Source organism: Cryobacterium frigoriphilum (assembly GCF_004403305.1).
Classification (GTDB): domain Bacteria; phylum Actinomycetota; class Actinomycetes; order Actinomycetales; family Microbacteriaceae; genus Cryobacterium; species Cryobacterium frigoriphilum.
On record NZ_SOHE01000044.1, the window covers coordinates 1 to 115,343 of the forward strand.

Below are 115,343 nucleotides of genomic sequence, written 5' to 3' on the forward strand. Positions count from 1 at the left end.
CGCCGCGCCCGCCGCCGCGCCCGCCGCTCTGCCGCCCGCCGCTCTGGCGGCCGCCCACGAACTGCGCGCCGAGAACCTCTCGCTCGGCTACGACGGCATGACCATAGTCGACGCGCTCAGTCTTGACGTGCTCGCCGGCGCCGTCACCGTGATCGTCGGCGCCAACGCGAGCGGCAAGTCGACGCTGTTGCGCGGCCTGGCCCGGCTGCTCAAGCCGCAGGCCGGCGTCGTTACCCTCGATGGGCGCGACATCGCCGCCCTGCCGAGCAAAAAGGTCGCCACCGTCGTCGGACTGCTGCCGCAGCAGCCCGTCGCGCCGGAGGGCATCACCGTCGCCGACCTCGTCTCGCGGGGTCGCTACCCGCACCAGGGCTGGTTTCGGCAGTGGTCGAGCACCGACGACGCCATCGTCACCGAGGCGATGGCCGCGACGGCGACCCTGCCGCTGGCCGCTCGCCGCCTCGAAGAACTGTCTGGAGGTCAGCGCCAGCGAGTCTGGATCGCGATGGCGCTCGCCCAGCAGCCGGACATTCTGCTGCTCGACGAACCCACGACATTTCTCGACGTGACCCACCAGATCGAGGTGCTCGACCTGCTGCTCGAACTCAACCGCACGCGCGGCACGACCGTCGTCATGGTGCTGCACGACCTCAATCTCGCCGCCCGCTACGCCGACCACCTCGTCGTGATGCGGGCCGGCGCGATCATTGCCGCCGGGACTCCGGCCGCGACGTTGACCGTTCCGGTCGTGCTCGAGGCCTTCGGTCTCGCGGCCCGGGTGGTCGCCGACCCCGTCTGTGGCTCACCCATGGTCGTGCCGATCGGACGCTTTCACGGGGCCGCGACATCCGCCGGCTCAGAATGACCACGCTAAATTAGGGTAGGCTATCCTTACAAATCCCTGACGAACCGGAGACTCCCGTGTCACGACGCCTCACCTTTGCGATCGCAGCAGCAGCGACCGCCCTCGCGCTCACCCTCACCGGGTGCGCGCCCGCCGACACCGACGAGGCGACGGATGCCGCCGCCTCCGGCAGCTTTCCCGTCACCATCGAGCACGCCTTCGGCGAGACGACCCTCGACGCCCAGCCCACCCGGGTGGCGACCTGGGGCTGGGGGAGCGCCGACAACACGATCGCCCTCGGCGTCGTGCCGGTCGCGATGCCCGTGCAGAGCTACGGCGGCGACGACGACGGCGTGCTGCCCTGGATCGGCGAGGCCCTCGACGAGATGAGCGCCGAGCTGCCGATCATGCTGCCCGCCTCGGAGGAGCCGCCCTACGAGGACATCGCCGCGGCCGCGCCCGACGTGATTCTCGCCGCCTACTCCGGTATCACCGAAGACCAGTACGACCTGCTGAGCGAAATCGCTCCCGTCGTCGCCTACCCGGGCGAGCCCTGGGGTACCGACTGGCGCGAGCTGATCGAAATCACCGGAACCGCGCTCGGCAAGAGCGCCGAGGCTGAGACCGTGCTCGCCGACATCGACACCGAACTCGCCGAGCAGGCCGCAGCTCACCCCGAATTCGCCGGCAAGACCATCGCCATGACGGCCGATACGACCGACACCTTTTACGTCTATACGGCCGCCGACCCGCGGGTCGACTTCACCCTCGACCTCGGCTTTGAGAACGCCCCGAGCGTCACTGAGCTTGGCCCCGACCCGGCCGCCTTCTCGTACACGCTGAGCTACGAAGAACTCGACAAGCTCACGAGCGACGTGCTCGTGAACTTCGGAACCACGCAGCAGATGGCCGACGCGTTCCTGACCGCCGGCTACGCCCAGGTGCTGCCGCAGGTCGCGAGCGGCGCGGTCGCCTCCCCGGTCGGAGCGGCGTTCACCGCCTCGGTCTCGCCGCCGAACGCACTGTCGCTGCTGTGGGGCCTCGACGACTATGTCGCGCTGCTGTCGACCGCGGCACTCGCGGCCGACGCCGAGTAGCCCGGCACGACTCGGCTTCGTGCAGACCCGCGCCCCAAACGGGTGAGCGCTACGGTAACCGCCGTAGCGCCCACCCGTTTGGGGCGCGCTTGCGCGTGCGGCCCGATTGCGGCAGCACAATCTTCGTTCGGGTCGCTGCCTCGCCGCGGAGCGTCCCCGAAGAGGTGTCCCGGTGTATTAGGCTCACACCCTGCGGCGTTCCCTCGGAACGTTTGCGCACCGTTCCTTGCGAAGAAGCCCAACCCCACGAAAAAGGTCATTGCTATGCGCGCTCGTTTCGTACTCCCGGCGCTCGGCGCCGTGGCAGCCCTGCTGCTCACCGGCTGCGTCGACAACTCCACGCCGGCCCCCGAAACGTCGGGCGCCGCCAGCTCGGTGACCGCCGATGACGCGGCCGTCGCCCTGCTGCCGGCCGATGTGGCCGCGTCGGGCACGCTGTCGATCGGAACCGACGCGGCCTACCCGCCGAATGAGTACAAGGACTCCGCCGGAGCGCCGATCGGCTGGGGCATCGACCTCGCGACCGCGATCGCCGGCAAGCTCGGCCTCGACCCCGACTTTCAAATCTCCAAGTTCGACAACATCATCCCGAGCATCGTCGGCGAGAAAATCAATATCGGCGAGTCCTCCTTCACCGTCAACGCCGCCCGCATGGAGCAGGTCGACTTCGTGAACTACTACGAGTCCGGCATCCAGTGGGCCTCCGCCACGGGCACGGATGTCGACCCCGACAACGCGTGCGGCCTGCGTGTCGCCGTGCAGGCGACGACCGTGCAGGACACCGACGAGGTGCCCGCCAAGAGCGACGCCTGCGTCGCCGCCGGCCTCGAGCCGATCGAGAAACTGCAGTTCGACACCCAGGACCTCGCGACCAACGCCGTCGTTCTCGGTCAGGCCGACGCCCTCAGCGCCGACTCGCCCGTGACCTTCTACGCCATCAGCCAGAACGACGGCGACCTGCAGGCCGCCGGGGAGACCTTCGACGTCACCCCCTACGGCATCGCTCTCGCCAAGGGCAACGGCATGGCCGAGGCCGTGCAGGCAGCCCTGCAGTCCCTCGTCGATGACGGCACCTACGACGACATCCTGAACGAATGGGGTGTCGCCGACGGCGGTATCTCCACCATCACGATCAACGAATTGGCGGTCGGCTAACCGATGAGCTCGACGAAACCGAATCGACCGGCCGCGCCCCAGGCGCTGCCCGAACCGGCACGCGCGGCCGCGATCAAGGCGATTCGGCTTCGTCACCCCGGGCGGATGGTTTTCGCCACCCTGCTCGTGCTGCTCTTCGTGGTGTTCATTCTCGACGCTGCCGCCCGCCCGGCCTTCGACTGGCCCTCGGTCGGCAAATACGTCTTTGACCAGCGCATCTCCATGGCCGCGTTCGTCACCCTGCAGCTCACCGTGTACTCGATGGTGATCGCGATCGTACTCGGCGTGATCCTCGCGGTCATGCGCCTCTCGCCGAACCCGGTCGTGAAGAGCCTCGCCTGGTTCTACCTGTGGGTTTTCCGCGGTACCCCGGTCTACGTGCAGCTGGTCTTCTGGGGACTGATCTCGATCATCTACCAGGACATCAGTGTGGGTATTCCCTTCACCGAACCCTGGCTCGTCTTCGAAACCGATGCCGTGCTGAGCACCTTCGCGCTCGCCGTGATCGGGCTGGCCCTCAACGAAGCCGCCTACTTGGCCGAAATCGTGCGCGCCGGGCTGCTCTCGGTCGACAAGGGCCAGGACGAAGCGGCGACCGCGCTCGGCATGAGCTGGGCGCAGACCATGCGCCGCATCATCATTCCGCAGGCGATGCGGGTTGTGATCCCGCCGACCGGCAACGAGGTCATTTCTATGCTCAAGACCACCTCGCTCGTGACCGCGGTGCCGTTCAGCTTCGACCTCTTCACGCGGTCGCGTGACATCTCCGCCGAGACCTTCAACGTCATTCCGATGCTCGTGGTCGCGTCGATCTGGTATCTGTTCTTCACCTCGATTCTCATGGTTGGGCAGTACTTTCTCGAGAAGCGCTTCGCCCGCGGAGTCGGCGACCGCCGCCCCGACCGCAAGGCCGACGGGCTCACGGGAGCGGCGACCGGAACCGTCACCGGGCTGATCCCGACGATCGGCGGCGGCCAGGCGACCGTCGTGCTTCCCGTTCCGCCTGCTGCCCCTGAAGCAGCGGATGATCCCACCAGCCCCGAGGGAGGCGTGCGATGACCGACGCAACCGATCAGAACAGCCGCGCGGCGGCATCCGCTTCGACTGCAAAACAGGTGCCCATGGTGCTCGCGGAGATGGTGTCGAAGAGTTTCGGATCCAACGAGGTACTCAAGAGCATCAGCCTCGAGGTCAAGCGCGGCGAGGTCATGTGCCTGGTCGGACCGAGCGGTTCGGGCAAGTCCACCTTCTTGCGCTGCATCAACCACCTCGAGGTGGTGTCCGCCGGTCGCCTCAGCGTCGACGGCGACCTTGTGGGCTACCGCGAGGCCAACGGCAAGCTCTACGAGCTCGCGCCACGGGAGGCCGCCCGGCAGCGCCGCGACATCGGCATGGTGTTCCAGCGCTTCAACCTGTTTCCGCACATGACGGCGCTGGCCAACATTATGGAGGCGCCGCAGCGGGTGAAGGGCCTGCCGAAGGCGCAGGTCGAGAAGAGCGCCCGCGAGCTGCTCGCCCGCGTCGGGCTCGCCGACCGGGCCGACTACTACCCCGCGCACCTGTCGGGCGGGCAGCAGCAGCGCGTCGCCATCGCCCGGGCCCTGGCGATGGAACCCAAGCTCATGCTCTTCGACGAGCCGACGAGCGCGCTCGACCCCGAGCTGGTCGGCGAGGTGCTCGACGTGATGCAGGGTCTCGCCGCCTCGGGCATGACCATGATCGTGGTCACCCACGAGATGGGTTTCGCCCGCGAGGTCGCCGACTCGCTCGTCTTCATGGACGCCGGCGTCGTCGTCGAGTCCGGCCACCCCGATGCGGTGCTGAGCAACCCGCAGCACGGCCGCACCCAGGCGTTTCTCTCCAAGGTGCTCTAAGACTCGTTCCCGCGCCGCGAGTGAGCATTGTCTGCGCTTCCCACGCTCGGGAAGCGCACACACTGCTCACTCGCGAGACGTGCGGCGGGCTAGTAGGTGGTGAGCAGGTCCGCGAGCACCCGGCGGCCGAAACCGAGGGCCTCGAGCGGCACGCGCTCGTCGACACCGTGGAACATCGACGGAAAGTCGAAATCGGCCGGCAGCCGCAGCGGCGCGAAGCCGTAACCGGTGATGCCGAGCGCTGCGAGAGCCGAATTGTCAGTGCCGCCCGAGAACATGTACGGCAGCACGGGCGCGCCCGGATCGTGCCGACCGAGGGCGCCGATGGCCGCCTCGACGAACGGCCCGCGAAACCCGGTCTCCAGGCCGTGGTCTCGGTGCAGGGTCTCGATATCAATGTCGGGTCCGACGAGGTCGGCCAGTTCGGCGAGCACTCCGTCCTCTTCGCCGGGCAGGCAGCGGATGTCTACGAGCGCGGTGGCCGTGTCGGGGATCACGTTGTGCTTGTACCCGGCCGACAGGCCCGTCGGGTTCGTCGTCGTGCGCAGGCTGGCCTGGATGAAGCCGGACGCGGTGCCGGTGGCGAGGGCAAGCTCGTCGGGGCCGACCCGAGCAGGGTCCACGTCGAGCAGACGGGCGAGTTCGGCGAGCAGCTCGGTCGCCGTGTCGGTCAGTCGGATCGGCCACTCGTGTCGCCCCACAGCCACGACGGCCTCTGCCAGTCGGGTGACGGCGTTGGCCGGGTGCAGGCGTGAGCCATGCCCGGCATCGCCGTGGGCAGTGAGCCTGACCCAGAGGAGCGATTTCTCCCCGGTCTGCAGCAGGTAGGCGCGCTGGCCGCCGACGGTGATGGAATAGCCGCCGACCTCGCTCAGGGCTTCCGTCGCCCCCGCGAAGAGCTCGGGGCGATTCTGAACAAGGTGGCGGGAGCCGTAGACGCCGCCGGCCTCCTCGTCGGCGAAGAACGCGAGCACGAGGTCGCGTTGCGGGGCACCGCCGGCCCGCACGATGTCGCCGACGGCGGCGAGGATCATGGCGTTCATGTTCTTCATGTCGACGGCGCCGCGGCCCCAGAGCATGCCGTCACGCACGACCCCGGCGAACGGGTCGACCGACCAGTTCGCGGGGTCGGCCGGCACCACGTCGAGGTGTCCGTGCACCACGAGCGCGGCGGCGTCGGGATTGCGGCCCGGTACCCTGGCCACGACACTCGTGCGGCCGGGGGCGGCGTCGACGAGTTCGGGCGCCAGACCGAGGTCGCGCAGCCGCGCGGCCACGTATTCGGCGGCATCCGTCTCACCGTTCGAACGCCCCTGACCGTAATTGGAGGTATCGAAGCGAATCAGGTCACGAGCGATCTGTGCCGTGAGCTCGAGCTCAACGGAAGCGGCGGTGTCATGCGAGGGAGAGACCATAGCCTCACGCTACCGTGCAGCGTGCATGGTCAAGCTTATTCAGAACGTAATCCACCCGCCCAAAATCGGTGATGACCGTGCAATAGGCTCACTCCCGAGGGGCCGCCCGCATTCGCCGGGTCGCGGGCAGAAGCATGCCCGAGGCTCCACGACTTCGCCGGTCACCGGCCGGCGAACCAGAATCGAAGGAAACCATGCGCGCTCGCCTGCTCATTCCCGCCCTCGCCGGCACCCTCGCCCTGCTGCTGACCGGCTGCGTGGACAACTCTGCGCCCGCAGCGACCGGAGACACCGAGGCCGCAAGCGGATCGTCGCTCGCGTCGACGGCGGGAAAGGATGCTGCCGCGATCGCGCTGTTGCCGGCCGCCCTGGTCGAGGCCGGAACCCTCAAGGTGGGAACCGATGCGAGCTACGCGCCGAACGAGTTCAAGGATGAAGCCGGCAACCCCATCGGCTGGGGCATCGACATCGCCACGGCGATTGCCGCGCGGCTCGACCTGACCCCGAAATTTCAGGTCGCGAAGTTCGACAACATCATCCCGAGCGTCAAGGGCGGCAAGGTGGACATCGGTATGTCCTCCTTCCTCGACACCGTCGAACGTGAAGAGCAGGTCGACTTCGTGAATTACTACATCGCCGGCACCCAGTGGGCGGCGCCCGCCGGAACGACTGTCGACCCGGACAACGCCTGTGGCCTCACGGTCGCCGTGCAGCAGACGACGTACCAGGACACCGTGGAAATGCCGGCCAAGATCGACGCCTGCGTTGCGGCCGGTGCGGAGCCGATCACGCTGCTGCGATTCGACACCCAGGATGCGGCCACAAACGCGGTGGCCATCGGCCAGGCCGACGCCGTGACGGCGGCCTCACCCGTCATTCTCTACGGTATCGGCCAGCTCGACGGAGCCTTGATCACGGCGGGTGAGACCTTCAGCGTGGCCCCCTACGGCATCGCCGTCGGCAAGGAATCCGACCTGCGCGAGGCCGTTCAGGCCGCCGTGCAGTCGCTCGTCGACGATGGCACCTACGCGGCGATCCTCGAGGACTGGAACGTGGCCGGCGGCCAGGTGACCGCGGCCACGATCAACGCGGGCGCCACCGCCACCGAGTAGCCCCGAGCCGAACGGATGCCGCGCCGAGGCTAGACGGCGAGCACCTTCTGGATGCGCTGCAGCGAGACGCTCTCGGCGGCCTTCAGCTCCTGAGCGAACAGGCTGATGCGCAGCTCCTCGATCATCCAGCGGGCGCGCACGAGGTGCGGCGCGGCATCCGTCTGCAGGGGCATCGTGCCGCCCGCGGTCTCGAAACGGGCCGTCGCGGCCTGGGCCTCGTTCATCCAGACCCGGTCGCGGCCCGGATTGTCGACGAGCTTGGGGATGCGTGCGCTGATGCCGCCGAGGTAGCGCGGCAGGTGTCGCAGCTGGGCCAGCCCGGTCGACGAGACGAAGCCGGGGTAGATCAGCCCGGCGAGCTGGCCGCGCGCGTCGCTGATCGCCGGCAGCAGGGCCATGCTCGTGGCGCCCTTGAGCTCCTTGTCGGCGATGCGGGCCGCTGCGAGAATGCGGGCGACGAGCCCGACGGTCTCGAACATGGAGTCCATCACGACGCCCGACACCCGGTCGCGGATCGTGTCGAACTCTGCCTTCATGAAGATCTGGCCGTCGGGGCGAACCCGGAACAGCACGTCGTCGACGGATGCCGCGAGGCAGTCCTCGAACAGGGCCGCGGTGTTCTTGTACGGGCTGGTGGCGAGGCTGAGCTTCTCGGTGCCGGTGAGGTGCTGCTGCACGTACGCGGCGGGGCTCGGCGTGGCGAGCAGCAGCAGCCGGCGCACGCCCCGCGGCAGCGCGCGGGCCTGTTCGGCCTCGGTGCTCATCATGCGAATCGCGACCGACGTGCCCTCGTCGACGAGGGTCGGGTAGCCGCGAATGGTGTTCTCGCCCTGGCTGCCCCGAATCTTGGTGTCGAGAAAGCGGGGGAGTTCGCCGAGATCCCAGGTGGTGATGCCGCCGCGCTCGATCGCATTGGTCGGAATCTGGGCGGATGCCTTCGCCACGCTTTCACGCGCCCGCGGCGCCAGTCGGCGCTGCAGTTCGGTGAGTTCCTTGCCGGTGGCGACCGTGCGGCCGCGCTCGTCGGAGACCACAAAGGTGGGCCGCAGGTGCGAGGGCACTCGATCGAGTTCGAAGTCGACCGCGGTGACGGGCACGTAGGTCAGCTTCTGAATTAGTGCCGCGAGGGTCGCGGTGAAGGACTGGTCCGGAACGTCGGCTGGCTGAGTCTGAATGATGCCCGGCTGGGGCGGCAGCTCGGCGAGCAGCCGGGCCGCCCAGTCCCCGGCCGGAACGACGTTGCGGCGGATGTTCTTCGGCAGCGACTTGATCAGCGCCGTGACCAGTTCGGCGCGCAGTCCCGGCACCTGCCAGTCGAAGCCGTGCGGTGACAACCGGGCGAGCAGCGCGAGGGGAACCTGCACGGTCACGCCGTCGTCCTCGGCGCCGGGCTCGAACTTGTAGCCGAGCGAGAGGCGCTGGTCACCCTGCTGCCAGCTCGGCGGAAAGACGCCCTCGTCGATCTCGGGGGTGTCCTCGTCGACGAGCGCGTCGGCGGTCATGGTGAGCAGGTCGGGCGTCTCGAGCCGCGCCTTGCGCCACCAGCCCTCGAAGCTCTTGGTGGAGCAGACCTCCGGCGGAATGCGGTGCTGGTAGAACTCGAACACGGCCTCGTCGTCGACGAGAATATCGCGGCGCCTGGTACGTTCCTCGAGCTGGGCGAGTTCCTCGCGCAGCTGCGCGTTGGCGCGCTCGAAGGCCCACATGCCGGGATCGGCGATCTGGCCGGGGCGACCGCCGCGGGCCGCGCTGCCGGAATCCGATCCTGATCCGCGGCCGCGGGTCGAGCCACCGCCGTCGGCACTGATCGCGACGCGCTCATTGCGGGAGGGGCCGCTGCCGCCCCGGTCGGGTGCGGCATCCGGTATACCCGAACGCCCGCCGATCACGGAGGCGCGGTCCCACTCACCCTCGACGAGGGCGTGGCGAATGAACAGTTCGCGGGCGTAGGCGGGGTCGATGCGGGAGAACTGCACGCGGCGGCGGGCGACGATCGGCACGCCGTAGAGGGTGACCCGTTCGTAGACGACGGCGGCGCCCTGCTTCATCTCCCAGTGCGGTTCGGAGTAGCTGCGCTTGCAGAGGTCGCCGGCGAGTGGTTCGGCCCAGGCCGGGTCGACGACGGCGTTCATGCGGGCGAACAGGCGGCTGGTCTCGACGAGTTCGGCGCTCATCACCGCCGACGGCTGCTTCTTGGCCAGGGCCGAGCCGGGGAACAGCACGAAGCGCTGCTGCCGGGCGCCGACATAGTCTTTCTTGGCCATGTCTTTCAGGCCGATGTGGCTCAGCAGGCCGGCGAGCAGCGAGCGGTGCACACCGTCGGGGTTGACGCTGGGTTCGCCGAGGTGCAGGCCGAGCGGTTTGGCCATCTGGCGCAGCTGGCGCAGCACGTCTTGCCACTCACGCACCCGCAGATAGTTGAGGTATTCGTTCTTGCACAGCCGTCGGAACGCGCTCGAGCCGAGTTCGCCCTGCTGCTTTTCGAGATAGTTCCAGAGGTTGAGCAGGCTGAGAAAATCACTCGTCGGGTCGACGAACCGGGCGTGCAGCTGGTCGGCCTGGCCGCGTCGCTCGAGCGGGCGCTCGCGTGGGTCCTGAATGGTCAGGCCGGCGACGATCGCCATCACCTCACGGCTCGTGCCCTGGGTCTTGGACTCGATCACCATGCGGCCGAAGCGCGGATCGATCGGCAACTGGGCGAGCTGCTGCCCGATGCGGGTCAGCTTCGAGCCGGTGCCGAGCGCGCCCGGATGTACGGCACCGAGCTCGGCCAGCAGGTCGAGGCCGTCCTTGATGTTGCGGGAGTCCGGCGGAGTCAGGAACGGGAAGGACGCGATATCGCCGAGGCCGAGTGAGATCATCTGCAGAATGACGGCGGCGAGGTTGGTGCGCAGGATCTCAGGCTCGGTGTAATCCGGCCGACGCGAGAAGTCCTCCTCGGAATACAGCCGGATGGCGATGCCGTCGCTCGTTCGGCCGCTTCGGCCGCTGCGCTGGTTGGCGGAGGCCTGCGAGATCGCCTCGATCGGCAGCCGCTGCACCTTCGAACGCACGCTGTAGCGGCTGATGCGGGCCGTGCCGGCGTCGATCACGTAGCGGATGCCGGGCACGGTCAGGCTGGTCTCGGCCACGTTGGTGGCGAGCACGATGCGCCGCCGCACCCCGGCAATCGTCGAGGTCTGGAACACCTTGTGCTGGTCGGCGGCCGAGAGCCGGCCGTAGAGCGGCAGCACCTCGGTCGGGTTGCGGCTCTGCGACGAGGCGTACTTGCCCTGCAGGGCGTCGGCGGCGTCGCGAATCTCGGTCTCACCACTCAGAAAGACGAGCACGTCACCGTTGGATTCGCGCTCGAGTTCGTCCAGGGCCGTGGTGATGCCCTCGATGTAGTCGCGGTCGACGGAGGGCGCGGCATCCGTCGTGTCGTCGTCATCGTCGATGCCGGGTTCGGCGACCAGGGGCCGGTAGCGCACCTCGACGGGGTAGGTGCGCCCGGAAACCTCGATCACCGGGGCCGGCACGCCGTCGGCGTCGGCGAAGTGCGCCGCGAAACTCGCCGGGTCGATGGTTGCGGAGGTGATGATGAGCTTGAGGTCGGGGCGCTGCGGCAGCAGCTGGCGCAGGTACCCGAGCAGAAAGTCGATGTTGAGGCTGCGTTCGTGGGCCTCGTCGATGATGATGGTGTCGTACTTGCGCAGCATCCGGTCGCGGTGCATCTCGTTGAGCAGGATGCCGTCGGTCATGAGCTTGATGCGGGTGTTGGCGCCGACCCGGTCGGTGAAGCGCACCTGGTAGCCGACGGTCTCGCCGACCTCTTCGCCGAGTTCTTCGGCGATGCGCTCGGCGATGGTGCGCGCGGCGAGGCGGCGCGGCTGGGTGTGACCGATGTTTTCGCGGCCGAGTTCGAGGCAGATCTTCGGCAGCTGGGTGGTCTTGCCGGAGCCGGTGGCGCCCGCCACGATCACAACCTGGTGGTCGCGAATGGCCTTGGCAATCTCGTGCCGGCTCTGGCTGACCGGAAGCTCGGCCGGAAAAGTGATCTGGGGTGCGGTAGTCATGACTGTTCCATCGTACTTTCCCGGTTCCCCGCCGCCTCTCGCGAATTAAAAGGATAAAAACGGTGTTAATGCGTGCATTGGGGCTGAGACGGGATTAGCGTGGACGGCATGGACACCAACACTGCCGCCACAGACGCGGCCATCATCGCTGACCGCCCCCACTTCGACCTGAAGGATGCGAGCACGGCACCCGCGGCCGCATCCGGCGGATGCGGCGAGTCCGACCACGCGTGCACCTGTGGTGCCGAGGACAGCGCCGACTACCCCGAGTTCGATGTGCGAACCGTGCCCCACGCCATCCGTCACGCCTCGGTCTTCGGAGCGGCCGACGCGATCGCCGAGGGCGGCGGGCTCGTGATCGTCGCGCCGCACGACCCGCTGCCGCTGCTGGGTCAGCTCGAGCAGCGCCACCCCGGCCGCTTCACGATCACCTACCTCGACCGCACCCCCGACGCGGTGCGCGTGCAGCTGACGCGCTGACCAGCAGACCCGCTGGCTCGTTCAGCCAAAAGTCAGGGTGGGTGCAGGGTTCGCGCAGAGGGCCGACCTCGCTTATAAGGTGGGTAGCATGACGAACTCGGTACCTACCCTCACCCTGAACGACGGCCACACGATTCCGCAGCTCGGCTTCGGCGTATTCAAGGTCGACCCCGACGAAACCACCCGCATCGTCACCGATGCCCTCGAGGTGGGCTACCGCCACATCGACACCGCCGCGATCTACGGCAATGAGGCGGGCGTCGGCAAGGCCCTCGCCGAGTCCACGATCGCCCGCGATGACCTCTTCATCACCACCAAGCTGTGGAACGACCGTCAGGGAACCCAGTCGGCATTCGACGCCTTCGAGGAGAGCCTCGAGAAGCTCGGCCTCGACCACGTCGACCTCTACCTGATCCACTGGCCGGCACCGGCCAACGGCCTCTACGTCGAGAGCTGGAAGGCGCTTGAGAAGATCCGCGAATCCGGACGTGCCCGCTCCATCGGCGTCTCGAACTTTCTCGTGCCGCACCTCGAGGCGCTCATCAAAGACACCGAGATCGTGCCCGCGGTCAACCAGATCGAGCTGCACCCCGCCCACCAGCAGCTCGAGGTCACGCGCTTCGCCCGCGAGCACGGCATCAACATCGAGGCCTGGGGCCCGCTCGGCCAGGGAAAGTATCCGCTCTTCGACGAGCAGGTCGTAGCGGATGCCGCCGAAGCCCACGGCAAGTCCGCGGCCCAGGTCGTGATCCGGTGGCACCTGCAGACCGGTAACATCCTGTTCCCCAAGTCGAACCGCCGCGAGCGCATGGCGGAGAACTTCGACGTCTTCGACTTCGAACTCACCCACACCCAGATCTCGATGATCAGCGCCCTCGAGCGGGCCGGCCGCGTCTCCGCGCACCCGAACGACGTCAACTAGCCCGCCACCGCTCATTCTTGTGCCTGGATGACCGCGCTCGGTGGTGAATTCAGGAGATTCGCCGGTGGTCAGCGTCAGGGCCGCCGGACTAGTGCCCTGGCCGCGTCGTCACCGGCAAGATCTCCTGAATTCGCCACGCGGGGGCACACCAGGCTCGCGCCCTCCGAGACCGCTGGGGCGGGTGGCGCGGCGGGTCTGGTAGATTTCGGTGCGCACCGAAGAAACGAGCACCGTGAATCCGATTGAATGGCTTTTTGACGCCCAGCTGCAGATCGGCACCCAGACGATTCTCTGGCGTGAGGTTGTGGGCAACGTGTTTGGCATCGCGAGCGCCGTCGGTGGGATGCGCCGTAAGGTGTGGGCCTGGCCCGTCGGCATCATCGGCAATGTGCTGCTCTTCACCGTGTTCCTGGGTGCCGTGTTTGGCACGCCGAACCCGGTCAACCTGCTCGGTCAGGCCGGTCGGCAGATCATGTTCATCGTCGTCTCGATCTTCGGCTGGGTGGCCTGGCAGCGCAGCCGCAACTCCACGGTGCACGTTGCCGTCGTGCCGCACTGGGCGAGCAACCGCGCCCGCATTCTGCTGGGCGTCGGCCTCATCGCCGGCACCCTCGTGCTCACCCCGATCTTTCGTGCCCTGGGTTCTTTCGAACCGGTCTGGGCGGATGCCTGGATCTTCACCGGTTCACTGCTCGCCACCTACGGTATGGCCCGTGGCTGGACCGAATTCTGGCTCATCTGGGTCGCCGTCGACATCGTCGGCGTGCCGCTGCTGATCAGCGCCGGCTACTACGCCTCCGCGGTTCTCTACCTGTTCTACGGCGCGTTCACCCTGGTCGGATTCCTGGTGTGGGTGCGCGTGCAACGTCGCCGGGCAGCCCTGCTGGCCTGAACTCCTGCTGGCCTGAACCCCTGCGGGCCTGGCCGCGGCGAGAGCGGTCAGGTGCGAAATTCGTTGCGGGGCGCATCCGTTTGCGGCAGCTCATAGGGCACGACGTTCGCCTCCGTCGCGGATGACGCCTCGGCCACGATCGACCCGTCGGGTTGCCAGGCGACGGTGACGAACACGGCGTCCGGAGTGTCTGCCGCAACCGTTGCGCGCACGCCCAGACCCCGATCGGCCAGCACAGCGGGCATCGTGCACGCGGTTTCGACGCTCCGGTGGTTCTGCTGCACGATGATGCAGACGTCTCCGCCCACGCGATGGGCGACGTAGACCCCATAGTCGTGGGACGGCAACACCGCTCCGGGCACGCTGCGTATGGTCAGCGCATCATATTCGGCACCGAGCGCCGGTGGGGTGTCGTCGGGCCAGCTCTCGGGATCGCTGAAGATGCGCAGCGCCGTTGCCGTGGCCGAGTCGTTGGTTGCGGAGCTCGATCCGCGACCGGCGGCGGATGGTTCGGCGAACTCCGGCATCAGGGTCGCGGCCAGTCCGGCGCAGACCGCCCCGACGACCGCGCCGAGCACGAAGACGGCAAGGCCACGCCGGCGCCGAGCGAACCTCCCGACCATGTTCACGGGCGCCTGCGTGCTCACGACAGCGGATGCGGCCGGCCCCGCACCGCTCGGCGCCACGGTCACGGTATCGGTCAGGGTGTCGGTCGCAGCGCCGTTCGCCGCGCCGCTCCCCGAAAGGCTCGTTGAAAGGCTCGTCGCGGAGGCCGCCCGGGACATCCGCTCGAGAATCGCATCGAGGGCGGCGGCGTCACCGGCCAGGCGCTGCTCAAGCTGCCACAGCTCGTGTTGAGCGGCGGTAGCGTGCCGGGTGCGGCCGGTGGCCGGATCGAGGCCAGCACTGAACGGCTCGGCAAGCGGCTCGGCGAGGGGCTGCGCGACGGGCCGGGCATAGACGCGGGCCTGCAGCGCGGGCAGATCGGCGGCCGGATCGAGCAGCCCGGCGGGTGTGCGGGTGAGCGGATGCAACCGCCACCAGAGGGCATCGAGCACGTCCCCGGTGCCGGAGGGAGGGCCGTGATAGCTGGCGCGCACGGCGGCGAGCTGGGGCGCATCCGTCTGCAGCAGATCCCAGAGCGCCTGTGTTCGCTCGAACGTCATTGTGCCCCCGCCCGTTACCTCACCCTATCGGCCGGCTGGCCGGGAGGGTCAGGAGCGAGCACGGGGTTGAGCGCGGGTTGCTGCGCGGGCGCTGACCCGGTATACGGGCCCGTACTGCCGGTATCCCGCGGTGAGCTGCCGGCGATGACCGCCCCGGTGCTGCTCCAACTCACGTAGACCTGCAGCAGCACGGCGTTGTCGGCCGGTTCGGGCGGCGACCAGACCCGCGCGTGCAGGTACAGGCCGGAGGTCGCGATGGTGCGGGCCGTGGCGCAGGCCGTGCTGCCGCTCTGGTCGGCGTCCTGCACGACGATGCAGTATTCGGCGGTGCCGCGTTGCGCCACGTAGACGCCGTAACCGGTTCCAATCGGCGCCGGTCCGAGCACGCTGCGGATCGAGTCGGGCTCGAATTCCCGGCCAAGGTCTGGTGGGCCGCCGTCGGCCCAATCGGTGTCTTCCTCGAAGATCTGCAGCACGTCAGAGCTCGAGGCGGAGACCGTGCCACCGCTCTGGTTTGCGACGGCATTCGCGGAATCACCCTGGCCGGCCGAATCGCCCTCGCCCAGGGTGCCGATCGCCCCGGCCGTGCCGATGACCACGCCGAGCACGAGCCCCAGGGCGAAGAACACCGGTCGGCTGAGTGGTGCGAGTTGCGCGAGCTCCGCGGGTGTACCGGGTGTCGGGGGTGTCGGGGGCTCGGTCGGTTCGACCGGGTACGGTGCCGTTTCGGATTCGCGTGCCGTTCCGAGCACGGCGGCTGGCTTGAACCTCGGTGGCGACTCGTCGGCTGCCTGCTCGGGTGTCCAGTCCCGCATGCGTTCGAGCAGAGCGTCGAGGGCTGCGGCGTCCTGCGTGAGCCGCGCGCGCAGCGCCGCGAGTCGGTGCTCATGCGCGGTGGCGCTGACCGTGGTGCCCGCGCGCTGATCAAACGCCTCGATGACGGGTTCGTTCAGGCCCTCACGGGAGTACACCCTGGCCTGCAGCTCGGCGAGATCGACGGCCGGGTCCGGCTGCCCGGACTCGGTCGGGGTCAGCGGTCGGAAACGCCACCACAATGCGTCGAGCACGTCACAGCGACCGCGATAGTTCACTCGCAGCCTCGTGAGAAGTCCGGCATCTGTCTGCGCAGCCAGCCACAGCCGCTGCGCCAGGGGGTCCTGAGTCATTCGCAGCTTCTTTTCCTCGACGCCGGGCAGCCTACGCTCGACGGAGCGCGGCGCAAGGGGGCGACAGATGCGAAATTGTGACATCCGGGCGGGCAGAATGGGAGTATGAGCAATCGCCTCGCCGACGCCATCAGCCCGTATCTGCGCTCGCACGCCGACAATCCCGTGGACTGGTATTCCTGGGGGCCGGAGGCCTTCGCCGCGGCCCGTCAGCTCGATGTGCCGGTGCTCGTCTCGATCGGCTACTCCACCTGCCACTGGTGCCACGTCATGGCCAGGGAGAGTTTCAGCGACCCGGTGCTCGCCGAGTATCTCAATGCCCACTTCGTCAGCATCAAGGTCGACCGCGAAGAGCACCCCGATGTCGACGCGAGCTATCTGGCGGCGGCGAGCGCTTTCACCACGGGCCTCGGTTGGCCGCTCAACGTGTTCGTCACGCCAGAGGGCCGGGCCTTTCACGCCGGAACATATTTTCCGCCGCGCCCGATCGCTGCGCCGAAGGGGGCCGGCGGGGGCGGGCATCCGTCGTTTCGCATGGTGCTCGAAGCGGTGACGGATGCCTGGCTCACCCGCCGCGCCGCCGTCACCGAGGGTGCAGCCCAGGTCGCCGACGCGCTCGCCGAATCGAGCCGGCAGCTGGCCGGTGCCAACCCGCTGCCGGATTCCGGCGCGTTCGCCGGCGCGGTCGCCGAGCTCACCGCCTACGAAGACGACCTCTTCGGCGGTTTCGGCGGGGCCCCGAAGTTTCCGGTGGCGCCCGCCCTCGGGTTTCTGCTTGACGAGCCCACCGGGCGTGAGCTCGCCCTGCGCACGCTCAAGCGAATGGGGGCCTCGCCGCTGCGCGACGCGGTTGAGGGCGGGTTCTTTCGCTACGCCGTGAATCGCGACTGGAGCGAACCGCACTACGAACGCATGCTCTACGACAATGCCCAACTGCTCGAGCTGTACACCCGGGCCTGGACGCTCACCGCCGAACCGTGGGCGCGCACGGTCGCCGAAGGCGTCGCCGACTTTCTGCTCGGCGTGCTGCAGCTGCCGGGCGGAGGTTTCGCGAGCGCGCAGGACTCCGAGAGCACCGTGGCCGGCCAGCGAGTCGAGGGCGGCTATTACGCCCTCGACGTCGAGGCCCGCCGAGGGGAGACGCCGCCGGCCCTCGACGACAAGATCTTGACCGGCTGGAACGGACTCGCCATCGGAGCGCTGGCCCGCGCCGGCTTCGTGTTCGACTCTCCCTCCTTCACCGCGGCGGCCCGAGTGGCCGCCGACTTTCTGCTCGACCAGCACCTGCGCGCCGACGGTACCCTCGTGCGAGCCTCGGTGGGCGGCCGCGCCTCCGCGGCGCAGGCCACCCTGGAGGACTTCGGGATGTGTGCACGGGGCCTCCTCGAACTCGCGACGGTAACGGGGGAGGTGCGCTACGCGCTGGCCGGTCGCGACCTCGTGAACGGCACGCTACGGGCACCCTCCGACACTGCCCACGGCGACATTGCCCACGGCGACACTGCCCACGGCGACCCTGCCCAGCCGGACGGTGCCGCCTCGGCCGCCCTGTTCCGTGCGCCCAATGGGCCAGATCCGGTGCTGCACGGGCAGGGCCTCGTCGTGGCCGTCGACCCGTCCGAGGGCGCCTACCCCTCCGGCCTGACCGCCACGGCCGATGCCAGCCGAGTGCTGTACCTGCTCACGGCAGAGACCCGATACCACGAGGCCGCCGTGACCGCTCTCGGCCTCGTGTCCGGCCTCGCGCCGGCCAGGCCGCTCGCGTTCGGAGCGTCCCTGCGTCTGATGAGCGCCCTCACGGCCCCGGTCGAACAGCTCGTCATCGTCAGCCCCGACGCCGGCTCCGCCGCCACCTCGAGCGGGCTGCTCGGGGCGGTGCGCCGCCGACCGGCCGGGCTGGTCGCATCCGTCACCGAGAGCCAGGCACGAGCCTTCGCCGACGCCGGGTTCGAGCTGTTCGCGGGCCGATCCGCCCGCGACGGGCTGCCCACCGCCTACCTGTGCCGCGACTTCACCTGCCGTCTGCCGGTCACCGACCCGGCCGGCCTCATCGGCGCGAGCGCGGTGACCGAGTGACCGTCACCATCAAGCGCGCCTACGACGCAGCGACCGAGACCGACGGATGCCGCGTGCTGGTCGATCGCCTCTGGCCGCGCGGCGTCAGCAAGGCCGGCGCACACCTCGACGGCTGGCCGAAAGACGTGGCTCCCTCACCCGACCTGCGCACCTGGTGGAAGCACGACCCCGACCGCCTCGGCGAGTTCAGCACCCGGTACCGGGCCGAACTCGACGGGGTGCCCGCAACCGTCGCGGCCGTGACCGACCTGCGCGAACTGATCCGCGAGAACACCGCTCGAGGTGTGCCCACCACGCTCATCTACGGGGCGAAGGATCCGCACGTGAATCACGCCCGCATCCTCGCCGAGTACCTCGCCGCCGACCCGGCCGAGTAGCGGCCGCCTTCGCCACAATCCGGTCCTCTCGCCGCACGGGCGGAGGGGCGATAGACTGGGCCTCAGCGCCACCGCGTTCCATCGGCTGCTCTCGCACCCGGTTTACGGGGCGCTGGGCCGGTGATACCGGACGCACTCCCCCTGGGCATAGCGTGTGGTTGCCTCGTGATCGAGTGTTCCAGATTTCGAGGAGGACCATGGCAACACTTGACCGTCCGAACGCAGAGCCGGACGCGCAAACCCGCGCCAACAGCCCCACCGTCACGACCGACACCACAGCTCACAGCGACAGCGCTGCTGACGCCGACAGTTTTTCGTACGACATCGCCCACGATGTCGCATCCGCCGCCCTCGGCGAGGACTTCACCGACGAGGTCAGCCTCGATTCCGGCCTGATCCCGACCCTCTCGCTCAGCCCTGCGCCCGAACTCGTCCTGGTCACACCCGACGCCCGCAACCGCCGTTTCGACCGCGATGACCTCGTCGTGCGCAAGGGCGAAATCGCCCTGATCAATGGTCACTTCACCCCGCACGAGTCGATGGTCAAAGACCTGCTCGCCGTGCACGACGCCCTGACGAAGGCCGGCATCGACTTTCTGCTCGTTCGCGGCGACCACAACCGTCCCGTCATCGCCGTCGACCGCAAACGTCGCAAACAGCTCACCCGGGTGCTCGCCGCCGCGTTCGCCAACGAACCCTTCTATGCCAAGCCCGTCGACGGCCCTCCGGCCGCGCCGTTTCTGCTGGCCGATGGCGTGCTCGCGACGCACAAGAAGGCATCCGTTTTTCGCGTCTACCGCCCACGAATCGAACCGATCGGACGCCTGCGCTACGGCGCCCAGACCGCTTTTCAGTTCGAACTGTGGCGCTTCGGCGAGGAAGAGATCATCGCCCCGGTCGAAAATGCGCTGATGCGCACCCGCCTGCCCCGCTCCGAGGCCCGCGAAACGACCATCGAGCTCTACGGCCGCACCTGGCTCACCCTGCAGAACATGTTCGACGACCTCGCGAGTGACGTTTCGTTCGACATCGACCTGGTCTTCTCGTGGGTCGACGGCTCGTCGAGCGATTTCCAGCTCGAACGCGCCAAGCGGATGCGGGACTACGTGGTCGGCGACGGCGACGACTCCGACGCGCGTTTTCGGCAGATCGACGAGCTCAAGTACGCCCTGCGCAGTGTCTACATGTTTGCACCGTGGATTCGCCGTATCTTCATTGCCACGGATTCGCCGGCGCCGATCTGGCTCGCCGACCACCCGCGGGTCACGATCATGCGCAGTGAGGACTTCTTCGCGGACCCGACCGTGCTGCCGACCCACAACTCGCACGCCGTCGAGAGCCAGCTGCACAATATCCCCGGCCTCGCCGAGCATTTTCTATATTCCAACGACGACATGTTCTTCGGCCGCCCGGTGGGCCCCGAGCTGTTTTTCTCGCCCGGTGGCGTGACCAAGTTCGTCGAGGCACGCACCCGTATCGGTCTCGGTGAGAACGACCCGACCCGCAGCGGCTTCGAGAATGCCGCGCGGGTCAACCGGGCGTTGCTGCGAGGCCGGTTCGGCAAGGTCACCACCCGGCACCTCGAGCACACGCCCGCGCCGATGCGCAAGAGTGTGATGCGCGAGCTGGAGAGCGTCTTTCCCGAGGACTTCGCGCGCACCGCAGCCAGCCGTTTTCGATCGGCGACCGACATCTCCGTCACCAACTCCCTGTATCACTACTACGGGCTGATGACCGGGCACGCGGTCGCTCAGACCCAGGTGCGCTCGCTGTACGTGGAGACGACCCTGCGGGCGGCCCTGCGCCAGATGAACCGGTTGCGCAAACGCCGAGACCAGGACATGTTCTGCCTCAACGACGGCAGCAACCCGGAGATCTCCGATGAGGTACGCCAGGCCGCCGTCACCGAGTTTCTCGAACTCTACTTTCCGATCGTGGCGCCGTGGGAGCGAGCCGGTGTGGCGACTAGTGCAGCACCGGGATCGGCGTGGTCAGTGGCGGCTCTCGCAATGCAGGCAGAGTTTCCGACGGCCGGCTTTGCGCCCGCACTGCCCCCGACGGAAGCTCTGCCGAAGGTTCGATGACGATGCCCGACGCGGCGAGGCGCCGGGCCGTTTCGGCGGCATCAATGTAGTCAAGCGACGGGAAGGTACCGAGAGGCACCACCGAGTGCAGCACGGTTCCCGCGTAGACGTGCACGAGGTTGAACGCCCGGGCCCCGTCACGGCCGAGGGTTCCGCCGACGGGAACGTTGAGGTCTTGGGTGTAGCACGTCGCTGACGCGACCGACACCGGGATGCCGGCGAAGGTCGAGAACGACGAGTAGTGCAGGTGCCCCGCAAGGATGCTGCGCACATCCGTTCCCCGCAGCACCTGCGCCAGGCGGTCCTGATCGCGCAGTTCCACGGCGACGGCGAGGTCGAGAACGCTCGGTACCGGTGGGTGGTGCAGGGCGAGGATGGTGCCGTCCGGGGCCGGGGTGCTGAGTTCACGGGCCAGCCACAGCAACTGGCGGTCCGAAATCGCGCCGTAGTGGTGGCCGGGAACCGAGGTGTCGAGCGTGATCACGCGCAGACCGTTGATCTCGTAGACCTGATCGATCGGGCTGCTCGGGTCGATGGGGTCGTTGCCGGTGTGCGGCGGCAGCAGCGCTGCGCGGAACGCGGCTCGGTCGTCGTGGTTGCCCATCACCCAGATGACCTTGGCTCCCAGACGTTCGGCGATCGGTTCGACCATGCGGCGCAGCAGGTCGTAGGCCCCGGGTTCGCCCTTGTCGGCGAGATCTCCGGTGAAGACGATCGCCTCGGGGCGGGCACCGGATGCTTCCACCTCGGCGAAGAGTTCGGCCAGATGTGCCTCAACGTCCACGCTGCCGTAGAGGCGATTGCCTCCGGCAAGAAGGTGCGTATCGCTCAGGTGTAGTAGAAAATGGTCCGGCCGGGGATACTCGGCCGTTCGAATGATCACGGAGCTTTCCATTCGTTCGGAGGTGCGCAACTGGTGCACGCACTCTCGGTACTACGGACTTCACTACTACGCGCTTTCATGACACAGTCCATTCGATCAGATGATCTTGAACAACGCATGTACGCCACGCAACTATTGCACATTAGTGCGGGTTTGCATCCGTTTGCATCGATATCGATATAGACCCCGGTGAGGGTGACGAAAATCCTATCGCCCGAAGCCCCTGTGGAAAGTCCTAGGCTGGCGCTATGGCACGCTACGTACGCATCGACGAATTTGGTGGTCCACGAGTGCTGCGCATCGAACACGATGAGCAGCCCCAGGCGGCACGCGGTGAGGTGAGGGTGCGCGTGCACGTTGCGGGTCTGAATCCGGTCGACTGGAAGATCTTCAAGGGTGGCCCGGCCGCCGCAACCTACAACGCCGTGCCGCCGTGTGGCAACGGCAACGACTTCTCCGGGGTCATCGACGAGATCGGCTCGGGCGTTACCGGCTTCGCGGTCGGCGACGCGGTGCTCGGCGGCAAGCGGATGCACGCCCAGGCCGACTGGGTCGTCGTCGACGCGAGCCGGATCATCCGTAAACCCGCCGCGCTGCCCTTCGAGCAGGCCGGAGGGCTCGACATCGCCGGCCGCACGGCGTGGGCCAGTGTGCGTTCACTCGCCCTGACCCCCGCCGACACGGTACTCGTGAGCGCCGCGGCCGGCGGGGTGGGCGTGCTGGCCGCTCAGCTCGCCCTGCGCGCCGGAGCGACCGTGGTCGGCACCGCAAGCGAGGCCAACCACGAGTTTCTGCGCGAACTCGGCATCATCCCGGTGGCCTACGGCGAGGGCCTGCTCGCCCGACTGCGGCAGGCGGCCCCGAAATACACCGCGGCCCTCGATAACAGCGGCCCGATCACGATCGATGTCGCCCTCAAGCTGGGCGTTGCCGGGCCACGCATCAACACCATCGCGGCCCGCGGTCACCGAGCCGATATGGGCATCACCGGCGTCGGCGGGGTCGAAGCCCACCCCGGTGACCTCGCGGAACTGGCCGATCTCATTGCCCGCGGTGTCGTGGTCTTGCCAATCGACAGCGTGTTCCCGCTCGAACGGGTGCGCGAAGCCTACGAGCACCTGATGGCCGGACACGCGCGCGGCAAGATCGTGCTCGCCGTCAATCCCTGATCCACGTCGGGCCGGTGTTTCGCACCCAGCCGTTGTGCGGCGTGTGCCGGGCATTCTCAAAACCGGCTGTGCGAAGCTGAAATATGCGCACCTCTTTGCTGGCCCGGCGGTCGACTCGGCCCGTGGCCTATTTCGGTGGCGCCGTGCTGCTCGCCCTCGTCTTCACGGCGCTCTACATCGTCTTCGTGCGTACCATCACCGGTCAGGTCGCCGACCAACTCTCGTATGACGGCGCCGAAAACGGATGGCGCAGCGTCACCCCCTTCACCCGTCGCCTGCTCGACGCGGTGCCGATGGTGTCCGTCGTGATCGGGCTCGTGCTGACCGGGGTGATCACGCTCGTACGCCGCAACTGGGCGACCCTCATTGTGGCGCTCGCCGCGGCGGGCGCGGCTGCCGTGACGGCGCAGGTTCTGAAATATGCCATTTTGGAGCGGCCGGGGCTGGGCGTCGAGGGTTACGCCGGTAATTCATTCCCTTCGGGGCATACGACGGTGGCGGCGGCATCCGCTCTCGTCGTCTTCCTGGTCGCGAGCCCGCGCACCCGTGCAATCGTCGCGGCCGCCGGCACGAGCTTCGCCGTCGCGGCGGGCGTTGCGACCCTCGCCAACCAGTGGCATCGGCCGAGCGATGTCGTCGCCGCGCTGCTGCTCGTGGCGTTCTGGGGCTGCCTGGCCGGCGTGGTGCTGTCGGTGCGCGCCAGGGACTCGGGGCGAGCGGACGGCGCGGCGCTCAACCGCCGGTCACCACGATGGTGGTTGTGGCTGGTACCCCTCGTGGGCCTGACCGGCGTGACGCTCGCGGTGACCGTGCTGCGGGCATCCGCGGATTCACCGGGCATGCTCGTGGCCTATGTCGGCGGCGTCATCGGCATCGTCGGTGTGGGGCTGGTGCTCGCGTTCGCCGGAACCCGGTTGTTCGCCCGCTTGCCCTAGTGCTGACTCCTGCGCCCTGACCGGGTCATTTGCTCGCGCTCGTGTGGGTGGGAGATTGGTGGGAATCCCTGTTGCCCGGCCGGGGGTGCGTGCGACACTGAGGCATGGACGTCACGCTGAGATCGTTACAGACCGCAGTTCCGCCGACAGTGCTGATTCAGGAGCAGGTGCGCGATGTCTTCGCCGCGCAGCCCGGCCTCACCCGTCTGGCCCAGCGCATCGTCGCCACATCGTTCAACGTGTCGGGCATCGACACCCGGCACACCGTGATCGACGAGCTCACGCTGGATGCCACCGGCACCGACCCGCAGTTCTTCGACCCGGTCGAGCAGAGACTCCTGATTCCCAGCACCCGGGTGCGCAACGAGCTCTACATCGTCGAGGCCACCAAACTGTTCGTCGAGGCCGGCCGCAAGGCCCTCGACGCTTGCCCGGGCGTGACCGCCGCCGACGTGACCCACGTCGTGACCGTATCCTGCACGGGCTTCTACGCCCCCGGCCCTGACTACATGCTCGTGCGTGAACTGGGCCTCAGCCCCGCCACGCAGCGCTACCACCTCGGCTTCATGGGCTGCTACGCCTCGATGCCGGCCCTGCGCACCGCGAAACAGTTCGTCGAAGCCGACCCGAACGCGGTCGTGCTGGTCGTGAGCGCCGAGCTCTGCTCGCTGCACCTGCGCACCTCCAACGACCCCGACACGATCGTTGCGTCCTCGCTGTTCTCGGATGGCGCCGCCGCCGGCATCGTGAGCGCTCGCCCGCTCGCGCCGGGCGAGCGCGGCCTGAACCTCGACCTCTTCGAGACGGTGATCACACCGGTGGGCGAGGGCGACATGGCCTGGAAGATCGGTGATGAAGGCTTCGAAATGGTGTTGAGCACCTATGTTCCCCACATCATCGACGAACACATCGAGGGCGCGCTCGCGCCGCTGTTCGCTCGGGACGCGGCCGTGTCGGCGATGGTCGCACCATTCGGATCGGGGGCATCCGTCGCCACCGGGCCGGCACCGGTTGCGGTGCTGCCTGTTCCGGTGCTGCCGGTTGCGGTACTGCCGGTTCCGGTATCGGCGGCGATCGAGCACTGGGCGATTCACCCGGGAGGGCGCAGCATCCTCGACAAAACCGAGGCAAAACTCGGTCTGACCGAGGCGCAGCTCGCACCCGCCAGGGAGACCCTGCGCACCAACGGCAACATGTCGAGTGCGACGATCCTGTTCGTGATGAAGGCGATTCTCGACGCACCGACCACCGCAGACGGCGAGCGGGTCTGCGCGATGGCGTTCGGGCCCGGCCTCACGGTCGAGTCCGGGCTGATGACCGTCGCCATCGGCTAGCCGGATGCTCGCATCGCTGCGCCGTCGGGCGGTCGATGCCGTCGAGATCATGGACGGCCCGGACTGCGACCCGGAACGGCTCGACCGTACCTATGCCGATTTTCATGTCGTCAACCTCGCGGTGTCGGGCTGGCGCAGCATGTATTGCCGCAGCATCCGTCCCGGCCTGTCGACGACCAGGCCGAGCACGCTGCTCGATGTCGGGTCGGGTGGCGGTGATGTGTCGCGGTGTCTGGCCCGCTGGGCGGCGCGCGACGGCCTGCGTCTCGAGGTGACGGCGATCGACCCGGATGTCCGCGCGCACACCTGGGCGTCGGCACAGCCACCGGTGCCGGGACTCAGTTTTCGGCGAGCGCTGAGTTCCGAGCTCGTCGCCGAGGGTGCCCGGTTCGACTTCGTGGTGTCCAACCACGTGCTGCACCACCTCAGTGCCGCCGAACTGCAGGGATTGCTCGCCGACTCGCGGGCGCTCGCCCGGCGGGGGGTTCTGCACGCCGACATTGCTCGCGGACGGCTGGCCTACCTCGGCTTCTCGCTCGGCACCTGGCCGTTTTTTCGCCGGTCGTACATTCGGGCCGATGGGCTGACCTCCATTCGGCGCAGCTTTACCGCGGCGGAACTGCGCCGGGTCGCACCGGCGGGCTGGACGGTTCGCCGGGCGCATCCGTATCGGCTGGAACTGCGCTGGCGCGCGCCACGCGCAGCGGCCACTGCGACGGAAACCGCTGTGGGCACGGCACCGGATGCGTGACGTCATCGTGGTCGGCGGCGGCCCGGTCGGCATGCTGCTGGCCTGCCTGCTGGCCGCGGAGGGGCTCGACGTCGAGGTTCTCGAACAGCGCAGCGAACCATCACTGAGGTCGCGGGCGATCGGCATCCATCCGCCGTCGCTGCGCGTGCTGGCCCGCATCGGAGTCGCCGAGGCGCTCATCGAGCGGGCGGTACGCATCGAAGACGGGGTCGTCTGGTGCGACGGACGACGGCTCGGGCGCATGTCGTTCACGAGCGTCGGCGCGGAGTTTCCGTTTGTCGCCTCCCTGCCGCAGCACGAGACCGAGGCGCTGCTGCGGCAGCGGTTCGAGCAGCTGGCACCCGGGCGGGTGCGCGCGGGCGCAACCGTCACCGGTGTGAGGGAGCACGGTGTGAGTGGGCACGGTGTGAGTGGGCACGGTGAGCACGTACGGGTGCAGCTGCAGTGCGGCCCCGTACTGCAGGCGCGCTACGTCGTGGGCGCGGATGGCGCGCGCAGCGTCGTGCGCGCGGCCGCCGGCATCCGCTTCGCGAAGATCGGACCGCCCGCGACCTACCTGATGGGCGATTTCGCGGCAGAACCTCTCGCGAGTGAGCAGTTTTCGCACCACAACTCTGCGGGAAGCGCAGCGGGAAGCGCGGAAAATGCACACGCGCGGGCCGTGCTGTACTTCGAACGCGGGGGAGTGGTGGAGTCGTTCCCGCTGCCGGGTGGGCGCCGACGCTGGGTCGCGATGACCGATCGGTTGTCGCCGCAGGCATCGAGCGATGACCTGGCCGGCATCATCCGTTCGCGCACCGGGGCCGAGGTCGGTGCGGCACTCGGCCCGGCGAGCGCTTTCGGAGTGCAGCAGCACCTCGCCGCGCGACTGGTCGCCGGCCGCATCGCCCTGGTCGGTGATGCGGCCCACGAGATCAGCCCGATCGGCGGGCAGGGCATGAACCTCGGCTGGCTCGACGCCGCGCAGCTCGCCCCGGCGCTGCGGCGGGCGATCCTCCAGACGGATGCGCACGGTTCCGCCCTCGAAGACTACGACCGTCACCGACGGCGTACCGCGCGCACCGCCGCCGTGCAGGCCGGCTTCAACATGGCGATGGGCCGGCCCCTGACCGGTGTGCGGCTGATCGCCCGCAACACGCTCGTGCGCGCCCTCGCCCTGCCGCCGGCGAGTGCCGTGGTGGCCCGCGCCTTCACCATGCGCTGGCTCTGACCCGCCGGCACCGCCGGCGCGAGTGGCGAATGCAGGATGGATCGCCCGACACGCCGCATTTCATCCTGCTTTCGCCGACGAATGCTCAAATCGTCCTGTTTTCGCCACGGTCGATTCGTCGGGTTTAATTGAGACCGTGACTTCTGTACTGATCGAGCGGCTTCGGGCCGACCTCGCCGCCGCCAATTTCAGCGTGACCGCCCTGACCGGGTTATGGGGCGTCGAAGCGGATGCCGCCCTGCAGCGTAACCAGCGGGTTCCGGCCCAGCGTGGACTCGCCGCCCTGCGTCAGAAGCTCGGCCGCGTCGAACCCTCGGCGACGCTGGCCGAACTGTTCGTGCTCGGGCTGCCCGTGGCCCACGCGGACGTGGCCGCGGCCCTGCCCGCGCTGACCGTGGCCGGTGCCGAAGAACTCGGGCTCGTCTGCAGCCTCGTGCCCGCCGAGCCGGCCCGGGTGCGCCCGCTCGTCGAGCTGCGCCCGTACAGCTTTCTGGATGAGTTCGGTGCTGACAGCTGGTGGATCGTGAGCGACCTCGGCGAGCTGGCCCTCGGGCATCCGCTCGGCGAGAGCCACGTGCTCGGCATCGGCGGCGCGAGCCGCACCCTCAGCGGCCTGATCATGCCGACGCCGGCCGGCCGGGTGCTCGACCTGGGCACCGGATGCGGCATCCAGGCCATGCACGCCTCCCGCCACGCCGAACACGTCGTCGCGACCGACATCTCCGAACGTGCGCTCGAACTCGCCGCCCTCAATGCCGCCCTCAACGGCATCGACACGATCGAGTTTCGCCTCGGAAGCCTCTTTGAACCCGTCGCGGGGGAACGCTTCGACCACATCATCAGCAACCCGCCGTTCGTGATCACCCCGCGCACACCGGGGGTGCCGAGCTATGAGTACCGCGACGGCGGCCTCGTCGGCGACGCGCTCGTCGAGGCCGTCGTGCGCGGGGCGGCCGATCACCTGACCCCCGGAGGCGTTGCCCAGCTGCTCGGCAACTGGGAATACCGCGCCGCCGCGGCATCCGTCACCGACGCCTTCACCCGCCTCGAGGCCTGGCTCGACGCCCCCACTGCGGATGCCGCGCCGCTCGACGCCTGGATCATCGAACGCGAGGTGCAGCTGCCCTCCGAGTACGCCGAGACGTGGATCCGCGACGGCGGCACCCGCCCCGGCGCCGACTTTGACCGGCTCTACGGCGCCTGGCTCGACGACTTCGCCTCCCGCGGCGTGACGCGCGTCGGATTCGGCTACCTGCTGCTGCGCCGCCCCGCCGAGACCGGGCTGAGCGCGCTGCGCCGTCTCGAACGCCTGCCCGACGCCCTCGGCCACAACCCGACCGGGCTCGGCTCGCACCTGGCGGCGTGCCTGGCCGCCCACGACTGGCAGGCGGCGACGGATGACGCCCTGCTGCTGCGCGCGCACCTCACGGTGGCCTCCGACGTCACCGAGGAGCGGCACTTCTGGCCCGGGCAGGACGATCCGACGCTGATGACCCTGCACCAGGGCGGCGGCTTCGGCCGCGAGGTGGCCCTCGACACGGCGCTCGCCGCCCTGATCGGCGCCTGCGACGGCGATCTCAACGTCGGCGCCATCATCGGCGCGCTCGCGCAGCTGCTCGATGCCGAGGAGCCGGCCCTGATCGCGGAGCTGCTGCCGCGCATCCGCGAACTGCTCGACGACGGCTTCCTGCTGCCGCCCGCCTGACCCGACGCCGAGGGGCCGATTCTTCGCTCGCGCTCCTGCTCGCGCTCGCGCTCCTGCTCGCGCTCCTGCTCGTGCTCGCGCTCGCGCTCGTGGCGAATTCAGGAGATTCGGTCGGCCGAGACCGGCAAGCCGCCGGACCTGTGCGGCGGCTCGACGGTCACCCGCACGGTTTTCCTGAATTCGCCACGGGAGGGGGGTGCAGGTGCCGCGCGTGCGGCTCGGGGCTAGTTCTTCGGTGTCGCGCGGCGCAGCGCGAGGAACCCGCCGACCCCGGCGACGACGGCCGGCACCAGGAGCCAGGCGAAGATGCCGGCGATTCCCTGGGCGCCGAACCAGACGGACACCGGGACCCAGTTGCTCGTGAAGGTGATCACGGTGACCGTCGCCACGATGAGCAGGGCGAGGGAACTCCAGAACACGAGCATGCCGGGCATGCGCCAGCGCATGTAGATCGTCGCGATGGATGCCCCGATGAAGAACACCAGCAGCTGCATCACAAAGAACGAGAACAGGTCGACCCAGAAGCCGTCGAGCCCGAGCCAGAGGGCATTGAACATGTAGGTGTCAATCCACCAGCCTGAGGTCACCCGTTCCAGCTGCGTCAGCACCGCAAACGCGATCGCGTTGCCCGCCGAGATCAGTACGAACAGCAGAGCGGTTCCGAGGTAGAAGTCCCGCCGGGTCACCCCATAACCGAGTGCCAGCGGAAACCCGAACGAGATCGCCTGCACGCCGACCACGACCAGATACCACTGCGGGCTCATCACGGCCCAGCTGTACCGCTGGCCCTCGATCGCGTCCGCCGTGCCGAGGCCGCCGGTGGTAAAACCGATGATTTGCGCGATGAAGACCGTCACCACGAACGCGATACCCACGATCAGCCAGGGGATACCGATATACGTGCGGCGGTCGACGAGGTGCAGGCGCACCACGTTCCAGATGCGCGTTGCAGCGGATCGCGGGTGAGCGGATGCGGCGGTTGCCGGAAAACTATCGGTGAGAGTCATGCGCGTGTGCTCCAGGCATCGGTCGTACTCACGGTGGGTGTGTCGGTATCTGCGTTGGTGTCGCCGGGGTGGGCGGTGCCGCGACGGCGGCCGGAGCGGACAGTGGGGCGCTCGCTGCGAGCCGATTCACCGAATTCGGCTCCGGAGCGACTCGTGGTGCGCTGCACGATGAGTTGTTGAAGCGACACGGGGGAGAGTTCCAGACCGGCGGCCCGCGCGGCATCCCGCTCCGCGTCATCGAGGCCGGCCACGGTCACCGAGGCCAGTCCGCCGATACCATCTCGGGAGATGACGTCGCGGCCGGCCACGAAGGCGTCAACATCCGCTCTCTTACCGACGACGGTGCTCGCGCTGCCGCGCAGCTCCTCCGCGTCCTGGTCCATCAGGATGCGCCCCTCATCGATCACCAGAACGTGTTCCAGCAGGCTGCTGACCTCGTCGATCAGGTGGGTCGAGAGTATGACGGTGCGCGGATGCTGGGTGTAATCCTCGAGCAGGCGATCGTAGAAGATCTGCCGGGCCACGGCGTCGAGGCCGAGGTAGGGTTCGTCGAAAAAGGTCAGCGGTGCCCGCGAGGCGAGGCCGACGATCACGCCGACGGCCGAGAGCTGGCCGCGGGAGAGCTTCTTGATCGGTCGGTTCAACGGCAGCCGAAAGTCATCGACCAAGCGATCGGCGAAGGCCGCATCCCAGTTGGCGAAGAACCAGGGTGCGCTGGCAAGCACATGGTCGGCCCGAAAGCTGTCAGGGTACTTCTGGCTCTCCTTGATGAAGCAGACCTGCTGCAGCACTCGGGCGTTCTCGACGGGGGACTCGCCGAAGACCTCGAGCGCGCCGCTGGTCGCGAACTGCTGCCCGGTCAGCAGCTGCATGATCGTCGTCTTGCCCGCACCGTTGCGGCCGAGAAGGCCGTAGATCTTGTTGGCTTCGACGCTGAAACTCACGTCGTCGATGGCGGTGACCTTGCCGTAGCGCTTGGTCAGGCCGTCGACGCGTACGACGGGGGTGGTGGGGGATGCCGTGCTCGTCATGAGCGAATCGCCTCTTCCTGGATCGAACTCGATGTGGGGGTGTCGCGCACCATCTCGGCGACCTGCTGCGGGGTGATGCCGAGTTTGGCGGCCTCGCCGAGCAGTGGGGCGACGAATTTCGCCCGAAACTGTTCGGTGCGTGCCCCAATGAGCTGGGCGCGGGCGCCCGTTGCGACGAACATGCCGATACCTCGCCTCTTGTAGAGAATTCCGTCGTCCACCAGTCGGTTGACGCCCTTGCCGGCGGTCGCCGGGTTGATGCGGTAGAACGCGGCGAACTCGTTCGTGGAGGGCACCGGGCTCTCCTCGGCGATCGCGCCGTCGAGAATGTCATTCTCGATCTGCTCCGCGATCTGCACGAAGATCGGTTTGCTGGAGTCGATCACCGCTCGTCCGATCGGTTCGCTGGTTGGTTGGTCATGTAACTAACTAACTACCTTGGGCAGCGGATGTCAACCCCACCCCCAGAAATCGGCGCGCCGCGCCGTCAACTGTGCCGCTGTGCCCGTGCGGCTCTGCGGTACCCTTGAGCCATGGACCGGGCCGCATGATCACCCGCCGCACACTGCTCCTCGGCACGGCCTCCGGCCTCTCGGTGCTGGCGCTCGCCGGGTGCACGACCCCGGAGCCCGAGCCCACGCCATCCGTCACCGGCACCCCAACACCCACGCTCGTGCCGCAACCGCTGACGATGCGCCGCACGAACTGGGCCGGCGACGCCTTTGCCCGCGGATCTTTCAGCTTTGCCGCCGTCGGCGCCACCCCGGAGCATCGTGCCGCCCTGCGCGAACCCGTAGCTGACCGGGTCTTCTTCGCCGGCGAGGCGACCGCGATCAGTGAACCAGGCACCGTGCAGGGAGCCAGGGAATCCGGGCTGCGGGCCGCCGCCGAGGTCGAGGCGATCGCCGACCAGAGCGAGCGCATAGCCGTCATCGGCGCGGGCATGGCCGGACTGTCCGCGGCCCGGCTGCTCGTTGATGCCGGCTACGACGTGATCGTGATCGAGGCCCGCGACCGTACCGGAGGCCGAATCGACACCGTGACGGATGCCGACTGGCCGTTTCCGATCGAGCTCGGCCCGAGCTTCATCCGCTCGAGCGCGACCACCGACCTCGACGAGCAGCTGACCGTACTCGGCGCGGCGAGCCTGGAATTCACCACCGAGGCCGAGGTGCGCACCCGGGCCGGCACCGTGGTCGCCGTCGACCCGGTTGGCGCCGAGGCCGTGGCCGACGCGCTCGTCTGGGCCGCGGATCAGGCTCGGGATGTCTCGCTCGAGCGGGCCATCGTGGACTCCGGCAACGGCACGCTCTCGACGACCGTCGGCGACACCGGCGTCTCCCCGGCCGACTGGCTCGACTACGACCTCGCGACCGGCCTCAAGGTCACCACCGGCGCGGGCCCCGGCGAAGTGTCGGCCTGGTACGCGCCCGGCGCCCCGGCGACCAGCGATACGAGCACGGATGCGAACACCGACGCGACAGAGGATGCCCCGGCCGTGCCGCGCCTCGTGATCGGCGGCTACCGCAGCCTGCTCGACGACCTCGCGACCGACATCGACGTCGTCACGTCGAACGTCGTGACCCTCGTCGCCTACGACGATGACGGCGTGAGCCTGCGGCTCGGCGCCGGCGAATCACTGTCGGTCGACCGGGTCGTGGTCACGATCCCGCTCGGCGTGCTGCAGGACGAGGCCCTCGAATTCTCCCCGGCGCTGCCGTTCGCGCACCGCGGCGCGATCGCCGCCCTCGGCATGGGCGTGCTCGACAAGGTCTGGCTGCGCTTCGATGAGGCCTTCTGGTCGACGGATGCTCCGCTCTGGACCATCGTCGGCGGCGACCCGGATTTTGCCGTCTGGGTGAACCTGCTGCCGCTCACCGGGGAGCCGGTGCTCATGGGGGTCGTGGCCGCAGAGAATGCCGACCGGCTCTCACAATTCAGCGACGACGACTTTCTGGTCGCCGCGCTCAGCGCGCTCGAACCGTTCCTGGCCGCTCCATAAGGCCCGGCACGTCGGCCTCGGCGTGCGGGCCGGCGGCCGGCCGCACCTGGCCGCCGCGGCGAGCCAGCACGGCCATGCGCGGGCGCAGGCGGTGTGGTTTCATGCGCGTCGCGGCGGTCAGCAGTGCGGCGATCGCGGTGATGATCACCACGATGAGCACGTAGTAGAGGCCCGTTTCGAGCGGCCCACTGACCAACCGGGCGTCGAGAAAGAAGTACGGATACCAGCCGAGCAGATCGCCGCGAATCAGGGTGAAGATGAGCCAGAACACGGGAAAGATCAGCACCAGTCCGAGGTGTTTCCACGGCAGGCGGGCCTTGTCGGGGTCGACGAACCAATCGATGACCGCGAGCGCGGGAATCCAGAAATGCAGAATCTGGCTCGACCACGGAATCGAGATCGCATATGCGACATTCGCCGGCTGAAACGTGATGAGCGCATAGACGACGCCGGAGACCAGAATGTAGGTCGTGATGCTGACCCGCAGCATGTCGAGCCAGACCGGATCGGTCTCGGTGTGCAGTGCGCGCAGCCCGGCGAGCAGAAAAACCACGCAGCCCGCCATGCCGCTCTGCACGGTGAAGTAGCTGAAAAAGTAGCTCACGTAGAAGCCTGCGACCCCGAGCGTGAAGACGAAATACCCGATCAGGCCGCACAGCGCGAGGGCAGCAAGCAGCAGGCGCGCTACTCCAAATGCTCTGCGCACTCGATCTCCTTATCCGGCTGCGACCGAATACTCGCGCGCGGTCCTGCAGCTACGCTACGCCAGCCGCCACCCGAGTGGGTTTGCGCGCGTCAGGCCGAGCCGCGCCAGACGATCGGTGTCTGCAACAGGAGGCCTCCGACGGGTGTCGCCTCGCCGCGCAGTTGCTGCAGCACGAGTTCGGCCGCTCCCGCCCCCAGCCCGGATGCTGGTTGGTGCACGGTGGACAGTGGTGGTTGAGTGCGCCGAGCCCAGGCGCTGTCGTCGAAACCCACGACACCCACATCTTCGGGCACGCGGCGTCCCGCGTCCCGCAGGGCCTCGAGGGCGCCGGCAGCCACCGCGTCCGAGGCGGCGAAGACCCCATCAATCTCGGGCGAGCGCTGCAACAGTTCGCGCATGCCGGCCACACCCGCGGCATAGGCGTACAGCGGCACGCTGGCCACGAGATTTGAGTCGAAGGCGTCGCCGAGGGCATCGGTAAAACCGGCGAGGCGGTCGGCACCGGAATCGCGGTCCAGCGCGGCGGCGATCATGCCTACCCGGCGCCGGCCGGTGTCGAGCAAACGCTCGGTCAGGGCGCGCGCCGATGTGCGGTTATCGATGCCCACGAACGGTAAGTCGCGCAGATCAGGCGGATGCCCCACAAAAGCGGTCGGCAGGCCCAGCTTCTCGACGACCCGGGTGATCGGGTCGTTCTGCCGCGCCGACACGATGATCACACCGTCGACAAAACCGCCGCTGAGGTACCGGGCCACCCGGGCCGTGTCGCGGTCGGAATCGATGATCAGACACACCATCTGGTAATCAGCGTGGGAGAGCGCCGTATTGGCACCGAGCAGGATGTCCCCAATGTTGGGGTCTTCGAGAAACAGCGAGTGCGGCTCGTGCACGATGAAGCCCACGGCCTGAGAGCGCTGCATGACGAGACTACGGGCGGCATTGTTGGGCACATAGCCGACTTTTTCGATGGCGGCCTCGATGGCAGCGCGGGCGTTCGCGGAGACGTAGGGTTCGTCATTGACTACACGGCTGACCGTGCCGCGGGAGACTCCGGCCTCAACGGCCACATCGTGAATCGTGGCGCGTTTGCGTCGGGCCGGAACGCTCACCATTGGATACCCATTTATTGACTGTATCGAACCGGAGCCTTGACAGCGGCGTCGGGATCTGTTTATTCTGTGTACGTTCACAGACTCTCAATGAGGAGTTGTTGCTCCCCAATCTGTGCACGTTCACAGAACTGCCTGCCGTCGGCGCAACACGCCCGAGCGGATACGCCTCAATGGGGAGCCATGACCATCCACGAACTCACGCACACGGCCCTCGCGACGATCACCGCACCGGCCGCGCACCGGCCGGTCTTCGTGCACCCCGGCCTCGCCTACGGTTGCGACTACAACCCGGAGCAATGGAGCCCGGAACTCTGGCCCGAAGACGTGCGCCTGATGCGCGAGGCCGGCGTCGACCTCGTGGCCATTAACATTTTCGGCTGGGCACAGCTCGAGCCGCGCGATGGAACGTTCGACTTCTCCGCCCTCGACACAATCATCGACCTGCTGCACGCCGGCGGAATTCGCATCAACCTGGGCACCGGCACCTCGTCGCCGCCGCCGTGGCTCACGACCCTGCACCCCGAGATCCTGCCCGTGACCGACGACGGCACCCGCCGCTTTCCCGGCGGTCGCCAAGCCTGGTGCCCCAGCTCGCCCGTTTTTCGAGAGCGCGCGTTCGCCCTCGTGGAACGGGTCGCCGAACGCTACGGGCGGCATCCAGCTGTCGCGCTCTGGCACGTGTCCAACGAGTTGGGCTGCCACAACGCGCTGTGCTACTGCGACTCATCGGCTGTCGCGTTCCGGCGCTGGCTGGTCGCCCGCTACGGTTCCGTTGCCGCCCTGAACGCGGCCTGGGGTACCTCCTTCTGGAGTCAGGCCTACGGGGACTGGGCAGAAGTACTGCCGCCGCTGCAAACCCTCTCCAGCCGCAACCCAGGCCAGGTGCTCGACTTTCACCGCTTCAGCTCCGATGAATTGCTTGACCACTACCGTGGCGAGCGTGACATCATCCGCCGACACAGCGCCGTGCCCGTTACGACGAACTTCATGGTCACCGCGCACATTCAGAATCTCGACTACTGGAGTTGGGCGCCGCACGTGGACATTGTGGCCAACGACCATTACCTCGACCACCGCCTGGCCGACCCCACGACCGAGCTGGCCTTTTCGGCCGATCTGACGCGTGGGCTGGCCGGGGGAGCGCCCTGGCTGCTGATGGAACAGTCCACCGGGGCGGTTAACTGGCAGCCGCACAACCTCGCCAAGGCCCCCGGCCAGATGACCCGCAACTCCCTCGCCCATGTGGCGCGCGGGGCCGAAGCGGTCTGCTTCTTTCAGTGGCGGGCATCCGTTCAGGGCTCCGAAAAGTTTCACTCGGCCCTGCTGCCGCACGCCGGCACCGACACCGCACTCTGGCGTGAGGTCGTCGACCTCGGCGCGACACTGAACCGGCTCAGTGAGATCGTCGGTACCGTCGTCGATGCGCACATCGCCCTGATCTTCAGCTGGCCGGCCTGGTGGTCGGGCGACGGCGAATCCCGTCCCTCGCACGAAGTGCGCTACCTCGAGCAGGTGCACGCCGTCTATACGGCTCTGCACCAGCTCGGACACACCGTGGACATCGTCTCGCCCGACGCCGAACTCGGCGGCTACCGGCTGGTCATCGCCCCCAACCTCTACATGGTGTCCGACCGGCAGGCCGCCAACCTCACCGACTACGTCGCCGCCGGCGGCCACGCGGTCGTCACGTTCTTCAGCGGCATCGTCGACGACGACGACCGAGTGCGCCTCGGCGGCTACCCCGGTGCCTTCCGTGACCTGCTCGGCGTCACCGTCGAGGAATTCACCCCGTTGCTGCCCGGCGACAGCGTGACCCTGGACTCGGGCGCTCGCGCTTCGCTCTGGACCGAGCGGCTGCGCACCACGAGCGCCGTGGCCATCGCCCGCTACGTCGACGGCCCGTTGCCGGGCGTGCCCGCGATCACCCGTAATGATCACGGTCGGGGAACGGCCTGGTATCTCGCGACAGCCCTCGCCCCGGAGGCGTTGCGCGTTGCGATGCGCACGGTGGCCACCGGCGCCAACCTCACCGCCATCGGCCCGGAGGGCGATGGCACCATCGAGGTGGTGAGGCGTCGCGCGACGGTCGGCAGCCCCGGGCCAAGCTACCTTTTCGTGATCAACCACGGCGAGCAACCGGCCATTGTTCCGGCCCATGGCCGTGAGCTGGTCACCGACGTTCAGATCAGCCTCACCGTCAGCGTTCCGGCCGGAGCCGTGCGCGTCATCAGAGAGGACCCATCCGCATGAGCGCAACCGTCGATCTGGCCCCCACCGTGCCCCGAGCGGATGCTCCGCCCCGGCCAACGAAGCCCCGCGGCCGAGCCCGGGTGCAGCATCCGCTCGCCATCGTCATCTTCGTGGTGCCGTTCGGAATTCTGTTCTCGCTCTTCTACCTCGTGCCGATCGGCTACGCGATCTACCAGTCGTTGCTCGTCATCGAACGGGAGGGCACCTTCGGGGAGGCCCGCGAGGTGTTCGGCGGGCTGACCCAGTATGTGCTCGTGTTTCAGAACGGGCCGTTCTGGGAATCCATCGCCCGGGTGCTGACCTTCGGGGCCGTGCAGGTGCCGATCATGCTCGGCCTCGCCCTGCTGTTCGCCCTGCTGCTGGATTCACCATTGCTGCGCGGCAAGCGCTTTTTTCGCCTCGCATTCTTCGTGCCCTACGCCGTTCCGGGCGTCATCGCGGCCATCATGTGGGGGTTTCTCTACTCGCCGAGCCTGTCGCCGTTCAGCGCGGTCACGAGCAACATCAACTTTCTCTCGGCCGACCTGGTTTTGTGGGCCATCGCCAACGTCGTGACCTGGGTTTTCGTGGGCTACAACATGCTCATCATCTATTCGTCGCTGTTGGCCATTCCCGCCGAGCTGTACGAAGCGGCCCGGCTCGACGGCGCCGGCCAGCTGCGCATCGCCTGGGCGATCAAGATCCCGCTGATTCTGCCGGCCATCACGCTCACGGCGATCTTCTCCATCATCGGAACGCTGCAGTTGCTCGCCGAACCGCAGGTCTTCCGCAGCTTCAGCAGCGCCGTCACGAGCACCTTCACCCCGAACCTCACCGTGTACTCGACCTCCTCGATCCCGAACTTCAACCTGGCGGCTGCCTTCTCCGTCGTGCTGGCCCTCGCCACGTTCATCCTTTCGTTCGCGTTCCTGAAGTTCACCCAGCGAAAGGACGAGAAATGAGCCGCGTCATGGAAACCCCGCCGACCGAGCACTCGGCAGCAGGCATCCGTCGGCAGCGCCCGGTGCGTGCCCGCGGGCCGCGCGAGAGCGTGCTGTCGCGGGTGAGCGCGATGACGGTCATGGCCGTCTTCACACTGTATTTTCTCGTGCCGATCTGGTGGCTCTTCGTGGCCGGCACCAAAAGCAGCTCGCAGTTCACGAGTACCAACCCGCTCTGGTTCGCCGATTTCAACCTGATCGAGAACATCACCGACCTGGTCACCTACCGGGATGGCGTCTACCTGCGCTGGATGCTCAACAGCATCGCTTACGCCGGCGGTGGGGCGCTGATCGCGACGATCCTCGCCGCCATGTGCGGCTACGCCCTCGCCAAGTACCGTTTTCCCGGGCGGGAAACCCTGTTCAACGTTGTGCTCGGCGGCGTTCTTGTGCCCGCTACCGCCCTGGCCCTGCCGCTGTTTCTGATTTTCAGCCAGATTAACCTCACCAACACGTTTTGGTCGGTGTTCCTGCCGAGCCTCGTCAGCCCCTTCGGCGTCTACCTCGCCCGCATCTACGCCGCGGCGAGTGTGCCAGATGAACTGATCGAGGCCGCCCGCCTCGACGGTGCCGGTGAGGTGCGCACCTTCTTCACCGTGTCGGTGCGGCTGATGACCCCCGCCCTGGTCACCGTGTTCCTCTTTCAATTCGTCGCGATCTGGAACAACTTCTTCCTGCCGCTCGTGATGCTGCGCGACGAGACGCTGTTTCCCGTGACCCTCGGCCTGTACGCCTGGAACTCCCAGGTGAACCAGATTCCCGAACTGCGCGGCTATGTGCTCATCGGTGCGCTGTTGTCCATCATCCCGCTCATCATCACCTTCCTGCTGCTGCAGCGGTTCTGGCGCAATGGCCTCGGTGCCGGCAGCGTGAAGTGACCCACCCCTAACTCTCTCCCGTCCCTCCCACATCACCCTCCCGAGAAAAGGATCACCATGTCCCGTACGAAACGAGCGGTCGTCGTTGCCCTGCTCACCGCCTCGACCGTCGCCCTCGTCGGCTGCTCCACCGGCGGTTCCTCCGCCAGTGGCGACGCCGACGCGGCCTCCTGCGAACCGTCAACCGGTCAGGTCGACCTCACCTTCACGTCGTGGATCCCCGGCATTGAAGACGTCGTCGACGTGTGGAACGAGGCGAATCCTGACATCCAGGTCGCCGTACAGACCGGGCCCAACGGCAACGGCGGCACCTACCAGAACTTCTTCAATCAGCTCAAGGCCGGAAATGCGCCTGACCTCGGTCAGATCGAATACGACGCGCTGCCCAACTTTCGGGTTCAGAACGGTCTGACCAACCTCGCCGCCTGCGACGGTGTGCTCGACGCCCAGAACGACTTCGTCGACTGGACCTGGGGTCAGGTCAACTTCGGCGAAGACGATGCCGTCTACGCGATCCCTCAGGATTCCGGACCGATGGCCATGTTCTACCGTTCCGACCTTTTTGCCGCGAACAACATCGCCGTGCCCACCACGTGGGCCGAATACGCGGTGGCCGCCGAGCAGGTTCGCGCCACGGGGTCGTACATCACCAATTTCTCCCAGAGCGACATCAACCAGTTCGCCGGCCTCGTCTGGCAGGCCGGCGGCACGTGGTTTGAGAACGACGGCACCGACTGGACCGTCGACCTCACGAGTGACGCCTCCGTCACGGTGGCCGACTACTGGCAGGACCTGATCGACCGCGACCTCGTCTCGACGAACCCGCCGTGGACCACCGAATGGGACAACGCCTACAACACCGGCGCCGCCTGGACCTGGACCTCCGCAGCCTGGGGTGCCAACTCGATCGCCAGCGGCGCACCCGACACGGCCGGCAAATGGTCTGTTGCACCGAGCCCGCAGTGGCAAGCCGGCGATGACGCCAGCGGTAACTGGGGAGGTTCCTCGACAGCCGTGTTCACCGGCTCCGAGCACCCCTTCGAGGCCGCACAATTCGCCCTCTGGCTGAACACCTCAGAGGAGTCCCTCACCATGCTCAATGAATCCGCGAACCTGTACCCGGCCGCCACCGACGGTCTGACCCTGCCGGTGCTGCAGGAGGGTGTGGAATTCTATGGCGGTCAGGCCATCTACGACGTCTTTGCCGACGCCTCGAGCACGGTCTCACCGGACTTCGTGTGGGGGCCAACCATGACGCAAACCTACAACGACGTCTCAGACGGTTTCAAGGCCGCTGTCACGGGCCAGGGAACCCTGCTCGAGGCCCTCACGAGCGGCCAGACGTCGACAATTGATGCCCTGAAGGCGCAGTCGATCCCCGTCAAGGAATAGGGTCGAACGCACCAGCACCAACCTCGATATCAACACACGCACCAGCAGGGAGATCTTCGTTGATTCACTACGGCCGTGCCGCGGGCACCAGTTTTGTTCTGGACACCCGCGGCTCGGGCGTTCCCCTGCTCGTGCACTGGGGCGGCGACCTCGGTCCGCTCGACCAGCCGCAGCTGCACCGGCTGGCGAATTCCGCGGTGCCGGCGATCCCGCCGAGCTCAATTGATCAGCCCCTGCGGCTGTCGCTCTTGCCGGCGTTGGGGGAGGGCTGGACCGGGCGCCCGGGAATCACCGGCTTCCGCAGTGAAGCGAAGCGCAGTGGTGCGCTGCGCTTCACGCTCGGAGGTATCGAATTCGTCGAAAGCAGCAGCCAGGGCATCATCTCGGTGGCCTTCGAACTGCTCGACACCGCGGCCGCGGTCGTGGTGACCACGGAGCTGCACCTCACCGCCGAAGGCGTGTTGCGCCTGCGGCACCGCGTCGAGAACCGGGGCGAGACCGCGTTCGAGCTGGGGGCTCTCGACATGATCGTGCCGGTGCCCGATCGCGCGAGGGAGATCCTCGATTTCACCGGACTGTGGACGCACGAACGCCGTCCCCAGCGCACAACACTCGGGCACGGCCTCTGGAGTCGAGAGTGCCGACACGGCCGCCCGGGGCACGACGACCCCTTTCTCACCGTGGCGGGGACGCCCGGATTCGGGTTTCGCACCGGTGAGGTGTGGGCGACCCATCTCGCCTGGAGCGGCGACAAGCGGGTCTGGGCCGAGAGCTCACCGCTCGGCCCCGTCGTGCTCGGTGTCGGAGAACTGCTCGCCCCCGGCGAGGTGAGCGTGCCGCCCGGCGACAGCTATACGGCGCCGTGGGCGGTGTTCGCCTACTCCGACCAGGGCCTCGACGGGCTGTCGCACCGGTTGCACTCGTGGATCCGCAGCTGGCCGTCGCGTCGGTCTGCCGTGCGCCCCGTCGTGCTCAACACCTGGGAGGCCGTGTACTTCGACCACGACCTGTCCACGCTCGAGCGTCTGGTGGATGCGGCGGCGCGGGTCGGCGTGGAACGCTTCGTTCTCGACGACGGCTGGTTCACCGGTCGCAGCGACGATCGGCGTGCCCTCGGCGACTGGTTCGTTGACGCGCGGGCCTGGCCGAGCGGGCTGCATCCGCTCATCGAGAAGGTGCAGGCGGCCGGAATGGACTTCGGGCTGTGGGTGGAACCCGAAATGGTCAGCCCCGACTCCGAGCTGGCCAGGAGCCATCCCGACTGGGTGCTGGGCGCGGATTCGCTCGGCCCTCCCGGCAGGCTGACCTGGCGCCATCAACTCGTGCTCGACCTCGGTAATCCGGCGGCTTTCAACTGGATTCTCGGGCGTCTCGACGCGCTGCTGACCGAGTATCCGATCAATTACCTCAAGTGGGATCACAACCGGGACCTGCTCGCCGGCTCGGCGCACGCTCAGACCGTGGCGCTGTACCGGCTGCTCGACGCGCTGCGCGCCCGGCATCCCCGGGTCGAGATCGAGTCCTGTGCCTCGGGCGGCGCCCGCATCGACCTGGGCATGCTCGAGCGTGTCGACCGAGTCTGGACCAGTGACACCAACGACCCGCTCGAACGCCAACAGATTCAGCGCTTCACGGGAGTGCTGGTGCCACCCGAATACCTCGGCGGGCACCTCGGCGCGCCGGTTGCGCACACCACCGGACGAACCGCGTCGCTCGGCTTTCGCCTGGGCACGGCGCTCTTCGGCAGCGCCGGCATCGAGTGGGACCTGACGCAGGCCAGCCCGGCCGAGCTCGCCGCGATCACCGAGTGGATTGGCCAGTACAAGGCCCTGCGGCCGCTGCTGCACGCCGGTGTCGTCGTGCACGCCGATGCCTCGGATCCGGCGCTCGAACTTCATGGCGTCGTATCACCCGACCGATCGGTGGCCGTGTTCGCGGCTGTCGCGCTTGCCGCGCCGCGCTCGGCCCTGCCGGCAGCGCTGCGCTTTCCCGGGCTGGACCCCGCCCGGATGTATCGCGTGCGGCCGCTCTCAGTAGGGTCGGCGCCGCGCACGATCCAGGATGCCCCGCCGCCCTGGCTCGAGAACGCTGAGACGACATTCAGCGGTACCGTGCTCGCCCGCGTCGGTTTGCCTCCCGCGCTGCTGGCCCCGGAACAGGTGGCTCTGTACTCCGTCACGGCCGTGGACTAGCCACCTGCGGTTTCGGTCAGCTGGCGCCGAGAACTCGAAATTGCGTGTCATGGCCGAGTGGGGCATCCGTCACCGTCAGGGAATCAACCACTGCCCACGGCGGGCCGGTCGACAGCCACTCCAGCATCCGGGCGACGGATGCCGCGGCCCCCTCCACCTGCGCCTCGACGCTGCCGTCGGGGTGGTTCCGTACGAACCCGGTGACGCCAAGCCTGTCTGCCTCGGCGCTGGCGTAGTACCGAAACCCGACGCCCTGCACCTGCCCGCGCACGATCACGCGCTTGCGCTGTCTCTCCTGCTCGTGATCGGTCGGCTGCATGCCCTCCATTGTGCCCGCTAGTCTGGGCAGCAGACCCCACCCCGGATATCGATCACGGATATCCAGACCCACTTTTCGAGGAGACACCCATGACGATCATGACCGCCGATCTCTATGACGAGCGCGGAGACGACCTCGCCTCCGTCTCGGTGCAGTTTCAGTCTCTCGGCGGTCAGGCCCGCTTCAGCGGACCGATCCGCACCGTCACCTGCTTCGAAGACAACGCGCGGCTGAAGGCGTTGCTCTCCACCCCCGGCGCCGGCGCGGTGCTCGTGATCGACGGCGGCGGGTCGCTCAACAGCGCACTCATGGGCGACATGATCGCCGATTTGGCCGTCGCCAACGGATGGGCCGGCGTGGTCATCAACGGAGCCATCCGGGACCGCGTGGCGATCAGCACCATGCCGCTCGGAGTAAAAGCCCTCGGCAGCAACCCCCGCAAGAGCACGAAAACCGGCTCGGGCACGACCGACGACGAGGTTGAGTTCGGCGGCGTGCGCTTTATCCCCGGCCACACCATCTTTTGCGACGAAGACGGCATCCTCGTCGAGCGCTAGCCGCCCGCGTCGCCCCCGCGTTGCGAGGTGCTCGGTGTCGACAAGCTCGACAACCCGCGCCGCTACGCGGGCGGGCGCGCCCATGCGTAACGACGCTGCGGACGGCCGGTCTGGCCGTAGCGCAGGGTGACCACGGCGTCGCCGATCTCGACCAAGCGTTCCAGGTACTTGCGGGCCACGACACGGGAGATCCCGAGGGCCTCGCCACACTCCGAAGCGGCGAGGTCGGGCGATGCGCTCCGCAAGGCCCGCTCGACGAGCAGACCGGTCTCCCGGCTCAAACCCTTCGGCACAGCCGGAGCCGTCGTGATCACTCCGGTCGGAGTTGCCCCGAGCAGCAGATCGAGGTCGTCCTGGTTGACCTCGCCGGGACGTGCGAGCAGCCTCCGCCGCTCTGCGTAGCCGGCGAGCCGGGCCTGCAGTTCGGTGATCTTGAACGGCTTGAGAAGGTAACTCACGATGCCGCCCTGCAGGGCCGCAGCGACCATTTCGGGTTCCCGCGCGGCGCTCAGCACGAGAAAGTCAAGTGTGTGTGCGCCCGTGCGCGCTCGGCGAATCACATCGAGCCCGGTCATGTCCGGCAGGTACATGTCGAGCAAAACGAGCTGCGGTCGCAACGCGGTGATCGCGGCGAGCGCCTGCGCGCCGGTATGGGCCACGCCCACCACCCGAAACCCGTCGAGTTTTTCCACAATGCGCTCGTGTGCTCGCGCCACCATGAAATCGTCGTCAACGATCAGGACTTCACACATGGGTCTCCTTGGGCGACGGATGCTGCCGCCCGCTCTCCGAGCTCGCCCGGGTCGGCAGAATGGCTTCGAAGACCGCACCATGCTCGTGCTGGTAAGTGATCTGGCCTCCACGTCGGGTCGTCACGAGCCGGACGATCGCGAGGCCGTAGCCGTGATCGGATCCGCTCGCAGAGACCGGCTTCGACGTGACGCCGACATCGAAGACGTGCTCCAGCAGGTCGGTGTCGATGCCTGGACCGGTATCGCGCACCGTCACGCGCACGGCCGACTCGGCGGGCAGTTCCCCTGCGGGTAGCTGAACCGCGGGTAGTTCCACCTCGCGCAGGTCGACTTCGCGCACGTCGACTTCCACGAGGCGCACCTCCGCTCCGCCGATGACCTCGCCGACCGCATCGAGGGCGTTGTCAATAAGGTTGCCGAGAACGGTCACAAGGTCGGTCGACAATTGCGCATCGACCCGGGGCAGGGCCGAGCCGCCGGTCAGGGTCAGCTCGGCGCCGCGTTCCCGGGCGAGCGACGTCTTCGCGATCAGCAGCGCGGCGACGGCCGGTTCCTGCACCCGGGTCAGGACGGTGTTGTCGAGCTCGGTGCGTTCCCGGGTGACGGCGTCGATGTACTCGACCGCGGCATCCGGGTCGCCGAGCTGCATCAACATCGAAATCGTGTGCAGCCGGTTCGCGAATTCGTGAGTCTGCGCGCGCAGGGTGTCGGTGGCCTGGCGGCTGCTGCCGAGGTCGTGCTGCAGCGTGACGAGTTCGGTACGGTCCCGCAGGGTCGTCACCACCTCGGGGCGGCCGCGCGGGGGGTGGATCGTGGTCTGGTTGAGCACCAGCAACACGCCTCCGTTGACGAGGGCAGAGTCGTGATCGTCGATGCCGTGGCTGCTCAGAGCCTGCACCGCGGCCGCTTCGAGGCCGACCTCATCGATCCGGGAACCCTCGGCCGTGCCGGGTAACCCCAGCAGGCTGCGCGCACTGTCATTGACCAGGGTGATGATTCCGTCGGCGTCGACGGCGATGATGCCCTCACGGATGCCGTGAATCATGGCTTCCCGGTGTTCCACGAGCCGGGCGATCTGGTCGGGTTCGAGCCCGAGGGTCTGGCGTTTCACGCGGGCCGCGAGCAGCAGGGATCCGGCGATGCCGAGCACAGCGGCGACTCCGAGGTAGGTCAACAGGTTCGGTGCCGCAGCGGCGAGCAGTCCGACAAGCTCCGGAATCTCGCGGCCGGCGATGATGGTCGCGACCTGGCCGCCGGAATTGGAGATGACGGGTACCTGCCCGAGCACGTGCGGCTTCGTGCCGAGGGGTGCTTCCCCGCCCCAGGCGCCGCCGGCGCCGTTCGTCCCGGTGTCGGCACGGCCCGGCACCAGCGTGGTGCCGAGCAACCTTGGATCGGCGGGTGAGGCGATGACGCGGCCAGCGGCATCCGTCACGATGAGCTGGTCGACCCCGGTCGTGGTGCGCAGCGACTCGACCGGCGCCGTCAGCTGCTGGGGCACTACGTCATCGGCCGACAGGAGGCTACGCAAGAGCGGATTCGCCGCGGTGTACTCCGCAACGGCGAGCATGCGACGCTCGGCCTGGCTGGCAAAGCCGGTGCGGGACTGCTCGACCGAGATCGCGGTGACGGCGAGCAGCACCAACGCGATCAGGATCAGCTGAAACATGAGCAGCTGTCGGGTGAGGCTGAACCGAGAACGCCCGAACGGCGTGCGGCGAACCGGTGCAGGCGAAGCGATCGGCACGGCTCCTCCTTTCAAGACAACAGTGGCCAAGAGAATAATCGCTCATTCCACCGACAAAATGAAAACCGGAATGAACGCCTCCGCTGCAACCACAAGCTCCACAACATCCGTTGCAACCACAAGTTGTGTCTCAACCGTTCAATTCTGCACACTAGGGCGAGGCAGCATCGACGCTGTCCCCAACACCACTATCAAAACAATCAAAGAGGATTGCAATGACTACTCACACAGCGGCACGGCGCCTGTTCGGCACCGCCTTCATCGCCACGGCCCTGGTCGTTGCACTCAGCGCCTGCGGTGTCACCGGCACCGCCACCGTGGCCGCCACCAACAGCGGCCCAATCGAAAACCTCCAGGTTATGGTGCCCAACGCCCCCGGCAGCGGCTACGACGTCACCGGCCGCGCGGCCGTGAAGGTCATGGACGACATCGGTGTCGCCACCGGCACCGAGGTCACCAACCTCGCCGGTGCCGGCGGCACGGTGGGACTGGCCCGCACCCTCACAGAGACCGGTAACGCGGACTTTCTTCTCATGATGGGTCTCGGCGTCGTTGGCGCCGCGTACACGAATGAGGGCGATGCCAAGGTCGCCGACGCGACCCCGATCGCCCGGCTCATTGAAGAGGCCGGCGCGATCTTCGTGCCCGCCGACTCTCCGTATCAGACCCTCGACGACATGATCACGGCGTGGAAGGTCGACCCGGCCAGCTTTGCCGTGGGCGGCGGCTCTTCGCCGGGCGGCCCGGACCACCTGCTGCCGATGCAGCTGGCAGATGCCGTGGGAATCGACCCGAGCACCGTGAACTTCATCACCTACGACGGCGGCGGCGAGCTGCTTCCCGCGATTCTCGGTGGCAAGCTGCAGTTTGCAGCCTCGGGCTACGGCGAGTTTCTCGAACAGGTCAAGGCCGGCGAGCTGCGAGTGCTCGCAGTCACGAGTGAGGAGCGCGTTCCCGTGCTCGAGGATGCACCGACCCTGACCGAAGAGGGTGTTGACCTGGTCTTCACCAACTGGCGTGGGTTCCTTGCCGCCCCCGGCCTCAGCGACGAGCAGACCGCACGTCTGGTCACTGCGGTAACCGAGATGCACGACAGTGAGGAATGGGCCGCCGTGCTCGAATCCAACGGCTGGACGGACGCCTTCGCCACCGGCGACGAGTTTGCCGGGTTCCTCACCGAGCAGGACGAGCGCGTGGCCACGGTTCTCGAAAGCCTGGGCCTGGTATGAGTTCGAGCACCGCGGGTACCCCGGTCACGGGAGCCCCCGCGACGGGAACTCCAACCGTGAGCCGCGTGCCCGCGGTGCTGCGTGGCCGGTCGGAGCTGGGCGTCGCCGCCCTGCTGGCCGTTCTCGCCACCATCGTCGCCTGGGACGCCGCGCACATCAAGCAGCTGAGTATCAACGTCGGTGTGATGGGGCCGCAGGTCGTTCCCAACATCATCGCGGTCGGCCTCGGCCTGTGCGCCATCGCGCTGACCGTTGATGTACTGCGCGGCGGCGCAGCCGATGCCGAAGACGGCGAAGACATCGACCTGTCTCAGGGTGCCCACTGGCCGACCGTGTTCGGACTGGCCGGCGTCATTCTTGCCTACGCCCTCACCATGGAATTTCTCGGCTACGTCATTGCGAGCGCGCTGCTGTTCTATGGCTCCTCGCTTCTTCTCGGGTCGAAACGCTACCTCTGGGCTCTCGTGATTGGGGCGCTGCTCGCCGTAGGAACCTTCTACGGCTTTGTACTCGGGCTTGGTATTCCGCTGCCGGCCGGCCTGTTGACAGGAATTCTCTGATGGAGAATCTCTCTCTTCTGATGGATGGGTTTGCCAACGCGCTGACCCTGCAGAACCTGCTCTTCGCCCTCATCGGCGTGCTGCTCGGCACAGCTGTGGGCGTACTGCCCGGCATCGGGCCGGCCATGACTGTCGCCCTCTTGCTGCCGCTGACCTACGCGCTCGACGTCACCAGCGCACTCATTATGTTCGCGGGGATCTACTACGGCGGCATGTACGGTGGCTCGACGACCTCGATTCTGCTGAACACGCCGGGGGAGTCCTCCTCGGTCGTCACCGCCCTCGAGGGCAACAAGATGGCGAAGGCCGGACGTGGTGCTCAGGCGCTCGCCACGGCTGCCATCGGCTCCTTCGTGGCCGGTACCCTGGCCACCGGCGGGCTCGTCTTCGTGGCTCCCTTCATCGTGTCCATCGCGATCAGCCTCGGCGCTCCCTCGTACTTCGCAATGATGGTGTTCGCGTTCGTGGCGGTCAGTACCGTGCTCGGTTCCAGTCGCATCCGCGGTCTGGCGTCACTGTTCATCGGACTGACGATTGGCCTGGTCGGTATGGATGTCACCACCGGCCAGCCGCGCCTCACGTTCGGTCAGCCGCTGCTCTCCGGCGGCATTGACGTGGTCGTGATCGCCGTGGCGCTCTTCGCTGTCGGCGAGGCCCTCTGGATCGCCGCGCACCTGCGCAATGGCAAGCCGGCCACGATTCCGGTCGGTGTGCCGTGGATGGCTAAAGACGACTGGAAGCGCAGCTGGAAGCCCTGGCTGCGCGGTACCGTCATCGGTTTCCCGTTCGGCGCGATTCCGGCCGGCGGGGCCGAGATCCCCACGTTCCTCTCCTACGTCACCGAGAAAAAGCTCTCCAAGCACCCCGAACAATTCGGTCACGGCGCCATCGAGGGCGTGGCCGGCCCGGAGGCGGCCAACAACGCATCCGCTGCCGGCACGCTCGTGCCGCTGCTCACGCTCGGACTGCCGACCACGGCCACCGCCGCGGTCATGATCGCCGCCTTCAACCAGTACGGGATCCCCCCGGGACCGCTCTTGTTCGAAACGGAGCCGTTGCTGGTCTGGACCCTGATCGCGAGTCTGTTCATCGGCAACACGCTGCTGCTCGCCATCAACCTGCCGCTCGCGCCGCTCTGGGCAAAGCTACTGCGCATTCCACGGCCGTACCTCTACGGCGGCATCCTGTTCTTCGCGACCCTCGGCGCCTACGCGGCCGGAATGCAGACCTTCAACATTGTGATTCTGCTGCTCATCGGGGCACTGGGTTACATGGCCCGTCGATTCGGATTCCCGGTGCTGCCAATCATCGTCGGGGCCATCCTCGGCCCGGAGATGGAACGCCAGCTGCGCCGCTCGCTGCAAATCAGCAGCGGCGACCCGGCTGCGCTGGTCAGCGAACCGGTGCCGGTCGTCATCTACACGGTGCTCGCCGTGTTCCTGCTGGTGCCGCCGCTCGTGAAGTCGATCCGTCGTCGTCGCGCCGGAACAAGAACGGGTACGGGCGGAACAGATGGAACGGGTGGCGGCGGCGCCGGCCCGACAATCCCGGCACCGGATGCTCCCGATTCCAGTCGCGTCCCAACACGTGTCGCGCAGACTCACCCGGAGCACCACCCGAGCGCCTTTCATCCCGACGCCCGCGCCTAACTGCCGGGTCGAACCGGCGCGCAACGACTCACCCGCTTGCTTCGGCGAGAGCGGGTGAGTCGTTGTTGGTGTGCCTTACCGTCGATCAGGTCGCCGCGTGCGAAAAAGGCCGTAATGCGTAGGGCGAGTCTGCTGGTTTTGGTGGGCGCTGCAGCAGCGAGCGGTTGTGCCGCGGCGTTGGGCGTCAAGATGCGGGCCGCCGGGGTACGGGCCGCCGGGGTGTCGAGTGCGGAGCGTGGGGTGTCGGTGGGTGGTGAGAGGCTCGGGTTGAGGCGAGGCGATTTCCGGCAGGTGACGGATGTTGCACCTCGTTCAGTCGGCAGACTGGGCCGCTACTCGGGGTGTCGATAAATACCAGACTCAGGAAAAGTTCTTGAGATTCTCTGGTATTTTTCTTCATTCAGGAGTAAACTGAGAATATGTCACAGACACTCCCGTCGGACACAGATGCCGACCACAATCCGGTTTCACGCCTCGCCCACATCACCGAGCAACTCGCCGACACTCTCGAAGGGATCGTCTTCCCGCTGGTCGCCGATGACNACTCTCGAAGGGATCGTCTTCCCGCTGGTCGCCGATGACGAGTCGCTCGCACTGCTCGATGGGCTCGAGCAACTCGGCCGCCGCCTCGATGGCGCCCGCGTCGCCTCAACAGCGGAGGTCGCCCGCCGCGCCGACATCGAGTACGACGGCGGCACCGACACCCTGTCTGAGCGCATGGGGTGCACGGGCAAGCTCGACCTGATCATGAGCGTCACCCACGTGTCGGTGCGGGAAGTGAAGCGACGCATCAGCCTCGGAGCGCTGACGTCCGTGCGGTCAGAGGTGGGACAGCTGCGACCGGCCGTGTTTCCCGCCGTGAGTGCGGCACTGGCCGCCGGGGAGATCGGCGTGGACTCGGCCGAGATCATCGTGAAAGGCCTGCAGGAGGTCATCCGGCAGGCCGACCCCTCGGACCTGCACCTCGCCGAACGAGTGCTCGTAGCCAACGCGACGGGCGCCCTCAACGACGACACCGCCGGTCTCCCCGGCGCCGGCATCGCTCTGCCCGCTGACCGGATGCGAGTGTTGGTACACGAGTGGCAGGCCCGACTTGACCCCGACGGCATCGCACCCCAGGAAGAGGCTCGGGAGGCCAAGAGCAGCATCAGCTTCGGCTCATTCGAACGAGGCCTCTACCGAATCTTCGGCGGCGTCACCCCCGACCTGCGGGGCGAGTTCGAGACGTATTTCGCGTCGCGGCTGTCGGCGCGGGCGACGGTGAAGTTTCTGCCCACCGCCGGACCGGCTGAGCTGGCCGGGGCCGACGGGTCCGACGTCGTGCCTGACACCGAGCTGGCCGGGTCCGACGGGGCCGACGTCGTGCCTGACGCCGAGGTCGTTGATATCGACCGTCGCCCCGCCGGGGAAAAGCGGGCCGACATTCTGCGTGACATGGTCCGCGAAGCGGCCCGCGACCCCAAAGCCGGGGTCATGGGCGGCTCCGCCCCCACCGTCACCGTGCACGTCAACGCCGTCGACCTCAACGCCGGCCGCGGCGTCGGCTGGATCGACGGGGTTGAGGCCCCGGTCTCGCTCACGACCGTGGATCAGGCCCTCTGCAGCGGCGGATTCATCCCGATCCTGTTCGGTCCGAATAACGAGGTGCTGCGCGTTGGCGATAAACGGCGGGCGTTCTCCCCAGCGATGACCAAAGCCATCATGTCTCGCGACGGCGGCTGCATCATCCCGGGTTGCGACATCCCGGCCTACTGGACCGAACTCCACCACGTGAAAAGCTACGCCCAGGGCGGCAAAACCGAAGTCGCCAACGGGGTCTGCCTCTGTTATCGACATCACCACGCCATCGACACCTCGGGCTGGCAGATCCGCATGACCAACGGCAGGCCCGAAGTACTCGGGCCCGCATGGATAGACCCGAGCCAAACGTGGCGGCCCGCCCAAAACCACCGCGCCAACCGCGCCGTGAACTAACCCGCGATGCCCGCAGCACCCACGCCGCCCGCGACCAGCGAAGCGCTCGCGAGCGAGCAGTTTTGGCTCTTCCTGAGGTCTTCCCGTGCGTGGGAAGCGCCCAAACTGCTCACTCGCGAAGGGTGGAAACTTGTCTGGACGGGCCTCGGCCGTGCCAGACGGCACCACCACCACCACGCATGAGCAGACGCGGCCTAGACGGGTGCGGGTGCGGGGCGCACGGGCAGCACGGTGTCGAAGGCGGCGCCGTCGGCGAATTCATAGCCGACGCTGCCGCCGCGACGAGTGGCAATGAGCTGCACGATGGCGAGGCCGAAACCCGGGTCGGCGCGGTGCCGCACCGGAGCCTGGGTGACGCGTTCCACCTCGAAAATGTGGTCGATCAGTCCGGCGGCGATGCCCGGGCCGGTGTCGTGCACGCGCACCCGTACCTCGACCAGACGGGCCGCGAGCGGTGCGTCGGAACCCGCGGCGAGGGTGTCGATCTGTACCGTGAGCTGCCGCACGGTCGATCCCTCGACCGAGTCGAGGGCGTTGTCGAGCAAAATGCCGAGCACGGTGACCACGTCGGCACTCGTCGCCGGGTCGAGCCGCGGCAGCTCGCTATCGACGGTCAGTCGCAGGGCGGCGCCGCGTGCGCTGACCACGGCGGTGCGTTTGATCAACAGGGCCGCCACGAGCGGGTCCATGATGCGGGTCAACGGTCCGCGCTGCTCGGCGCAGATCGCTGCCAGATAGTCAGCAGATCCTGCGCTGACGGATGTCGTTCCGAGCCTCGCCAGCACCTCGACGGTATGCACGCGGTGCGTGAATTCATCCGTTTGATCGCTCGGCGAGGGCAGCTGCATCGGGCCGGGCGTGCTGGCGCCGGGCAGCCGCAGGGTGACCAGTTCGGTGCGGTCGCGCAGTGTGGTGACGGTTTCGGAGCGACCCCGCAGTGGCTGAACGGTGACCTGGTTGAGTACGAGCATGCGGCCGGCGGCGACGCAGGCCCGGTCGCGGTCGTCGCTGCCGCGGGCGCTCAACGCGTGTACCGCACCGGCATCGAAGCCCAGGTCGGTCAGCGACGTGCCGACCGCCGCGGTCGGAAGCCCGAGCAGCAGACGCGCGGTCTCATTGAGCCGAGTGACGAGTCCGCGGGAGTCCACCGCGATGACGCCCTCGCGAATGCCGCCGAGGGCGAGTTCGCGCTCGGCGAGCAGCGCGGTGAGCCGCGCATCGGGCGAGGCACCGAGGGCGCCAGGGGTGACGGCGACGCGGGTGCCGGAGACACTGTCGGAGGAGACGAGGTTGCCGGTGGTGGGCGACCTGTCACCTTCACGGTGTGCCGCCGGGGCAACCGGCGCGCGGCCGAACAGGCGGCGCAGCCCGGCCCGCAGCCCTGACCTCGCCGGCGTTGCCGGGGGCGGTGTTGAGGTGGGCGGTGTTGAGGGGGACGGTGTTGATGGGGACGTTGTCGATGGGGACGTTGTCGAAGGCGGCGGTATGGCCTCCGAACCTGGCACGGCTACGTCGCCGGTGTCGGCCTCGGTGCCTGCCTCGGCGTCGGTCAGGTCGGGGGACCCGGCCTGGGCGGGAGGCTCTGACGGCCCACCGGCGGGGCGCTCCGAACCGGCGGAAGCGGCCGAAGCCGAGGGGGAAACGTTCGGGTCTTGGAGCATCCGTCGCAATCGCTCTGGCCACCGAAGTGGCGAGGCCAATTCTACCGCCGGAGGGCCGGGCCGCCCACACACAAAGCCCCGGCGACACTGCCGGGGCTTCGTGAGGCGGGGTGAGCCGCCGGTTGGTGCCGGGACTGGCCCGGAATTCGGTTAGCGCGCGACGTCGTCGATGCGCAGCACGGTGAAGTTGGCGTCGAGCTCCACGTCACGGTCTTCGCCGCTCGGAAGGGTGACCTCGACCTCATACAGGTGGTCGTTATCATCGCTGATGTCGAACTCAGTGACCGTTCCGCTGCCAACGGCCGCGAGAGCGGCCGCTTCGGCGCTGGCGCGGGCGTCACCGGATGTCGCGGCGGCAGCTTCCGCGGCGGCAGCTGCTGCTGCTGCTGCGGTGGCCTCGGCTGCGGCAGCATCGGCGGCGGCATCAGCGGTCGCACTGGGGACAGCAGGCGAGCCGTTGTTGTCGTCGTCGTTCGAGTCGTAGTCGCCGACCCAGATGACCTCGAAGGAGTCGTTCAACTCGACGTCGACCTCGTCGCCGTTGTCGAGGCGCACCTCGATCGCGTAGGAGGCGCCGTCATCATTGGTGTGCTCAGCGCTGGTCACCGTTCCGGTGCCGACCTCTGCCAGGGCCGCGTTGCTGGCGCGCTCCAGGGTCGTGCCGGTGAGTCGGCCGTCATCGTCGGCATTGACGGCGACGGCGATGCCGACTCCGCCCAGAACGAGCACGAGTGCGGCGGCACCGGAAATCAGGGCAGTCTTCTTTTGCATGGTGCAGGTGTCCTCAAGTTGATTGTGCTCAGCTTGCGTGGCACCCGGATGGGTGCCACTATCGGCGCGCCGTGGGCAAGCAAAGCGTTATCGGATGCACAGCCCAATCCCAGCCAGACAGCCCCAGCCCAGCCAGACAGCCCCGGCCCGGCCGGCGCGCCCGCGGAACGTCTACGGGGTGTTCGGCACCGGCCGCTCGTCTGCGGGGGACGCGAGTGCGGAACGTGAGTGGGTGGCCAGAAGGCGCGATGTGGCATCCGTCGCCTCGAAGCGGGTGAGCAGGGCCCGCAACTGTGCGCTCCGTTCGACGGCCGGATTGCGGGTGCGCGGCAGGTGCAGGGCGAGTAGTTCGCCGGGGATCGGGAAATTCGTGTAGGCGTCCGTCAGAAACTGCTCAAGCCGCTTCTTGACGAAGGTGTCCTCCGCCCACGGCCGCGGAAGGCGGGTGGGGTCGGCGAGCGGATCGAAACCGAGCAGCTCGACCCGGCGGTCGGCCGCCGCGAGCCCGGCGGCCTCATTGCGCGTGTGCCACTCGGGGTCGGCGAGTCGACGAGCCGTGAACCACAGCGTGCCGCCGATCAGCAGACCCAGCCCGCCCAGATGCGCGACCGGGTTCAGGGACGTTCCGGTCAGAAAAAACAGCAGCAGGGTCAACGCCCAGACGATGGGGGAGAAAATCAGCACCGCGACCGAACCGGTGTGCAGCACCGCCGAGCGTTCGTTGCGTGGCGACGGCGGCAGGTGGTACCCCGACGCGAACGCGCTGCGTTCGTCGGGGGTGATGACCCGGGCGGCATCAACCTGCCAGGCGGCAAGCACGGCTGCGTCACGGGCGCCGATCGCCTCGGCGAGCAGGGTGGCTCCGGGCGCCCAATCGCCGTAGCGCTGCCCGTCGACGGATTGCACCCAGAGTCGATAGTTCTCGTGACGCTGCTCACTGAATCCGCTCAGTTCGGCGCGAAAGGTGGCGGCGGCGGCAGCGGCTTCGCGCTGGGAGATCGCGAGATCGAGCCGGCCGACGAGCGGGCTGGCCGCGGCCGATGCGGTGAATGCCGACACGGCGAAGGAGGCAGCGCTCTCTGCTATCGAGGCGACGGTGGCCAGGTCGCTCTCCATCGTCACCCCCGATATCGTCACCCCTGATCGGAACCGCGCCAGACTCGGCGCCTGCCCCCAAGAAAAACAGCACGCACTCTCAGTCGTAACACAACGGATGCCCGCTCCGGCCGTAATGGAGCCGGTCGGCTCGAACGGGGGGCGTGCGCGGTGCCGGAGTGCCGCATCCGCTGGCGAGTCAGCCTGGATACTCGAGCCGAGTAGCCCCGGCATCTGCAACCCTCGCGATCGCGTTGATCTGAGAACCTCTCGGTCTGGCACGCGATCCCACATTTGCCCGCCCCGCTACGTCCAGTTCGGGGGCTGCGTGCACTCGGAGTTCGGTCACTAGATTCGGCAGCCGAGAGGGGATCTGTATGTCAGAAACGCACACTATGCGGCAGCGTTTTGCGGCCCAGTCCGTCATTGAGGTTTTGCTGCTGGAACAGAGCCTGATCAGGCCCCGGTCACGGTTTGCCCGTCTGGCCGGGCGGTCGCCGCTCGGTGCCGACAGCCTCCCGTGGTACCTCGGGGCGCAGGGTGAAATCGCTGTCGCCGCGCTGCTGGCCGGACTGCCCGGCGGCTGGACCGTCTTTCACGCGCTGCCCGTGCGAACCCGGGAGTGCGATATCGATCACCTGCTGGTCGGCCCGGCGGGGGTGTTCACCATCACCACCAAGCTGCACCGCGGAGCCGCGATCTGGGTCGCCCACCGCACCCTGATGGTCGGCCGGGAGAAGAAGCCCTACATTCGCGACGCGGAGTTCGAGGCCCATCGCCTCACCCGGATGCTGCGCGATCTCACGCCCCTGCGCACCTCCGTTCGGCCCGTTGTCGCCTTTGTCGCCGCGAAGCGCATCACCATTCGTGAGCGCCCCGCCCAGGTCAAGGTCATCGACGCCGATGACCTGCGGCGCTGGCTGACGACCTTACCGACCGTGCTCGGCCCGGCCGAGCGGATGGCGCTCGTCGCCCTGATCGACAGCCCCGACACCTGGAGTGCGCTGCCCGCAATCGAACCCGACGAGCTGCGGGAGCGGTTTCTGCAGCTCGACGAGGCCGTGCGGGGAGCGCGCCGACGCCGCATCGGCTGGGGAATGCTCGCCGCTGCGCTTCTGGGCGCTGCCCTGACCCTTGTTGTCGTGTTGTCCCCGCTCGGCGCGCGGCTGCTCTGACTCAGCCTGCGACTCAGGCTGCGACTCAGGCTGCTTCGACTCAGGCTGCTTCGACTCGCGCTGCTTTGCGGGCAGAGCGCCCACGCATCAGCCCCACCGCAGTGACGGCGGCTCCGGCCGCATAGGCCACGAAATCCAGTGCCACGAACGTCGTTCCCAGCACGAGGGCTGCCGGCGCGAAAGTCTGGGCGATCGTCAGCGGCACCCCGGTGAGCTGGAACAGTTCCACGAGGGCGCAGAGCGCAAACCCGATCGCTGCGATGGTCAGCGGATGCTGCCGCGGTGCCACGAAGGCGACCACGAGACACACGAACACCGCGTAGAGGGCGCCGCCCAGAAGATCCCCCGTCAGACCGGTCACGATGGAGTGCACCGCGAGCCCGGCCGCGATCACGGCCAGTGCGGTCAGGGCCAGGGTGAGGCGACCGGTCAGTGGTGCGGTGTTGGTTGGCGGTGCCGTGCTGGCTGGCGGTGCCGTGCGGCGTGATTTCCCCATGCTTCAGCCTAGGGCTGCCCCCGCCCACAGCGTCTCGCGGCGCGTCCAACCCGAGAAGCCACATGGCCACAACTGGTCCCGCGGGTGGGGTCGGTCGGCATCCGCTTTCGTATATATAGAGGACCGCCCAACTAGACTCGCTGAGGATGACTGAGCAATCGAAGCCCGAGCCACTGACGTCCGTGCCGCCCCTGCCCGATGCGCCGCCCGACCCGGCGCTCGCCGCCGTCGACAACGTGATCGATCTGATGGCCGCGAAGGAACGCCTGCACGCCCAGACCGCGGGGGAGCAGATTCCCACACCGGCCACCGGGCCGACGGATGCCGCCTCCTTCTTCGCCGAGCGCACCAAGCGTCCGCTGCCGCTGCTGACTCCGCCGCGGGAGCCGCACCGGTTGCGCGTGCGCGTCGAACTCGACCACTCCGCCCCGCCGATCTGGCGGCAGCTGAGCCTGCCGGGCGACATCCGCCTCGACCGGCTGCACGAGGTGCTCCAGGTCGCCATCGGCTGGGACGAGACCCACCTGCACCAGTTCACCCCCGCGGGCGACCCTCTCGGCTACGAGACCGAGGGAATCCTCACCCCCTTCGCCCGCGAGGAAGGTGATGAGGGAATCATGGAGAGCGAGTTGCGCCTCGATCAATTTCTCGCGGCACCCGGTGACCTGCTGCATTACACCTACCACTTCGGCGACGGCTGGGACCACACCCTCACCCTCGATGCCGTCGACGATGCCACCCCGCACGCCGTGCCGACGGATGCCGCGGTGCGCTGCCTCGACGGCGCCCGCAAGGGCCCTCCCGAAGACGTCGGCGGCATGACCGGTTACGACCATGTGCTGGAAGTCGCCTCTGACCCCGACCACCGCGAGTATCAGGAGATGGCGGAACGGATCAGCCTGCTCGACCTGGTCGACTTCGTCGACGAGATCGACCTCGCCGCCATCAACCGCGGGCTCGAGCGTCTCGGCCGGGCCGACGCCGGCCTCGAGCGGCTCGACCTCGACCCGGCAGGCGCGAACCACTGGGACGGGCCCAACGCCGCGCACACCACGGAGCCCTGATTCGCCGCGGCCAGGGTCGAGGCGCAGCGCTATCTCGCCGGATACGTCGGTGCCACCACACTCGCGGCTCAGCGATGGGTGGCGAGCCACTCGGCCGCGGCCGCTGCGTCGATGCGCACGGCGGCCTGGTGCAGCGACTGGCGCGCCATGTGTTCCGGCCGGCGACGCAGAACAAGCCAGACAATGCCGAGCCCAATGAACCACAGCGGGGTCACGAGCAGCGCCTCGAGGGTGTCGGCCTTCTGAGTGAGCGCCCAGATCAGGAATGCGAAGAACGCGAGCAGCACATAGGACATGTACAGTCCACCGGGCATTCTGAACTTCGATGCCGCGTGCAGTTCCGGGCGGCGCTTGCGGTACACGATGTAGCTCACCACGATGATGCCCCACACGAAGATGAACAGTACCGAGGCCATGGTCGTCACGACGGTGAACACTTCGATGATCGACGAGCTCGCGTAGAGCAGCACGGCGGACACCAGCAGGAACATGCACGAGAACAGCAGGGCGTTGGCCGGGACCTTGTGCTGGCTCAGGCGCTGAAAGCGACCCGGTGCTGTGCCCTCGATCGAGAGCCCGAACAGCATTCTCGAGGTGGAATACAACCCGGAGTTCGCCGAGGAGGTCGCGCTCGTGAGCACGACGAAGTTGATGACGGCGGCGGCCGCGCCGAGCCCGGCGAGGGCGAACATCGCCACGAACGGGCTCACGTCGGCGGTGACCTCACGCCACGGCGTGACCGTCATGATCATGATGAGGGCCAGAACGTAGAACAGCATGATGCGCAGCGGAATGGAGTTGATCGCCTTGGGCAGGTTCTTCTCCGGGTGCTGCGCTTCGGCGGCCGTGGTGCCCACGAGCTCGACGCCGAGGAACGCGAAGACAGACAGTTGGAAGCCGGCGATGAACCCCATCGGGCCGGTCGGGAACAACCCGCCGTCATTCCACAGGTTGCTGAAACTGGCCGGCGTGCCGCTGGGGGACTGGAAGTTCGTGAACACCATCACGAGGCCCACGACGATCAGGGTGACGATGGCAATGATCTTGATCAGCGCGAACCAGAATTCGGTCTCGCCGAACGCCTTGACGCTCGTCAGGTTGAAGGCCAGCAGCACTAAGACCGCGCCGAGCGCCGGGATCCAGAGTGGCAGATCGGGCCACCAGAAGCTCGCGTAGAGGGCGATCGCGATGAGCTCGGCGATGGCGGTCACGATCCAGCAGAGCCAGTAGGTCCAGCTGGTGAAGAAGCTGGCCCACGGCCCGAGCAGGTCCCCGGCGAAATCGCTGAACGACTTGTATTCGAGGTTGCTCAACAGCAGTTCGCCCATGGCACGCATCACGAAGAAGAGCATGAAGCCGATGATCATATAGACGAAGATCACCGAAGGACCGGCAAGCGAAATGGTCTTGCCCGAGCCCATGAACAGGCCCGTTCCGATGGCCCCGCCGATGGCGATCAGCTGAATGTGCCGATTCGACAGGGATCGCGCGAGGTGCGGAGGTGCACCGTGCGGCTGCGAGCCGGATGATGGTTGGGCGACGGATGCCCCGGGCCGCCCGGCGGGCGACGTCAGTCTAGACATGATCTTCTTCCTTGAAGTTTGTATTGACTCAATTTGTGTCCGGGGTGGATGCCGCGCGCACCTCGGCGCGCGGCATCCGTCGCCTGCGGGCTAGGCCGTGACGAGCGCCGGGGCGTCGGTGACGAGGTCGGTCCAGCTGGCGAGCGGCAGGTCGAGCGCGATGCTCACCGAACGGTTCGCGACCTGGCCGGCGGCGATGTTCAGCCCGCCGGCGAGAGCGGCGTCGCGCTCGAACGCGGCGCGCACGCCGCGGTCGGCGATCGAAATCGCGTAGGGCAGCGTGACGTTGGTCAGCGCGAGGGTCGAGGTCTGCGGAACGGCGCCGGGCATGTTGGCGACGCAGTAGAAGATCGAGCCGTGCACGGCGAAGGTCGGGTCCTCGTGCGTGGTGGCGTGGGTGCCCTCGAAGCAGCCGCCCTGGTCAACGGCGATGTCCACGAGCACCGAACCCGGCTTCATGCGCGAGACGAGCTCGTTGGTGACGAGCTTGGGGGCCTTCGCGCCCGGAATCAGCACGGAACCGATCACGAGGTCGGCCTCGGTGACGGCTCGGTCGATCTCGTAGGCGTTGGAGGCGATGGTCTTCAGGCGTCCGGCGTACTGGGCGTCGAGTTCGCGCAGGCGGTCGATGTTGATGTCGAGGATGGTGACGTCGGCGCCCATGCCGATGGCCATGGCGGCGGCGTTGGAGCCGGCGACGCCGGCGCCGATCACGGTCACCTTGGCGGCGCGCACTCCGGGAACGCCGCCCATCAGGATTCCGGGGCCACCGCCGGGGCGGGTCATCGATGCGGCGCCGACCTGAACGGCCAGTCGCCCGGCGACCTCGCTCATCGGGGCGAGCAGGGGAAGCGAACGGTCGGCCTTCTGCACGGTCTCGTAGGCGATGGCGGTGACGCCGGCCTCGAGCAGGGCGGTGGCGAGTTCGGGCTCGGCCGCGAGGTGCAGGTAGGTGAAGAGGATCAGGCCCTGACGAAAGTAGATGTACTCGGCCGTGATCGGCTCTTTTACCTTGAGGATCATGTCGGCGCCGGCCCACACTGAGGCGGCGGTGGCGACGATGTCGGCGCCGGCGGCCGCGTAATCGGCGTCGGTGAATCCGGAGGCGATTCCGGCTCCGGCCTGTACGAGCACGGTGTGGCCGTGAAGCTTCGCTTCGTGGACTCCGGCGGCGGTGATCGCCACGCGGAATTCGTTGTTCTTCACTTCGGTCGGGACGCCAATGATCAAGGGGAACTCCTCGTATAGGTGCGGGGTGCCGCACGGCTTCGGGCGACCCGTGTAACGCTAAACCCGGTTTTTTGCGCGGCTCCGGCGCGCGGCGCCCTCGGCAGACCGGTTCGCGGGCCGCCCACATGCCCCGCGCCCGGGGGGTGGACGCCCGGTTGACCCGCGCTCGGGCCGCAGATCCGCGTGATTCCGGCACCGGATGCCCCGCTCGGCCCCCGCAGACCCCTTATCGGTCGCCGTGGCCGTGCCGTCTGCTGCCAGCACACGGATCGACATTTGTCGACCGAACCCGCGGCAAGTGTCGTCGAGCGTCCACGCGGGTGCCCGCCGAATCCCTAGGATGAGTGCATGGATGCCGCCACTCTCGACCACGCGGTAGCCAACATCGCCAGCCGTCTCGGCCGTGGTCTCTCCCTCGAAGACCTCGACGGCCTGCTGCTCGCGTACAGCTCGCATCAGGAAACCGCTGACCGGGTGCGCACCAACTTTCTGCTGAGCAAGATCGTGCCCCCCGACGTGAGCGCCTGGCAGCTCAGCCACGGCATCGCCACCGCGGTGCGGCCGGTCTCGGTGCCGGCCAACGCCGATCTCGGCATGTTGGGGCGGGTCTGCGTGCCCCTGCTCGCCCGCGGCTACCGGGTCGGCTATCTCTGGGTGTTGCAGGGCGCGCACGAGGAGTCCTCGGCGGCGATCCTGCAGGAGCTGCGCCCCGCGCGCGCCGAACTCGACGCGCTCGCCGAGCTGCTGCTCAACCGCACCTTCGCCGAATCCTCCGAGGTGCACGGCCGCGGGGCACAGTTTCTCGCCGCCTGCGAGGGGCAACCGCACGCGATCGACGCACTGCTCGGCTGGCCGGCCGTGCACGGCCGCGGCCCGTGGCGCCTCGCGACGCTCGTCGAACGGGCCGGCATCGAGGCCGCCGACGTGGAGCAGTCCCGTGGCGCCGAGCGCGAGGCCTTTGAGCGGGGTCTGCTGCAGCGGCTGTCCGCCTTGCAGGCGACGACCGGCATCCCGGGCGTGCTGTTCGCGGCCGGAACCGACACCCACGCCGTGCTGCTGCTCAGCGCAGCGGTGACGGATGCCGACGCGATCGAAATCCTGCGCCGTTTCGGCGTCGAGATCGCCCGCCGTGGACCACATACCGAGCGACCAGACCTGATGGGTCTGAGCGAGCCGTTCGCCGATCTGCGCCTGGTCGCGTCGGCCTACGCGCAGTCCAAGAGCGCCGTGCAGGCGGCCTGGGTCGACGCCGACCTGGGCGGGGTCGTCGCGTTCCGCGGCATTGGCGTGTACCAGTTTCTGGCCGTCGCCGGCCGGGATCTGGCCCGCCACGAGTCGATCCTGTTCGCCGAGCTGCAGGAACTCGACCGCAACGGCGAGCTCGTGCCGGTGCTCGAACTGCTCTATGACACCGGCGGCTCCGTCGCCGACGTCGCGACCGCCCTGCACCTGCACCGCACGAGCGTGTACAACCGGGTTGCCCGCATCCGTTCGCTGCTCGGCGCCGACCCGCTCGCCGGCCCGGTGCGGCTCGAACTGCACCTGGCCATGAAGGCACAGCGCTGGGCGGGCCGGCCGCGCCTCTGATCGGCCGCCGCTGGCCCGGCCGCTTCTGACCGGCGCGCCTCAGACCGGCGCGCCTCAGACCGGCCGCCGACGGATGCCCCCGCCCCGGCGCATCCGTCGTCGCACCCGGCGCGCGCTCAGTCGGTGTCGGTTCTGCTGTCCGGGATGGTGTCGGGGCTCGCCCCGACCCGAAAACCCGTGCAGTCGCGCACCTGGTCGGGGGTCAGCGGGCCCCAGACGGGGCTCGCGATGACAGCCTGCACCTCGGGGGAGGCGAGCAGCGTCGCGGCCGGTTCCGGAGTGCCGGCCCGGTTCTCGATGTCGTCGGGGTGTGCGCGCAGGTGGTCGGCGAGCTGTGGCCAACGAATCTCGACAATGGTCCAGAGGGCGAGCGGGGTGCGCTGCACGGGAATGCCCTCAAGGGTGCGCAGGGATTGCAGGGTTCCGTAGGTGTGCACGACGAGTTTGATGCTGCGGGGATTGGGTTCGAGCAGCTTCCAGTAGCGGCTGAGCTCGTGGCGGGCGCCGGCCTGCAGCACCGGATTCGAGAGCTTCACGGCCGCAGCGCCACGCACCTGCATGCGTGATTCGGCGCTGATCAGGCCATCCGCCTTGGCGGCCGCCCGGTCGATTTGCGGTCCGGTGGTGGCCCGGTTCACCTCGGCGGTGAGCTCTGTGGCCAGGGCCTGCTGGGCGGCAGAAGGCCGCTGTGCCGTGGCGCCGGTCAGGAGGGAATCCAGATAGGCCCGCTTGGCGTCCTCGGTGATCGAGGGTAACCGCACCTGCAGCTGAAAGATCTTCTCGAGAAAAAGGTAGCCGAGGGGGCGACCGGGCACCGTGGTGATCTTCACGGAGTCGAAGTGGCTCTCGTAGCTGGAGCGGATCCACTGGCCATCGGCGGCGATGAACGCGTAGGGCCCGGCCGGGGGCTCGTGGCGCCGGTCTCGCCTGCCGGGTGTGTGTCGCCGCACCGGCGCCTCGCGCACGAGAGTCTGCACGACCTCGAGAAAATCGATGATGTACTTCTCATCGCAGCGATCGAGGTCGTCGATGAGAAACACCACCGACTTGCGCGTGCGTCGCAGCGTGCGGGAGAACAGCAGCTGCACCTGACCCATAGGGTTCGCGCTCTTGGCCACGAAGGCCTCGGCCGACAGTCGCGATTCGGGCATCAACAAGCGGTAGACGGCGGTCAGTCCCGCCACCGCGAGGGCGCCGAGCGACAGGATCTTGCCCAGGGCGTCCGCGAGGGCGCTGCCCGTGGTGAGATCGAGCCGGGCCAGAAGGGCCAGCGCGACGGCAAGCAGAATGAGCACGAGCACCGCGACGAACGGCATCAACCGGGTACGGATGGCGTCGATGCGGCTGCGCACGCGCGCCCAGATACGGTGTCGGGAGTCGGCCTGGATTGCCGCGCGCAGGGCATTGTGCAGGGTCCACCACTGCACGCCCACCTGCTGCTCTCGCCAGGCGTTCACGTTGACGAGCAGAAAAGACGGCGCGAGTTCGGTCTCGAGAAACTGCAGCAGCGAACTCTTGCCGGAGCCCCACGGGCCATCGATGTGCACGAGGAACGAGCCGGTGTGTGAACCCGACAGGCCGCGCAGCCGGGACGCGAGTACCTGAGCGAGAAATCGGCGGCCGAGCAGGTCATCGGTGGCGGCACCGTCGGTGGTCCACCTGGTGCGTTCGGAGGTCTCCGGCGCCCGGTCCGGGGCGGCTTCCGTTGTCGAGTCCGGCGCCTCGCCGGCGGCTCGGGACTCCGCTTCCGATTCGACTTCTGCTTCGAATCCCGAACTCGGCTCCGCTTCAGCGAAGTAGGCGTCTTCGATCTGCCGTTCCAGCGTCGAGATCGCCCGCTCGTAGTCCAGGCCCAGCTTTTCGAGGCGGTCGGGCAGCCGGCCGTCACCCGCCGCTCGCGACGATTGCAGAATCGCCAGCGCGAGATCGGTCAGGGTCACGACCCGGCCGCCCTTCGACGTGAGATAGTGCCGCACCGCGGTCGCAAAGATGGGGTCCAGCCGGGCGTCGGGTACCTCGGCGGTGTCCGGCACGCTCCGAATTCCGATCACGGTCAGAAAGTCGGTCACGCGCAGCCCGGCCTCGGTCAGGGCCTCGGCGATGCTGCCATCGACCGCGATCAGCGTCGCGAGGGCGGTCGAGCGCGTGATCTCGTCGCGGTCGCTCGCGCTATCGAGGTGCCGCTGCCGCTGCACTCCGCCCGCCACGGCCGTGAAGCGCGCGATTTCGGGCGACGGCGTGTGACGCCGGTCGATGATCAGCTGGTCGAGGGCACTCAGGGCATCCACGGGGTTCGCTCCAATGCCGGCCAGGTCGCGGGCAGCTCGGGCCGGTGCCGGCAGCGTAAACCCGGCCCCGACCCCGGTCAAGGTCACCTCCCCGGGCATCCGTCGCTGTGACTGGCGCGGTAACTATCCGCGATACACGCGCGGCACCCGCGGACTGATGCGCGTGACGACCTCGTAGTTGATGGTTGAGGCGGCAGCGGCCCACTCGTCAACGCTCGCCTCGCCGCCGTCGCCCGGGCCGAACAGTACGGCCTCGGCACCGAGCAGGCTGTGCCCGCCGCTGACCAGGCCGGCCTCGCCGAGGTCGATGACCATTTGGTCCATCGCAATGCGCCCGACCACCGGATACGTCACCCCGTTCACCCGCACGGGCCCGCCGGTCGCGATGCGCGGAATGCCGTCGGCGTAACCGAGCGGCACGAGCGCGAGCGTCGTGGCGGTCGGTGTGCGGTAGTTCAGCCCATACGACACGCCCTGGTCTGCGGGTACCTCCTTACAGTGCGCGATCTGCGTGACGAGCGTCATCGCGGGCCGCAGCCCGAGGCTCGCCGGGGTGCGGCCCGCGAGCGGCGACAGGCCGTACAGCGCGAGCCCGGTGCGCACCAGGTCGAGGTGGATGTCGGGCCGCGTGAGGGTGGCCGGGCTATTCGCCAGATGCCTGATCGACGGATGCACCCCGGCCGCGTGTGCGAGCTCGACGGCTGCGAGAAATGTGGCGAGTTGAGCATCCGTCTCGGGGCGCTCGGGCTCATCGGCCACGGCGAGGTGGCTGAAGATGCCCACGACCTCGATCTGGCCGGCTGCTTCGTGCCGGGCCACGTCGGCCAACAGCGCGGGCAGTTCGGTCAGCGTGCAGCCGTTGCGGCCCAGCCCGGTATCGATCTTCAAGTGGATGCGCGCGGTGCGGCCGAGCAGATCGGCCGCGGCCACGATGCGGGGCAGCTCCCAGCCCGAGCAGCCGAGGTCAACGTTCGCGGCGATTGCCGCTCCAAAATCGCTGTCGGGGGTGTGCAGCCAGGCCAACAGCGGTGCGGTGAGTGCGGCGGCGCGCAGCGGCAGGGCCTCCTCGATGTGGGCGACGCCAAGCCAGGCGGCGCCGGCCTCGAGAGCGGCGCGGGCCACGGGCAGGGCGCCGTGCCCGTAGGCGTCGGCCTTCACGACCGCCATCACCGCGGCCGGGGAGGCGACCTGCACCAGCCTCCGTACGTTATGGCGGATCGCCTCGAGGTCGATTACGGCAGCGCGCTCCGGAGCATTCACCCTTGTCACCCTAGACCCGCGATGTACCCGGCCCGGCGGCGGAACGCGGGTCGCTGAGTTGGGTCGGGGTTTAGATGCGGAAAAAGCACCCTCGTTGGTGGGCATTGAAGGTGCTTTCTCCGTGACTCATCCGCGGCTTCGAGCTGCGGGCACCGCCGAGTCGGGGTTGGTGCGGTGTGCGTGCCTGACTACTGCGCGGAGTAGAAGAACTTGCTGTCGCCGAAGAAGGACGACACGACCCAGGTTCCGTTCGCGGCATCCGCTGCCGGAATCGCGATGACGACGTTGCCGGTGCCCGTGGCGTCGGGGTACAGGTCATTGATGTCGCTGAGCGCCGGTGCCGGCTCGCCAAACACATAGGCGTCGTTGACCGTATGGGTCGTTCCGGCCGCTGACACGAACTCGATGTCCAGGTCGTACGACGGGGTGCCGCTGTCAGCGCCCTTGTAGACGGCGGTGACGGAAATCATGGCGTACTGCAAGCCCTCGGGCGCGACGTCGTTGTATTCGTAGGCCGCGGCGACCTGTTCGTTGGCGTTGAGGGTAGAGGTGTCGAGGGTGATCTCGTACTGCAGGCCGGTCCGGTCCGACAGCTCAACCAGGGTGCCGAGCGGAGCCGGGTTGCCCCGGGTGCCGACCTCATCACCGGAGGGTTCCTCGACGGCCTCGTCAGAGGCATCGTCTGACGGCACGGTGTCGTCTGTGCCCGCGTCTGTGCCCGCGTCGGGGGCGGTCTCGGACGCTGAGATGCCGCCCTGCGCCTCCTCAACGGCCTTCATGATGGCGCCGGTGTAGACGATCGCGAGCACAATCGACAGAATCAACGCGACCGACGATGTGATTGTGCCGGTCAGGGCGGCCTTTCTGGGTTTGTCCTTCTTCAGTAGTGCCAAGACGCCGAGCACGATGCCAGCGATGGCAATGATGCCGGTGATGTAGTTCAGAACGGGAATGAAGGCACCGACAAAGGCGGCGATTCCCACGATCATGGAGATGAGGCCGAGCACATTCTTCGACTGGGGAGCCGGAGTTTCGAGCTGCGGAGAGTACGGCGGCGGGCTTTGAATCTGCTGTGAGTCGGACATAGAACAACTCTCGCAGATGCCCCCCGTTTCGGATCGCGTGACAGACCTAAGTCCTACCCCCAAATAGGGGTAAATTTCTGGGTCGTTTCTCCGTGCCTCACCCCCGGCTGGTGCGCCGCGTTCACAGGATCAGCCGGAGCTGACTGTCTACGATCGAACTTCACCGACGTTCTGGAGGACGCCCATGAAATGCCCCACCGACGGAGCCACTCTCGTGATGAGCGAGCGCGCTGGCGTGGAAATCGACTACTGCCCCGAATGCCGCGGAGTGTGGCTCGATCGTGGCGAGCTCGACAAGATCCTCGATCGCGCCGCGAAGGAATTTGCTTCCTCCGCGCCCGCCCAGCCGGCCACCCCTGCCGCGCCGACCCAGTCTGCCGCCCCGGTCATCGTTGCGGTGCCGCAGCAGCAGTACCCGGATGCCCGCACCCGGGCCCCGCAATATGGCGACCGAGATCGCGACCGTGGCTATGGCGACCGCGACCGCGATCGCGACCGCAACTATGGGGACCGGGACCGGGACCGGGACCGCGACGGCCGTGACGGCTACCGGCCCAAGAAGAAGGAGCACTGGCTCGGCGAACTCTTCGGCTAGACCCCGTCTGCCCGAGCTGCGCCGCCGCCGGCCGAACCCCGGATCGACCTATCGGTGGCACAGCGCGGGGCGACCGGCCTACTGAGACAACGCAGGCTCAGACGCAGGCTCAGGCTCAGGCTCAGGCTCAGGCTCAGGCTCAGGCTCAGGCTCAGGCTTCGGGCGGCCGGGCGCGGCATCCGCTCTGCGCGCCCGCGCCTCGCTGGCCAGCGCAACGGCCACACCGACGCCGCAGAGCGCGAATCCGGCGAGCGTCACCACCGTCAGCGGCTCACCGAGCAGCACGGCCCCGGCGAGTGCCGTCGCGGGGGCGACCAGAAACAGCAGGGTGTTGAGCACAGTGATGCCCACCCGGCGCAGCAGCCACCAGTACAACCCGTAGGCCGCCAGGGTTGGCACGATCGCCGAGATCACGGTCGCGAGCCAGAACGCCAGCGTGGCCGGCGGAGCGAGCGTGCCCACGGTGGCTGCGATCACGATGAGCGCGACGGAGGTGACGACGACGTGCACGGTCAGCGTCACGAGCACCGGCGTCTGCACCCGGGATCGCCGCTCGACGAAGGTGCCCACGACCAGGCAGGCCATCGCCAGAGCAGGCAATATATAGGCGAGCGGATGCGCCGTCGCGCCGCCCATCTGCGACCTCACGACGAGCACGACCCCGAGGGCGCCCACCGCGAGGCCCGCCCACTGTGTGCCGCGCACTCGCAGCCCCAGCAGCGGGCCGACGAGAGTCGCGACCACGAGCGGCTGAACGGCATCGATCAGCGCGGTTGTGCCCGTCGTGATGCCGGCCCCAATCGCGGCGTAGACCAGGGTGACGTAGCCGAACTGGGTGAAGAGTCCGATGATTGCCTGCTGGCGCAGCTCACTGCGGGTGACGCCGCGAGCGGCGCCGGATGCGACGGTGATGATGATCAGCACGACCGCCAGAGGGGCGAAACGCCAGACCAGCAGGGTCGTAGCCGCAACGTCGACTGTCGCCACCGCGGCGATGACGAACCCCGAACTCCATGATGCGATGAAGGCGATCGCGGCCAGCACCGTGACGACGGAGCGCGGTATACCGATCAGTTTACTCATGCAATCGACTATACAGCTCTGTATACTGGGAGCATGACCGTGTCCGTCCCCGACCTCGCCCCGCTCACCCCAGGGGCTCGACGCGTTCTCGATGCGGCCTCCCGTTTGTTCTATGAGCGCGGCATCCACGCGGTGGGTGTTGACACGATCGCCGAGGCGGCCGGCGTGACGAAGAAGACCCTCTACGACCGTTTCGGATCGAAGGAAGCGCTCGTCGTCTCGTACCTGCAGCACCGCGATGCGCGGTGGCGCGCTCACCTCGCCGCGCACCTCGCCCGGGTGCCGGCCCCGGGGCCCGACCGTGTGCTCGCGGTCTTCGATGCGGCGACCGCGTGGTCGAGCGAGAACGGGGCGAAGGGCTGCAGCGCGATCAATGCCCGCGCCGAGATTGGCGACGGGCACGACGGACACCCCGTGTTTCCCGAAATCGCCCGGCAGAAGGTCTGGCAGCTCGACCTGTTCGCCGACCTCTGCAGTGAGGCCGGCATCGTCAACCCCGGATCGATGGCGCAGCGGATGATGCTGCTCTACGAGGGCGCACTCGTCACCGTGGGCATGGAGACGTTCGCGCATCCGTTCGACGTCGCCCGTGATGTGTCCCGCTCGCTGCTGATGCTGGCGCTGCCGGCCGCGCGCTGAGCCGGGTGGCCGGTTCGCTGCCGGCCCTGCCCGTCGAGCGGGTGCCGCTCAGCCGGCAGTTGTGACCATCGTCAGTACGCTCGTGCCCTGCACGTCATGCAGCCCGAGCGTCACCCGCAGCCGGCCGAGCTCGCCGAGCCGCGAGGCGTGGGTGCCGCCACACGGGATGCGCGCCGCGGCCCCTGGCAGGTCGCAGACCCAATACCGACGGTCTGTGAGGGCGTCGCCAGCGCGGTCGATGTGTACCGCGGCATCCGTCGCCACCCAGTCGGCCAGTGTCGCGTTGATCGCCGACGTCAGTGACGGCAGGGCCTCGTCGAACCCCTCGGTGATGAAGCCCTTCTTGCGCAGGGACTTGCCGAGTCGGTAGGTGTCGGTCGACGTGTTCTCACCGATCAGCGACACATCGATGGCGGTGCCGTCGAAGTCGGGGCGGCCGAGGGCATCAGGGCGGGGCTGCTTTTTCCAGCGGTCAGCGACGGCCAGGTTCAGGGCCAGCGACGCCAGATGGCAGGCCGTGTGCCCGGCAGAGGTTCGAGCCCGCACGCCCGCATCGACCATGACCTGCACCGCGTCGCCGACACTGACCGCAGCGTCACTCGACACGATGTGAGCCACGACGAAGGCCCAGCCCTCGGTGCCCTTGGGCACCGGAATCTGCTGCCCGAGGTGCAGGCTGGTGCCATCGGTGGCCCCGACGATGCAGTCGAGCAGTGCGATCTCGACGGTTGCGGTGCGCAGCACGGCCCGGTCAGCGCCCTGATCGGGCCAGCCGGCATCAACCGGATGCGCGCTCGTCGTATCGAGCAGCACCGCACGGCGGCCGTCGGGCAGCGGCTCGACGTGCAGCACGACAGCGGATGCCTCGGTCGCCCCCGCCGCATAGGTCACGCGGGTATCGGCAACGGGATAGGTCATCGGGGGTGGGCCTTTCCGGCGGCGGGGAGGAGACGAAGCCGCCACGGTCGCGGCAGTCCCTTCGATGCTAGGCCCTGGTGCTGAGGCGGCTCGGGCGCAGGTTGGATTCGTGGGCGCAGTATAGAAACTGCGCCCGCGAATCGAACCTGCGCCGCGAGCCCGAAACGCCTATTTCGCGGCGAGCAGCCGCTCCACGCGGGGCTTCACTTCGGTGGCCAGCAGCGTGATCGACTCCATCAGGTACTCGTGCGGCAGTCCGCCGTGGTCGCCCTGGAAGAAGTGACGCATATGGCCGAGGTGTCCGTGCAGGGCCACGATGCGTTCGGCCACGTCGTCGGGGTCGCCCACGAAGTAGGCGTTGGGCGCGTCGACCTGCGCGAGGTACGACGCCTTCTGCGGCGCCGGCCAGCCGCGCAGCCGGCCCATCTCCACGTTGAGGTTGACCCAGCCCGGGTACATTCGCTCGACCGCTTCCTTCTTGGTGGGGGCGACGAGGCCGAAGGTCGCGACCGAGACCTTGATGTTGTCGCCGGTGTGCCCGGCGGCAGCGGCGGACTGCCGGTACAGCTGGGCCAGCGGCGCGAAGCGGTGCGGCTGCCCGCCAATGATGGCGTAGGCGAGCGGCAGCCCGAGGCGTCCGGCGCGGGCCGACGAGGGCGCGCTGCCGCCGGTGGCGATCCAGATCGGCAGCGAGCCTTGCACCGGGCGAGGCACCACGTCGAGCTCGGGGATCGACGGGCGGGCGGTACCCGACCAGGTCACGTTCGCGGTCGCACTGTTGTTGAGGGTCAGCAGCAGGTCGAGCTTCTGGGCGTAGAGCTCGTCGTAGTCGTTCAGGTCGTAGCCGAACAGCGGAAAGGTCTCGACGGATGACCCGCGGCCCGCGGTGATCTCGATGCGGCCGCCGCCCGAGATGGCGTCTGCGGTCGCGAACTGCTGAAAGACCCGCACCGGGTCATCCGTTCCGATGATGCTCGCCGCGCTGCCGAGCGTGATCTGCGTCGTGGCGGCGGCCGCGGCGGCAATGATCGTTCCGGGCGATGACGCCGGCATCGACACGGTGTGGTGCTCGCCGACGCCGAAGTAGTCAAGGCCCACCCGGTCGGCGTGCACGATGGCGTCGAAGAGGTTCTTGGTGGCCTCGGCGGTCGAGCGTGAGCTGCCGTCGGGGTTGAGCTGGGTGTCGCCGAAGCTGTAGGCGCCGATTTCCACGGTGTTCTCCGATGTGTGGTGGGGCATATATGGGTTACGCGGCGAGCGGATGCCGCACCAGGGCGTGAAGCTCGGGTGCGGTGTAGCTGCCGGTGAAAATGGCGGTTGCGGGCTGAAAGGCGCGGCCGGCCGCGAGAGGCCCGGCGTCGACGGCGTCATAGCCGAGCCGGTCGATGAAGCGCTGCACGAGTTCTTTGGCGGCGGGGTCGTCGCCGGCGACGGCCAGTGCGCGCCGGGAAGCGTCGCCGGCCGGCCGGTCGTCTTCTTCCATCTCGTGATAGCCGATGTGATTCAGCGACTTCACGACGTGGGAGCCGCCCAGGAACGCGGCGACGACCTCACTCGAGGTGCGGGCATCCGCTTCGAAATCGTCGTGCACGCCGTCGACCGGTGCCCAGTAGTTCATGGCATCGATGACGACCTTGCCGGTCAGGTCAGCGGGGCTGAGGGTGCGGTACTTGTGCAGCGGGATGGCCATGATGACCAGATCGGATGCCGCGGCCTCGCTGGCCTCGACCGCTTCGGCCCCCGGCGTGACAATGTTGACAAGCAGTTCGATGTCGGCGGCGGGCTGGGCGGTCGCGATGCGCACCCGGTAGCCGGCCTTCACGGCCTGCCGGGCAAGGGCGGTGCCGACGCGGCCGGCGCCGAGGATTCCGATTGTGGGGTGCATGCTCGCTCCAAACTATGATGTCATACAGATCATATGTCTTTCAGATTATCTATGCAACTGCATGCTTTGCGGTTAGGATTGCCGGTATGACAAGCGACGTGACCGCCCCGGCACCCACGCCTGCGGTACCCGGCGACCTGGGCTGGAACCTCGCGATGGTGCTGCGCGGGTATCAGCGCCTGCAAGAGGATGCCGTCGACGGGCTTCCCGGGGGAGTGCGCTGCTATCACGTGCTCTCGACCGTGATCCACCACGAACTGCCATCGCAGCAGGCGATCGGCGCCCACCTCGCCATTGACCGTACCGTGTTGACCTATCTGCTCGACACGATGGTCACGGCCGCGCTGGTCGAGCGCGTCCCCGACCCCGCGGACCGGCGGGCGCGCAAGATCGTGGCCACGGCCGAGGGTGTGGCCGTGCTGGCGCGTTATGAAGAGCGCGTCGCGGCGGTCGAGACGACTATTTTGGGCGGACTTGAGGGCGTGGATGCCGCCAGGCTCGGCTCCCTGCTCGGCCGCCTGGCCGGCAGCGTGCACCGCGCCGACCCGGCCGCGAGCCCCTGCGAGGCAGTCGAGTCCCTCGACCGCTGACCCGCCCTCTTTCTTCGCCGAACCGTGAGTTAAGCATGGCTTTTCGCCGTAAACGGATGCTTAACTCACAGTTCGGCGCAGTCCGGGGCGCGGGTCAGGGTACGAGCACGATTTTTCCGACGTGAGCGGATGCTTCCAGCCGGCGGTGCGCATCCGCTGCCTCGACGAACCGGAACCTCCCGTCGATCACCGGCCGAAACTCGCCCGATGCGATCCACGGCCAGATCTCGGCTTCGACGGCCCGCATGATGGAAACCTTCTCGGCCAGCGGCCGTGACCGCAGCGTGGTGCCCCAGTAGCGGGCTCGCTTCTGCATGAGGCGGAACGGATCGAACGTGGCCGGTTCTCCGCTCTGGTTGGCGAGCACCATGATGCGCCCGTTCACCGCGACCGCTTCGACGTTGCGGGCCGCGTACGATCCGCCCATGATGTCGAGGATCACGTCGGCGCCCCGCCCCTGGGTGCTCGCCTTGATCTCGGCGACGAAGTCCTGCTCACGATAGTTGATCAGAACCTGGGCCCCGAGGCTCTCGCACGCGGCGAGCTTCTCAGTCGAACCGGCCGTCACGGCCACCCGGGCACCGGCGAGCCGCGCCAGCTGGATGGCGGTCGTGCCGATTCCGCTTCCGCCGCCGTGCACGAGCACGGTCTCACCGGGCGCAAGCTCGGCGTTCATAAAGACGTTCGACCACACCGTGGCCAGGGCTTCCGGCAGGGCGGCGGCGTCGATCAGGTCCATCGACAGCGGCACCAGCAACGCGAGGTCTTCGTGCACCACGACGTGCGTGGCATAGCCGCCGCCGGCGAGCAACGCGCAGACCCGGTCGCCGAGCCCGAACCGGGTCACGTCAGCTCCGACCTCGATCACCACGCCCGAGACCTCCAGCCCCGGCCACTGCGGGGCGTCGGCTGGCGAAGGGTAGCGGCCCTGCCGCTGCAGCACGTCCGCGCGGTTCACCCCGGCGGCCGCCACCTTCACGCGAATGTCGTGAGCTCCGACAGTGAGGTCGGGTACGTCTGACAGGGTGAGGGCTTCAGGCCCTCCGGGGGAGTTCACGATGATTGCGCGCATGTGCGCAGCCTACGCGCGGTGCGCCGCGGCGATCGTCAGCTCCGGTTTCCCGCTCCATGAGACGAAACGGCGGAGGGCGCTCGCCGGGCTGAGCTCGGGGAGAAAGGCGGCGCCGTCGAGCGACGTTCCCGCCGCCGCACGAATGTGCACGGTCGGCCAGATCGCCCGCAACCCCGCATCGAATCGCGCACTGATCGCAGTGGATGCGAACACCCCGCCAATCCGGCTGGCTACCGGCCGAGTCCGCGCGGCTTCCCCGACCTGTCGCAGGCCCGTGGCTGCCGACAACACCAATTCATCGGCCGCGGCCGCACAGATCGAGGCCGCGACGGCATCCGTCTGCGCGTGCTCGGTCACCCATCGTGCGTAGCTCGCAATGCGCCGCACCCGACCCGGATCTGCCTGGAGCTCGAGGTAGGCGAGCTCGAGGTCGGCAAATTCGCGCAGTGCCGTCGACGTGAGGGCGGTCTGTGGCCCGCGACCGTCATGGGCGCGCATGACGGCGTCGAGTGCGGCTCGACCCAACCAATAGCCGCTGCCGGCGTCACCGATCAAATTTCCCCAGCCGTCGATGCGCGCGACCGTCGAAGCCCCCACCGCGAGCGTGACGACCCCCGTTCCCGCCGCCACGACCACGCCGAGGTCGCCGCCGAGCGCGCCGAGGTATGACGTGACCGAGTCGTGTGCCAGGAAAACCTCACGCACCCCCGACGACGCGCTGGCCCGCAGCAACTCGCCCGGATCGCACTCGGCCGCCGTGAAGCCGGAGATTCCGGCGCTCACGGCGTCGATCGACTGCCCGGTCGCTGCCCGCACCTGCGCAACCACGGTCTCGAGTTGCGGCACGAGCGCGGAGTCCGTTCGAATGGCGTCATGGTCGAAGACCCGGGCCACGCTTCCCGGCGCCTGAAGCCGCGCACGAATTCCGGTCTGGCCGGCATCAATGGCCAGCAGGGTGGTGTCGCCAGCGCTGAGATCGACAGTCATATTCATTCCTCTTATAGGCGGGCCAGGCGCGAACTAACCGAGCGCGACCAGCTGATTGGCGCTGCGCAGCACGAGCGGGTTCGCCAGGTCGGTCACCGTCAGGTCGGATTCCGATGTGATGTCGAAGTCGACGTGCTCGCCGGGCAGCAGCGTCACGAGCATGTCCGAGACGCGTCCTGCCGGGTCGACCTGGTCGATCAGCAGGGCCAGATCCCGCACCAGACCGTGCGCCGTTACCGTGAGGCGGTAGCCGCCTGGCACTCGTTGCAGGCTGGTCTCAAGCTCGGGCGCGGCGAGCCCGGTGTCGCGGGGTTCGGCGAAGAAGCGGTGACCGCGCACTCCCGAGAGCTCGGCCTGCAGAAGCTCCACTGCCGCATCCGTCGCCGAAGCAACGGATGCGGGCAGCGGCACGGTCGCCGTTGACCGTGGTGCGAGGGTGACGTGCTGCGTGTGTTCGGCGAGAACCTCACCGGCGAAGGACAGGCGATGCACGGTGAGAGTGCCCGTCCAGGTCTCGGCGGAATCATTGACCGCGACCGCCGCAAAGGCGCCGTCGCGCTGCTGCAGGGTGAGGAGCCGGTCGGCGTAGGCATGACGCAGGGCGTAAAGCAGCGGCTTGGGGCGCCCGTAGCCGTCGACGGCCGCCCATGAGGTGACCGGCCAGCAGTCGTTCAATTGCCACACGATACTTCCCATGCAGTGGGGCTGCAGGGACCGCAGGTGGTCGATCGCTGTTGAGATCGCATTGGCCTGGTTGAGGGACATGGCCCAGTGCCAGTCCTCGATGGTATTCGGCAGCGCGAAGTGCGCCAGCAACCCGTCGGTGAGCTTGGCGTTGCCGAGGGCTGCCTTCTGGTGCACAACCATGCCGGGAGACTCGGGTGTGAGCGGCGCGTCGCTGATCGATTCGGTCATGGTTGACCACGTCGGCGGGCCCTGCCAGCCGAACTCGGCCACGAAACGCGGTGTGTACTCGAGGTAGTTGGTATAGTCGCGCTGGTTCCAGATGTCCCAGATATGCATCGTGCCATGAGCCTGGTCGTTGGGCACGTGCGCGTCGACGTCACCGTCAACCGCCGGAGAAAAGGGGCTGCCGGGGGTGTACCCGATGTGCGGCGCAAGTTCGGCAACGATGGCCGGAAAGAGCTCGTAGTAGTAGCCCGCTCCCCAGGTCTTGCCGTCGAGGCGCAGCTTCCAATTCCAGTCTTCGTACCCCCAGATGTTCTCGTTGTTGCCGTTGAGCACCACGAGCGACGGATGCGACGCCAGTCGCGTCACAGCCTCCCTCGCCTCGGCCTCCATCTCGGTCCACATCGGTTGCTCCTCGGAGTAGGCCGCGCAGGCGAGCAGAAAATCCTGCCACGTGAGCATGCCGCGCTCATCACAGAGTTCGTAGAAGTCGTCGCTTTCGAAGATGCCACCGCCCCAGATGCGCAGCAGATTGATGTTGGCGAACTCGGCCTGCTGCAGTCGGTCGAGGTACCGCGCGCGATCGACCCGGTGCGGAAAGGCGTCGTCGGGAATCCAGTTGGCCCCCCGCACGAACACCGGCTGACCGTTGATCACGATCGTGAACGGTGTGCCGGCGGCATCCGGGGTCGTGTCGAACTCGACAGTGCGAAACCCGATGCGACGGCTGGCCGTGTCGATGGTCGCGTGCCCTGACACGAGCGTCACCTCGAGGTCATAGAGCGGCTGCTCGCCGTATCCACGCGGCCACCACAACTCGATGTCGGCGATGCGCAGGCTGAGCTCGGCGTGCGACTCGCCGGCCGCAAGATCAATCTCGGTGTTGATCCCGGCGACGGATGCCGCGACGGTCACCGGTGCATCGCTGGCCCGGGCGACGTCGACGTGAACGGTGATCACCCCGTCGGTGCCGTCGACGGTCGCGATCGGCCGCACCGTGGAGAGCCGTGCAGTTGACCAGCTTTCGAGCGTGACCGGGCGCCAGATTCCTGAGCTGGAGGTGTCGATGCCCCAGTCCCAACCGAAACCACAGGCCATCTTGCGGATGGCGTTGTAGGGGTGGTGATTCACGTGCGGGCGATACCCGAGTTCGAGGCTGGCGGCATCCGCCTGGCGAATGGGCGATCGAAAGGTGACGCTGAGTTCATTGAGGCCCGGATGCAGCAGGGCGCGCACGTCGAAGCGGTAGCTGCGGTGCATGTTGCGGGTGTGGCCGACGGGCCGCCCGTTCAGCTCGATGTCGGCGACCGTGTCGAGCCCGGCGAAGTTGAGTTCGGTGTTCGTGGCGTCGGCGGGCTGCCAGACGAACGTGGTCGTGTATCGCCAGTCGGCGAGGCCGATCCAGGCGAGCAATCGTTCGTTGGAGTCGAGGTACGGATCGGGAATGAGGCCGGCCGCGAGCAGGTCGGTGTGCACCGCGCCGGGTACCGTTGCGGGAACGATGCTGCCGCGAACCTCTGCCGGCACCCCGCTACCCTCGACGGCGGCGACCGTCCAGCCGGCGTCGAGGTGCCGGATGATCGGCAGCGTCTGGCTGGGGTTCGTGGCGAGTGTGGGCGGTGAGGGGGTCATCAGTACTCCAATTCGGTCGTCATTGATCCGCGGTTGACGCAATGCTACGGGCACCAAATGACGAGAGTCAAAAGCAAATGTCCACGCTGTCTGACTCTGTCTAGGGTCGTGACATTGCGCAAAAGTTCAATGAAACAGTGCGCTGTGGGGCGGTTGCGATCGTGCCTGAACTGGAAATTGTCCAGATAATGTCTTACGTTGTCATTGTTCGTTGATTGAACCTGAGAAAGCACGAGGGGCCGAATGTCCACACTTCCACGGGCCACACAGGCCGACGTTGCCAGGCTTGCCGGGGTCAGCTCGAAGACGGTGTCGCGGGTCTTTGCCGGTACCGGTGACGTCTCCGCGACAACCCAGGAACGCGTCTTGAGTGCCGCGAAACGTTTGCGGTTTCGACCGAACGGCCTCGCTCGCAATCTGCGTCGCGGCGGGGTCACCAACACCATCGCATTCGTGATGGGCGACCTCAAGAACCCGTTCTACTTTCAGGTCGCTGCTGGTGTCGAGCGCGAACTCGCTGCGAGTGGGTTCACCATGTTGCTCGCCACGACCGACGATTCGCCCGCGAGCGAAGAGGTCGTCGTTGATGCTCTCCTGTCCCAACGAGTGCGGGCGCTGCTGCTCATTCCGATCGCCGATGACCAGTCCTACCTCGATGGTGAACGCCAGCTCGGCACCCCGATCATCAGCGTCGACCGCCCCGCGGGCAACCTGGTCGCGGATTCCGTCGTGCTGCGCAACCGACAGGGAATGGCAGAGGCGGTGCGATCGCTCACGGCGTTGGGGCATCGCAAGATCGCCTTCATCAGTAATCCTTCGGCGATGTACACCCAGCGTGAGCGGCTCGCCGGCTACCGCGAGGCGCTGCGTGAGGTTGGTGTCACCGACTCGGCTCGCTGGGAGAGACTCGATGATGATCCGGCCGTGTCGGCCGAGAGCATCGTTCGGGGGCTGCTCGACGGCGGCGACCCGCCCACCGCCATCGTGGCGGGCAACAACCGGGGCAGTCACGGCGCGATCCCGGTGCTGCGTGACCGGATGCCTCCGGTCGCCTTCATCGGGTTCGATGACTTCGAACTCGCCGACGCGCTCGGCATCTCCGTTGTGGGCTATGACGCCTTCGAATTCGGACGCACGGCCGCCCGCCTGGCCCTCGAGCGCTTGGCAGATCCGGTCGCCTTCAGCCGCCAGGTCGAGATTGCGACGCGTGTAATTCACCGCGGTTCGGGAGAAATTTTGCCGCCCGCACAGTAAGCAGAGCGCCTCTGTAACACGAACGCGAATGAACGTAACTTTGTATCTCGATACGCAACTTTTGATTGACTCTCGGTGAAAGCTGCCCTACGTTGCTCATAAGGGTTCTTCCCTTCGCACGGGGATATGCGAAATCGCCATCGATCGTCCTCGTGGTCTCAGACTCAATGACGAGGAGATGCAATGTCTTTTGTTCAATCGCGCCGCACGAAATGGGCAGCAGCGGCGGTCTTCATGACCTCCGTGCTCGCTCTGTCGGCCTGCACCGGCACCGGCTCAGACGCCTCAGCTTCAGGCGATACCGAAGTGGTGGTGTACACCGGCGTGACCGGAGACTTCGCCGAAAACTTCAATCCGTTCATCGTCGGCTCGCTGCAGTCCACGCAGGGCATGATCTACGAGCCGCTGTTCTACTACAACATCGTGACCGGCGACGATCCGGAACCTCTGCTCGGTACGGAGTTCGAGTTCAACGATGACGGAACGGTGCTCACCGTCACCACCCGAGAGGATGCCGAATGGAGCGACGGGGAGACGTTCAGCGCCTCCGACGTCAAGTACACCTTTGATTTGCTGAAGGAGGTACCGGCCTTCAACATCGCCGGCTTCGACGGCGACGTCACCCAGCCCGACGACAACACGGTCGTATTCACCTTCGATGAGCCCGCGTTCATGAACGCGCCGGCGTACCTGGGTAACACGCCGATCATCCCCGAGCACGTCTGGGCCAACATGGACAGCCCGACGACAAATCAGAACGCGACACCGGTCGGCTCCGGGGCGTTTCAGCTCGAGGAATTCAACCCCCAGAACTATGTGCTCGCCGCGAACGAGACCTATTGGGGCGGACAGCCCGACGTAGACGCCCTGCGCTTTATTTCCCTCACCGGCAATCAGTCCGCGACGGACACCCTGCTGTCGGGGCAGATCGACTGGGCCGGAATTTTTCTCCCCGATATCGATCAGATCTTCGAGGGAACCTCGCTCACGTACACCAACACGCCCCTCAATCAAACGGCTCTCTTCACGTGTTCGAGCGTCGAGCTGGGCTGCACAGGTCCACAGACGGATGTCGCGGTGCGTGAGGCCATCTACAACGGGCTGAACCGTGACCAGCTGAATGCCCTCGCTTTCTCGGGCTATAACGGCACGATGTCGCCGACCTATGCGCTGCTGGGTCGCGACGACAAGTGGATCGCTCCTGAGTTCGCCGCTCCCGTTCCCGGCGAGCCGAACATCGCGGCCGCTGACACTGTTCTGCTCGATGCGGGATACGCCAAGGGTTCCGACGGAATCTACGCGAAAGACGGTCAGCGAGTCAGCATGACCGTGCAGGTCGTCACCGGCTGGACGGACTACATCGCTGCGATGGAGGCTGCGTCGCAGCAGCTTCTCGAGGTAGGAATCGAACTCAAGCCTGCTCAGGTTTCGTTTCAGGAATGGACGAACAGTAAGACCAACGGAACCTTCGAGCTCTCGCTCGACTCGGTGCCGCAGGGTGTTGCTGCCGACCCGTACTACGTGTACCTGAACTCGTTCGCATCGAAGAACACCGCTCCGGTCGGAGAGACCTCCAACCGCAACTACGTTCGTTACTCGAACCCCATCGTCGACGAGGCGATTGAAGCTGCTTCATCGGCGGCAACGGATGAAGCCAAGCTCGCGGAGTACGCCACGATTCAGACCGAGATTGTGCGGGACATGCCGTACATTCCCGTGCTCGTGAACTCCGCCCTGTCGATCTTCAATGAGGAGAAGGTCACCGGCTGGCCGACCGAGGAGAACATGTACGCGTACCCGCGTCCTGACCGTTCGTGGGACAACGGCATGGTTGCGAAGAACCTCAAGGTTGTGAACTAGGTGCGCCGCCGGAGGAGTTTGTGGGGGGCTGAGCTATGAACTATCTCGCTCGAAAAATCAGCTTCTATGTCGTGGCTCTGTGGGCCGCGCTGACGCTCAACTTTTTGATTCCGCGTCTGCTGCCGGGAAACCCGGTGGAGATCCTGATCCAAAAGTTGGCCGCCAGAGGGCCGATTACCCCTGAGCTGCGCAACAGCGTCGAACTCCTCCTTGGCGACACCTCGAACGACCCGATTTTTGTTCAGTATGTGAACTATCTCAAAGGCATCTTTGCCGGTGATTTCGGAGTCTCGATCACCTACTACCCGCAACCGGTCGTTGAAATCATCGCCCAGGCACTGCCCTGGACCATCGTGATGATCGGTATCGGCACCATTATCGCCTTTGTCGTGGGTATCACCCTCGGCATGCTCGCCGGCTGGAAGCGTGGCTCCTGGCTGGACAATCTGGTTCCGGTCACCACGATGTTCCAGGCTGTGCCGTACTTCTGGCTCGCCCTGATTTTGCTCTATGTCAGCGCGGTTCAGTTCAAGATCTTTCCGGTGAGCGGCGGCTACAGCTACACGGGCGCCGGGCCGAGCTGGGACTGGGACTTCATCTCCAGCGCGATCTACTACGGCACCCTTCCCGCCCTGACCATCGTGATCTCATCCTTCGGCGGCTGGCTGCTCGGCATGCGCAACATGATGGTGTCGACCCTCTCGGAGGACTACATCGTGACGGCCGAGGCCAAGGGCCTGCGGCCAACGCGAATCATGATGGCCTACGCGGCCCGCAATGCAATCCTGCCCTCCGTGGCGGGATTCGCGATCTCCCTCGGTTTCGTCGTGTCGGGATCGATCGTGACCGAACAGGTCTTCTCCTACCCCGGCGTCGGCAGCACCCTTCTGCAGGCCGTGAACAACAACGACTACTCACTCATGCAGGGCCTGTTCCTGGTGATCACGCTGACCGTGCTGGGCGCCAATCTCATCGTGGATTTGCTCTACACGGTCATCGACCCGCGCACGCGAGCCAGAAGCTGAGGCGATGGAAGTGAATGAGAATACGATGAACTCGTCAGCAGATTCCGTAGCCCAGCGCGAAACGGGCCGCCCGCTCACGGGCACCCTCGCCGTGATCCGCCCTCGCTTCGAGCGCCGCCGCCCACGCTGGCAGCGCATCGTCTTCGGGCTCTCCCCGAAGCTCGCGATCGGCCTCGGCATCATCATCGCGATCACCCTGTTCGGCCTGCTCGGGCCGATGCTGCTGGGCAATCCACTGTCCATCCGCGACATCGGACGCACGCCCCCCAGCGGCGAATTCTGGCTCGGAACCACGCAGACCGGCCAGGACATCTTCGCCCAGCTGGCCCACGCGACCCGAGGCTCGCTCTTCATTGGCGTGGTTGTTGGCGTGCTGGCCATGCTGCTGTCCGTCATCTTTGGTGTGATCGGCAGTTATGTCGGCGGGTGGCTCGACGAAAGCTTTTCACTGTTCACCAACGTGATGCTCGTCATCCCCGCCCTTCCGCTCATCATCGTCATCTCGAGCTATGTGGCAGACAAGAGCATCCTGATGCTCGCGGTGATCCTCGCGATCACCAGCTGGGCCGCTTCGGCCCGCGTGCTGAGATCGGTCACCCTGAGCCTGCGCAGTCGCGACTATGTGGCCGCCGCCCGGGTCACCGGAGAACGGCAGTGGCGCATCATCGGCGTCGAGATTTTGCCCAACCTGGTGCCGGTACTGGCCTCACAGTTCGTGCTCGCCGTGATCTTCGCCATTCTGGGCGAAGCTGGCCTGAGCTACCTCGGACTCGGCGCATCCGGTGCCCTGACCTGGGGCACCATGCTCTTTCAGGCACAGAACGGGTTTGCTCTCACGCTCGGGTCCTGGTGGTGGTTTGTGCCGCCGGGCCTCATGATCGCCGTGCTGGGCGGCGCTCTCTCGCTCGTCAACTTCGCCATCGACGAGATCATCGACCCTCGACTGCGCACCGCCTCGCTCGACAAGAACAAGAAGCGCGCCGCGCGCCGTCTGCGTGCCTCGATCAAGGCAGGAGCCACCACATGACTACCGACAGCTTGCTCAGCGTGAAGAACTACAACATCGTCTACCAGGTCGAAACTCCCGTGCACGCCGTTCGCAATGTCTCCTTCGAGCTCGGTCGCGGTGAGATTCTCGGTCTGGCCGGTGAATCCGGCTGCGGCAAGACCACCCTCGCCTATGGCATCAACCGGCTTTTGCGGCCCCCGGCCGAAATTACCGACGGATCGGCGATCTTTCACGATGAAAGTGGCGTCGATGTGGACATCAACGGGCTCACCGTGGCCGAACTGCGACGCTATCGTTGGGACAAAGTCTCGATGGTTTTTCAAGGCGCGATGAACGCTCTCAACCCGGTCATCAACATCCAGAAGCAGATGACCGACATCTTCTCCACGCATCGCCCGGAGATGAGCAAATCCGACCGCATCGACGAGTGCGCCGACCTGCTCGACCTCATCGGTGTCGGCCGAGACCGCCTGCGATCGTTCTCCCATGAGCTGTCCGGCGGTATGCGCCAGCGGGTCATGATCGCCATGGCTCTGGCGTTGAAGCCCCAGCTGATGATCATGGACGAACCGACGACCGCGCTCGACGTGCTCGTGCAGCGGGATATTCTGCAGGAGATCAGCGAGTTGCGCCACAAATTCGGCTTCTCGGTGATCTTCATCACCCACGACCTGCCGCTGCTTCTTGAGATCAGCGACCGCATCGCGATCATGCTGCAGGGCGAGATTGTGGAGTACAACACGCCCGAACAGATTTACCGCAATGCCGGCCACGAGTACACCGACAAACTCCTGCACTCCTTCCCCAGCCTGACCGGTGAGCGCGGCGGTTTCGTGCGCAGCGGCGAGGCATCCGCCCTGACCCGTGAGGCTACCCGATGACCGTGCTCGAGTTTCGCGGTGTGACCAAGGAATACCGCATTCGCGGCTCGAAGAAATTCAAGGCCGTCGACGACGTGAGTTTCATCCTGGAGCCGGGAAAGACAATCGCCCTGGTCGGCCAGAGCGGCAGCGGCAAGTCGACGATCGCAAAGATTCTGTTGCAGCTCGAGGCTCCCACGAGCGGGTCCATCCTGCTTGACGGAAAGTCTGTGCCGCGGCATGGTGCCGGGCTGCGGCGTTATCGCAAAGAGGTGCAGATGGTCTTTCAGGATCCGTTCGCGTCGCTCAATCCGTTCCATACGGTGTCCCATCACCTCGCTCGGCCCCTGCAGCTGCACGGGCAGATCGGTTCTGACGGCGTGAACGCCGAAGTGGTGCGCCTGCTCGAGCGGGTGCAGCTCGAGCCGGCCGCGCTCATCGCCGAGCGCCGGCCCCACGAGTTGTCGGGTGGACAGCGGCAGCGAGTCGCCATCGCGCGTGCGCTGGCGCCCCGCCCCAGCGTGCTCATCGCCGATGAGCCGGTGTCCATGCTCGATGTGTCAATTCGGCTCGGGGTGCTGAATCTGCTCGGCAAGCTGCAGCGGGAAGAAGATCTCGGAGTGTTGTACATCACCCACGACCTGGCGACCGCTCGGCACTTCAGTGACGAGATCATCGTGCTCAACAAGGGAAAAATCGTGGAACAGGGGCCGTCGGACCGGGTCATTCTCGACCCGCAGCACGACTACACCAAGGCGCTGCTTGCGGCGTCGCCGAACCCCGAGCTTCGATTCGCGCACTGAGTAGCTGTTGACTGAGCACCTGTTGACCGAGCATCTGTTGACCGAGACAAACCGACTACAGGGAGCAACGTCCATGATCCACAGCCTTCAGGTGACCTCAGACCACACCATTGAGCTGCTGCACCGGCCCGACTCGGCTGTCTTGGGCAGACATGAGGTTCGTGGACGAACCCTGGCATCGATAGTGAGCCCCGGCACAGAGCTCGCCAGCGCCTTCGCTGCGGAAGACCCCGCGCGGGTCAGCTATCCGGCCTCTCTCGGTTATGGGGCGGTCTTCCGCATCGACGAGGTCGGAGAGGATGTGACGCGGCATGCGGTCGGTGATGTGGTGTTCGGTACCGGGCCGCACGCATCCGTTCAGCGCGAAGAGCAGACCCGTGTCGTTGCGGTGCCTCGGGGTCTGCACCCCACGACGGCGGTGTTCGCACGACTGATCGCGGTGCCGTTGGCTGCTCTGGTGACGACGGCGGCGCGGCCCGGCGACCGCGTCGGCATCGTCGGGCTGGGACTTGTCGGTAATCTCGCCGCCCAGGCCTTCGCGGCGAGCGGTTACGCCGTGACAGCGTGGGACCCGCTCATCGAGCGGCGACGAGCAGTGCCGGCCGCTATTCGAGTCGTGGCTGAACCTGTTCTGGATGACCCTGCCGACGTATTCGAACTTATTGTGGACTGTTCGGGGCACGACGGGGCCGTCGTGCGGGCCGCCCGCGTGGTGGCGAAAAACGGGGAGTTGGTGCTGACGGGAACACCGTGGGCACGGCGCACGGATGCGAGTGCCCACGAACTCCTGCACCTCATCTTTCACCGCTATCTGCACGTGCGCAGCGGCTGGGAATGGCAGCTGCCGTTTTCGTCCGAGGATTTTCGGAGCGGCAGCGTGCTCGGCAACTTCGGCACCGCGCTGCGCTGGCTCGATGCCGACCGCATCGCGGTCACCGGCCTCGCATCACTGGTCAGCCCGCGCGACGCCCAGGAGGCACTCACGGCCCTTGCCGAGCGTCGCTCCGACACGCTGACCTATGTCTTCGACTGGCAGAACTTCGAGGCTTAGATCGTCGGAAGCCGGCCTACCAGTCGTGCACGGTGCCGTCGGCGAGACGGTTGAACGGCAGGTAGGCCCGCTGGTACGGAAAAGACGCCGCCGCCTCTTCGTTGAGTTCCACGCCGAGCCCTGGCGCATCACCGGGGTGCAGGTTGCCATCGGTGAAGGTCATGGATTGCTCGAAGACCGTGTTGGTCTTGTCGCTGTGCTCCATATACTCCTGGATCCCAAAATTGTGGATCGCCAGACCGAGATGCGTTTGCGCGGCCAACCCGACCGGGGAGACATCCGTTGGACCGTGGAAACCGGATTTGATCTGGTACTGAGCGGCGTAGTCCATCACCTTTCGCAGGGGCGAGATGCCGCCGAAATGGGTTGAGGCGGCGCGTACGTAGTCGATGAGCTGCTCGCGAATGAGCGTCTGAAAGTCGAAGACGGTGTTGAAGACCTCGCCAACGGCCAGTGGCGTCGTGGTGTGTTGGCGTACCAAGCGGAAGGCGTCCTGGTTTTCGGCCGGCGTGCAGTCTTCGAGCCAGAACAGGTCGTAGGGTTCGAGGGACTTGCCCAACCGTGCTGCCTGAATCGGAGTCATGCGGTGATGTCCGTCGTGCAGCAGGGGCAGCTCGGCGCCGAACTCGTTGCGCACGGCCTCGAAGACCGTCGGCACATGCCGCAGGTAAGCGGCGGTGTCCCAATCTTCCTCCGCGGGCTGAGCACCGCGGCCGGCCGGCTCGTAGTCGTACCGTTCGCCGGTGGACTGGTGCTGGGCGGCGACCCCGTAGACGGCTTTCAGACCGGGAACGGATGTCTGCACTCGCATGGCCGTGTACCCCTCGTCGAGGTGCTGGCGGATGGAGTCGAACAGCTCTGGCAGATCACGACCCGACGCGTGACCGTACGTGCGGAGGCTGTTGCGGGAGGCCCCACCGAGCAACTGGTACACGGGAAGCCCGGCAACCTTGCCCTTGATGTCCCAGAGGGCCATGTCCACGGCCGCGATGGCGGCCATCGTGACGGGTCCGCGGCGCCAGTAAGCGCTGCGGTACAGAAACTGCCAGGTGTCCTCGATGCGGTGCGGATCCCGGTTCAGTAAGAGCGGCACCACGTGCTCCGTGAGGTAGCTCGCGACGGCGAGTTCGCGGCCGTTCAGCGTCGCGTCACCGAGGCCGGTCACTCCCTCGTCGGTCGTGATCTTCAGGGTGACGAAGTTGCGGCTGGGGCTGGTCACAATGACCCGTGCGTCGGTGATTTTCACGCTGGTTCCTGTCTGAGATCAATCAATAGTTCGGGCCCGAGGTAGTCAACGAACGCCAGTTCGGAACCATCGGGTGACCAGCTGGGAACGTTCATCGTGCCCTGGCCACCGAAAACAGTGGCCAGGGTGCGGGGCTTACCGCCGTCGACATCGATGAGGCGAATCTCGATCTCGACATCGGCCGGATGCCCGCGTGTGCCAGGGGGGAAGCTCACGTAGGCCAGGTGTCTGCCATCGGGTGAGGGCTGGGGAAACCAGTTGACTCGCTCATCGAAGGTGAGCTGGGTGAGCGTGGGGTCGGTGAGGCTTCGGCGAAAGATCTGGGCGTGGCCCGGCGTCGGTGAGGCCCGTTCCGAGTTGAAGTAGATGGTGGCCCCGTCGGCGCTGAAGTTGGCCCCATCGTCGGCGAACCGATCGTCGGTGAGCTGAGTGTCCGGGCCTCCCGCGCTCGGCACGGTGAAGACGTTGGTGCTGGCGGTGCCGTCGTTCAGGCTGCGCAGGCCGATGTAGGCGAGCGTGAGACCGTCGGGGGAGATGCCGTGCAGGTAGTGGTGAAAATCGGTCCCGTGATCGTTCGACACAATCCGCGAGCGTGCGGTCTGCAACTCGACAGCGCGCAACGTGCCGTCGTCACAGGACACAAAGATTGTGGAGCCGTCGGGTGACAGCACGTGGTCGTTGTTGATTGCCGGAATCGGCCCGAGGTCGACCTGCTGCAGGGGTGAGCCGCCGTCGGCGGGAACGCGAAAGAGACAGCCATCGCCGTTGACCAGCAACGCGATGCCGTCAGGCGTGCAGTTGGGCGCCTCGAAGAGCAGGTCGGATGACTCGGCGACGAGGCGTCGATTTGCCGTGGCAAGCGTCAGTACCCACAGCCGGGCGCGTTGGCCCGGCAACAGAGTGCGAGGCATGGCTCACTCCTGGTTGCTGAACGCGGCGTCGAATGACGCGCTCGCCGGGGTGAAGTTGAACTTCTTGAGCGCCGCGAGCGACTCCGGGGCGCCTTCGAGGCGGTCCATTCCGGCGTCCTCCCACTCGATGCTGATCGGTCCGTCGTAGCCGATGGCGTTGAGGGCGCGAAAGCTGGATTCCCACGGCACGTCGCCACGCCCGGCCGAGACAAAGTCCCAGCCGCGACGCGGATCTCCCCACGGCAGGTGGGAACCGAGCACGGTGTTGCGGCCGGTCAGGCGCAACTTCGTGTCTTTGCAGTCGACGTGGTAAATGCGGTCCTTGAAATCCCAGATGAAGCTCACCGGGTCCATGCCCTGCCACATGAAGTGGCTCGGGTCCCAGTTCAGGCCGAAGGCCGGCCGATGTCCGATCGCTTCGAGGGTTCGCACGGTCGTCCAGTAGTCATACGCGATCTCCGACGGGTGTACCTCGTGAGCAAAACGCACGCCGCACTCGTCAAACACATCGAGGATCGGGTTCCAGCGGTCGGCGAAGTCCTGGTAACCCGCGTCGATGACCGCCTGGGAGACCGGGGGAAACATCGCCACGTACTGCCAGATTGACGAGCCGGTGAAACCCACCACGGTTTTCACCCCGAGCTTCTGAGCGAGGCGCGCGGTGAGTTTCATTTCCTCCGCCGCGCGGCCCCGCACTCCCTCGGGGTCACCATCGCCCCAGACGCGTGGGCCCACGATGTTCTGGTGTCGAAAATCGATTGGGTCGTCGCAGACCGCCTGCCCCTTGAGATGGTTGGAGATTGCCCAGACCTTCAGGTTGTAACGCTGCAGAATCTCGAGTTTGCCCGCGATGTACGCTTCGTCGTTCCAACGGTGGGCGTCAAGGTGGTCGCCGGAGACGGCGATCTCCAGCCCGTCATAGCCCCAGCCGGAGGCGCGTCGGGCGACCTCTTCGAAGGGCAGATCGGCCCACTGGCCGGTGAACAAAGTGTATGGGCGTGACATGGTGAGCTCCAATACGGGTGGTCGAGTGGTGTTAGTCGAGGGCTGGGGGCAACAGTATGGTCGCTTGAGACTGGGCGGAGCTGGTCACGATTGAGTGCAGCACACGCTGCACCTGCAGTCCGGTTTCAAACGTGGGCACCGGGGCACGGTTGGCGCCGATGGCACCGAGAAAGTCGGCGATTTCGTGTACGAAGCTGTGCTCCCAGCCGAGTACGTGGCCCTGCGGCCACCAGGCGCTCAGATACGGATGCTCCGGTTCCGTCACGAGAATGCGGCGGAAGCCCTGCTCCCTGGCCGGCACGGTACCGTCAAGAAAACGCAGTTCGTTCATCGTCTCGAGGTCGAAAAGCAGGCTGCCTCGATCGCCGTAAATTTCAATGGACAAGCCGTTCTTGCGGCCGAGGGCAACGCGCGAGACTTCAAGACTCGCGATGGTTCCCGAGGTGAGATCCAGGGTTGCCCAGGCCGCATCATCCACGGTCACGGTCTCGGGCCCACACGGGCCCGGGCGTTCCGTGACAAACGTGTGCACCCGACCCGAGACCGACCGCACCCGATCGTTGAGCAGATACTGGATCTGGTCGATCGCATGCGAGGCGGTGTCGCCGAGCGCTCCGGATCCCGCTGTTTCTGCGCGAAGACGCCAGCTCATGGGCTGTTCGGCGTCGGTCAACCAGTCCTGCAGATACGCGGCACGAACCTGCCGAACCGTCCCGAGGCGCCCCTCGGCGATCAGATCGCGGGCCAGGGTGAGAGCGGGAATCCGGCGATAGTTGAATCCCACCATCGAGTGCACTCCCCGAGCGCGAGCGGCCTGAGCGGCCTCGACCATCGCCTCTGCTTCGGCCACGGTGTTGGCGAGTGGCTTCTCGACCAGCACGTGTTTGCCTGCGGCGAGGGCGGCGATGGCGATCTCGGCGTGCAGGTAGCCGGGCGCGCAGATATCGACGATGTCGATATCGTCGCGCTGAACCACCTGCCGCCAATCGGTCGACGACTCCGCCCAGCCGTATCGAGCCGCCGCTGCGGCGACCTGGCCGGCGTCGCGACCCACGAGCACTCGCTGTTCGAAGGGGGGAACGTCGAAGTAGCTCGCCACATTGCGCCAGGCATGGGAATGAGCCTTGCCCATGAACGCGTAGCCGATGGCGGCCACCCCGAGTGGGCGACCGTCACGATCCTGCATGAATTGCTCAAACACGGGCATCGACCGGCTAGAGCAGCGTGGCCGCTGTCGGGTCCCAGTCGTCGGGCAACACCGGAACGGCAGCGGTGGAGCTCTCGACCGTTACGAACTGGCCGGTTTCGATTGATTCCGAGATTGACACCATGCTGTCGAGCACGTGATAGGCCAGGTGGCCCGGTGCCCGATGCGGGGTATCGGAGCGGATGGCGCGGGCCATTTCCAGCACGCCGACACCGCGGCTCGCGGTGCTGCCGACCGAGGCAATGGTGGTCCAGTCGTCTTCTCCGCGGGCGCAGATGCGGATGTCTCCGTCGAAGCGGTTGGGGTCGGGGAACGAGATGGTTCCCTCGGTTCCCGTCACCTCGACGAAGCCGGCCCTGCGGTAGGGGGAGTCGAAGCTGTAGATGCTCTGCGATGATTCCCCGGTCTCGAACTGCGCGATGGCACTCACGTGGGTTGGAACGGTCACGTCGAAGTCTTCGCCGGCTCGGGGCCCGGAGCCAATCGTTCGGGTCGCGCGGGCGGTGGAACCGAAGGCTGCGACCTTGCTGATCGAGCCGAAGGTCTGGATGAGGGCGGTGAGGTAGTAGGGTCCGACGTCGAAGAGGGGGCCGGCCCCCTGCTGAAACAGAAAGGCCGGGTTCGGGTGCCACGACTCCGGACCGGGGGACTGCATGAGCGTGAGGGCGGTCAGCGGCACGCCGATGGCGCCGTTCTCGATCATGCGGCGGGCGGTTTGCATCCCGGCACCCAGAAATGTGTCGGGTGCGGAGCCGAGGCGCACGCCGGCGGCATCCGCTGCCTGCAGCAGGGAGAGTCCGGTTTCGCGGTCGAGCGAGAAGGGCTTTTCGCTCCAGACGTGTTTGCCGGCGTTGACGGCCGCGGTGGCAACCTCGACGTGGGCCGCGGGGATGGTGAGGTTGATGACAATGTCGACGTCGGGGTGGTCAAGAGCGGCCTGCACTCCGCCCGAGGCGGGGATACCGAATTCGGCGGCACGGTCTGCGGCGACCGCTTCATTGATATCGGCGATGATGTGCACCGTCACGTCGGGGAAGGTGGCGAGATTGCCGAGGTATTCCTTGCTGATGACGCCGGCGCCGATGATGGCGATTCCGACGGGTCCGCTGGCCTTCATGCTGTGGGCCGGCCGGCAGAGAGAAAACGAAAGCTGTCGGTGACAGCATCGAACATTTCGCCCTCGAAATCATCGAGTTCGACGACGCCCACCTCAAGATTCGAGGCGGCCTCGATGATGTCCCAGATCGGCAGCGCCCCCGAGCCCACGGCGACTTGGGCACGCGGGTCACGGGTGGCCGGGCCGTCCTTGATGTGGATGAGACGAACGCGGTCGCCGAGACGAGCGAGCAGCGCGACCGGGTCCTGCCCGCCGACGGCGGCCCAGTAGGTATCGAGTTCCAGAATGACCTCAGGGTTGAGATTGTCGGCAAGCACCTCGAGCCCGGTGCGCCCGTCGGGGAGTGTCTCGACCTCCCACCAATGGTTGTGGTATCCCACGGTGACGCCGTACTGCGCGCCCTTCGCTGCGGCGGCATTGAGCAGGCCAGCGGTGATTTCGATGTCCTCGACGGTCTTCCAGCGGTCTTCCGCGACCGAAGGGTCGACGACCGTGGTGATGCCGAGCGTGTTGGCGGCGGTGAAGATTTCGTCCTGATCGGCGCGAAGCAGTGGTGCGTGGCCGGACGGAGCGCTCAGGCCAGTTGCACGCAGGGCTTCCCCGAGAACAGCCGCGGTGGCGACGAAGTTGTACGGCTCGACGTGCGTGAACCCGATGTCGGCGAGGCGCCTGATGGTTGCGGGCAGATCCGCGTCGAGTGCTTTTCGCACCGTGTAGAGCTGGATTGAATAGGCCACTGCTTCTCCTCATCATTGAGTGCGGAGGACGGCGGCCAGATCGATGGTCCGCGAGCCTCCTGCGAAGGATTTTCCCCTGCCCAAACACTAGGAGGACTTATGCTTCAAGTCAAGCAAAAGATGCAAGCTGTTCGACATCTATAATTTTTGGTTGCACGGAAGTAACTAGTGGTATGACTTAACCCATGCCACTCCCCGCCGCCACGATGCCCAGCACGACAGCGCTCTCACACGTGGGCGATTTGTTCCAGATCCTGCGCGATGGTCTGCCTCGAACCCGGGCCGAACTGGCTGCCAGCACCGGACTGGCCCGATCGACGGTGGCGGCCCGAATCGACGTGCTCCTGGCCTCTGGTCTCATCGCAACCGTCGGTGATGCTGCCTCATCCGGCGGTCGCCCGCCCTCGCGTATCGCGGTGAATCCCAGCGCGAGAATCGTTCTGGCGTTCGACATCGGCGCGTCACACTGTGTCGTGGCCGTGACCGACCTGGCCTCCACGGTGATTGACAGCTCGACCTTTGACATGGACATTGCGGCCGGCCCCGAGGTCGTGCTGGACCGGGCGCTGACGGCCGCGCGCTCGCTCATCGCGGCACATCCGCAGCTTTCGGGCATTGAACTTGCCGGAATTGGAATCGGGCTGCCGGGGCCGGTCGAACACGATTCGGGCCGGCCCATCAACCCTCCGATCATGCCCGGTTGGGATGGTTTTGACGTGGTTGATTACGTTCAGTCGCGGTTCAACTGTCCGGTTTTCGTCGACAACGACGTGAATATCATGGCGCTCGGGGAACGCTCGACGCACTGGCCGGGTCAGGACAATCTGCTGTTTGTGAAAGTATCCACGGGGATTGGTGTGGGCATCATCAGCAGCGGGCTTCTGCAGCGCGGCGCCGTGGGTGCGGCGGGCGACATCGGTCACGTGCGCGTTGCCGACGCCAACGACGTCGTGTGCGTTTGTGGCAATACGGGATGCCTCGAAGCGCTCGTCGGCGGTCCGGCGATCACGGCCCGGCTTCAGGCCGACGGCGTGAGCGCACAGAACGTGCGGGAGGTCGTTGAGCTGGCGCGCGCGCGTAACCCCAAGGCGATCGCGGTCATTCGTCAGGCCGGGCGGGAGATTGGCACGGTGCTGGCCACCTGCGTCAATCTGCTGAATCCGTCGATCATTGTCATCGGCGGCGGGCTCGCGCTGGCCGATGAGCACCTGCTCGCCGGAATTCGCGAAATCGTGTACCAGCGGTCGTTGCCACTCTCGACGGCGAACCTGCAGATCGTGTCGTCACGGGCCATGGACACGGCCGGAATTCTCGGGGCGAGCAGTCTGGTCATCGGTCAGGTCATGAGTGCCGAAGCCATCGAATCGCACCTGCTGCACCGAACCGCCTAGGCGCACCCGACGGGCCGCGCGGGACCCACGACTAATGGATCGACTGCGAGAAGGTGGCACGGTGCCGGTCGTATTCAATGTGCCGGGCCTGTCCGATAGCCTCCGCCGCACCGACACTCTCCATCGAACGCACGATCACACGGCCGGCCCTAAGCGGCCGTGCGTCGCCCGTCGCCGCGCAGCGACACCTGCATGTGCTTCAACATGTTCGACGTCACCGAGCGTTCCCCGATGCGAATCTGCGGGATGTTGCGCGCCAGGTGCGCCTCGAGCGCTGTGATCTCGGGCAACGACCGCACCCAGAAGTTCAGGCACAGATTGTACGGCCCCACCAGAACCTGAGCGGCCCTGATCTCCCGGATACGCGACAGCGCCTCCCCGACCTCCGCAATCTGGCGCGGATCGACCGTGCACATGAAGTGCGCCGCGATGGGCCAGCCCGACAGCGGCCGCGCCACATCGCAGCGCATGACCAGCGCCCGGGAACTGAGCATGTGGTTGAGGTGTCGGCGCACGGTCGCCACGCTCGTGGTCATTCTCTCCGCCAGGCTCGTCAGCGTGGCCCGGCCGTCCAGGGTCACGTTGCGCAGCACCTGTTCGTCGATCTCGTGCACCTCGTGCGACGGCGATGCGACATCGTCAAAGGTCGCCGCGTGTTTTAGCGTCGCGACCTGGTCCTGAGACAGGGCACGCAGGCGCCAAGCGCTTCCCTCCAACAGCACACCCGTCACGATGTGGGTTCGCGTGGCGATGACGCCCTTCAGCCCGGCCAGGGTTCCGGTGAGGTAGGCATCCAGCTCGATGATGTCGAGGCCGTGCCAGTCGAGGCTGATCGACCAGTCGCCGAGGACCGAGCGCAGGGTGCGCACGCTCGGATCCTGCTCCAGGGCCAGCAGGGCGGCGGGCAGCCGGCTCGATTTGACTCGGATATCGATGATCGCGCGCAGCGATTCGGCCGCGATCACATCCGACACCGAGATCCAGGCCGAGCCGTTGTCCTCCATGACCTGCCAGCGCCGGGAGGCCGTCATCGGATCGACGCCCAGCACTTCACCGATGAAGGTCCAGGGGGCTCGCGGCCAGATTTGCAGCGCGTGGATGACCTGGCGGTCGAGTTCGTCGAGCTGCACCGGATCTATCGAAACGCTCGCGCTATGGCATGACACATATCTGCAATCTACCGGGCACAAGTATCAGAATTCCGCACCGCAACATGACTGTTACGTGCATGACGTTGAATCACCAATCAAGTCGCCCCGTCAGGGGAACCCACGCAGCCAAGCTTCAGGAGGACTTTTCGTGAACACGCATCAGGCAGTGGCAGTGATCAACGCCACGATTATCGACGGCACGGGGTCCGCGCCTCGACCACAGCAATCCATCGTCGTGCGCGACGGCGTCATCGAATGGATCGGGCCCCACTCAGAACTTCCCACCCTGCCCGAGAACACCGAGTTCGTCGACATCGACGGCGCCACCGTGCTGCCCGGGTTCATGGACGTGCACGTGCACCTCGCGATGGACGGTTCCCTGAACCCCGCCGGCTACCTGCACGAACCGGATGCCCTGCTGCACTTTCGCGGCGTGCGCAACGCCCGCCGCACCCTCGACGCCGGTGTGACGACCGTGCGTGACCTCTCGGGCAGCGACTACGCGCTGGCCATGGCCGTTGAGCAGGGCATCATCGCCGGTCCGCGGGCGATCATGGCCATCCACGCGATGGGCCCGACCGGCGGGCACTCGGACTCCCGCACGCTGACGGTGCCCTTCGACTGCCACCCGGCCGGCGCGCACTTCGGCAAGACCGCCGACGGCGAGGACGCGGCCCGCAAACTCGCCCGTGAAATTCTGCGGATGGGCGCGGGCGTCGTGAAGGTCATGGCGACCGGTGGAGTCTGGAGCCCCAGAGACGCCCCCGAACATGACGGCTTCACCGAGAAGGAAATGCGCGTAATCGTCGAAGAGGCGACCAACAAGGGTGTCTACGTCGCCGCGCACGCCCAGGGGGCGAACGGCATCAAGAACGCCCTGCGCGCCGGCATCAAGAGCATCGAACACGGCTACCTCATCGACGACGAGGGCATCCAGCTGCTGCTCGACAACGATGCCTGGCTGGTCCCGACCCTACTGACCGGCACCACGCCTCCAGACCCGACCAAGGCCACGGCCTACGCGGTGGAGAAGAAGAACCGGGTGCGTGCCCTGCTCGAGAAGAACATCGCACGGGCCTTCGCCGCGGGGGTCAAGGTGGCCCTCGGCACTGACAGCGGCGTGGTTCCGCACGGCCAGAACCTGCGGGAACTGGGCATCATGGTCGACCTCGGCATGGATCCGATGCGAGCCATCGTTGCCGGCACCCTCGAGGCTGCTCGCCTGCTGCGCCTCGACGGCGAAGCCGGAAGCATCGCGGTAGGCAAGCGCGCGGATCTGGTCGTCACCGCGGCCAACCCGCTGACCGACATCCACTCACTTGGTGACCCGCAGAATATCTCGCTGGTCATCCAGAACGGCGCCATCGTCGTCGACCGCCGCATCAGAGCCCTTGCACTCTCAACGGACAGAAGGACAGCATGAAGAACCGCACCCGAGCCGCCGCGCTCGCCAAATCCGCCGCCGTGCTGCTGGCCGCCACTCTCGCCCTCACCGGGTGCGGCGGCACCGGAGCCACCAGCGACACAGCCCAGGGCGGCGTGCTGCGCATCGGAACCATGACCGACGTGGTGCAGTTCGCGCCGCTGAACAACGTCAGCATCTCCGATCAATACATCATGAACCAGCTCTACCCCGACCTGTTCACCCTCGAACTCGACGGCACGCTGAGCCCCCACGTCGCCCAGGGCTACACGGTCAGCGACGACGGCATGGTGCTCGACATCGAGCTAAGCGATGAGTTCTTCTGGAGCGACGGCGAACCCATCACGGCAGAGGACGTGAAGTTCACTCTGGACCGGTTCGTCAGCGACAAGCTGCTGCACGGAATCACCATCGCGAGCAACCTCGCATCCGCCGAGGTCACCTCACCCACCGAACTCTCGGTGACGATGAAAAGCGCCAGCTTCGGCTGGGCCCAGGACCTCGCCCGGTCGATGAAGATCCTGCCGCAGCACGTGTTCGCCGACGTGCCGAACCTGGCCGAGTACCCCATCGATGCCCACGAAGACGCCTGGGTCAGCGGCGGCTCGTTCACCCTCACCGGCATCACCAAGGGCCAGAGCTACACCTTCGAACGCAACGAGGGCTACCCGCTCTCCGCCGATGGAAACGAAGCGGTCGAAGGAGTCGAATTTCGCATCTACCCCGACCTCAACACCATGCAGCTCGCCCTGCAGAGCGGTGACCTCGACCTCGCGGCGCCCTCCATCCCGTCTTCAGCGGTGACGAGCCTCGCCAGCCAGCCGAACATCGAGGTCGTCGAAACGACCGAGGCCCTCAACTACTCCAAGCTCACCTTCAACGCGTCGAGCGCACCGCTCGACGACGTGGTCGTGCGCCAGGTCATCTCGGGTCTCATCGACACCGACGCCATCCTGACGAGTGTCTTGCAGGACCGCGGCACCCACCCGGTCGGACCGGTGCTGCCGGTCTACACCGACTACCAGCCCGACATCGACGAGTGGAGCTTCACCGCCGACGAGGCGCGCGCGGAGTTGACCGCAGCGGGTTACACGGATGCCGACGGCGACGATTACTTCGACGGCATCGACCTGAAACTGCTCTGCGACCAGGGCAACGCCAACCACGCCAAGTCGGCCCAGATCGTGCGGGACAATCTCGCCACGGCGGGCATCACCGTTTCCCTGGCCTGCTCCGAGCGGGCTACCTCACTTGCTGCGGCCAAGACCGGTGACTTCGACCTGTACATTCACAAGCTGAACCAGATCAACAGCCCGGCAACAAGCCTGGCGCTGCAGTACTCCTCGGCCAACACCTCCGGGCTGTACTACAACTACGTTGTCGACGCCGAGATGGATTCGCTCATCGCGACGGCCGCTGCGGCAACGACTGAAGCCGACAACATGGCCGACACCAAAACCGCCGCCGCGTACATTCACGACAACGCGTACGTTCTGCCGCTCTACGTTGAGGCGCTCAGCAATGCGTACAACTCCTCGCGCTTCACGGGGTACCTGCCCAGCGGTTCGGAAACGTTCTCGATGGTCAACCCCTACTCCCTCTCCCAGGTAGTACCGGCCACGTAGCCGTTCGCGTGGGGCGGGCCGCGCCCGCCCCACGCCTTCGTACCACCCGAAAGGTTCGCTCATGACTCGCTACGTGGTTTCCCGTGTCGGCCGTGCTGTTCTGGCTGTCTGGATCGCCGTCACCATCACCTTCTTCCTGCTCAGGCTGCTTCCCGGCGGCCCGACCACCCTCATGCTCGACGGGGTCAACGATCCGGCGCTCGAAGCCAAGCTGTTGGCCGACTACGGCCTCGACCAGCCGCTCATCACCCAGTACGGACTCTTTTTGTGGCAACTCATCCAGGGCAATCTGGGCACCTCCTTCTACTCGCAGTCCCCGGTCGCCGAGGTTCTCTTCGACCGGATGCCGTGGACCCTGCTGCTGGCCGGATCCGCGTTCCTCATCACCCTCGTCGTGGGCATCCCGCTCGGTGTCGCCGCGGCGGTCAAGCGGGACGGCCTTCCCGACCAGGCCCTGCGCTTTTTCGGCATGGCCGGCCAGGCGATGTTCGTGCCGAGCCTGGCCGTGCTGCTGCTGGCGGTCTTCGCCCTGAAGCTCGGCTGGTTTCCCATCGGCGGGGCGGTGAGCTCGTTCGTCGAAGGCCCGCAATACGTGGCCAGCGTCATCTCCCACCTGATCCTGCCGCTGCTCTCCCTCGTCTTCATCAACATCGGGCCCTACGCGCTCACCGTGCGAACGAACATGCTGCAGGTGCTCGGCGCCGACTACGTGCGCAGCGCTCGAGCCCGGGGCCTCTCCTCGCAGGCCGTGATCTGGAATCACGGGCTGCGCAACGCCGTCATCCCCGCGGTCACCCTGATGGGCCTCCAGCTCGGCACCCTCGTCGGCGGCGCGGTGCTGACCGAGACGGTGTTCGCCTACCCGGGCATCGGCTCGCTCATCTACGAAGCGGTCGGGCGGCAGGACTTCCCGATCCTCCAGGGCGCCTTCATCCTGCTGGCCATCACCGTCGTGCTCGCCAACCTCCTGACCGACCTCGTCTGCCTGCTCCTGGACCCCAAACTCCGAACGGGGAATCGCGCATGACCACCCAAGCCATCAACACGGCCGCACCCTCCACCCGGGGCATGAGCCCCCGGCAGCGCACCTGGCGCCGGTTCTTCAGCAGCCCGGCGGGCTACATCTCGCTCGGCACGCTCGCCGTCTTCGCCCTGATCGGCATCTTCGGTCCGATGATCGTGCCCTACCCCTCGGGCCTCGGCACCGACATTCTGCAGCCACCCACGGCGGCGCATCCGTTCGGAACCGACGGGCTCGGACTCGACGTTCTCGCCCAGGTCGTCTGGGGCACCCGCATGAGCCTGCTGGTCGCGCTCTTCGCCGGCCTGCTCGCTGTGGCGATCGGCGCCTTCCTCGGCATCGTCGCGGCCTATTTCAAGAAAGCGGATGCCGTGATCACCACGATCACCGACGTCATGCTCTCCCTTCCCCTGCTGCCCCTGATGATCGTGGTGACCGCCATGGTCGGGCCGAGCATCGTCACCCTGACCCTGGTGATCGGTTTCTTCTCCTGGCCCGAGATCTGCCGGCTGATCCGCTCCAACGCCCTGGTCGTGAGCGGGATGCCCTTCATCGACGGCGCCCGCGCCATCGGGGCCTCGCCGCTGCGCATCATGCTGAAGGAGATCCTGCCGATGGTCAGCCCGCTGCTGATCGTGAACGCACTGCTGACCGGCGCCCGCGCCGTCATCGCCGAAGCGGGACTGAGCTTCCTCGGCCTCGGCGACCCGGACACCTGGTCGTGGGGCCGCATCCTGCAGAGCGCCCAGCGCGACGGCGTGCTCGTCTCGGCCTGGTGGCAGACGCTGTTCCCGTCGCTGATGATTCTGCTGCTCGTGCTCTCGGCCACCATCGTGGGCATGCGCTTCAACGATTCCCGTGCCGTCAAAGTGAAAGGCGCCCTGAAATGAGCGACACCCAGAACGTTGCCGAAGCCGTGCCGCCGGTGTCAGAACGTGAGGTGATCCTCGACGTGCGTGACCTCGCCGTGGACTTCACAACCGAGATGGGGCGCGTGAGCGGAGTGCAGGGCGTGAGCTTCACGCTCCACCGCGGCGAGACCCTCGCGATCGTGGGGGAGTCCGGCTCCGGCAAGACCACCACCATCAATGCCGTGCTGGGCCTGCTGCCCGGCAACGGCGATGTGACCAGCGGCGAGATCTTCTTTCGGGGCACCGACATCGCCGGCTATTCCGAGAAGGCGCTGCGGGGCATCCGTGGCAAGCACATCGGGCTGGTTCCGCAGGACCCGATGTCCAACCTGAACCCGGTGATGCGGGTCGGTGACCAGCTCGCCGAGGTGCTGCTGGCCCACGGCAAGGCGACCCGTAAAGACGTGCGTGGCAAGGTGAACGAGCTGCTGGCTCGAGCCGGCCTGCCCGATGCGGCGACCCGGGCGAGGCAGTACCCGCACGAGTTCTCGGGCGGCATGCGCCAGCGCGCCCTGATCGCGATCGGGTTGGCCTGCCAGCCGGAGCTGCTGATCGCGGACGAGCCGACCTCGGCCCTCGATGTGACGGTACAGCGCACCATTCTGGACCACCTCGGCTCACTCACGCGTGACCTGGGCACGGCCATGATCCTCGTCACGCATGACCTCGGGCTCGCTGCCGAGCGCGCCGAAACCGTGATCGTGATGAACAAGGGGCGCATTGTGGAGCAGGGGCCGTCTGCCCAGATTCTGCGCGATCCGCAGCACGAGTACACCCGGCGGCTGGTGGAGTCGGCGCCGTCGCTGGCCTCGGACCGCATGAAACCCATCAATCCCGGTGCCCTCACGGGCCAGATCACCGAGATGCCGGTCATTCTGCACGTGCGCGACCTCGTCAAGGAGTACACCGTGCGCAGTCATACCGACGGCAAACGCAAGACGTTCACGGCGGTCACCGGCGTCAACTTCGACCTGCACCGGGGCACGACTCTTGCGATCGTTGGCGAATCAGGCTCCGGCAAGTCGACGACCGCGCGTATCGCGCTGCGGTTGGAGGAGCCCACGAGCGGTCTGGTCGAGTTCAACGGCACCAATATTGCGCACCTTCGCGGCCGAGGGCTGAAGACGCTGCGCAAGCAGGTGCAGCCCATCTTTCAGGACCCGTACGCCTCGCTCAACCCCATGGCGAGCGTCGGCGAGATCCTCGAAGAACCGCTCAAGATCTACCGCCTCGGCAACCGAGCGGCCCGGCGGGAGCGGGCCATGGACCTGCTCGAGATGGTGGCCCTTGACGCGAGCATCTACGACCGTTTCGCGACCGAGCTCTCGGGCGGTCAGCGCCAGCGCATCGCGATTGCTCGCGCCCTGGCCCTCGAACCCGACCTGATCATCTGCGACGAGCCGGTGTCGGCCCTCGACGTGCTGGTGCAGGCGCAGATTCTGGAGCTGCTCATGAAGCTGCAGACCGAACTGGGGCTGAGCTACCTTTTCATCTCGCACGACCTGGCCGTGGTGCGCCTGATCGCCGACCAGATCGTGGTCATGAAGGCGGGGGAGATCGTGGAGCGCGGCGCGGTCGTCGATGTCTTCACCTCGCCGCAGCACGAGTACACGCGGATGCTGCTGGACTCGATTCCGCACATCGCGTCGCGGGGCACGGCCGGGTAGACAGCCGCCCGGCGCCGAACAGTGAGTTAAGCATGGTTTTTCGCCCAAAACGGATGCATAACTCACGGTTCGGCGCACATCACGATGTCGGCATGTAGCAGCTCAGGACGAAGTGTTCACCGGCGCGACGATGGGGATTTGTGTGGTCGCTCCGCGGGCCGATCGACCGCTGCGTGAGCGAGCCTCAACCGGTCCCGCGAGAGCTTCATCACGAACAGCACCAAGCCGTAGACCACCAGACCCAGCAGAACGGCGGTGATCAGGTAGGTGGCCAACGCTGACCACGTTCCGTCAACGGCCGCCCAGAGGGAGACCCCGACCGTGACCGGGAATCCGAAGATACTCAGAAAGCTCAATACGGTGTTGAGTGTGGAAGCGGATCGGGCCGCCACCGCGGCGGCGGCCTCGGCTGCCAGAGCGGCGCGCTGGGCGCCGAGGGCTGCATGCTGTTGCGCGAGGTTGCTCATTCCGGCAACCTCCGCGCTCAGGCCGGCCAGGGCAGTGTCGAAGTCCAGCTGCTGATGCATCGCGCCAATGAGCTCACGCGCCCTGCCGGGAAGGCTCGTGCCGGTTGCGCTGTAGGTCGCCCGAAATCTCGCCACGTCCGACTCGATCGGCCGAACGACTTCGATCGAGATTTCCCGCCCGGAGTAGACGCGTTCGCCAGCGGCAATGGCCAATTCGTCGACGATGCGGGCCTGCAGGCGGGCGAGAGCGAGGGCATCCGTATAGATGGTGCTGGTGTTCACGGCCGCATCCGCGAATGAACCCCCGGGCTGCATGATGAAAGAGGCGCCATCGCGCAGCACCATCGCCGACCAGTCGCCCGATAGCGCAATCAGGTCTTCGTGCGCGCGATCGGCCTTGTCGGCGGCCAGGGGGCGTGCCGAATCGTCGTTGAGGGTTGCGCGCACGCGTGCGCGAAGCGCCAACTCGCGAGGTTCGAGGGGGGCCGGCCGCGACCAGCCCTCGTCGACGACGGCCGCACGTTCGAGATCGCGGTCGAGCATGACGCTGTACACGCGGCGACCGTGCTGGGTGAAACGTTCGTCCTCGCTGACGCTGAGGTCGTTCAGCCGACTGAAGTGGATGTCGCCGCCCAGTTCGAGCTCCAGCGCTGCAAAGAATTTTCCGCGCAGAACGCGGTCGCGCAGGGGCTTGTAGAGCCGCCGCACAACGCCGAGGGAGTCGACGTCGTCGTCGGTGCGCAGATGCGCGATCATTTCCATCATGCGGTGGGTCTTGCTGATGGAACCGAACTCGAGGGCAACGATGGCTTCGACGGCGTCGATTCGAAGTCCCGGAGCTATTTCGATGTCAACAAAACGGTGCCAGCGGCGAACCCGGTCCGGCGATGCGGCAGTCGGCGTGCCGGTGGCCTGGCCGTCGTCGTAGAGCAGCTGGGCGATTCGCGGTGCGCTGAACCACGAGGAACGTGCGATGCCGTCGAGCAGAAAACCATTCGTCTTCTTCACCACCACGGCACCGGGTACCCAGGGGTACCCGAGGGTGGGCTTCGCATAGGCGTCGAACAGCAACGTCAGACCGGTCGGCTCCAGGGGACCTTCACCGATCATCAGGCGAGCACCTCGACGGGCACCGCGGCGCCGAAGGACTCGCGCACGGCCGTGCGGTCTTCCGAGGGAATGCGATAACCCCGCAGAGCCCCGGTGCCCGACGGCGGTACCGCCACCAGCAGATCGGGAAGCCCGGGGGAGATGGCTTCTGCCGAGGCGGCGTATCCGGTCTGCGTTCGAACGGGCAACGAGAAGCGTCGAAAGTCGGGGATGTTGAACCCGATGATTTGGGCGATGTCCTCCTTGGCCACATAACCGTCTTCCCGGCTCGCGGCCTCTTGAAGAAGCTTGACGAGGTGATGGAATGGTGAGGCCGCGAGCTTGTCGGTCACGACGCGCACCTCCATCGGGGTCCACCGTTGCTGCTCGAGTTGGTCTTGGCCCGCCTCGCTGGTGGAGTCAATCATCCGCTGGTCGACGTTGACGTTGAAGAGGCGGCCCAGAAGGCTCAGAAAGTCACCGGGCGGCAGCATCATGAGTTTCAGGCCGGCCGTGTCGCGGGCTTCCCTGATCAGTTCGAGGCGTGGGCCGATGTTGACGCCGCCGCCAAAGGCGGTGCGCCACCAATCCGCTTTCGCGTCGGCGGTGACGATGAGAACGGGCAGCGGATGTTCCGCGGCGCGCCGGCGCCCTTCGTCCAGCACCTGCGTCCACAGCACATAGTCGCCGAACTTCTTCTCGGTGCCTTTATCGTTGTCGAGGTAGCCCGGAGGGACCTTGCTTTCGAAGCGTACGGCTCCCCGCGCGTTGAGGGCAGCGAGTTCGTCGGGGGTGGGCGCCGGGCCAACCCGGTCAGCCAGCAGGGTTTCGAGGCGCTGCACGATGAGGTCATCCGATGGGATTTCGGAGTACTCGTCCTGATGCTTTTCGATGAAGGCGTCAATCTGAACGGCCAGGTTGTTGATCGCCTGCTCGACCGGTTCCAGGCTGGTGTCGGCTTCGGGGCCGCCGCCCGAGAGCGTACGTGACCAGAAACGAAACTGTTTAGCGATCTGCTGGTTGGCCTTGACGATCTCTTCCTTGGCCTTCGTCGCGACCTCGGGAAACATTGCCGCCGTCGTGCGGTTGTTCCAGAACTCCTTCACCGCCTGATGCGAGATCCACAACGACTTGTCGTTCTTGGCCAGCTGCTCGAGCAGGTCGAGCCACTTGTCGCGGGTGGCGACGTCGAGCTTGTAGAGGTTGAGCAGCACGTTGGCGTCGAGGGTGACGAGACCGCCTCGAATGGCGTCTTCATAGTCAGAATCGGTGGAGAAACTGTATTCCTCGAAACCGTTGTGCAGTCCGGCAGTCGCATTCGTCGGCATTGAAACCATCCCCCCAGAGACGCGAGCACCCAGGCATCGGCTGGACTCCCTGAGTGAACTCTATTGCACCTCGAACCAGCCTCGAGGCTAGCTGTCGCTCACAGCCGATGGCGTCGAACTAAATCCACTGAACGGTCTGAGCGTGTTTCTCCGCTGGCGCTCCATGCGATCCCGACTTCTTCATCGAGATCTCCTGTGTATGTCTATCTCCTGCGCTGAGGACTCGATCGCAGGGAGCAGGGAGCAGGGAGCAGGTCGCATGTTGCTACGACTGCTACGATGTCGGCATGACTCGCACAATCGCTCATCGTGATCTGCGCAATAACAGCGCCGAAGTACTCCGCGCGGTGCGCGACGGCGAGACGGTCCAGGTCACCAACCACGGTGAGGTCGTCGCTGTGCTGTCCCCGCCTCCCGTGCCGCCGCTCGGCAACATCCGGCACCGACCCGCGCTGATTCGCGGCGGATTCGCGGACCTGCCCCGATTCACGATTGCTGAGAGCACCGAATCCGCCCTGGAAGCATTGCGCGCTGAAAGGTGATCAGTTACCTCGATACCTCCGCCGTCGCCAAGCTCCTCGCCGACGAGCCGGAGACGAGCCCTCTCAGGGAGTACTTGGATGAAATGTTGGCGCGAGGGGACGCCGAGATCGTGTCCGCCTATCTCGCCGAAACCGAACTACGGCGCATGGCCACACGAACGGGCATACCGCAGACCGCCGTCACCGAGGTGCTCTCGCGGCTGGCCCTGATGGAGATGGACCGCAACCTCTTCCGCGACGCGGGCCTGCTCCCTGGTACTGATCTGCGGAGTCTGGACGCCCTTCACATCGCTGCGGCGCTACACGTCGGAGCCGGCGAGTTCGTCACCTATGACCGTCACCAGCAGCAGGCAGCGGAGGCCGTCGGGCTGCCCGTGCGGGTACCGGGCCGCATCGGCAACTAGGGCACATCACTCTTCATCTGCCACATCGCGCTTCTCGCGACTAGTCGAATTCCAGGTTCGGGAGATGGCGCCGAACTGTGAGCTAAACATGGGTTTCGGCGGCCAAACGCATGCTTAACTCACTGTTCGGCGGCGTCGTGTGTTTTTCAACTTGAAACCGGCCATTTGAGCGCTAATTAACCGGCCATTGTGGCGCGGTTTCCGGCCATTTGAGCAGTTGGTCAGAACGGCTGGTTTTCGGGGTCGTTTCCGTATCCGCCGGCGTCGGGGCCGTGGCTGTTTCCGGTGGTCCATCCAGCTGCGGGATCGGCGAAATCGTCAGGCCAGGGTGCCGGTCAGCGTTTGGCGACGGATGCCGGATCACCGAGCCAGATAATCTCGCCCCCATCGGCACCGTTCATCCGGTTGTCAGCCAGCAGCCGTATGTTGATGTCAACATGGCTGGCTGCCCACTTCCGGAGGAAGGGGCGGCTGGTTCTCTCCGCGGACATCGACCACCTCGTGCTCGGCCCGGGCGGAATCGTCACCATCAACACCAAGCACCACCGTGGCAAGAAGATTTGGATCAACGACAAGGGCTTCCTGGTCAGCGGCCACAGGCATCCGTATATTCGCAACTCCGAATTCGAGGCCGGCCGCGTCACCAAACTCCTTCACAAGCGGATGCCCGAGCTCGCCCCCGCGCACCCGGTGCTCGCCCTCGTCAGTCCCGGCCCAATCACTGTCAAGAAGAAACCCGCCGTCGTCAGCGTGATGGACGCGACCCGTCTGCGCCGCTGGCTGCTGAAGCGGCCGCTCACACACCTTGCTCGACGCGGCGGTGAGAGCCGCACGCGGCCGGCGCGTGCTCTGGGCGCAGCTCGGCCTCGCGGCGGCGGCCCTCGGCGTCTTCGTTGTGCTCCCCCTCTACAACTAGTCCATCGTCGGCGCCATCGGTGCTCCTCAGATACCTCTTCCTGACGGCGGTCCCCTCACACTTACCTCTGGACGCTCCGTCTTACCCGACCTACTATGCAAGTCATGAAGACCGTCGTGACGTTGGGCAGCAAGGGCCAGCTGACCGTGCCAGCCGCCGTGCGCGAGGCGCTCCACCTTGAGCGCGGTGATCGCTTCGAGATCTCGATCGACGAGGCGGCGGGCGCTCTCACGCTCACGCTGATCCCTGGCATCGAGGCCCTCAGGCGCCGCATCTCCGGTTATGCGGCACTCACCGAACCGGTGACGGATGTCGACGCCTGCTACCACGCACATCGGCGCCGGGGCCCCGGCGGACGAATCGACGAGAGCTCGCTTCAGTCATGATCCGCACGATCACTCAGCGGGATCTGCGCCATAACAGTGCTGTACTGCTCCGCGCCGTGCGGCATGGTGAAACCCTCCACATCACCCACTGCGGCGAGATCGTCGCCGTGCTGTCCCCGGCGCCCGTGCCGCCACCCGGCAACGTTCGATACCGTCCCGCGCTCATTCGCGGAGGTTTCGCAGACCTGCCCCGCTTCACGACTGTCAGGAGAATCGAATCCGCTCTGGACGCGCTGCGGGCCGAGCGTTGCTCGTACGCCCCGACACGGCCGTCGCGCTCGGGCGGTTCCGAGAGGTACACACACGGCCGAGAGTTGTGTTTATGGGTGTGAATTTAGCTGTGGTTCAAATGGTATTTCGCTTGCCCTCTCCGATGAAACGGTGTGCAATCAAACCATGAGCACAGAAACTGAACGACCCGGTCTGCGCGGCTATGCGGACTCGCTGAGGCTGTCGCCTGCGGAGATCGTCCAAGGGCTACGAGAAACTCTTGGCGCGAAACTGGTCGCCTATATCGGCGGTGTGCGCGAAACCCGCGCCGTGCGAGAGTGGGCTGACGGTGAACGAACCCCATCCACTGAGGTCGTGCAACGACTCCGCACTGCTTTTTATGTGATGGCGTTACTCCGCGACCGGGAGGCGCCCGCGACCGTCTCAAGCTGGTTTCAGGGAATGAATCCCGAACTCGGAGACACGGCGCCAGCCCGAATGCTGCGTGAGCAAGATATCGAAACCGCCGGCCCCGCCGTCTTGGCCGCCGCACGATCCTTCGCGGCCTTCGGCTAGACGTCGGGTGCCTGCGTCGCGTCTCGTCCTCAACGTCGACCCCGGAACGGTTTGGCGAGTGGGATTTCGCCCTGCTCCGTGGGCATGGAGCGACTGGAAGTACGCAACCGACGAGGGGCGCTTCAACGGTCGCTGGGATGACATCGCCGGCCAATTTAGAACCGTCTACGCTGGCGCATCGCTCTTCGGCTGCCTCGTCGAGCTACTCGCCAAGTACCGTCGCGACCCGAGCCTTGTTGACGCACTCGAAGAAATCGTCGAGGACCCAGCCGACGAAATTGAGTTTCCCGCTCGAGCAGCGGCCGTTGTCAGCTACCAATGGCTGGAGGATCGGTGCGCATCAAGCGCGACATTGCACGGCACGTTCTGCGTCGTCACGGCGGCACGCACGATCGCGGCACTCTGGCCCAGATTCCAGGACACCGCGCGTCAATTCGGGGCTTCCGATTTCGACGCAGCAGCGTTGAAGAACTCAAGCCCTCGAGACCTCACCCGCACGATCGCCAATTGGCTCTATCAGCAGACCGAACCGGCTATCGACGGCATCGAATTCGCCTCCAGACATGGCGACGACATTCCGCTTTGGGCCATCTTCGAACGTCCTTCGTCGGACTCAGACACGTCGCCACTCCTCACAGCGATCACGCCGCTTGAATTGTCGCCGGAGACGCCCGAACTCGTGGCGGCCTTCAATATTTTAGGGCTGATCTGGGGTGACTAGTATCTGCTCGGCTTCATGCTCTTCCGGGGGTCTCCCCGCAGCCCCCAACACGGCCGATCTCCGACTGGCGGTGCCGCTAGATTGGCAGTGACCAGGGGGATTCATGACGACAGCTACACCGGGCATGCGCGACCACATCGCCGCCCAATCCGTCATCGAGGAACTCCTCCGCACCCAGCAGTCCCTGCCGCCGCGCTCCCGCCTCGCCCGTTTCAGTGGCCGCTCCCCGCTGGCCGCCGACAGCGTCGCCTGGTACCTCGGCGCCCTGGGCGAGATCGAGGTCGGAAAAACCCTTGGCCGCCTCCCGCCCGAATGGCGCGTTTTCCACGCTCTCCCCATCGGCAAGGCCGGCGCGGACATCGACCACCTCGTGCTCGGCCCGGGCGGAATCTTCACCATCAACACCAAGCACCACCGTGGCAAGAAGATCTGGATCAACGACAAGGGCTTCCTGGTCAGCGGCCGCAGGCATCCGTATATTCGCAACTCCGAATTCGAGGCCGGCCGCGTCACCAAACTCCTTCGAAAGCGGGTGCCCCAGCTCGCCCCCGCACGCTCCGTGCTCGCCCTGGTCAGCCCCGGGCCGATAACCGTCAAGAAGAAGCCCGCCGAGGTGAGCGTGATGGACGCCATCAATCTGCGGCGCTGGCTGCTGAAACAACCAGTGGCGCTCGCCGAAGCAGAACTGCTCGAGCTTTCAGCGATTATCGATGCGCCGGCGACGTGGTCTCCGGTACTGGTGGTCGCAACGCCAGACCTGCTGGCGCAATTCACCGAGCTCGACGCCGTGGTGAGAATCGCGCGCCTGCAGCGTGTTCTGGGGAAGCTGCTCGGCATCGCGACGGCTGCGGCACTGGGTGTCTTCGTGGTCCTGCCGCTTTACAACGCCTGGGTGGTCGGCTTCATAGACAACCTCTGATCGGCGCAAGTTCTGGTGGGGGGATATGCCGCAGCACGCCTTCCCTCGAACTAGACAGCTTCGGCTTGGCGAGGGCGAGAACTCGCCGGCCAACTCTTCAGAGACTGGCGATACTCGGTTGCCTCCGCGAGATCAGAGAACTCGAGTATGTTCCCGACCTTCTGCAGCAAAACGTCGCGGACCTCGGTTGGCTTGGCGAAAAAGAATTCTTTCCGGGAATTTGCCTGATTGAGTGCCCGGTCGGCGAAGTGCTTGTGCAACTCGTTTTCCAAGGTGACCGCGTCTTCTGAGAAAAACAGCGTATGTGTGTCGAAGCGGAACGGAACCGAAGCACCACTTAGCTCGGCAATTCGGTCCGTCGGCGTAAGACGCCGGGTTAGCCCGATCTTCACAACGTCGGGGCCAAATGCTCCCTCGTTGGATATCACGTAAACATACCCCGCTCGTATGTTGGCTGCACGGAAGTCATTGTCTGCGATTGCCTCGTCGACAGCGGCCAGACGACGAACTAGATCTTCGTCCGTCTGCCCTTGCTCCTCCAGCGATTTAAGAGCATTGGCCAGATGCGAGCGCTCTTTGTCTAACCTGGAGCGTTCCTCGTCAAGTTCTTTCTGGACCCGATTCTCTTCCTTGATCCGGGCACGAACTTCACGGGCGTCTTCCCGCTCAAGTTGTTTCTTCATGAGCCAGTCGGCTGTCAGTTCAATTTCCTCTTCACGCAAAGCGTGGAAGGCATCGCTGATATGCATTTCCATTAGCGCTCCAAGTCTCGCGATCGCCGTGCGGGAGGCGTCGAGGCGCCTTTTCGCTGTCACGACGTTCCCGGCCTTGAGCGTCCTCAAGGCATTGTCTGCCTCGGCGTTGTACGCCCGGAGCATCAGCTTCGAGAGGTCCGATGTCATACGACGTCCCTGAGCGAGGGAATTGTTGAACGTAAAGAGCTCTGACTTTTCGATAGCACGTTCCTCGCGCACCAAGTCAGCTATCCGCGTCTCGAGGGTGTCGAGCCGGTTTTGATATGCGGCGGCGGTTTCGAGAGGGTGGTGGAAACGGTAGATGCCAACGGACTGGAGCACCCGAGCATCGTCGAGGTCGACCAAGTCATCACCGTGTGCGCTAGCCAGACGTTGTCGGAGTGCAGCATTTTCGGCTTCAAGCTCCACGAGACGATTCGCGTCGGACCGAACCACTGGCGTACTGGCGCTTTCGATGGGAAGTGCCGGACTGCCGGTCTCCTCAGAAGACGACGCATCCGCCGAGAGCCAGAGACTCCAACTAGCCGGAAGTGCCGGCCACGACGGGTCAGGCGTCCAGCCAGCGGGAGGTTGCCATCCCGCTGGCGGCTTTGGCCATCCAGGTGGCGGGTTGAAAACCATCGCCTTCACGCTCGTCATAGCTTGCGAACGCCGGCTCCGTCAACCGCGACGAGACCGTATGGATTCTTTGAGACGATGGCGCCGAGGTGGTCGAGGGTTGCGGACGGGGTCACTTCGGAGAGCTCGAGTTCGAGGAACTGCTCGCGGGAAACCGCAACGGCGGCGAGAGTGACGTGGACTGTGCGGCCTGTCGCAGGGCTGATAGTTTCTGTAACGATTTCCAACGAGATGCCGTGAATCAGTCCTCGCCGATCTGCCTCGAAAACCTCGTGAAGGCTGCGCAGTGCGACGTTCGACACCACACCTGCATAGCGGTCTTTCGTCTCCTTCTGAGACAGGGGCGATGCGGTGATCTCGTCGGACGCTTTGGTGTAGCGAAAGGCCTTCGTTGACGGAAACTCGACTGGGCCCGGAACGATCACTTTCAGACTTAACTCGGCCGACGACGGGTCAAACGTCGACTCGTTAGTCACGGGCAATCCCTCTGGGTAGGTGGAGTTGGCGAGTACAATTCCGACGTACTCCTGAACGGCCTCGATCGTCCCGTAGCCAAGGCCACTGATAAGAGCATCCAGCTCAGCGTTTCGCGCGAGTGCGTCAGCTTCGCGTTCCGCGCATTCCTGCTGGAAACGAGCGATTTCACGCGTCAAGGCCTGGTCGCGAATCCTCTCGGCCTCCGTGTACTGGTCGGCCTGCCATTTGCGTCGATGGGGAAGTTCTTGGCTCGCCGCTTGCCAGACGGCGTAGTCCGCAGCGTACTGAGCATCGGCTGACGCCTGAGCGTCTGCGAGCTTGCGCTTCTTTCCGAACAACCCTGCCGGTGCCTCCGGGACGTACTGCACAGGCAGCGGGGGATCTGGAATGGGTGAGGGGGTGCGAGTCGGTTCCCGCAGATCTTCGCGGGGGAATGGAGGGTGCTGGACACCGATGCGCAACTGCTCCAAATCAACAAAGTCGTCGACGGAGAGTGTGGCGGTCAATAGACCGTCGATTTCTGCGTAACGATCCCGCAGGTCGGCATTGCGCTGATCAACTTCGGCCTGCATAGCCGCGACGTGTGCAGCGTTGGCTTCGCGTTCAAGGCGCTTGCGATCGGTTTCGGATGCACGGGCTGCCATCGCTCGGGCGCGTTCTGCAGCTTTTTGGGCTACCTCAACTTGGCGAACTGCTACCTGATGTTGCCGTACCGCAACACGTTGACGCTGCTCGGCGAGCTTTGTCTGATGCTGCATCTCGGCAAAAAAACCGCGCTTGGCCATAAAATCCCCCATCTTACTGACGCGGATATTCTACAAGAACCCTGAGGTGAGTCTCCGGCTGCCGCAGCGTCCGCGGGCTGGCATCGGAGAGAAGCCGCCGAGCCCGCTGGCCGCGTTTTCTCCGTGGAGACTTGAAAACTGCGAGATTGATAACCTGGGCCTGGTATTGCTGTCAGGGAAACACTGGGGGATGCACGGATGTCGAAATCTAACCAAAAAGTTGCCAAGTGACGGAGCCGATGCCTTTTGGCCTGTATGAGTCTCTTCTTACCGATGGCCTAACAAGCAAGTTGGTCATCCGTGCCGCGCATGCCGTGCCGGCCACCGACAAGGTCGCCGACGCCGAGGCCCCGGAGTTTCTTGCTCGTTTCATCGCTCATGCCGCCCGGCGCGCTCTGACTGGTATCGACCCCGGCGACCGGGTTGCGCTCGTCAACCGAGTGTTGGCCGAGCTCCAGTCCGACGAGTCTTTCGAACCGGGGGAGCTGCGCCAGCTTCTCCAGCTGAGCGCACCCGGCCCCGTCACGAAGCCGACCGTACGCCCGTCCACGGCCCTCAGCGATTCCGCCCTCCTAACGAACGCGCGAGACGAACCCAGCCTCGGTGCAGAACTGCGCGCAGAACTCGCGAGCGCCGACGAAGTCGACCTTCTTTGCGCGTTCGTGCGATGGCACGGCATCCGCGTTCTCGAAGACGCCCTCATCGAACTACACGAGCGGAAAATACCGTTCCGGGTCATCACGACCACCTATGTCGGTGCAACGGAGCGTAAGGCGCTCGACAAGCTGGTGGCCAAGTATGGCGCCGAAGTGCAGGTCAACTACGAGACCCAGTCGACCCGCCTGCACGCAAAAGCCTGGCTCTTCCGACGCAAGTCCGGCTTCAACACAGCCTACGTCGGCAGCTCCAACCTTTCTCACTCGGCCCTCGTCGACGGGCTGGAGTGGAACGTGCGGCTGTCGCAGATAAGCACGCCGGCGCTCATCCACAAGTTTTCGGCCACTTTCGACAGCTACTGGAATGACCCATCATTCGAGGACTACGATCCCGAGCGCGACTCTGATCGGCTCGACAAAGCTCTCGGGCGCAGTGCCAATTATGGCGGTGGGGATACTCTCGACCTGTCGGGGATCGAGGTTCGGCCTTACCCGTACCAGCAGACGATGCTGGAGTCGCTCGAGGCCGAACGAAACGTGCACGGGCACCACCGCAACCTGATTATCGCGGCGACCGGTACCGGCAAAACGATCGTTGCCGGTCTCGACTATCAGAATCTGTTGCGGGCGCACGGCTCGGACCTGAAAATTCTCTTCGTCGCGCATCGCATGGAAATCCTGCAGCAGTCGCAGCGGGTGTTCCGCCAGATTCTCATGGACGGTAATTTCGGCGAGCTTTTCGTCGGCGGCGAGAAGCCCGAGCGCTGGAACCACGTTTTCGCGAGCGTGCAATCTCTGAACAGCTACGGCGTCGATCGCATCGATCCGCAGCACTTCGATGTCGTCGTGATCGACGAGTTCCATCACGCCGAGGCGAAAACCTATCGGCGACTGCTCGACCACCTAAAGCCGAAAGAGTTGCTCGGGCTGACAGCCACACCCGAGCGAGCTGACGGCGTAGACGTGAAGAACGACTTTTTCGCGGGCCGAGCTGCGGCCGAGCTGCGGCTTTGGGACGCACTGGAGGCCGACATCCTCGTCCCGTTCCACTACTTCGGCATTTCCGATGACGTCGACCTCACCTCCGTCGAATGGAAGCGTGGGAGCTATACCGACGCTGGGCTCGACGCGGTGTACACCGGCAACGATGCCCGAACCGCCAAGATTCTGGTGTCGCTGGCTGACAAGGTGACGGATGTTCACGACATGCGAGCAATCGGATTCTGCGTCTCCGTCGCCCACACGGCGTACATGTCGCGCATGTTCAACGCGGCAGGCATTAAGTCCACGTTCGTGACTGGTGCAACTCCTCGGCCAGAACGCGAGGAATCCCTTCGGCAGCTGCGAAGCGGCGAGATCAGTTGCATTTTCGCCGTCGATGTCTTCAACGAGGGGCTCGATATACCGGTTGTAGACACGATTCTGATGCTGCGCCCAACGCAGAGTGCGACGATCTTCTTGCAGCAGCTCGGTCGCGGACTGCGACGCGCGCACGGCAAGGCCGTTCTGACCGTGCTGGATTACATCGGTCAACACCGCCGGGAATATCGCCTCGATACCCGCTATCGGGCGCTCACCGGCTTCGGACGTAGTCGCCTGAGGCGTGAGGTCGCAGCAGGATTCCCGTTTCTGCCCTCGGGCTCGCAACTCGTGCTCGACCGCGTGGCTCGCAAGGTCGTTCTCGAGAGCATTAGCTCTCAGCTGAAGTTCAAGAAGGACGTTGTCGCGGATATCCGCTCCCACGCCGCAACCCGGCCGTCGGCACAGGAATACCTGCTCGCCGAGTACCTCGAAGATGCCGAGCGTGGTATCCGTGAGATTTACAGCAAGTGGACCTGGACGGATCTCTCCCGAGAAGCCGGCCTGAGTGGGCCGAACGGCGAAGACGTCGTGAGGTCTGCGGGGGAGGACCAACTTCTCAAGCGAATGGCTGCTCTAGTGCACGTCGATGACCCTGAGCGAGCGGATGCCTACACGCGGCTCACCCGGTTGGAATGCCCCGACTACTCCGAGCTTTCGGTACGTGATCAGCGTTACGCACGAATGCTTGTTTTCACGTTGTGGCCCAGCGGCAACAAATTCGGATCCTATCAAGCGGCCTTGGTTCAGCTTCGCGGAACGCCCGCGGTGTGCTCGGAGATTCGCCAGATCGTAGCCCTCAGCGCTGACGTCTCTCGGCGTGTGCCTTTGTCCCTGGGCAAAGGGTTAGATGACGTGCCGATCTTTAGCCACGCGTCGTATCGGCGCGAAGAAATCTTGGCAGCGCTCGGCTACGCGGATCTGGAAAAGGGAGGCAGCGTCGGCAACCACCAAGCGGGGGTCGCGTGGTGCTCGGAGACTTCGACGGACGCGCTTCTCGTCACGCTCCATAAGTCGGAGAAAGAGTTCTCGCCAAACACGATGTATCGCGATTACGCCCTCAACGCGTCGCGATTCCATTGGGAGACCCAGAACGCCACCACAGTCGCGAGTGCGACGGGCAGTCGCTATATAAAGGGTATGGCTGGCGGTTCGCACGTAGTTCTCTTCACGCGCCACAGCAATAATGACGATGAAGGAATTCTCGGAACTTACACGTGCTTGGGGCCAGTTGACTACAAGCGGCACGAGGGCGAGAAGCCGATCGCGATTACTTGGGACCTCCAGCGAGAGATGCCCGCGGACGTCTACGTGAGCGCCAGCGCGGTCCCTCGTTAGCGGGGCCGCACAGCGCGAACTTGGTCAGGCTCGCTTGAGCTGTTGGGCCGCGCGATCACCCGGCTCTCCGGATATCCAGAGCTGACGGTGGTACCGCACATTGGTGATGTCGAGGAAGTGACTCTTGCGAAAAGTTAATTCAGCGATCGCTGTCATTTTTCGCGTCTCGACGACTTCCATCCGGTCCGTGAGGACTATGCCGCCGAGGTCAAATTGAGTGTGATGGTTGGGGCACATGCAGAGAATATTCGACCAATTGTCCCGGCCGACGTGAGGGCGACCAAGAGGGCGGACGTGCGCTCCCTCGGCGTAAAAATGTCCGTTCACGGTCGGTATTTGAGCTCCACAAACCTGGCATTGGAAATCGTAGAGCTGTTTGATCTGTCGTGCCAGCTGCGAGTCTCGAATCCGCCTGGAAATGATTGTCGAAGCATACTCAGGGTCCGGATCGTTCGCACTCTGTGGTTCTAAGGGGAGTTGCTCATCAATTCTTTCGAGCCGAAACTGAACAATCTGAAAGCCGTCGCGGCCCGTGGCCATCCAGGTCTGGGTGACCAAGTACAAGCCCGAATACCGATACCCATACGGTGGTGCGAATGCGGAATTCTTATTGTGTTTTCGCACGACACGCACGGGCAAGCCCATGGCCATGCTGGTCGCGAGCCCCGCATTGCCTGGGGCATCTGGCGATTGGTCCCGTATCAGGCGCGTGCCGTTCGAGTCTCGGCCGCCGTGACCGGTATAGATGATGTAGTCACCGTGGTCTTCGTCATCCGAGTATCCGCCCGACAGAACGATCGAGTCCGCGCCTTCAGCTTTGGTGCCGCTGATGCCGGGTTGGGTGGGCCGGTGAACGTTAGTGTCGTGGAGCTCGCGCCGATCCTTGAATAATCGACCGACTGTAATCCCATCGGGCGTGCCAAAGAACTTGCTCATAAGTAATCCCCCGATGCCAGGGTATCAATCGGTGGGAGGAAGGAAAAGCCTGATTGTGACCATTTCTAGGGGGTAAGTGGCCCCTAAAATAGGCGTTCGGGTCGCGCTAAACTGCCGTGTGTCGCTACAGCGCGGAGAGCCATTCGTTGGACAAAAGGACACCGCCATGAGCTCAAATGTCGTGACCGACACACTCACGTCGCAGTTCGCCGCGATCGGAGGTGTCATGCTGCTGGCAGGCATCCTCCCATTCGTTGCGTCGTGGATGCTCGACGGGGTCGTTCAACTGCTCCGCCGAAACGGCCCCAAGCTCTTCTTGATGGGTCTTGGTTTTACGGTTCTCGCCGGCGGGGGTGGCTACTTTGCTCTACAATACGGGCTGGGTATCCAGGGCGTACCCGTGGATTCCACGTCTGCCATGAAGACCCTGGCCCAAACAATCCTGATGTTTACGATTCCGCTGGCGCTGATTGCTTTCGTCATTCGCACTGTCAAACGGTTGGTGAAATCTCGATGACGGGGCATGCGCTGCCGACCTGGCAGCCGTCCGCCTGGGCCAAGACGCTCACGCACTCCGGCGACTGGCGGCTCGCCCTGCACGACGACGTCGTCACCGTGACGGTCGGCGGTGTTGCGACCGAGGCCGGCCTCGAGGCCTGCGCCCTGGTCGACGTGGCCCGCGGCCTGTTCTGGAGTCAGCTGACTCTGCAGGTGGGGGAGCAGGTGATGCGGCTGCGGGGCATCGGTCGGGCTGATGCTGCCTCCTTCGAAAGTGCTTTCACGGTCGCCCGAGAGTCACTGCAGCTGCGCCAGCTCATCGCCGAGTTTGCGGTGGCGGCGGGGCAGGCCACGCTCTGGGTGCAGAGCTTCACCGCCGCGCTCACGCGCCACCTGCGCACGAGGGGCTGGCTCACGACTGAATTTGGCGCTGAGTGGGCCGCTC

At 66.4% G+C, this 115,343-nt stretch carries 99 protein-coding genes and 1 pseudogene (1 of these 100 running past the window's edge); 58 read left to right on the forward strand and 42 right to left on the reverse strand.

The features are described 5' to 3' along the window. Positions 1-43 precede the first annotated feature (43 nt). The 5 genes from E3T55_RS09730 (at position 44) to E3T55_RS09750 (ending at position 4,970) form a co-directional block, all read left to right on the forward strand. Positions 44-865: an ABC transporter ATP-binding protein gene (locus E3T55_RS09730; protein ID WP_338145125.1), complete on the forward strand. Its 822-nt coding sequence runs from the start codon at positions 44-46 to the stop codon at positions 863-865. Positions 866-921: 56 nt separating this feature from the next. Next, positions 922-1,941 (forward strand): iron-siderophore ABC transporter substrate-binding protein, encoded by a 1,020-nt coding sequence (locus E3T55_RS09735; protein ID WP_134519376.1) that lies wholly within the window; start codon positions 922-924, stop codon positions 1,939-1,941. Positions 1,942-2,205: 264 nt separating this feature from the next. Further along, a complete protein-coding gene (locus E3T55_RS09740; protein ID WP_134519377.1) occupies positions 2,206-3,096 on the forward strand; it encodes an ABC transporter substrate-binding protein in 891 nt (296 codons plus the stop codon). A 3-nt stretch (positions 3,097-3,099) separates the two neighbouring features. Next, the gene (locus E3T55_RS09745; protein ID WP_134519378.1) at positions 3,100-4,155 is read left to right on the forward strand and encodes an amino acid ABC transporter permease; all 1,056 of its coding nucleotides are present in this window, start codon (positions 3,100-3,102) and stop codon (positions 4,153-4,155) included. 62 nt (positions 4,156-4,217) lie between these two features. Further along, positions 4,218-4,970 (forward strand): amino acid ABC transporter ATP-binding protein, encoded by a 753-nt coding sequence (locus E3T55_RS09750; protein ID WP_134519493.1) that lies wholly within the window; start codon positions 4,218-4,220, stop codon positions 4,968-4,970. Positions 4,971-5,059: 89 nt separating this feature from the next. Here the strand turns inward: E3T55_RS09750 and E3T55_RS09755 are convergent, their stop codons facing one another. Next, the gene (locus E3T55_RS09755) at positions 5,060-6,385 is read right to left on the reverse strand and encodes a M20/M25/M40 family metallo-hydrolase (protein WP_134519379.1); all 1,326 of its coding nucleotides are present in this window, start codon (positions 6,383-6,385) and stop codon (positions 5,060-5,062) included. Between the two features lie 194 nt (positions 6,386-6,579). Between E3T55_RS09755 and E3T55_RS09760 the strand changes: the two genes are divergently transcribed. Continuing rightward, positions 6,580-7,497, forward strand: coding sequence for an ABC transporter substrate-binding protein (locus E3T55_RS09760; RefSeq protein ID WP_134519380.1), 918 nt, complete (start codon positions 6,580-6,582; stop codon positions 7,495-7,497). A gap of 29 nt (positions 7,498-7,526) precedes the next feature. Here the strand turns inward: E3T55_RS09760 and hrpA are convergent, their stop codons facing one another. Beyond that, positions 7,527-11,552 carry an ATP-dependent RNA helicase HrpA gene (gene hrpA, locus E3T55_RS20560; protein WP_198418550.1) on the reverse strand — a complete coding sequence of 1,342 codons (4,026 nt, stop codon included), beginning with the start codon at positions 11,550-11,552 and terminating at the stop codon, positions 7,527-7,529. A gap of 108 nt (positions 11,553-11,660) precedes the next feature. On the opposite strand from hrpA, the gene E3T55_RS09775 reads away from it, so the two are divergent. From E3T55_RS09775 to pnuC, 3 genes are all read left to right on the forward strand, one after another. Then, positions 11,661-12,032 (forward strand): DUF2249 domain-containing protein, encoded by a 372-nt coding sequence (locus E3T55_RS09775; protein WP_134519382.1) that lies wholly within the window; start codon positions 11,661-11,663, stop codon positions 12,030-12,032. Between the two features lie 88 nt (positions 12,033-12,120). Further along, positions 12,121-12,954: an aldo/keto reductase gene (locus E3T55_RS09780; RefSeq protein WP_134519383.1), complete on the forward strand. Its 834-nt coding sequence runs from the start codon at positions 12,121-12,123 to the stop codon at positions 12,952-12,954. A 232-nt stretch (positions 12,955-13,186) separates the two neighbouring features. Further along, entirely contained in the window at positions 13,187-13,846 is a 660-nt protein-coding gene (gene pnuC / locus E3T55_RS09785; protein ID WP_134519384.1) for a nicotinamide riboside transporter PnuC, read from the forward strand. Positions 13,847-13,893: 47 nt separating this feature from the next. Here pnuC and E3T55_RS09790 read toward each other — a convergent pair whose 3' ends face one another. Together E3T55_RS09790 and E3T55_RS09795 are read right to left on the reverse strand one after the other, a co-directional pair. Beyond that, positions 13,894-15,012 (reverse strand): hypothetical protein, encoded by a 1,119-nt coding sequence (locus E3T55_RS09790; protein WP_134519385.1) that lies wholly within the window; start codon positions 15,010-15,012, stop codon positions 13,894-13,896. A gap of 14 nt (positions 15,013-15,026) precedes the next feature. Next, on the reverse strand, positions 15,027-16,178 hold the full coding sequence (locus E3T55_RS09795; RefSeq protein ID WP_134519386.1) for a hypothetical protein: 1,152 nt from the start codon (positions 16,176-16,178) through the stop codon (positions 15,027-15,029). A 105-nt stretch (positions 16,179-16,283) separates the two neighbouring features. On the opposite strand from E3T55_RS09795, the gene E3T55_RS09800 reads away from it, so the two are divergent. The 3 genes from E3T55_RS09800 (at position 16,284) to E3T55_RS09810 (ending at position 20,715) form a co-directional block, all read left to right on the forward strand. Then, positions 16,284-18,254 carry a thioredoxin domain-containing protein gene (locus E3T55_RS09800; RefSeq protein ID WP_134519387.1) on the forward strand — a complete coding sequence of 657 codons (1,971 nt, stop codon included), beginning with the start codon at positions 16,284-16,286 and terminating at the stop codon, positions 18,252-18,254. Continuing rightward, positions 18,251-18,631: a DUF488 domain-containing protein gene (locus E3T55_RS09805; protein WP_134519388.1), complete on the forward strand. Its 381-nt coding sequence runs from the start codon at positions 18,251-18,253 to the stop codon at positions 18,629-18,631. The genes E3T55_RS09800 and E3T55_RS09805 overlap by 4 nt, the downstream gene beginning before the upstream one ends. 197 nt (positions 18,632-18,828) lie before the next feature. Further along, positions 18,829-20,715, forward strand: a complete 1,887-nt coding sequence (locus E3T55_RS09810; protein ID WP_134519389.1) for a stealth family protein — start codon at positions 18,829-18,831, stop codon at positions 20,713-20,715. Here E3T55_RS09810 and E3T55_RS09815 read toward each other — a convergent pair. Continuing rightward, entirely contained in the window at positions 20,597-21,592 is a 996-nt protein-coding gene (locus E3T55_RS09815; protein ID WP_420897999.1) for a phosphodiesterase, read from the reverse strand. The two genes, E3T55_RS09810 and E3T55_RS09815, sit on opposite strands and share 119 nt — an antisense overlap. 254 nt (positions 21,593-21,846) lie before the next feature. Here E3T55_RS09815 and E3T55_RS09820 point away from each other — a divergent pair, with 254 nt between their 5' ends. The 6 genes from E3T55_RS09820 (at position 21,847) to E3T55_RS09845 (ending at position 28,702) form a co-directional block, all read left to right on the forward strand. Beyond that, on the forward strand, positions 21,847-22,767 hold the full coding sequence (locus E3T55_RS09820) for an NADP-dependent oxidoreductase (RefSeq protein WP_134519391.1): 921 nt from the start codon (positions 21,847-21,849) through the stop codon (positions 22,765-22,767). A 122-nt stretch (positions 22,768-22,889) separates the two neighbouring features. Then, entirely contained in the window at positions 22,890-23,702 is an 813-nt protein-coding gene (locus E3T55_RS09825; protein WP_241992993.1) for a phosphatase PAP2 family protein, read from the forward strand. A 104-nt stretch (positions 23,703-23,806) separates the two neighbouring features. Further along, entirely contained in the window at positions 23,807-25,036 is a 1,230-nt protein-coding gene (locus E3T55_RS09830) for a type III polyketide synthase (protein WP_134519393.1), read from the forward strand. Between the two features lie 4 nt (positions 25,037-25,040). Further along, positions 25,041-25,787 (forward strand): class I SAM-dependent methyltransferase, encoded by a 747-nt coding sequence (locus tag E3T55_RS09835; protein WP_134519394.1) that lies wholly within the window; start codon positions 25,041-25,043, stop codon positions 25,785-25,787. Then, positions 25,780-26,997, forward strand: coding sequence for an FAD-dependent oxidoreductase (locus E3T55_RS09840; protein ID WP_134519395.1), 1,218 nt, complete (start codon positions 25,780-25,782; stop codon positions 26,995-26,997). Before E3T55_RS09835 ends, E3T55_RS09840 begins: the two co-directional genes overlap by 8 nt. 136 nt (positions 26,998-27,133) lie before the next feature. Then, the gene (locus E3T55_RS09845; protein ID WP_241992994.1) at positions 27,134-28,702 is read left to right on the forward strand and encodes a DUF7059 domain-containing protein; all 1,569 of its coding nucleotides are present in this window, start codon (positions 27,134-27,136) and stop codon (positions 28,700-28,702) included. A 224-nt stretch (positions 28,703-28,926) separates the two neighbouring features. Here E3T55_RS09845 and E3T55_RS09850 read toward each other — a convergent pair whose 3' ends face one another. The 3 genes from E3T55_RS09850 to E3T55_RS09860 are packed head-to-tail and all read right to left on the reverse strand — an operon-like array spanning position 28,927 to position 31,126. Then, positions 28,927-29,709, reverse strand: coding sequence for a hypothetical protein (locus E3T55_RS09850; protein ID WP_134519396.1), 783 nt, complete (start codon positions 29,707-29,709; stop codon positions 28,927-28,929). Further along, positions 29,706-30,740, reverse strand: a complete 1,035-nt coding sequence (locus tag E3T55_RS09855; RefSeq protein ID WP_134519397.1) for an ABC transporter ATP-binding protein — start codon at positions 30,738-30,740, stop codon at positions 29,706-29,708. The genes E3T55_RS09850 and E3T55_RS09855 overlap by 4 nt, the downstream gene beginning before the upstream one ends. Beyond that, positions 30,737-31,126 (reverse strand): GntR family transcriptional regulator, encoded by a 390-nt coding sequence (locus E3T55_RS09860; RefSeq protein ID WP_134519398.1) that lies wholly within the window; start codon positions 31,124-31,126, stop codon positions 30,737-30,739. The genes E3T55_RS09855 and E3T55_RS09860 overlap by 4 nt, the downstream gene beginning before the upstream one ends. 161 nt (positions 31,127-31,287) lie before the next feature. Here E3T55_RS09860 and E3T55_RS09865 point away from each other — a divergent pair, with 161 nt between their 5' ends. After that, a complete protein-coding gene (locus E3T55_RS09865; protein ID WP_134519399.1) occupies positions 31,288-32,742 on the forward strand; it encodes a flavin monoamine oxidase family protein in 1,455 nt (484 codons plus the stop codon). Here the strand turns inward: E3T55_RS09865 and E3T55_RS09870 are convergent. Beyond that, complete coding sequence (locus tag E3T55_RS09870) at positions 32,708-33,448, reverse strand: Pr6Pr family membrane protein (RefSeq protein ID WP_134519400.1); 741 nt, start codon at positions 33,446-33,448, stop codon at positions 32,708-32,710. The two genes, E3T55_RS09865 and E3T55_RS09870, sit on opposite strands and share 35 nt — an antisense overlap. An 89-nt stretch (positions 33,449-33,537) precedes the next feature. After that, positions 33,538-34,560 carry a LacI family DNA-binding transcriptional regulator gene (locus tag E3T55_RS09875; RefSeq protein WP_134519401.1) on the reverse strand — a complete coding sequence of 341 codons (1,023 nt, stop codon included), beginning with the start codon at positions 34,558-34,560 and terminating at the stop codon, positions 33,538-33,540. Positions 34,561-34,740: 180 nt separating this feature from the next. Between E3T55_RS09875 and E3T55_RS09880 the strand changes: the two genes are divergently transcribed. Genes E3T55_RS09880 through E3T55_RS09900 form a run of 5 tightly spaced genes read left to right on the forward strand, consistent with a single transcriptional unit; the run spans position 34,741 to position 42,252 of the window. Next, on the forward strand, positions 34,741-36,810 hold the full coding sequence (locus tag E3T55_RS09880; protein ID WP_134519402.1) for a beta-galactosidase: 2,070 nt from the start codon (positions 34,741-34,743) through the stop codon (positions 36,808-36,810). Beyond that, on the forward strand, positions 36,807-37,751 hold the full coding sequence (locus E3T55_RS09885) for a carbohydrate ABC transporter permease (RefSeq protein ID WP_134519403.1): 945 nt from the start codon (positions 36,807-36,809) through the stop codon (positions 37,749-37,751). The genes E3T55_RS09880 and E3T55_RS09885 overlap by 4 nt, the downstream gene beginning before the upstream one ends. Positions 37,752-37,759: 8 nt before the next feature. Beyond that, a complete protein-coding gene (locus E3T55_RS09890) occupies positions 37,760-38,668 on the forward strand; it encodes a carbohydrate ABC transporter permease (RefSeq protein WP_198418555.1) in 909 nt (302 codons plus the stop codon). 57 nt (positions 38,669-38,725) lie between these two features. Beyond that, positions 38,726-40,060: an ABC transporter substrate-binding protein gene (locus E3T55_RS09895; RefSeq protein WP_134519404.1), complete on the forward strand. Its 1,335-nt coding sequence runs from the start codon at positions 38,726-38,728 to the stop codon at positions 40,058-40,060. Between the two features lie 59 nt (positions 40,061-40,119). After that, positions 40,120-42,252: an alpha-galactosidase gene (locus E3T55_RS09900; protein WP_241992995.1), complete on the forward strand. Its 2,133-nt coding sequence runs from the start codon at positions 40,120-40,122 to the stop codon at positions 42,250-42,252. A 16-nt stretch (positions 42,253-42,268) separates the two neighbouring features. Here E3T55_RS09900 and E3T55_RS09905 read toward each other — a convergent pair whose 3' ends face one another. Then, positions 42,269-42,571, reverse strand: a complete 303-nt coding sequence (locus tag E3T55_RS09905) for an acylphosphatase (RefSeq protein ID WP_134519406.1) — start codon at positions 42,569-42,571, stop codon at positions 42,269-42,271. Positions 42,572-42,660: 89 nt separating this feature from the next. Between E3T55_RS09905 and rraA the strand changes: the two genes are divergently transcribed. Further along, entirely contained in the window at positions 42,661-43,128 is a 468-nt protein-coding gene (gene rraA, locus E3T55_RS09910; RefSeq protein ID WP_134519407.1) for a ribonuclease E activity regulator RraA, read from the forward strand. 62 nt (positions 43,129-43,190) lie between these two features. Here the strand turns inward: rraA and E3T55_RS09915 are convergent, their stop codons facing one another. Both E3T55_RS09915 and E3T55_RS09920 read right to left on the reverse strand, forming a co-directional pair. Then, positions 43,191-43,880 (reverse strand): response regulator, encoded by a 690-nt coding sequence (locus E3T55_RS09915; protein WP_134519408.1) that lies wholly within the window; start codon positions 43,878-43,880, stop codon positions 43,191-43,193. After that, the gene (locus E3T55_RS09920; protein WP_134519409.1) at positions 43,873-45,627 is read right to left on the reverse strand and encodes a sensor histidine kinase; all 1,755 of its coding nucleotides are present in this window, start codon (positions 45,625-45,627) and stop codon (positions 43,873-43,875) included. The genes E3T55_RS09915 and E3T55_RS09920 overlap by 8 nt, the downstream gene beginning before the upstream one ends. Before the next feature lie 215 nt (positions 45,628-45,842). Between E3T55_RS09920 and E3T55_RS09925 the strand changes: the two genes are divergently transcribed. From E3T55_RS09925 to E3T55_RS09940, 4 genes are all read left to right on the forward strand, one after another. Next, a complete protein-coding gene (locus tag E3T55_RS09925; RefSeq protein ID WP_134519410.1) occupies positions 45,843-46,856 on the forward strand; it encodes a Bug family tripartite tricarboxylate transporter substrate binding protein in 1,014 nt (337 codons plus the stop codon). Continuing rightward, positions 46,853-47,416: a tripartite tricarboxylate transporter TctB family protein gene (locus tag E3T55_RS09930; protein ID WP_134519411.1), complete on the forward strand. Its 564-nt coding sequence runs from the start codon at positions 46,853-46,855 to the stop codon at positions 47,414-47,416. The genes E3T55_RS09925 and E3T55_RS09930 overlap by 4 nt, the downstream gene beginning before the upstream one ends. Next, on the forward strand, positions 47,416-49,065 hold the full coding sequence (locus E3T55_RS09935) for a tripartite tricarboxylate transporter permease (RefSeq protein ID WP_134519412.1): 1,650 nt from the start codon (positions 47,416-47,418) through the stop codon (positions 49,063-49,065). Before E3T55_RS09930 ends, E3T55_RS09935 begins: the two co-directional genes overlap by 1 nt. Positions 49,066-49,602: 537 nt before the next feature. Then, positions 49,603-51,039, forward strand: a complete 1,437-nt coding sequence (locus E3T55_RS09940; RefSeq protein WP_166791734.1) for an HNH endonuclease signature motif containing protein — start codon at positions 49,603-49,605, stop codon at positions 51,037-51,039. 194 nt (positions 51,040-51,233) lie between these two features. Here E3T55_RS09940 and E3T55_RS09945 read toward each other — a convergent pair whose 3' ends face one another. The 3 genes from E3T55_RS09945 to E3T55_RS09955 all read right to left on the reverse strand — a co-directional run bounded on the left by E3T55_RS09945 (position 51,234) and on the right by E3T55_RS09955 (position 54,593). Next, complete coding sequence (locus tag E3T55_RS09945; protein WP_134519414.1) at positions 51,234-52,700, reverse strand: sensor histidine kinase; 1,467 nt, start codon at positions 52,698-52,700, stop codon at positions 51,234-51,236. A gap of 150 nt (positions 52,701-52,850) precedes the next feature. Next, positions 52,851-53,471 (reverse strand): PepSY domain-containing protein, encoded by a 621-nt coding sequence (locus E3T55_RS09950; protein WP_134519415.1) that lies wholly within the window; start codon positions 53,469-53,471, stop codon positions 52,851-52,853. A 171-nt stretch (positions 53,472-53,642) separates the two neighbouring features. Beyond that, positions 53,643-54,593, reverse strand: a complete 951-nt coding sequence (locus E3T55_RS09955; protein WP_134519416.1) for a hypothetical protein — start codon at positions 54,591-54,593, stop codon at positions 53,643-53,645. Positions 54,594-54,943: 350 nt separating this feature from the next. On the opposite strand from E3T55_RS09955, the gene E3T55_RS09960 reads away from it, so the two are divergent. Further along, positions 54,944-55,741 carry a nuclease-related domain-containing protein gene (locus tag E3T55_RS09960; RefSeq protein ID WP_134519417.1) on the forward strand — a complete coding sequence of 266 codons (798 nt, stop codon included), beginning with the start codon at positions 54,944-54,946 and terminating at the stop codon, positions 55,739-55,741. Between the two features lie 40 nt (positions 55,742-55,781). Here E3T55_RS09960 and E3T55_RS09965 read toward each other — a convergent pair whose 3' ends face one another. Next, on the reverse strand, positions 55,782-56,237 hold the full coding sequence (locus E3T55_RS09965) for a ribosomal maturation YjgA family protein (RefSeq protein WP_134519418.1): 456 nt from the start codon (positions 56,235-56,237) through the stop codon (positions 55,782-55,784). Between the two features lie 146 nt (positions 56,238-56,383). Between E3T55_RS09965 and E3T55_RS09970 the strand changes: the two genes are divergently transcribed. After that, positions 56,384-57,301 carry a plasmid pRiA4b ORF-3 family protein gene (locus E3T55_RS09970; RefSeq protein WP_134519419.1) on the forward strand — a complete coding sequence of 306 codons (918 nt, stop codon included), beginning with the start codon at positions 56,384-56,386 and terminating at the stop codon, positions 57,299-57,301. Positions 57,302-57,369: 68 nt separating this feature from the next. On the opposite strand, the gene cycA is transcribed toward E3T55_RS09970, so the two are convergent. Further along, positions 57,370-58,884, reverse strand: a complete 1,515-nt coding sequence (gene cycA, locus E3T55_RS09975) for a D-serine/D-alanine/glycine transporter (protein WP_134519420.1) — start codon at positions 58,882-58,884, stop codon at positions 57,370-57,372. 90 nt (positions 58,885-58,974) lie between these two features. Continuing rightward, a complete protein-coding gene (gene ald, locus E3T55_RS09980) occupies positions 58,975-60,114 on the reverse strand; it encodes an alanine dehydrogenase (protein ID WP_134519421.1) in 1,140 nt (379 codons plus the stop codon). A gap of 348 nt (positions 60,115-60,462) precedes the next feature. Here ald and E3T55_RS09985 point away from each other — a divergent pair, with 348 nt between their 5' ends. After that, a complete protein-coding gene (locus E3T55_RS09985; RefSeq protein ID WP_134519422.1) occupies positions 60,463-61,701 on the forward strand; it encodes a PucR family transcriptional regulator in 1,239 nt (412 codons plus the stop codon). Between the two features lie 116 nt (positions 61,702-61,817). Here E3T55_RS09985 and E3T55_RS09990 read toward each other — a convergent pair whose 3' ends face one another. The 3 genes from E3T55_RS09990 to E3T55_RS10000 form a co-directional block, all read right to left on the reverse strand. Beyond that, positions 61,818-64,070 (reverse strand): P-loop NTPase fold protein, encoded by a 2,253-nt coding sequence (locus E3T55_RS09990; protein WP_166791735.1) that lies wholly within the window; start codon positions 64,068-64,070, stop codon positions 61,818-61,820. 42 nt (positions 64,071-64,112) lie between these two features. After that, complete coding sequence (alr, locus tag E3T55_RS09995) at positions 64,113-65,249, reverse strand: alanine racemase (RefSeq protein WP_241992996.1); 1,137 nt, start codon at positions 65,247-65,249, stop codon at positions 64,113-64,115. Between the two features lie 188 nt (positions 65,250-65,437). Beyond that, entirely contained in the window at positions 65,438-66,334 is an 897-nt protein-coding gene (locus E3T55_RS10000) for a DUF4190 domain-containing protein (RefSeq protein WP_134519425.1), read from the reverse strand. A 184-nt stretch (positions 66,335-66,518) separates the two neighbouring features. On the opposite strand from E3T55_RS10000, the gene E3T55_RS10005 reads away from it, so the two are divergent. Beyond that, a complete protein-coding gene (locus E3T55_RS10005; protein WP_134519426.1) occupies positions 66,519-66,929 on the forward strand; it encodes a TFIIB-type zinc ribbon-containing protein in 411 nt (136 codons plus the stop codon). Positions 66,930-67,007: 78 nt separating this feature from the next. Here the strand turns inward: E3T55_RS10005 and E3T55_RS10010 are convergent, their stop codons facing one another. After that, the gene (locus tag E3T55_RS10010; protein WP_134519427.1) at positions 67,008-68,012 is read right to left on the reverse strand and encodes a DMT family transporter; all 1,005 of its coding nucleotides are present in this window, start codon (positions 68,010-68,012) and stop codon (positions 67,008-67,010) included. A gap of 33 nt (positions 68,013-68,045) precedes the next feature. On the opposite strand from E3T55_RS10010, the gene E3T55_RS10015 reads away from it, so the two are divergent. Then, entirely contained in the window at positions 68,046-68,651 is a 606-nt protein-coding gene (locus tag E3T55_RS10015) for a TetR/AcrR family transcriptional regulator (protein ID WP_134519428.1), read from the forward strand. Between the two features lie 48 nt (positions 68,652-68,699). On the opposite strand, the gene E3T55_RS10020 is transcribed toward E3T55_RS10015, so the two are convergent. From E3T55_RS10020 to E3T55_RS10030, 3 genes are all read right to left on the reverse strand, one after another. Continuing rightward, entirely contained in the window at positions 68,700-69,569 is an 870-nt protein-coding gene (locus E3T55_RS10020) for an alanyl-tRNA editing protein (protein ID WP_134519429.1), read from the reverse strand. 168 nt (positions 69,570-69,737) lie between these two features. Beyond that, on the reverse strand, positions 69,738-70,781 hold the full coding sequence (locus E3T55_RS10025) for an LLM class flavin-dependent oxidoreductase (protein WP_134519430.1): 1,044 nt from the start codon (positions 70,779-70,781) through the stop codon (positions 69,738-69,740). 34 nt (positions 70,782-70,815) lie between these two features. Next, positions 70,816-71,454, reverse strand: coding sequence for an NADPH-dependent F420 reductase (locus E3T55_RS10030; protein WP_134519431.1), 639 nt, complete (start codon positions 71,452-71,454; stop codon positions 70,816-70,818). 86 nt (positions 71,455-71,540) lie between these two features. On the opposite strand from E3T55_RS10030, the gene E3T55_RS10035 reads away from it, so the two are divergent. After that, on the forward strand, positions 71,541-72,044 hold the full coding sequence (locus tag E3T55_RS10035) for a MarR family winged helix-turn-helix transcriptional regulator (protein ID WP_198418551.1): 504 nt from the start codon (positions 71,541-71,543) through the stop codon (positions 72,042-72,044). A gap of 94 nt (positions 72,045-72,138) precedes the next feature. Here the strand turns inward: E3T55_RS10035 and E3T55_RS10040 are convergent, their stop codons facing one another. From E3T55_RS10040 to E3T55_RS10050, 3 genes are read right to left on the reverse strand one after another with little or no spacing between them, the layout of a single operon-like run. Beyond that, positions 72,139-73,116 (reverse strand): NAD(P)H-quinone oxidoreductase, encoded by a 978-nt coding sequence (locus E3T55_RS10040; RefSeq protein ID WP_134519432.1) that lies wholly within the window; start codon positions 73,114-73,116, stop codon positions 72,139-72,141. A 9-nt stretch (positions 73,117-73,125) separates the two neighbouring features. Then, positions 73,126-74,103 carry a BadF/BadG/BcrA/BcrD ATPase family protein gene (locus E3T55_RS10045; protein WP_166791736.1) on the reverse strand — a complete coding sequence of 326 codons (978 nt, stop codon included), beginning with the start codon at positions 74,101-74,103 and terminating at the stop codon, positions 73,126-73,128. A 33-nt stretch (positions 74,104-74,136) separates the two neighbouring features. After that, positions 74,137-76,644, reverse strand: a complete 2,508-nt coding sequence (locus tag E3T55_RS10050; RefSeq protein WP_134519434.1) for a glycoside hydrolase family 2 protein — start codon at positions 76,642-76,644, stop codon at positions 74,137-74,139. Between the two features lie 243 nt (positions 76,645-76,887). On the opposite strand from E3T55_RS10050, the gene E3T55_RS10055 reads away from it, so the two are divergent. From E3T55_RS10055 to E3T55_RS10085, 7 genes are all read left to right on the forward strand, one after another. Further along, a complete protein-coding gene (locus tag E3T55_RS10055) occupies positions 76,888-77,898 on the forward strand; it encodes a LacI family DNA-binding transcriptional regulator (protein WP_134519435.1) in 1,011 nt (336 codons plus the stop codon). A gap of 183 nt (positions 77,899-78,081) precedes the next feature. Next, positions 78,082-79,758: an ABC transporter substrate-binding protein gene (locus tag E3T55_RS10060; RefSeq protein WP_134519436.1), complete on the forward strand. Its 1,677-nt coding sequence runs from the start codon at positions 78,082-78,084 to the stop codon at positions 79,756-79,758. 35 nt (positions 79,759-79,793) lie between these two features. Continuing rightward, positions 79,794-80,783, forward strand: a complete 990-nt coding sequence (locus E3T55_RS10065) for an ABC transporter permease (protein WP_134519437.1) — start codon at positions 79,794-79,796, stop codon at positions 80,781-80,783. Positions 80,784-80,808: 25 nt separating this feature from the next. Further along, complete coding sequence (locus tag E3T55_RS10070) at positions 80,809-81,810, forward strand: ABC transporter permease (protein WP_134519438.1); 1,002 nt, start codon at positions 80,809-80,811, stop codon at positions 81,808-81,810. Next, positions 81,807-82,673, forward strand: coding sequence for an ABC transporter ATP-binding protein (locus E3T55_RS10075; RefSeq protein ID WP_134519439.1), 867 nt, complete (start codon positions 81,807-81,809; stop codon positions 82,671-82,673). Before E3T55_RS10070 ends, E3T55_RS10075 begins: the two co-directional genes overlap by 4 nt. Continuing rightward, entirely contained in the window at positions 82,670-83,455 is a 786-nt protein-coding gene (locus E3T55_RS10080; RefSeq protein ID WP_134519440.1) for an ABC transporter ATP-binding protein, read from the forward strand. The genes E3T55_RS10075 and E3T55_RS10080 overlap by 4 nt, the downstream gene beginning before the upstream one ends. Before the next feature lie 184 nt (positions 83,456-83,639). Beyond that, positions 83,640-84,506: an MDR/zinc-dependent alcohol dehydrogenase-like family protein gene (locus tag E3T55_RS10085; RefSeq protein WP_134519441.1), complete on the forward strand. Its 867-nt coding sequence runs from the start codon at positions 83,640-83,642 to the stop codon at positions 84,504-84,506. 16 nt (positions 84,507-84,522) lie between these two features. On the opposite strand, the gene manD is transcribed toward E3T55_RS10085, so the two are convergent. From manD to E3T55_RS10115, 6 genes are read right to left on the reverse strand one after another with little or no spacing between them, the layout of a single operon-like run. Further along, positions 84,523-85,752 (reverse strand): D-mannonate dehydratase ManD, encoded by a 1,230-nt coding sequence (manD, locus tag E3T55_RS10090; protein WP_134519442.1) that lies wholly within the window; start codon positions 85,750-85,752, stop codon positions 84,523-84,525. Next, the gene (locus E3T55_RS10095; RefSeq protein ID WP_134519443.1) at positions 85,749-86,663 is read right to left on the reverse strand and encodes a TolB family protein; all 915 of its coding nucleotides are present in this window, start codon (positions 86,661-86,663) and stop codon (positions 85,749-85,751) included. Before E3T55_RS10095 ends, manD begins: the two co-directional genes overlap by 4 nt. Before the next feature lie 3 nt (positions 86,664-86,666). Continuing rightward, positions 86,667-87,668, reverse strand: a complete 1,002-nt coding sequence (locus E3T55_RS10100; RefSeq protein ID WP_134519444.1) for a sugar phosphate isomerase/epimerase family protein — start codon at positions 87,666-87,668, stop codon at positions 86,667-86,669. A gap of 31 nt (positions 87,669-87,699) precedes the next feature. Further along, the gene (locus E3T55_RS10105; protein ID WP_134519445.1) at positions 87,700-88,854 is read right to left on the reverse strand and encodes a Gfo/Idh/MocA family protein; all 1,155 of its coding nucleotides are present in this window, start codon (positions 88,852-88,854) and stop codon (positions 87,700-87,702) included. Positions 88,855-88,882: 28 nt separating this feature from the next. After that, positions 88,883-89,992 (reverse strand): Gfo/Idh/MocA family protein, encoded by a 1,110-nt coding sequence (locus E3T55_RS10110; RefSeq protein WP_134519446.1) that lies wholly within the window; start codon positions 89,990-89,992, stop codon positions 88,883-88,885. Then, on the reverse strand, positions 89,989-90,729 hold the full coding sequence (locus E3T55_RS10115) for a sugar phosphate isomerase/epimerase family protein (protein ID WP_134519447.1): 741 nt from the start codon (positions 90,727-90,729) through the stop codon (positions 89,989-89,991). The genes E3T55_RS10110 and E3T55_RS10115 overlap by 4 nt, the downstream gene beginning before the upstream one ends. 185 nt (positions 90,730-90,914) lie before the next feature. Here E3T55_RS10115 and E3T55_RS10120 point away from each other — a divergent pair, with 185 nt between their 5' ends. Then, a complete protein-coding gene (locus tag E3T55_RS10120) occupies positions 90,915-92,120 on the forward strand; it encodes an ROK family transcriptional regulator (RefSeq protein ID WP_134519448.1) in 1,206 nt (401 codons plus the stop codon). A 149-nt stretch (positions 92,121-92,269) separates the two neighbouring features. On the opposite strand, the gene E3T55_RS10125 is transcribed toward E3T55_RS10120, so the two are convergent. Further along, the gene (locus tag E3T55_RS10125; RefSeq protein ID WP_166791737.1) at positions 92,270-93,250 is read right to left on the reverse strand and encodes an Lrp/AsnC family transcriptional regulator; all 981 of its coding nucleotides are present in this window, start codon (positions 93,248-93,250) and stop codon (positions 92,270-92,272) included. A 169-nt stretch (positions 93,251-93,419) separates the two neighbouring features. Here E3T55_RS10125 and E3T55_RS10130 point away from each other — a divergent pair, with 169 nt between their 5' ends. From E3T55_RS10130 to E3T55_RS10150, 5 genes are all read left to right on the forward strand, one after another. After that, positions 93,420-94,694: a metal-dependent hydrolase family protein gene (locus E3T55_RS10130; RefSeq protein WP_198418552.1), complete on the forward strand. Its 1,275-nt coding sequence runs from the start codon at positions 93,420-93,422 to the stop codon at positions 94,692-94,694. Further along, complete coding sequence (locus E3T55_RS10135; protein ID WP_134519451.1) at positions 94,691-96,319, forward strand: ABC transporter substrate-binding protein; 1,629 nt, start codon at positions 94,691-94,693, stop codon at positions 96,317-96,319. The genes E3T55_RS10130 and E3T55_RS10135 overlap by 4 nt, the downstream gene beginning before the upstream one ends. A gap of 61 nt (positions 96,320-96,380) precedes the next feature. Then, the gene (locus tag E3T55_RS10140) at positions 96,381-97,346 is read left to right on the forward strand and encodes an ABC transporter permease (protein WP_134519452.1); all 966 of its coding nucleotides are present in this window, start codon (positions 96,381-96,383) and stop codon (positions 97,344-97,346) included. Next, positions 97,343-98,230 carry an ABC transporter permease gene (locus E3T55_RS10145; RefSeq protein ID WP_174775459.1) on the forward strand — a complete coding sequence of 296 codons (888 nt, stop codon included), beginning with the start codon at positions 97,343-97,345 and terminating at the stop codon, positions 98,228-98,230. Before E3T55_RS10140 ends, E3T55_RS10145 begins: the two co-directional genes overlap by 4 nt. Beyond that, positions 98,227-99,918: a dipeptide ABC transporter ATP-binding protein gene (locus tag E3T55_RS10150; protein WP_134519453.1), complete on the forward strand. Its 1,692-nt coding sequence runs from the start codon at positions 98,227-98,229 to the stop codon at positions 99,916-99,918. Before E3T55_RS10145 ends, E3T55_RS10150 begins: the two co-directional genes overlap by 4 nt. Before the next feature lie 116 nt (positions 99,919-100,034). Here E3T55_RS10150 and E3T55_RS10155 read toward each other — a convergent pair whose 3' ends face one another. Beyond that, entirely contained in the window at positions 100,035-101,495 is a 1,461-nt protein-coding gene (locus E3T55_RS10155) for a hypothetical protein (protein WP_134519454.1), read from the reverse strand. Then, positions 101,495-102,802: a PIN-like domain-containing protein gene (locus E3T55_RS10160; protein WP_134519455.1), complete on the reverse strand. Its 1,308-nt coding sequence runs from the start codon at positions 102,800-102,802 to the stop codon at positions 101,495-101,497. The genes E3T55_RS10155 and E3T55_RS10160 overlap by 1 nt, the downstream gene beginning before the upstream one ends. A gap of 287 nt (positions 102,803-103,089) precedes the next feature. On the opposite strand from E3T55_RS10160, the gene E3T55_RS10165 reads away from it, so the two are divergent. Continuing rightward, the gene (locus tag E3T55_RS10165; protein ID WP_134519456.1) at positions 103,090-103,344 is read left to right on the forward strand and encodes a type II toxin-antitoxin system prevent-host-death family antitoxin; all 255 of its coding nucleotides are present in this window, start codon (positions 103,090-103,092) and stop codon (positions 103,342-103,344) included. Continuing rightward, entirely contained in the window at positions 103,341-103,748 is a 408-nt protein-coding gene (locus E3T55_RS10170) for a type II toxin-antitoxin system VapC family toxin (protein ID WP_134519457.1), read from the forward strand. Before E3T55_RS10165 ends, E3T55_RS10170 begins: the two co-directional genes overlap by 4 nt. Positions 103,749-104,083: 335 nt before the next feature. Here the strand turns inward: E3T55_RS10170 and E3T55_RS20775 are convergent, their stop codons facing one another. Then, the gene (locus E3T55_RS20775) at positions 104,084-104,239 is read right to left on the reverse strand and encodes a hypothetical protein (protein WP_241992997.1); all 156 of its coding nucleotides are present in this window, start codon (positions 104,237-104,239) and stop codon (positions 104,084-104,086) included. Here E3T55_RS20775 and E3T55_RS21170 point away from each other — a divergent pair. The 5 genes and pseudogenes from E3T55_RS21170 to E3T55_RS10195 all read left to right on the forward strand — a co-directional run. After that, a pseudogene (locus E3T55_RS21170) lies at positions 104,178-104,354 on the forward strand (nuclease-related domain-containing protein); the annotation flags it as partial. The gene E3T55_RS20775 and the pseudogene E3T55_RS21170 overlap by 62 nt on opposite strands. Positions 104,355-104,768: 414 nt before the next feature. Continuing rightward, positions 104,769-105,050, forward strand: a complete 282-nt coding sequence (locus E3T55_RS10180) for an AbrB/MazE/SpoVT family DNA-binding domain-containing protein (RefSeq protein WP_166791738.1) — start codon at positions 104,769-104,771, stop codon at positions 105,048-105,050. Between the two features lie 396 nt (positions 105,051-105,446). After that, positions 105,447-105,836, forward strand: coding sequence for a hypothetical protein (locus tag E3T55_RS10185; protein ID WP_134519460.1), 390 nt, complete (start codon positions 105,447-105,449; stop codon positions 105,834-105,836). A gap of 58 nt (positions 105,837-105,894) precedes the next feature. Next, a complete protein-coding gene (locus E3T55_RS10190; RefSeq protein ID WP_134519461.1) occupies positions 105,895-106,557 on the forward strand; it encodes an RES domain-containing protein in 663 nt (220 codons plus the stop codon). 103 nt (positions 106,558-106,660) lie between these two features. Continuing rightward, positions 106,661-107,476, forward strand: coding sequence for a nuclease-related domain-containing protein (locus E3T55_RS10195; protein WP_134519462.1), 816 nt, complete (start codon positions 106,661-106,663; stop codon positions 107,474-107,476). Between the two features lie 50 nt (positions 107,477-107,526). Here E3T55_RS10195 and E3T55_RS10200 read toward each other — a convergent pair whose 3' ends face one another. Then, on the reverse strand, positions 107,527-108,870 hold the full coding sequence (locus E3T55_RS10200; RefSeq protein WP_134519463.1) for an SNIPE associated domain-containing protein: 1,344 nt from the start codon (positions 108,868-108,870) through the stop codon (positions 107,527-107,529). Next, positions 108,867-110,111, reverse strand: coding sequence for a hypothetical protein (locus tag E3T55_RS10205; RefSeq protein WP_241992999.1), 1,245 nt, complete (start codon positions 110,109-110,111; stop codon positions 108,867-108,869). The genes E3T55_RS10200 and E3T55_RS10205 overlap by 4 nt, the downstream gene beginning before the upstream one ends. 239 nt (positions 110,112-110,350) lie before the next feature. Between E3T55_RS10205 and E3T55_RS10210 the strand changes: the two genes are divergently transcribed. Continuing rightward, complete coding sequence (locus tag E3T55_RS10210) at positions 110,351-113,464, forward strand: DEAD/DEAH box helicase (RefSeq protein WP_134519499.1); 3,114 nt, start codon at positions 110,351-110,353, stop codon at positions 113,462-113,464. A gap of 24 nt (positions 113,465-113,488) precedes the next feature. Here E3T55_RS10210 and E3T55_RS10215 read toward each other — a convergent pair whose 3' ends face one another. Beyond that, positions 113,489-114,400, reverse strand: a complete 912-nt coding sequence (locus E3T55_RS10215) for a YDG/SRA domain-containing protein (RefSeq protein WP_134519464.1) — start codon at positions 114,398-114,400, stop codon at positions 113,489-113,491. A gap of 166 nt (positions 114,401-114,566) precedes the next feature. On the opposite strand from E3T55_RS10215, the gene E3T55_RS10220 reads away from it, so the two are divergent. Together E3T55_RS10220 and E3T55_RS10225 are read left to right on the forward strand one after the other, a co-directional pair. Next, a complete protein-coding gene (locus tag E3T55_RS10220) occupies positions 114,567-114,917 on the forward strand; it encodes a hypothetical protein (RefSeq protein WP_134519465.1) in 351 nt (116 codons plus the stop codon). Continuing rightward, positions 114,914-115,343: the start of a UvrD-helicase domain-containing protein gene (locus E3T55_RS10225; RefSeq protein WP_134519466.1), read on the forward strand. 2,351 nt of this gene lie beyond the right edge of the window; 430 of the gene's 2,781 nt are visible here — the first part of the coding sequence; it begins with the start codon at positions 114,914-114,916; its stop codon lies beyond the right edge, outside the window. Before E3T55_RS10220 ends, E3T55_RS10225 begins: the two co-directional genes overlap by 4 nt.

What these genes read in the sequence shown, in the direction of transcription:
- E3T55_RS09740 (WP_134519377.1), top strand. Translation starts at nt 2,206, where the DNA reads ATGCGCGCTCGTTTCGTACTCCCGGCGCTCGGCGCCGTGGCAGCCCTG.
- E3T55_RS09745 (WP_134519378.1), top strand. Translation starts at nt 3,100, where the DNA reads ATGAGCTCGACGAAACCGAATCGACCGGCCGCGCCCCAGGCGCTGCCC.
- E3T55_RS09750 (WP_134519493.1), top strand. Translation starts at nt 4,218, where the DNA reads ATGGTGCTCGCGGAGATGGTGTCGAAGAGTTTCGGATCCAACGAGGTA.
- E3T55_RS09755 (WP_134519379.1), bottom strand. Translation starts at nt 6,385, where the DNA reads ATGGTCTCTCCCTCGCATGACACCGCCGCTTCCGTTGAGCTCGAGCTC.
- E3T55_RS09760 (WP_134519380.1), top strand. Translation starts at nt 6,580, where the DNA reads ATGCGCGCTCGCCTGCTCATTCCCGCCCTCGCCGGCACCCTCGCCCTG.
- hrpA (WP_198418550.1), bottom strand. Translation starts at nt 11,552, where the DNA reads ATGACTACCGCACCCCAGATCACTTTTCCGGCCGAGCTTCCGGTCAGC.
- E3T55_RS09775 (WP_134519382.1), top strand. Translation starts at nt 11,661, where the DNA reads ATGGACACCAACACTGCCGCCACAGACGCGGCCATCATCGCTGACCGC.
- E3T55_RS09780 (WP_134519383.1), top strand. Translation starts at nt 12,121, where the DNA reads ATGACGAACTCGGTACCTACCCTCACCCTGAACGACGGCCACACGATT.
- E3T55_RS09790 (WP_134519385.1), bottom strand. Translation starts at nt 15,012, where the DNA reads ATGACGTTCGAGCGAACACAGGCGCTCTGGGATCTGCTGCAGACGGAT.
- E3T55_RS09795 (WP_134519386.1), bottom strand. Translation starts at nt 16,178, where the DNA reads ATGACTCAGGACCCCCTGGCGCAGCGGCTGTGGCTGGCTGCGCAGACA.
- E3T55_RS09800 (WP_134519387.1), top strand. Translation starts at nt 16,284, where the DNA reads ATGAGCAATCGCCTCGCCGACGCCATCAGCCCGTATCTGCGCTCGCAC.
- E3T55_RS09810 (WP_134519389.1), top strand. Translation starts at nt 18,829, where the DNA reads ATGGCAACACTTGACCGTCCGAACGCAGAGCCGGACGCGCAAACCCGC.
- E3T55_RS09820 (WP_134519391.1), top strand. Translation starts at nt 21,847, where the DNA reads ATGGCACGCTACGTACGCATCGACGAATTTGGTGGTCCACGAGTGCTG.
- E3T55_RS09830 (WP_134519393.1), top strand. Translation starts at nt 23,807, where the DNA reads ATGGACGTCACGCTGAGATCGTTACAGACCGCAGTTCCGCCGACAGTG.
- E3T55_RS09835 (WP_134519394.1), top strand. Translation starts at nt 25,041, where the DNA reads ATGCTCGCATCGCTGCGCCGTCGGGCGGTCGATGCCGTCGAGATCATG.
- E3T55_RS09840 (WP_134519395.1), top strand. Translation starts at nt 25,780, where the DNA reads ATGCGTGACGTCATCGTGGTCGGCGGCGGCCCGGTCGGCATGCTGCTG.
- E3T55_RS09850 (WP_134519396.1), bottom strand. Translation starts at nt 29,709, where the DNA reads ATGACTCTCACCGATAGTTTTCCGGCAACCGCCGCATCCGCTCACCCG.
- E3T55_RS09855 (WP_134519397.1), bottom strand. Translation starts at nt 30,740, where the DNA reads ATGACGAGCACGGCATCCCCCACCACCCCCGTCGTACGCGTCGACGGC.
- E3T55_RS09865 (WP_134519399.1), top strand. Translation starts at nt 31,288, where the DNA reads ATGATCACCCGCCGCACACTGCTCCTCGGCACGGCCTCCGGCCTCTCG.
- E3T55_RS09875 (WP_134519401.1), bottom strand. Translation starts at nt 34,560, where the DNA reads ATGGTGAGCGTTCCGGCCCGACGCAAACGCGCCACGATTCACGATGTG.
- E3T55_RS09880 (WP_134519402.1), top strand. Translation starts at nt 34,741, where the DNA reads ATGACCATCCACGAACTCACGCACACGGCCCTCGCGACGATCACCGCA.
- E3T55_RS09885 (WP_134519403.1), top strand. Translation starts at nt 36,807, where the DNA reads ATGAGCGCAACCGTCGATCTGGCCCCCACCGTGCCCCGAGCGGATGCT.
- E3T55_RS09890 (WP_198418555.1), top strand. Translation starts at nt 37,760, where the DNA reads ATGGAAACCCCGCCGACCGAGCACTCGGCAGCAGGCATCCGTCGGCAG.
- E3T55_RS09895 (WP_134519404.1), top strand. Translation starts at nt 38,726, where the DNA reads ATGTCCCGTACGAAACGAGCGGTCGTCGTTGCCCTGCTCACCGCCTCG.
- E3T55_RS09905 (WP_134519406.1), bottom strand. Translation starts at nt 42,571, where the DNA reads ATGCAGCCGACCGATCACGAGCAGGAGAGACAGCGCAAGCGCGTGATC.
- rraA (WP_134519407.1), top strand. Translation starts at nt 42,661, where the DNA reads ATGACGATCATGACCGCCGATCTCTATGACGAGCGCGGAGACGACCTC.
- E3T55_RS09915 (WP_134519408.1), bottom strand. Translation starts at nt 43,880, where the DNA reads ATGTGTGAAGTCCTGATCGTTGACGACGATTTCATGGTGGCGCGAGCA.
- E3T55_RS09925 (WP_134519410.1), top strand. Translation starts at nt 45,843, where the DNA reads ATGACTACTCACACAGCGGCACGGCGCCTGTTCGGCACCGCCTTCATC.
- E3T55_RS09930 (WP_134519411.1), top strand. Translation starts at nt 46,853, where the DNA reads ATGAGTTCGAGCACCGCGGGTACCCCGGTCACGGGAGCCCCCGCGACG.
- E3T55_RS09935 (WP_134519412.1), top strand. Translation starts at nt 47,416, where the DNA reads ATGGAGAATCTCTCTCTTCTGATGGATGGGTTTGCCAACGCGCTGACC.
- E3T55_RS09945 (WP_134519414.1), bottom strand. Translation starts at nt 52,700, where the DNA reads ATGCTCCAAGACCCGAACGTTTCCCCCTCGGCTTCGGCCGCTTCCGCC.
- E3T55_RS09950 (WP_134519415.1), bottom strand. Translation starts at nt 53,471, where the DNA reads ATGCAAAAGAAGACTGCCCTGATTTCCGGTGCCGCCGCACTCGTGCTC.
- E3T55_RS09960 (WP_134519417.1), top strand. Translation starts at nt 54,944, where the DNA reads ATGTCAGAAACGCACACTATGCGGCAGCGTTTTGCGGCCCAGTCCGTC.
- E3T55_RS09965 (WP_134519418.1), bottom strand. Translation starts at nt 56,237, where the DNA reads ATGGGGAAATCACGCCGCACGGCACCGCCAGCCAGCACGGCACCGCCA.
- E3T55_RS09970 (WP_134519419.1), top strand. Translation starts at nt 56,384, where the DNA reads ATGACTGAGCAATCGAAGCCCGAGCCACTGACGTCCGTGCCGCCCCTG.
- cycA (WP_134519420.1), bottom strand. Translation starts at nt 58,884, where the DNA reads ATGTCTAGACTGACGTCGCCCGCCGGGCGGCCCGGGGCATCCGTCGCC.
- E3T55_RS09985 (WP_134519422.1), top strand. Translation starts at nt 60,463, where the DNA reads ATGGATGCCGCCACTCTCGACCACGCGGTAGCCAACATCGCCAGCCGT.
- E3T55_RS10000 (WP_134519425.1), bottom strand. Translation starts at nt 66,334, where the DNA reads ATGTCCGACTCACAGCAGATTCAAAGCCCGCCGCCGTACTCTCCGCAG.
- E3T55_RS10005 (WP_134519426.1), top strand. Translation starts at nt 66,519, where the DNA reads ATGAAATGCCCCACCGACGGAGCCACTCTCGTGATGAGCGAGCGCGCT.
- E3T55_RS10010 (WP_134519427.1), bottom strand. Translation starts at nt 68,012, where the DNA reads ATGAGTAAACTGATCGGTATACCGCGCTCCGTCGTCACGGTGCTGGCC.
- E3T55_RS10015 (WP_134519428.1), top strand. Translation starts at nt 68,046, where the DNA reads ATGACCGTGTCCGTCCCCGACCTCGCCCCGCTCACCCCAGGGGCTCGA.
- E3T55_RS10020 (WP_134519429.1), bottom strand. Translation starts at nt 69,569, where the DNA reads ATGACCTATCCCGTTGCCGATACCCGCGTGACCTATGCGGCGGGGGCG.
- E3T55_RS10030 (WP_134519431.1), bottom strand. Translation starts at nt 71,454, where the DNA reads ATGCACCCCACAATCGGAATCCTCGGCGCCGGCCGCGTCGGCACCGCC.
- E3T55_RS10035 (WP_198418551.1), top strand. Translation starts at nt 71,541, where the DNA reads ATGACAAGCGACGTGACCGCCCCGGCACCCACGCCTGCGGTACCCGGC.
- E3T55_RS10040 (WP_134519432.1), bottom strand. Translation starts at nt 73,116, where the DNA reads ATGCGCGCAATCATCGTGAACTCCCCCGGAGGGCCTGAAGCCCTCACC.
- E3T55_RS10045 (WP_166791736.1), bottom strand. Translation starts at nt 74,103, where the DNA reads ATGACTGTCGATCTCAGCGCTGGCGACACCACCCTGCTGGCCATTGAT.
- E3T55_RS10050 (WP_134519434.1), bottom strand. Translation starts at nt 76,644, where the DNA reads ATGACCCCCTCACCGCCCACACTCGCCACGAACCCCAGCCAGACGCTG.
- E3T55_RS10055 (WP_134519435.1), top strand. Translation starts at nt 76,888, where the DNA reads ATGTCCACACTTCCACGGGCCACACAGGCCGACGTTGCCAGGCTTGCC.
- E3T55_RS10060 (WP_134519436.1), top strand. Translation starts at nt 78,082, where the DNA reads ATGTCTTTTGTTCAATCGCGCCGCACGAAATGGGCAGCAGCGGCGGTC.
- E3T55_RS10065 (WP_134519437.1), top strand. Translation starts at nt 79,794, where the DNA reads ATGAACTATCTCGCTCGAAAAATCAGCTTCTATGTCGTGGCTCTGTGG.
- E3T55_RS10070 (WP_134519438.1), top strand. Translation starts at nt 80,809, where the DNA reads ATGAACTCGTCAGCAGATTCCGTAGCCCAGCGCGAAACGGGCCGCCCG.
- E3T55_RS10075 (WP_134519439.1), top strand. Translation starts at nt 81,807, where the DNA reads ATGACTACCGACAGCTTGCTCAGCGTGAAGAACTACAACATCGTCTAC.
- E3T55_RS10080 (WP_134519440.1), top strand. Translation starts at nt 82,670, where the DNA reads ATGACCGTGCTCGAGTTTCGCGGTGTGACCAAGGAATACCGCATTCGC.
- E3T55_RS10095 (WP_134519443.1), bottom strand. Translation starts at nt 86,663, where the DNA reads ATGCCTCGCACTCTGTTGCCGGGCCAACGCGCCCGGCTGTGGGTACTG.
- E3T55_RS10100 (WP_134519444.1), bottom strand. Translation starts at nt 87,668, where the DNA reads ATGTCACGCCCATACACTTTGTTCACCGGCCAGTGGGCCGATCTGCCC.
- E3T55_RS10105 (WP_134519445.1), bottom strand. Translation starts at nt 88,854, where the DNA reads ATGCAGGATCGTGACGGTCGCCCACTCGGGGTGGCCGCCATCGGCTAC.
- E3T55_RS10110 (WP_134519446.1), bottom strand. Translation starts at nt 89,992, where the DNA reads ATGAAGGCCAGCGGACCCGTCGGAATCGCCATCATCGGCGCCGGCGTC.
- E3T55_RS10120 (WP_134519448.1), top strand. Translation starts at nt 90,915, where the DNA reads ATGCCACTCCCCGCCGCCACGATGCCCAGCACGACAGCGCTCTCACAC.
- E3T55_RS10135 (WP_134519451.1), top strand. Translation starts at nt 94,691, where the DNA reads ATGAAGAACCGCACCCGAGCCGCCGCGCTCGCCAAATCCGCCGCCGTG.
- E3T55_RS10140 (WP_134519452.1), top strand. Translation starts at nt 96,381, where the DNA reads ATGACTCGCTACGTGGTTTCCCGTGTCGGCCGTGCTGTTCTGGCTGTC.
- E3T55_RS10145 (WP_174775459.1), top strand. Translation starts at nt 97,343, where the DNA reads ATGACCACCCAAGCCATCAACACGGCCGCACCCTCCACCCGGGGCATG.
- E3T55_RS10150 (WP_134519453.1), top strand. Translation starts at nt 98,227, where the DNA reads ATGAGCGACACCCAGAACGTTGCCGAAGCCGTGCCGCCGGTGTCAGAA.
- E3T55_RS10155 (WP_134519454.1), bottom strand. Translation starts at nt 101,495, where the DNA reads ATGATCGGTGAAGGTCCCCTGGAGCCGACCGGTCTGACGTTGCTGTTC.
- E3T55_RS10160 (WP_134519455.1), bottom strand. Translation starts at nt 102,802, where the DNA reads ATGCCGACGAATGCGACTGCCGGACTGCACAACGGTTTCGAGGAATAC.
- E3T55_RS10165 (WP_134519456.1), top strand. Translation starts at nt 103,090, where the DNA reads ATGACTCGCACAATCGCTCATCGTGATCTGCGCAATAACAGCGCCGAA.
- E3T55_RS20775 (WP_241992997.1), bottom strand. Translation starts at nt 104,239, where the DNA reads ATGTCCGCGGAGAGAACCAGCCGCCCCTTCCTCCGGAAGTGGGCAGCC.
- E3T55_RS10180 (WP_166791738.1), top strand. Translation starts at nt 104,769, where the DNA reads ATGAAGACCGTCGTGACGTTGGGCAGCAAGGGCCAGCTGACCGTGCCA.
- E3T55_RS10185 (WP_134519460.1), top strand. Translation starts at nt 105,447, where the DNA reads ATGAGCACAGAAACTGAACGACCCGGTCTGCGCGGCTATGCGGACTCG.
- E3T55_RS10195 (WP_134519462.1), top strand. Translation starts at nt 106,661, where the DNA reads ATGACGACAGCTACACCGGGCATGCGCGACCACATCGCCGCCCAATCC.
- E3T55_RS10200 (WP_134519463.1), bottom strand. Translation starts at nt 108,870, where the DNA reads ATGACGAGCGTGAAGGCGATGGTTTTCAACCCGCCACCTGGATGGCCA.
- E3T55_RS10205 (WP_241992999.1), bottom strand. Translation starts at nt 110,111, where the DNA reads ATGGCCAAGCGCGGTTTTTTTGCCGAGATGCAGCATCAGACAAAGCTC.
- E3T55_RS10210 (WP_134519499.1), top strand. Translation starts at nt 110,351, where the DNA reads ATGCCTTTTGGCCTGTATGAGTCTCTTCTTACCGATGGCCTAACAAGC.
- E3T55_RS10215 (WP_134519464.1), bottom strand. Translation starts at nt 114,400, where the DNA reads ATGAGCAAGTTCTTTGGCACGCCCGATGGGATTACAGTCGGTCGATTA.
- E3T55_RS10220 (WP_134519465.1), top strand. Translation starts at nt 114,567, where the DNA reads ATGAGCTCAAATGTCGTGACCGACACACTCACGTCGCAGTTCGCCGCG.